The organism is Spiroplasma endosymbiont of Melieria omissa, assembly GCF_964031175.1.
Classification (GTDB): Bacteria; Bacillota_I; Bacilli_A; order Mycoplasmatales; family VBWQ01; genus Spiroplasma_E; species Spiroplasma_E ixodetis_A.
In genome coordinates, this window is sequence record NZ_OZ035012.1 from 230686 (window position 1) to 346028 (window position 115343).

General features: G+C 23.8%; 136 protein-coding genes, 4 tRNA genes and 9 pseudogenes (2 of these 149 only partly in view). 65 read left to right on the forward strand and 84 right to left on the reverse strand.

Features of this window, described 5'->3' with window-relative positions:
• Positions 1-501 carry the 5' portion of an IS3 family transposase gene (locus tag ACQH26_RS01505; protein ID WP_425382643.1) on the reverse strand. 12 nt of this gene lie to the left of the window's left edge, so 501 of the gene's 513 nt are visible here — the first part of the coding sequence; its start codon is at positions 499-501; the stop codon falls past the left edge of the window.
• Positions 502-653: 152 nt separating this feature from the next.
• On the opposite strand from ACQH26_RS01505, the gene ACQH26_RS01510 reads away from it, so the two are divergent.
• The 6 genes and pseudogenes from ACQH26_RS01510 to ACQH26_RS01535 form a co-directional block, all read left to right on the forward strand.
• Positions 654-800: a hypothetical protein gene (locus ACQH26_RS01510; RefSeq protein ID WP_425382644.1), complete on the forward strand. Its 147-nt coding sequence runs from the start codon at positions 654-656 to the stop codon at positions 798-800.
• 39 nt (positions 801-839) lie between these two features.
• A pseudogene (locus ACQH26_RS01515) lies at positions 840-1962 on the forward strand (IS3 family transposase).
• 9 nt (positions 1963-1971) lie between these two features.
• Positions 1972-2226 carry a transposase family protein gene (locus ACQH26_RS01520; RefSeq protein ID WP_425382645.1) on the forward strand — a complete coding sequence of 85 codons (255 nt, stop codon included), beginning with the start codon at positions 1972-1974 and terminating at the stop codon, positions 2224-2226.
• A 4-nt stretch (positions 2227-2230) separates the two neighbouring features.
• A complete protein-coding gene (locus ACQH26_RS01525; protein ID WP_425381872.1) occupies positions 2231-2725 on the forward strand; it encodes a transposase family protein in 495 nt (164 codons plus the stop codon).
• Positions 2726-2789: 64 nt separating this feature from the next.
• Positions 2790-3134 (forward strand): DDE-type integrase/transposase/recombinase, encoded by a 345-nt coding sequence (locus tag ACQH26_RS01530; RefSeq protein WP_425382646.1) that lies wholly within the window; start codon positions 2790-2792, stop codon positions 3132-3134.
• A gap of 16 nt (positions 3135-3150) precedes the next feature.
• A pseudogene (locus tag ACQH26_RS01535) lies at positions 3151-3300 on the forward strand (IS3 family transposase); the annotation flags it as partial.
• Positions 3301-3398: 98 nt separating this feature from the next.
• On the opposite strand, the gene ACQH26_RS01540 reads toward ACQH26_RS01535, so the two are convergent.
• The 3 genes from ACQH26_RS01540 to ACQH26_RS01550 form a co-directional block, all read right to left on the reverse strand.
• Positions 3399-3887: an IS630 family transposase gene (locus ACQH26_RS01540; RefSeq protein WP_425382141.1), complete on the reverse strand. Its 489-nt coding sequence runs from the start codon at positions 3885-3887 to the stop codon at positions 3399-3401.
• Between the two features lie 40 nt (positions 3888-3927).
• Positions 3928-4287, reverse strand: coding sequence for a helix-turn-helix domain-containing protein (locus ACQH26_RS01545; protein WP_425381863.1), 360 nt, complete (start codon positions 4285-4287; stop codon positions 3928-3930).
• Positions 4288-4423: 136 nt separating this feature from the next.
• Positions 4424-5368: an IS30 family transposase gene (locus tag ACQH26_RS01550; RefSeq protein ID WP_425381880.1), complete on the reverse strand. Its 945-nt coding sequence runs from the start codon at positions 5366-5368 to the stop codon at positions 4424-4426.
• Positions 5369-5631: 263 nt separating this feature from the next.
• Between ACQH26_RS01550 and ACQH26_RS01555 the strand changes: the two genes are divergently transcribed.
• The 6 genes from ACQH26_RS01555 (at position 5632) to rpoC (ending at position 15409) form a co-directional block, all read left to right on the forward strand.
• On the forward strand, positions 5632-5979 hold the full coding sequence (locus ACQH26_RS01555; RefSeq protein ID WP_425381897.1) for a transposase family protein: 348 nt from the start codon (positions 5632-5634) through the stop codon (positions 5977-5979).
• Between the two features lie 4 nt (positions 5980-5983).
• On the forward strand, positions 5984-6478 hold the full coding sequence (locus ACQH26_RS01560; RefSeq protein WP_425382647.1) for a transposase family protein: 495 nt from the start codon (positions 5984-5986) through the stop codon (positions 6476-6478).
• Positions 6479-6825: 347 nt separating this feature from the next.
• Positions 6826-7317, forward strand: a complete 492-nt coding sequence (gene rplJ, locus ACQH26_RS01565; protein ID WP_425382648.1) for a 50S ribosomal protein L10 — start codon at positions 6826-6828, stop codon at positions 7315-7317.
• A gap of 41 nt (positions 7318-7358) precedes the next feature.
• Complete coding sequence (rplL, locus tag ACQH26_RS01570) at positions 7359-7739, forward strand: 50S ribosomal protein L7/L12 (protein ID WP_425382649.1); 381 nt, start codon at positions 7359-7361, stop codon at positions 7737-7739.
• Positions 7740-7921: 182 nt separating this feature from the next.
• Positions 7922-11632 carry a DNA-directed RNA polymerase subunit beta gene (locus ACQH26_RS01575; RefSeq protein WP_425382650.1) on the forward strand — a complete coding sequence of 1237 codons (3711 nt, stop codon included), beginning with the start codon at positions 7922-7924 and terminating at the stop codon, positions 11630-11632.
• A 24-nt stretch (positions 11633-11656) separates the two neighbouring features.
• A complete protein-coding gene (rpoC, locus tag ACQH26_RS01580; RefSeq protein WP_425383061.1) occupies positions 11657-15409 on the forward strand; it encodes a DNA-directed RNA polymerase subunit beta' in 3753 nt (1250 codons plus the stop codon).
• Positions 15410-15480: 71 nt separating this feature from the next.
• Here the strand turns inward: rpoC and ACQH26_RS01585 are convergent, their stop codons facing one another.
• The 3 genes from ACQH26_RS01585 to ACQH26_RS01595 form a co-directional block, all read right to left on the reverse strand.
• Positions 15481-16506, reverse strand: coding sequence for a TIR domain-containing protein (locus tag ACQH26_RS01585; RefSeq protein WP_425382651.1), 1026 nt, complete (start codon positions 16504-16506; stop codon positions 15481-15483).
• Between the two features lie 264 nt (positions 16507-16770).
• Positions 16771-17331, reverse strand: a complete 561-nt coding sequence (locus ACQH26_RS01590; protein WP_425382652.1) for a hypothetical protein — start codon at positions 17329-17331, stop codon at positions 16771-16773.
• Between the two features lie 173 nt (positions 17332-17504).
• Positions 17505-18336 (reverse strand): IS5 family transposase gene (locus ACQH26_RS01595; RefSeq protein ID WP_425382380.1). Its coding sequence is split into 2 segments (ribosomal slippage): positions 17505-18065 and positions 18067-18336, totalling 831 coding nucleotides; the frame shifts between segments, so codons are not numbered across the junction.
• A 555-nt stretch (positions 18337-18891) separates the two neighbouring features.
• Here ACQH26_RS01595 and ACQH26_RS01600 point away from each other — a divergent pair.
• Positions 18892-19251, forward strand: a complete 360-nt coding sequence (locus ACQH26_RS01600; RefSeq protein WP_425381863.1) for a helix-turn-helix domain-containing protein — start codon at positions 18892-18894, stop codon at positions 19249-19251.
• A 52-nt stretch (positions 19252-19303) separates the two neighbouring features.
• On the opposite strand, the gene ACQH26_RS01605 is transcribed toward ACQH26_RS01600, so the two are convergent.
• Positions 19304-19516: a hypothetical protein gene (locus ACQH26_RS01605; RefSeq protein WP_425382653.1), complete on the reverse strand. Its 213-nt coding sequence runs from the start codon at positions 19514-19516 to the stop codon at positions 19304-19306.
• A gap of 533 nt (positions 19517-20049) precedes the next feature.
• On the opposite strand from ACQH26_RS01605, the gene thyA reads away from it, so the two are divergent.
• The 3 genes from thyA to ACQH26_RS01620 are packed head-to-tail and all read left to right on the forward strand — an operon-like array spanning position 20050 to position 22150.
• Positions 20050-20919, forward strand: coding sequence for a thymidylate synthase (gene thyA, locus ACQH26_RS01610; RefSeq protein WP_425382654.1), 870 nt, complete (start codon positions 20050-20052; stop codon positions 20917-20919).
• Complete coding sequence (locus tag ACQH26_RS01615) at positions 20919-21410, forward strand: dihydrofolate reductase (protein ID WP_425382655.1); 492 nt, start codon at positions 20919-20921, stop codon at positions 21408-21410. The genes thyA and ACQH26_RS01615 overlap by 1 nt, the downstream gene beginning before the upstream one ends.
• Before the next feature lie 2 nt (positions 21411-21412).
• Positions 21413-22150: a lysophospholipid acyltransferase family protein gene (locus ACQH26_RS01620; protein WP_425382656.1), complete on the forward strand. Its 738-nt coding sequence runs from the start codon at positions 21413-21415 to the stop codon at positions 22148-22150.
• 44 nt (positions 22151-22194) lie between these two features.
• On the opposite strand, the gene ACQH26_RS01625 is transcribed toward ACQH26_RS01620, so the two are convergent.
• The 6 genes from ACQH26_RS01625 to ACQH26_RS01650 form a co-directional block, all read right to left on the reverse strand.
• Positions 22195-23271 (reverse strand): TSUP family transporter, encoded by a 1077-nt coding sequence (locus ACQH26_RS01625; protein ID WP_425382657.1) that lies wholly within the window; start codon positions 23269-23271, stop codon positions 22195-22197.
• 39 nt (positions 23272-23310) lie between these two features.
• Entirely contained in the window at positions 23311-24495 is a 1185-nt protein-coding gene (locus ACQH26_RS01630) for an ankyrin repeat domain-containing protein (protein WP_425383062.1), read from the reverse strand.
• Positions 24492-24980: an IS630 family transposase gene (locus ACQH26_RS01635; protein WP_425382099.1), complete on the reverse strand. Its 489-nt coding sequence runs from the start codon at positions 24978-24980 to the stop codon at positions 24492-24494. The genes ACQH26_RS01630 and ACQH26_RS01635 overlap by 4 nt, the downstream gene beginning before the upstream one ends.
• Before the next feature lie 201 nt (positions 24981-25181).
• Positions 25182-25754 carry an IS630 family transposase gene (locus ACQH26_RS01640; protein WP_425383063.1) on the reverse strand — a complete coding sequence of 191 codons (573 nt, stop codon included), beginning with the start codon at positions 25752-25754 and terminating at the stop codon, positions 25182-25184.
• A complete protein-coding gene (locus ACQH26_RS01645) occupies positions 25711-26070 on the reverse strand; it encodes a helix-turn-helix domain-containing protein (RefSeq protein WP_425381863.1) in 360 nt (119 codons plus the stop codon). The genes ACQH26_RS01640 and ACQH26_RS01645 overlap by 44 nt, the downstream gene beginning before the upstream one ends.
• A 117-nt stretch (positions 26071-26187) precedes the next feature.
• Positions 26188-26394 (reverse strand): IS630 transposase-related protein, encoded by a 207-nt coding sequence (locus ACQH26_RS01650; RefSeq protein WP_425382658.1) that lies wholly within the window; start codon positions 26392-26394, stop codon positions 26188-26190.
• Positions 26395-26653: 259 nt separating this feature from the next.
• Between ACQH26_RS01650 and ACQH26_RS01655 the strand changes: the two genes are divergently transcribed.
• A protein-coding gene (locus tag ACQH26_RS01655) for an IS5 family transposase (protein WP_425382012.1) occupies positions 26654-27443 on the forward strand; the annotation gives its coding sequence in 2 pieces (ribosomal slippage) (positions 26654-26914 and positions 26916-27443; 789 coding nt in all).
• A gap of 99 nt (positions 27444-27542) precedes the next feature.
• Here the strand turns inward: ACQH26_RS01655 and ACQH26_RS01660 are convergent.
• The 7 genes and pseudogenes from ACQH26_RS01660 to ACQH26_RS01690 form a co-directional block, all read right to left on the reverse strand.
• Positions 27543-27908, reverse strand: coding sequence for a transposase (locus ACQH26_RS01660; protein ID WP_425382659.1), 366 nt, complete (start codon positions 27906-27908; stop codon positions 27543-27545).
• A gap of 162 nt (positions 27909-28070) precedes the next feature.
• Positions 28071-28430 carry a helix-turn-helix domain-containing protein gene (locus ACQH26_RS01665; protein WP_425381993.1) on the reverse strand — a complete coding sequence of 120 codons (360 nt, stop codon included), beginning with the start codon at positions 28428-28430 and terminating at the stop codon, positions 28071-28073.
• A 129-nt stretch (positions 28431-28559) separates the two neighbouring features.
• Entirely contained in the window at positions 28560-28835 is a 276-nt protein-coding gene (locus ACQH26_RS01670) for an IS630 transposase-related protein (RefSeq protein ID WP_425382660.1), read from the reverse strand.
• Positions 28836-28952: 117 nt separating this feature from the next.
• Complete coding sequence (locus ACQH26_RS01675) at positions 28953-29195, reverse strand: ankyrin repeat domain-containing protein (RefSeq protein ID WP_425382661.1); 243 nt, start codon at positions 29193-29195, stop codon at positions 28953-28955.
• A 161-nt stretch (positions 29196-29356) separates the two neighbouring features.
• Positions 29357-30490, reverse strand: a pseudogene (locus tag ACQH26_RS01680) (HAD-IC family P-type ATPase); the annotation flags it as partial.
• Positions 30491-30736: 246 nt separating this feature from the next.
• Positions 30737-31381, reverse strand: coding sequence for a hypothetical protein (locus ACQH26_RS01685; protein ID WP_425382662.1), 645 nt, complete (start codon positions 31379-31381; stop codon positions 30737-30739).
• 49 nt (positions 31382-31430) lie between these two features.
• Positions 31431-32267 (reverse strand): cation-transporting P-type ATPase, encoded by an 837-nt coding sequence (locus ACQH26_RS01690; RefSeq protein ID WP_425382663.1) that lies wholly within the window; start codon positions 32265-32267, stop codon positions 31431-31433.
• Between the two features lie 382 nt (positions 32268-32649).
• Here ACQH26_RS01690 and ACQH26_RS01695 point away from each other — a divergent pair, with 382 nt between their 5' ends.
• The 7 genes from ACQH26_RS01695 (at position 32650) to ACQH26_RS01725 (ending at position 38044) form a co-directional block, all read left to right on the forward strand.
• The gene (locus ACQH26_RS01695; protein ID WP_425382664.1) at positions 32650-32835 is read left to right on the forward strand and encodes a hypothetical protein; all 186 of its coding nucleotides are present in this window, start codon (positions 32650-32652) and stop codon (positions 32833-32835) included.
• Positions 32836-32920: 85 nt separating this feature from the next.
• Positions 32921-33535, forward strand: coding sequence for a ribosome biogenesis GTP-binding protein YihA/YsxC (gene yihA / locus ACQH26_RS01700; protein WP_338986744.1), 615 nt, complete (start codon positions 32921-32923; stop codon positions 33533-33535).
• A gap of 179 nt (positions 33536-33714) precedes the next feature.
• Positions 33715-34194 (forward strand): hypothetical protein, encoded by a 480-nt coding sequence (locus tag ACQH26_RS01705; protein WP_425382665.1) that lies wholly within the window; start codon positions 33715-33717, stop codon positions 34192-34194.
• 204 nt (positions 34195-34398) lie between these two features.
• Positions 34399-36696, forward strand: a complete 2298-nt coding sequence (locus ACQH26_RS01710) for a heavy metal translocating P-type ATPase (RefSeq protein ID WP_425382666.1) — start codon at positions 34399-34401, stop codon at positions 36694-36696.
• 126 nt (positions 36697-36822) lie between these two features.
• Positions 36823-37182, forward strand: a complete 360-nt coding sequence (locus ACQH26_RS01715; RefSeq protein WP_425381863.1) for a helix-turn-helix domain-containing protein — start codon at positions 36823-36825, stop codon at positions 37180-37182.
• Positions 37183-37222: 40 nt separating this feature from the next.
• Entirely contained in the window at positions 37223-37711 is a 489-nt protein-coding gene (locus ACQH26_RS01720; RefSeq protein ID WP_425381862.1) for an IS630 family transposase, read from the forward strand.
• A 60-nt stretch (positions 37712-37771) separates the two neighbouring features.
• The gene (locus tag ACQH26_RS01725) at positions 37772-38044 is read left to right on the forward strand and encodes a hypothetical protein (RefSeq protein WP_425382667.1); all 273 of its coding nucleotides are present in this window, start codon (positions 37772-37774) and stop codon (positions 38042-38044) included.
• 209 nt (positions 38045-38253) lie between these two features.
• Here the strand turns inward: ACQH26_RS01725 and ACQH26_RS01730 are convergent, their stop codons facing one another.
• The 11 genes from ACQH26_RS01730 to ACQH26_RS01780 form a co-directional block, all read right to left on the reverse strand.
• Positions 38254-38406: a hypothetical protein gene (locus ACQH26_RS01730; protein WP_425382668.1), complete on the reverse strand. Its 153-nt coding sequence runs from the start codon at positions 38404-38406 to the stop codon at positions 38254-38256.
• Positions 38407-38506: 100 nt separating this feature from the next.
• Positions 38507-39325, reverse strand: a complete 819-nt coding sequence (locus tag ACQH26_RS01735; protein ID WP_425382669.1) for a Cof-type HAD-IIB family hydrolase — start codon at positions 39323-39325, stop codon at positions 38507-38509.
• Between the two features lie 213 nt (positions 39326-39538).
• Positions 39539-39623: transfer RNA gene (locus ACQH26_RS01740), tRNA-Leu, on the reverse strand.
• Between the two features lie 5 nt (positions 39624-39628).
• A tRNA-Lys gene (locus ACQH26_RS01745) sits at positions 39629-39704 on the reverse strand.
• A gap of 56 nt (positions 39705-39760) precedes the next feature.
• A tRNA-Glu gene (locus tag ACQH26_RS01750) sits at positions 39761-39835 on the reverse strand.
• A 24-nt stretch (positions 39836-39859) separates the two neighbouring features.
• Positions 39860-39934: transfer RNA gene (locus ACQH26_RS01755), tRNA-Asn, on the reverse strand.
• A 96-nt stretch (positions 39935-40030) separates the two neighbouring features.
• Positions 40031-40519 carry an IS630 family transposase gene (locus ACQH26_RS01760; protein ID WP_425381862.1) on the reverse strand — a complete coding sequence of 163 codons (489 nt, stop codon included), beginning with the start codon at positions 40517-40519 and terminating at the stop codon, positions 40031-40033.
• 40 nt (positions 40520-40559) lie between these two features.
• A complete protein-coding gene (locus ACQH26_RS01765) occupies positions 40560-40757 on the reverse strand; it encodes a hypothetical protein (protein WP_425382670.1) in 198 nt (65 codons plus the stop codon).
• Between the two features lie 48 nt (positions 40758-40805).
• Positions 40806-41300 carry a transposase family protein gene (locus tag ACQH26_RS01770; RefSeq protein ID WP_425381872.1) on the reverse strand — a complete coding sequence of 165 codons (495 nt, stop codon included), beginning with the start codon at positions 41298-41300 and terminating at the stop codon, positions 40806-40808.
• A gap of 4 nt (positions 41301-41304) precedes the next feature.
• Entirely contained in the window at positions 41305-41652 is a 348-nt protein-coding gene (locus ACQH26_RS01775; RefSeq protein WP_425381897.1) for a transposase family protein, read from the reverse strand.
• 77 nt (positions 41653-41729) lie between these two features.
• Complete coding sequence (locus tag ACQH26_RS01780; RefSeq protein WP_353306524.1) at positions 41730-41852, reverse strand: IS630 transposase-related protein; 123 nt, start codon at positions 41850-41852, stop codon at positions 41730-41732.
• A 365-nt stretch (positions 41853-42217) separates the two neighbouring features.
• Here ACQH26_RS01780 and ACQH26_RS01785 point away from each other — a divergent pair, with 365 nt between their 5' ends.
• The gene (locus ACQH26_RS01785) at positions 42218-42496 is read left to right on the forward strand and encodes a transposase (RefSeq protein ID WP_425382671.1); all 279 of its coding nucleotides are present in this window, start codon (positions 42218-42220) and stop codon (positions 42494-42496) included.
• Positions 42497-42537: 41 nt separating this feature from the next.
• On the forward strand, positions 42538-43146 hold the full coding sequence (locus ACQH26_RS01790) for a DDE-type integrase/transposase/recombinase (RefSeq protein WP_425382672.1): 609 nt from the start codon (positions 42538-42540) through the stop codon (positions 43144-43146).
• Here ACQH26_RS01790 and ACQH26_RS01795 read toward each other — a convergent pair.
• Positions 43132-43921, reverse strand: a protein-coding gene (locus ACQH26_RS01795) for an IS5 family transposase (RefSeq protein ID WP_425382673.1) whose coding sequence is annotated in 2 segments (ribosomal slippage) — positions 43132-43659 and positions 43661-43921 — 789 coding nt in all. Because the reading frame shifts where the segments join, the coding sequence is not laid out codon by codon here. The genes ACQH26_RS01790 and ACQH26_RS01795 overlap by 15 nt on opposite strands.
• Before the next feature lie 47 nt (positions 43922-43968).
• Between ACQH26_RS01795 and ACQH26_RS01800 the strand changes: the two are divergent.
• Both ACQH26_RS01800 and ACQH26_RS01805 read left to right on the forward strand, forming a co-directional pair.
• Positions 43969-44208: pseudogene (locus tag ACQH26_RS01800) on the forward strand (IS3 family transposase); the annotation flags it as partial.
• A gap of 379 nt (positions 44209-44587) precedes the next feature.
• Positions 44588-45244, forward strand: coding sequence for a hypothetical protein (locus ACQH26_RS01805; RefSeq protein ID WP_425382674.1), 657 nt, complete (start codon positions 44588-44590; stop codon positions 45242-45244).
• A 151-nt stretch (positions 45245-45395) separates the two neighbouring features.
• Here the strand turns inward: ACQH26_RS01805 and ACQH26_RS01810 are convergent, their stop codons facing one another.
• The 3 genes from ACQH26_RS01810 to ACQH26_RS01820 are packed head-to-tail and all read right to left on the reverse strand — an operon-like array spanning position 45396 to position 46663.
• Positions 45396-45812: a hypothetical protein gene (locus ACQH26_RS01810; protein WP_425382675.1), complete on the reverse strand. Its 417-nt coding sequence runs from the start codon at positions 45810-45812 to the stop codon at positions 45396-45398.
• Positions 45775-46263: an IS630 family transposase gene (locus ACQH26_RS01815; RefSeq protein WP_425382140.1), complete on the reverse strand. Its 489-nt coding sequence runs from the start codon at positions 46261-46263 to the stop codon at positions 45775-45777. Before ACQH26_RS01815 ends, ACQH26_RS01810 begins: the two co-directional genes overlap by 38 nt.
• A gap of 40 nt (positions 46264-46303) precedes the next feature.
• Complete coding sequence (locus tag ACQH26_RS01820) at positions 46304-46663, reverse strand: helix-turn-helix domain-containing protein (protein WP_425381863.1); 360 nt, start codon at positions 46661-46663, stop codon at positions 46304-46306.
• Between the two features lie 274 nt (positions 46664-46937).
• Here ACQH26_RS01820 and ACQH26_RS01825 point away from each other — a divergent pair, with 274 nt between their 5' ends.
• The 4 genes and pseudogenes from ACQH26_RS01825 to ACQH26_RS01840 all read left to right on the forward strand — a co-directional run bounded on the left by ACQH26_RS01825 (position 46938) and on the right by ACQH26_RS01840 (position 50848).
• Positions 46938-48101, forward strand: coding sequence for a hypothetical protein (locus ACQH26_RS01825; protein ID WP_425382676.1), 1164 nt, complete (start codon positions 46938-46940; stop codon positions 48099-48101).
• Between the two features lie 58 nt (positions 48102-48159).
• Positions 48160-49320 (forward strand): hypothetical protein, encoded by a 1161-nt coding sequence (locus ACQH26_RS01830; protein WP_425382677.1) that lies wholly within the window; start codon positions 48160-48162, stop codon positions 49318-49320.
• Positions 49321-49505: 185 nt separating this feature from the next.
• Positions 49506-49910, forward strand: a pseudogene (locus ACQH26_RS01835) (transposase); the annotation flags it as partial.
• Between the two features lie 569 nt (positions 49911-50479).
• A complete protein-coding gene (locus tag ACQH26_RS01840) occupies positions 50480-50848 on the forward strand; it encodes an IS630 transposase-related protein (protein ID WP_425382678.1) in 369 nt (122 codons plus the stop codon).
• Here ACQH26_RS01840 and ACQH26_RS01845 read toward each other — a convergent pair.
• The 4 genes and pseudogenes from ACQH26_RS01845 to ACQH26_RS01860 form a co-directional block, all read right to left on the reverse strand.
• Positions 50804-51229 (reverse strand): annotated as a pseudogene (locus ACQH26_RS01845) (transposase); the annotation flags it as partial. The gene ACQH26_RS01840 and the pseudogene ACQH26_RS01845 sit on opposite strands and share 45 nt — an antisense overlap.
• 3 nt (positions 51230-51232) lie before the next feature.
• The gene (locus tag ACQH26_RS01850; RefSeq protein ID WP_425381862.1) at positions 51233-51721 is read right to left on the reverse strand and encodes an IS630 family transposase; all 489 of its coding nucleotides are present in this window, start codon (positions 51719-51721) and stop codon (positions 51233-51235) included.
• A 40-nt stretch (positions 51722-51761) separates the two neighbouring features.
• On the reverse strand, positions 51762-52121 hold the full coding sequence (locus tag ACQH26_RS01855; protein ID WP_425382031.1) for a helix-turn-helix domain-containing protein: 360 nt from the start codon (positions 52119-52121) through the stop codon (positions 51762-51764).
• Positions 52122-52252: 131 nt separating this feature from the next.
• A protein-coding gene (locus ACQH26_RS01860; RefSeq protein WP_425382679.1) for an IS5 family transposase occupies positions 52253-53042 on the reverse strand; the annotation gives its coding sequence in 2 pieces (ribosomal slippage) (positions 52253-52780 and positions 52782-53042; 789 coding nt in all).
• 184 nt (positions 53043-53226) lie between these two features.
• Here ACQH26_RS01860 and ACQH26_RS01865 point away from each other — a divergent pair.
• The 4 genes from ACQH26_RS01865 (at position 53227) to ACQH26_RS01880 (ending at position 55311) form a co-directional block, all read left to right on the forward strand.
• Positions 53227-54102, forward strand: a complete 876-nt coding sequence (locus ACQH26_RS01865) for a hypothetical protein (protein WP_425382680.1) — start codon at positions 53227-53229, stop codon at positions 54100-54102.
• Entirely contained in the window at positions 54057-54602 is a 546-nt protein-coding gene (locus ACQH26_RS01870; RefSeq protein ID WP_425382681.1) for a hypothetical protein, read from the forward strand. The genes ACQH26_RS01865 and ACQH26_RS01870 overlap by 46 nt, the downstream gene beginning before the upstream one ends.
• 26 nt (positions 54603-54628) lie before the next feature.
• Positions 54629-54772 carry a hypothetical protein gene (locus ACQH26_RS01875; protein WP_425382682.1) on the forward strand — a complete coding sequence of 48 codons (144 nt, stop codon included), beginning with the start codon at positions 54629-54631 and terminating at the stop codon, positions 54770-54772.
• A gap of 71 nt (positions 54773-54843) precedes the next feature.
• Positions 54844-55311: a hypothetical protein gene (locus tag ACQH26_RS01880; protein WP_425382683.1), complete on the forward strand. Its 468-nt coding sequence runs from the start codon at positions 54844-54846 to the stop codon at positions 55309-55311.
• Positions 55312-55345: 34 nt separating this feature from the next.
• Here ACQH26_RS01880 and ACQH26_RS01885 read toward each other — a convergent pair whose 3' ends face one another.
• Positions 55346-55570: a hypothetical protein gene (locus ACQH26_RS01885; protein WP_425382684.1), complete on the reverse strand. Its 225-nt coding sequence runs from the start codon at positions 55568-55570 to the stop codon at positions 55346-55348.
• A gap of 188 nt (positions 55571-55758) precedes the next feature.
• Here ACQH26_RS01885 and ACQH26_RS01890 point away from each other — a divergent pair, with 188 nt between their 5' ends.
• From ACQH26_RS01890 to ACQH26_RS01900, 3 genes are read left to right on the forward strand one after another with little or no spacing between them, the layout of a single operon-like run.
• Positions 55759-56622, forward strand: a complete 864-nt coding sequence (locus ACQH26_RS01890) for a hypothetical protein (RefSeq protein ID WP_425382685.1) — start codon at positions 55759-55761, stop codon at positions 56620-56622.
• 41 nt (positions 56623-56663) lie between these two features.
• A complete protein-coding gene (locus ACQH26_RS01895) occupies positions 56664-60659 on the forward strand; it encodes an ABC transporter permease (RefSeq protein ID WP_425382686.1) in 3996 nt (1331 codons plus the stop codon).
• A gap of 20 nt (positions 60660-60679) precedes the next feature.
• Positions 60680-61678 carry an ABC transporter ATP-binding protein gene (locus tag ACQH26_RS01900; RefSeq protein WP_425382687.1) on the forward strand — a complete coding sequence of 333 codons (999 nt, stop codon included), beginning with the start codon at positions 60680-60682 and terminating at the stop codon, positions 61676-61678.
• A 462-nt stretch (positions 61679-62140) separates the two neighbouring features.
• On the opposite strand, the pseudogene ACQH26_RS01905 reads toward ACQH26_RS01900, so the two are convergent.
• From ACQH26_RS01905 to rpmB, 6 genes and pseudogenes are all read right to left on the reverse strand, one after another.
• Positions 62141-62299: pseudogene (locus ACQH26_RS01905) on the reverse strand (IS256 family transposase); the annotation flags it as partial.
• A 282-nt stretch (positions 62300-62581) separates the two neighbouring features.
• Complete coding sequence (gene phoU, locus ACQH26_RS01910) at positions 62582-63259, reverse strand: phosphate signaling complex protein PhoU (protein WP_425382688.1); 678 nt, start codon at positions 63257-63259, stop codon at positions 62582-62584.
• Between the two features lie 37 nt (positions 63260-63296).
• Positions 63297-64232, reverse strand: coding sequence for a phosphate ABC transporter ATP-binding protein PstB (gene pstB / locus ACQH26_RS01915; RefSeq protein WP_425382689.1), 936 nt, complete (start codon positions 64230-64232; stop codon positions 63297-63299).
• Positions 64157-66178 carry a phosphate ABC transporter permease PstA gene (gene pstA, locus ACQH26_RS01920; protein WP_425382690.1) on the reverse strand — a complete coding sequence of 674 codons (2022 nt, stop codon included), beginning with the start codon at positions 66176-66178 and terminating at the stop codon, positions 64157-64159. Before pstA ends, pstB begins: the two co-directional genes overlap by 76 nt.
• A 14-nt stretch (positions 66179-66192) precedes the next feature.
• Positions 66193-67158, reverse strand: coding sequence for a PstS family phosphate ABC transporter substrate-binding protein (locus tag ACQH26_RS01925; protein WP_425382691.1), 966 nt, complete (start codon positions 67156-67158; stop codon positions 66193-66195).
• A 210-nt stretch (positions 67159-67368) separates the two neighbouring features.
• The gene (rpmB, locus tag ACQH26_RS01930) at positions 67369-67560 is read right to left on the reverse strand and encodes a 50S ribosomal protein L28 (protein WP_252320665.1); all 192 of its coding nucleotides are present in this window, start codon (positions 67558-67560) and stop codon (positions 67369-67371) included.
• 217 nt (positions 67561-67777) lie between these two features.
• Here rpmB and ACQH26_RS01935 point away from each other — a divergent pair, with 217 nt between their 5' ends.
• Both ACQH26_RS01935 and greA read left to right on the forward strand, forming a co-directional pair.
• A complete protein-coding gene (locus ACQH26_RS01935; protein ID WP_425382692.1) occupies positions 67778-68125 on the forward strand; it encodes an HPr family phosphocarrier protein in 348 nt (115 codons plus the stop codon).
• Positions 68126-68234: 109 nt separating this feature from the next.
• A complete protein-coding gene (gene greA / locus ACQH26_RS01940; RefSeq protein WP_425382693.1) occupies positions 68235-68756 on the forward strand; it encodes a transcription elongation factor GreA in 522 nt (173 codons plus the stop codon).
• 665 nt (positions 68757-69421) lie between these two features.
• Here greA and asnS read toward each other — a convergent pair.
• Complete coding sequence (gene asnS / locus ACQH26_RS01945; RefSeq protein ID WP_425383064.1) at positions 69422-70840, reverse strand: asparagine--tRNA ligase; 1419 nt, start codon at positions 70838-70840, stop codon at positions 69422-69424.
• Between the two features lie 181 nt (positions 70841-71021).
• Between asnS and ACQH26_RS01950 the strand changes: the two genes are divergently transcribed.
• Entirely contained in the window at positions 71022-71558 is a 537-nt protein-coding gene (locus tag ACQH26_RS01950) for a hypothetical protein (RefSeq protein WP_425382694.1), read from the forward strand.
• A gap of 36 nt (positions 71559-71594) precedes the next feature.
• On the opposite strand, the gene ACQH26_RS01955 is transcribed toward ACQH26_RS01950, so the two are convergent.
• From ACQH26_RS01955 to ACQH26_RS02040, 18 genes are all read right to left on the reverse strand, one after another.
• Positions 71595-72083 (reverse strand): IS630 family transposase, encoded by a 489-nt coding sequence (locus ACQH26_RS01955; protein WP_425382269.1) that lies wholly within the window; start codon positions 72081-72083, stop codon positions 71595-71597.
• A gap of 40 nt (positions 72084-72123) precedes the next feature.
• A complete protein-coding gene (locus tag ACQH26_RS01960; protein ID WP_425381863.1) occupies positions 72124-72483 on the reverse strand; it encodes a helix-turn-helix domain-containing protein in 360 nt (119 codons plus the stop codon).
• 117 nt (positions 72484-72600) lie between these two features.
• Positions 72601-73479 (reverse strand): hypothetical protein, encoded by an 879-nt coding sequence (locus ACQH26_RS01965; protein WP_425382695.1) that lies wholly within the window; start codon positions 73477-73479, stop codon positions 72601-72603.
• Between the two features lie 148 nt (positions 73480-73627).
• On the reverse strand, positions 73628-74851 hold the full coding sequence (locus tag ACQH26_RS01970) for a hypothetical protein (protein ID WP_425382696.1): 1224 nt from the start codon (positions 74849-74851) through the stop codon (positions 73628-73630).
• Between the two features lie 148 nt (positions 74852-74999).
• Complete coding sequence (locus ACQH26_RS01975; RefSeq protein ID WP_425382697.1) at positions 75000-76223, reverse strand: hypothetical protein; 1224 nt, start codon at positions 76221-76223, stop codon at positions 75000-75002.
• A 148-nt stretch (positions 76224-76371) separates the two neighbouring features.
• Positions 76372-77592, reverse strand: coding sequence for a hypothetical protein (locus tag ACQH26_RS01980; RefSeq protein WP_425382698.1), 1221 nt, complete (start codon positions 77590-77592; stop codon positions 76372-76374).
• Between the two features lie 16 nt (positions 77593-77608).
• Positions 77609-79633, reverse strand: a complete 2025-nt coding sequence (locus tag ACQH26_RS01985) for a hypothetical protein (RefSeq protein WP_425382699.1) — start codon at positions 79631-79633, stop codon at positions 77609-77611.
• A gap of 451 nt (positions 79634-80084) precedes the next feature.
• Entirely contained in the window at positions 80085-80369 is a 285-nt protein-coding gene (locus ACQH26_RS01990; protein ID WP_252319983.1) for an HNH endonuclease signature motif containing protein, read from the reverse strand.
• An 89-nt stretch (positions 80370-80458) separates the two neighbouring features.
• Positions 80459-82861: an extracellular solute-binding protein gene (locus tag ACQH26_RS01995; RefSeq protein WP_425382700.1), complete on the reverse strand. Its 2403-nt coding sequence runs from the start codon at positions 82859-82861 to the stop codon at positions 80459-80461.
• Positions 82861-83613, reverse strand: coding sequence for a spermidine/putrescine ABC transporter permease (potB, locus tag ACQH26_RS02000; protein WP_425382701.1), 753 nt, complete (start codon positions 83611-83613; stop codon positions 82861-82863). The genes ACQH26_RS01995 and potB overlap by 1 nt, the downstream gene beginning before the upstream one ends.
• A gap of 352 nt (positions 83614-83965) precedes the next feature.
• The gene (gene potA, locus ACQH26_RS02005; RefSeq protein ID WP_286640486.1) at positions 83966-85018 is read right to left on the reverse strand and encodes a spermidine/putrescine ABC transporter ATP-binding protein; all 1053 of its coding nucleotides are present in this window, start codon (positions 85016-85018) and stop codon (positions 83966-83968) included.
• A 20-nt stretch (positions 85019-85038) separates the two neighbouring features.
• On the reverse strand, positions 85039-85572 hold the full coding sequence (locus ACQH26_RS02010; protein WP_425382702.1) for a helix-turn-helix domain-containing protein: 534 nt from the start codon (positions 85570-85572) through the stop codon (positions 85039-85041).
• Between the two features lie 286 nt (positions 85573-85858).
• The gene (locus ACQH26_RS02015) at positions 85859-85996 is read right to left on the reverse strand and encodes a hypothetical protein (protein WP_339039480.1); all 138 of its coding nucleotides are present in this window, start codon (positions 85994-85996) and stop codon (positions 85859-85861) included.
• Positions 85997-86001: 5 nt separating this feature from the next.
• Positions 86002-86280 (reverse strand): hypothetical protein, encoded by a 279-nt coding sequence (locus tag ACQH26_RS02020; protein WP_425382703.1) that lies wholly within the window; start codon positions 86278-86280, stop codon positions 86002-86004.
• A gap of 258 nt (positions 86281-86538) precedes the next feature.
• Complete coding sequence (locus tag ACQH26_RS02025; RefSeq protein WP_425382704.1) at positions 86539-87198, reverse strand: NAD(P)-dependent oxidoreductase; 660 nt, start codon at positions 87196-87198, stop codon at positions 86539-86541.
• Between the two features lie 204 nt (positions 87199-87402).
• Positions 87403-87765: a hypothetical protein gene (locus ACQH26_RS02030; protein WP_425382705.1), complete on the reverse strand. Its 363-nt coding sequence runs from the start codon at positions 87763-87765 to the stop codon at positions 87403-87405.
• 123 nt (positions 87766-87888) lie between these two features.
• On the reverse strand, positions 87889-88725 hold the full coding sequence (locus ACQH26_RS02035) for an AEC family transporter (RefSeq protein WP_425382706.1): 837 nt from the start codon (positions 88723-88725) through the stop codon (positions 87889-87891).
• A complete protein-coding gene (locus ACQH26_RS02040) occupies positions 88703-89005 on the reverse strand; it encodes an AEC family transporter (protein ID WP_425382707.1) in 303 nt (100 codons plus the stop codon). Before ACQH26_RS02040 ends, ACQH26_RS02035 begins: the two co-directional genes overlap by 23 nt.
• Before the next feature lie 522 nt (positions 89006-89527).
• Between ACQH26_RS02040 and ACQH26_RS02045 the strand changes: the two genes are divergently transcribed.
• Positions 89528-90415, forward strand: a complete 888-nt coding sequence (locus ACQH26_RS02045; protein ID WP_425382708.1) for an IS630 family transposase — start codon at positions 89528-89530, stop codon at positions 90413-90415.
• 10 nt (positions 90416-90425) lie between these two features.
• Here the strand turns inward: ACQH26_RS02045 and ACQH26_RS02050 are convergent, their stop codons facing one another.
• On the reverse strand, positions 90426-90851 hold the full coding sequence (locus ACQH26_RS02050) for a hypothetical protein (protein ID WP_425382709.1): 426 nt from the start codon (positions 90849-90851) through the stop codon (positions 90426-90428).
• 260 nt (positions 90852-91111) lie between these two features.
• Between ACQH26_RS02050 and ACQH26_RS02055 the strand changes: the two genes are divergently transcribed.
• A protein-coding gene (locus ACQH26_RS02055; protein ID WP_425382012.1) for an IS5 family transposase occupies positions 91112-91901 on the forward strand; the annotation gives its coding sequence in 2 pieces (ribosomal slippage) (positions 91112-91372 and positions 91374-91901; 789 coding nt in all).
• On the opposite strand, the gene ACQH26_RS02060 is transcribed toward ACQH26_RS02055, so the two are convergent.
• The 4 genes from ACQH26_RS02060 to ACQH26_RS02075 all read right to left on the reverse strand — a co-directional run bounded on the left by ACQH26_RS02060 (position 91887) and on the right by ACQH26_RS02075 (position 94129).
• Positions 91887-92048: a hypothetical protein gene (locus ACQH26_RS02060; RefSeq protein ID WP_425382710.1), complete on the reverse strand. Its 162-nt coding sequence runs from the start codon at positions 92046-92048 to the stop codon at positions 91887-91889. The genes ACQH26_RS02055 and ACQH26_RS02060 overlap by 15 nt on opposite strands.
• A gap of 9 nt (positions 92049-92057) precedes the next feature.
• Positions 92058-93178, reverse strand: a protein-coding gene (locus ACQH26_RS02065) for an IS3 family transposase (protein WP_425381874.1) whose coding sequence is annotated in 2 segments (ribosomal slippage) — positions 92058-92908 and positions 92908-93178 — 1122 coding nt in all. Because the reading frame shifts where the segments join, the coding sequence is not laid out codon by codon here.
• A 22-nt stretch (positions 93179-93200) separates the two neighbouring features.
• Positions 93201-93350: a hypothetical protein gene (locus ACQH26_RS02070; protein ID WP_425382711.1), complete on the reverse strand. Its 150-nt coding sequence runs from the start codon at positions 93348-93350 to the stop codon at positions 93201-93203.
• 176 nt (positions 93351-93526) lie between these two features.
• Positions 93527-94129: a hypothetical protein gene (locus ACQH26_RS02075; protein ID WP_425382712.1), complete on the reverse strand. Its 603-nt coding sequence runs from the start codon at positions 94127-94129 to the stop codon at positions 93527-93529.
• 702 nt (positions 94130-94831) lie between these two features.
• Between ACQH26_RS02075 and ACQH26_RS02080 the strand changes: the two genes are divergently transcribed.
• Positions 94832-96355: a hypothetical protein gene (locus ACQH26_RS02080; RefSeq protein WP_425382713.1), complete on the forward strand. Its 1524-nt coding sequence runs from the start codon at positions 94832-94834 to the stop codon at positions 96353-96355.
• An 18-nt stretch (positions 96356-96373) separates the two neighbouring features.
• Positions 96374-97030, forward strand: a complete 657-nt coding sequence (locus ACQH26_RS02085; protein ID WP_425382714.1) for a hypothetical protein — start codon at positions 96374-96376, stop codon at positions 97028-97030.
• Here ACQH26_RS02085 and ACQH26_RS02090 read toward each other — a convergent pair.
• From ACQH26_RS02090 to ACQH26_RS02100, 3 genes are all read right to left on the reverse strand, one after another.
• Positions 97027-97515 carry an IS630 family transposase gene (locus tag ACQH26_RS02090; RefSeq protein ID WP_425381862.1) on the reverse strand — a complete coding sequence of 163 codons (489 nt, stop codon included), beginning with the start codon at positions 97513-97515 and terminating at the stop codon, positions 97027-97029. The genes ACQH26_RS02085 and ACQH26_RS02090 overlap by 4 nt on opposite strands.
• A 40-nt stretch (positions 97516-97555) precedes the next feature.
• A complete protein-coding gene (locus ACQH26_RS02095) occupies positions 97556-97915 on the reverse strand; it encodes a helix-turn-helix domain-containing protein (protein WP_425381863.1) in 360 nt (119 codons plus the stop codon).
• Positions 97916-98024: 109 nt separating this feature from the next.
• The gene (locus ACQH26_RS02100) at positions 98025-98171 is read right to left on the reverse strand and encodes a hypothetical protein (protein ID WP_425383126.1); all 147 of its coding nucleotides are present in this window, start codon (positions 98169-98171) and stop codon (positions 98025-98027) included.
• Positions 98172-98570: 399 nt separating this feature from the next.
• On the opposite strand from ACQH26_RS02100, the gene ACQH26_RS02105 reads away from it, so the two are divergent.
• From ACQH26_RS02105 to ACQH26_RS02130, 6 genes are all read left to right on the forward strand, one after another.
• Positions 98571-98807: an IS630 transposase-related protein gene (locus tag ACQH26_RS02105; protein WP_425382715.1), complete on the forward strand. Its 237-nt coding sequence runs from the start codon at positions 98571-98573 to the stop codon at positions 98805-98807.
• A gap of 164 nt (positions 98808-98971) precedes the next feature.
• Positions 98972-99403: an IS630 family transposase gene (locus ACQH26_RS02110; RefSeq protein WP_425382482.1), complete on the forward strand. Its 432-nt coding sequence runs from the start codon at positions 98972-98974 to the stop codon at positions 99401-99403.
• Positions 99404-99443: 40 nt separating this feature from the next.
• A protein-coding gene (locus tag ACQH26_RS02115) for an IS5 family transposase (protein ID WP_425382012.1) occupies positions 99444-100233 on the forward strand; the annotation gives its coding sequence in 2 pieces (ribosomal slippage) (positions 99444-99704 and positions 99706-100233; 789 coding nt in all).
• A gap of 60 nt (positions 100234-100293) precedes the next feature.
• Positions 100294-101622, forward strand: a complete 1329-nt coding sequence (locus ACQH26_RS02120; RefSeq protein WP_425382716.1) for an Mbov_0396 family ICE element transmembrane protein — start codon at positions 100294-100296, stop codon at positions 101620-101622.
• A gap of 2 nt (positions 101623-101624) precedes the next feature.
• A complete protein-coding gene (locus tag ACQH26_RS02125; RefSeq protein WP_425382717.1) occupies positions 101625-102005 on the forward strand; it encodes a hypothetical protein in 381 nt (126 codons plus the stop codon).
• Positions 102006-102121: 116 nt separating this feature from the next.
• On the forward strand, positions 102122-103156 hold the full coding sequence (locus tag ACQH26_RS02130; RefSeq protein WP_425382718.1) for a hypothetical protein: 1035 nt from the start codon (positions 102122-102124) through the stop codon (positions 103154-103156).
• Between the two features lie 25 nt (positions 103157-103181).
• Here the strand turns inward: ACQH26_RS02130 and ACQH26_RS02135 are convergent.
• Positions 103182-104013, reverse strand: a protein-coding gene (locus ACQH26_RS02135; protein ID WP_425382123.1) for an IS5 family transposase whose coding sequence is annotated in 2 segments (ribosomal slippage) — positions 103182-103742 and positions 103744-104013 — 831 coding nt in all. Because the reading frame shifts where the segments join, the coding sequence is not laid out codon by codon here.
• Positions 104014-104150: 137 nt separating this feature from the next.
• On the opposite strand from ACQH26_RS02135, the gene ACQH26_RS02140 reads away from it, so the two are divergent.
• The 5 genes from ACQH26_RS02140 to ACQH26_RS02160 all read left to right on the forward strand — a co-directional run bounded on the left by ACQH26_RS02140 (position 104151) and on the right by ACQH26_RS02160 (position 106904).
• Positions 104151-104966 carry an ATP-binding protein gene (locus ACQH26_RS02140; protein WP_425382719.1) on the forward strand — a complete coding sequence of 272 codons (816 nt, stop codon included), beginning with the start codon at positions 104151-104153 and terminating at the stop codon, positions 104964-104966.
• A 216-nt stretch (positions 104967-105182) separates the two neighbouring features.
• On the forward strand, positions 105183-105965 hold the full coding sequence (locus ACQH26_RS02145) for a TraM recognition domain-containing protein (RefSeq protein ID WP_425382720.1): 783 nt from the start codon (positions 105183-105185) through the stop codon (positions 105963-105965).
• Positions 105966-105968: 3 nt separating this feature from the next.
• Positions 105969-106133: a hypothetical protein gene (locus ACQH26_RS02150; RefSeq protein ID WP_281749753.1), complete on the forward strand. Its 165-nt coding sequence runs from the start codon at positions 105969-105971 to the stop codon at positions 106131-106133.
• Positions 106134-106145: 12 nt separating this feature from the next.
• Positions 106146-106403, forward strand: coding sequence for a hypothetical protein (locus ACQH26_RS02155; protein WP_281749754.1), 258 nt, complete (start codon positions 106146-106148; stop codon positions 106401-106403).
• 3 nt (positions 106404-106406) lie between these two features.
• A complete protein-coding gene (locus tag ACQH26_RS02160) occupies positions 106407-106904 on the forward strand; it encodes a type IV secretory system conjugative DNA transfer family protein (RefSeq protein ID WP_425382721.1) in 498 nt (165 codons plus the stop codon).
• Here the strand turns inward: ACQH26_RS02160 and ACQH26_RS02165 are convergent.
• Complete coding sequence (locus ACQH26_RS02165; protein WP_425382722.1) at positions 106901-107389, reverse strand: IS630 family transposase; 489 nt, start codon at positions 107387-107389, stop codon at positions 106901-106903. The two genes, ACQH26_RS02160 and ACQH26_RS02165, sit on opposite strands and share 4 nt — an antisense overlap.
• A gap of 40 nt (positions 107390-107429) precedes the next feature.
• Positions 107430-107789, reverse strand: coding sequence for a helix-turn-helix domain-containing protein (locus ACQH26_RS02170; RefSeq protein WP_425381863.1), 360 nt, complete (start codon positions 107787-107789; stop codon positions 107430-107432).
• A gap of 166 nt (positions 107790-107955) precedes the next feature.
• Here ACQH26_RS02170 and ACQH26_RS02175 point away from each other — a divergent pair, with 166 nt between their 5' ends.
• The gene (locus tag ACQH26_RS02175) at positions 107956-108234 is read left to right on the forward strand and encodes a transposase (protein WP_425381925.1); all 279 of its coding nucleotides are present in this window, start codon (positions 107956-107958) and stop codon (positions 108232-108234) included.
• Positions 108235-108275: 41 nt separating this feature from the next.
• On the forward strand, positions 108276-108509 hold the full coding sequence (locus tag ACQH26_RS02180; protein WP_425382723.1) for a hypothetical protein: 234 nt from the start codon (positions 108276-108278) through the stop codon (positions 108507-108509).
• On the opposite strand, the gene ACQH26_RS02185 is transcribed toward ACQH26_RS02180, so the two are convergent.
• Complete coding sequence (locus ACQH26_RS02185) at positions 108483-108977, reverse strand: transposase family protein (RefSeq protein WP_425381872.1); 495 nt, start codon at positions 108975-108977, stop codon at positions 108483-108485. The genes ACQH26_RS02180 and ACQH26_RS02185 overlap by 27 nt on opposite strands.
• A gap of 4 nt (positions 108978-108981) precedes the next feature.
• Positions 108982-109329, reverse strand: coding sequence for a transposase family protein (locus tag ACQH26_RS02190; protein WP_425381897.1), 348 nt, complete (start codon positions 109327-109329; stop codon positions 108982-108984).
• 80 nt (positions 109330-109409) lie between these two features.
• Between ACQH26_RS02190 and ACQH26_RS02195 the strand changes: the two genes are divergently transcribed.
• Together ACQH26_RS02195 and ACQH26_RS02200 are read left to right on the forward strand one after the other, a co-directional pair.
• Positions 109410-110009, forward strand: coding sequence for an IS3 family transposase (locus ACQH26_RS02195; protein ID WP_425382724.1), 600 nt, complete (start codon positions 109410-109412; stop codon positions 110007-110009).
• A gap of 22 nt (positions 110010-110031) precedes the next feature.
• Positions 110032-110331, forward strand: a pseudogene (locus tag ACQH26_RS02200) (alanine--tRNA ligase-related protein); the annotation flags it as partial.
• A 2-nt stretch (positions 110332-110333) separates the two neighbouring features.
• On the opposite strand, the gene ACQH26_RS02205 reads toward ACQH26_RS02200, so the two are convergent.
• The 5 genes from ACQH26_RS02205 to ACQH26_RS02225 all read right to left on the reverse strand — a co-directional run bounded on the left by ACQH26_RS02205 (position 110334) and on the right by ACQH26_RS02225 (position 112684).
• Positions 110334-110699 (reverse strand): transposase, encoded by a 366-nt coding sequence (locus ACQH26_RS02205; RefSeq protein WP_425382725.1) that lies wholly within the window; start codon positions 110697-110699, stop codon positions 110334-110336.
• Between the two features lie 162 nt (positions 110700-110861).
• Positions 110862-111221 (reverse strand): helix-turn-helix domain-containing protein, encoded by a 360-nt coding sequence (locus tag ACQH26_RS02210; protein ID WP_425381863.1) that lies wholly within the window; start codon positions 111219-111221, stop codon positions 110862-110864.
• 371 nt (positions 111222-111592) lie between these two features.
• The gene (locus ACQH26_RS02215; RefSeq protein WP_425381863.1) at positions 111593-111952 is read right to left on the reverse strand and encodes a helix-turn-helix domain-containing protein; all 360 of its coding nucleotides are present in this window, start codon (positions 111950-111952) and stop codon (positions 111593-111595) included.
• A 113-nt stretch (positions 111953-112065) separates the two neighbouring features.
• Complete coding sequence (locus ACQH26_RS02220) at positions 112066-112284, reverse strand: transposase (RefSeq protein ID WP_425382155.1); 219 nt, start codon at positions 112282-112284, stop codon at positions 112066-112068.
• Positions 112285-112324: 40 nt separating this feature from the next.
• Positions 112325-112684 (reverse strand): helix-turn-helix domain-containing protein, encoded by a 360-nt coding sequence (locus ACQH26_RS02225; protein ID WP_425382360.1) that lies wholly within the window; start codon positions 112682-112684, stop codon positions 112325-112327.
• A gap of 288 nt (positions 112685-112972) precedes the next feature.
• On the opposite strand from ACQH26_RS02225, the gene ACQH26_RS02230 reads away from it, so the two are divergent.
• From ACQH26_RS02230 to ACQH26_RS02245, 4 genes and pseudogenes are all read left to right on the forward strand, one after another.
• Positions 112973-113467, forward strand: a complete 495-nt coding sequence (locus ACQH26_RS02230; RefSeq protein WP_425381872.1) for a transposase family protein — start codon at positions 112973-112975, stop codon at positions 113465-113467.
• Between the two features lie 12 nt (positions 113468-113479).
• Positions 113480-114304, forward strand: a pseudogene (locus ACQH26_RS02235) (IS256 family transposase); the annotation flags it as partial.
• Between the two features lie 362 nt (positions 114305-114666).
• Positions 114667-115026 carry a helix-turn-helix domain-containing protein gene (locus ACQH26_RS02240; RefSeq protein ID WP_425381863.1) on the forward strand — a complete coding sequence of 120 codons (360 nt, stop codon included), beginning with the start codon at positions 114667-114669 and terminating at the stop codon, positions 115024-115026.
• A gap of 40 nt (positions 115027-115066) precedes the next feature.
• Positions 115067-115343 carry the 5' portion of an IS630 family transposase gene (locus ACQH26_RS02245; protein WP_425381862.1) on the forward strand. It continues 212 nt past the right edge of the window, so only the first 277 of its 489 coding nucleotides appear in the window; the start codon lies at positions 115067-115069; its stop codon lies beyond the right edge, outside the window.

Here is a 115343-nt window from a genome sequence, read left to right on the forward strand (position 1 = left end):
AGACATTTGTTTTTGATAATTAACTGGAGTTAAGTAGTTTAAAGTGCTGTGGATTCTTATGTTGTTGTATCAATTGATGTAATCAAATAATTCTAATTTTAATTGGATTAATGATCTAAAATTTTTATCATTAATAAATTCAGTTTTGAAAGTTTTAAAAGTTGCTTCAGCAACAACAGCATTGTCATAAGGACAACCTTTTTTGCTTAAAGAGCGAGTAATATTGAATGCTAGTAAAAGTTTATCAATAATTTTATTATTAAATTCATTACCACAATCACTATGAAATATTTGAATATCTTTTAAACAGCGATTTGATTGCATAAATGCTTGATGTACTAATAAGGCATCTTTTCTAGTACCTACACTATGTCCAATAATTTCGCGGTTAAATAGGTCAATTAATAAGCAAATATAGTTTCATTTACCATTAACTTGAAGATAAGTTAAATCACTGACAATAACTTCATTTTTAAGCCTATTATTAAAGTTTCTATTCACAAGATTAGTGATTTTTTCATCATTTACTTTGTTATTATGATTTTTGAATGATAATTTAGTGTATTTTGATATTAGACTTACTGCATAACTAGTTAACTTTTCATTTTTTTGTTATTATTAAAATAAAATTTGAATAGTTAAGGATAAATTTTATGACATATTTTGAATTAAAAGATAAACCGGATCAATATTTTCGTAAAATAGCTGGTATTAATAAACTAGTTTTTAATGAAATTTTAAATATTTTATTAGATCATCAAAATGGATGGGTTACACTTTATTGGACACTAATTACGTAGACAAGTGAACAAATTAGTTGAAAGAAAGGAACTATAATTATGGCCAATATTAATTCATATACCGATGAATTTAAAAAACAAATAGTAGCTTTATATCAAAGCGGCAAATCAGTATCTTACCTTGCTAAAGAATATAATGTTACAAGAGCAGCTACTTATAATTGAATTAAGCAATTTACTAATTCAGGTAGTTTTAAAGCTAAAGATAATCGTTCTGTTGAAGAAAATGAATTAATTAAATTAAGAAAAGAATTAAAACAATTACGAATGGAAAATGATATTTTAAAGCAAGCAGCACTAATAATAGGCAGAAAATAGAAATTATTACAAACAATAAGTTTAAATATAAAATTCGCACAATGTGTCATTTTTTAAAAATTTCTAAATCAACATATTATTTTAATTTAAAGAAAAAAGAAAATAAAATTCAAAATAATATTTATGATGAAGCTATTATTAGTGCTTTTAAAGAAAATAAATGTGTTTATGGAACAAGAAGATTAAAAGTAATATTAGAAAACCAAGAAATTTATTTATCAAGACGAAAAATTAAAGAAATTATGAATAAGCATAATTTAATATCAAAATACACTAAATTATCATTCAAAAATCATAATAACAAAGTAAATGATGAAAAAATCACTAATCTTGTGAATAGAAACTTTAATAATAGGCTTAAAAATGAAGTTATTGTCAGTGATTTAACTTATCTTCAAGTTAATGGTAAATGAAACTATATTTGCTTATTAATTGACCTATTTAACCGCGAAATTATTGGACATAGTTTGTAGGTACTAGAAAAGATGCCTTATTAGTACATCAAGCATTTATGCAATCAAATCGCTGTTTAAAAGATATTCAAATATTTCATAGTGATTGTGGTAATGAATTTAATAATAAAATTATTGATAAACTTTTACTAGCATTCAATATTACTCGCTCTTTAAGCAAAAAAGGTTGTCCTTATGACAATGCTGTTGCTGAAGCAACTTTTAAAACTTTCAAAACTGAATTTATTAATGATAAAAATTTTAGATCATTAATCCAATTAAAATTAGAATTATTTGATTACATCAATTGATACAACAACATAAGAATCCACAGCACTTTAAACTACTTAACTCCAGTTAATTATCAAAAACAAATGTCTACCAAAAAATAGTCCTAAAAAGTGTTGCCATTCCAAAATCTAAAAAATACCACTGGTGGAAGGCCATATAAAATGTCAATAGAAGATAGACTAGTAATGACTTTAAGATATTTATATGAAAATCGTACATATCATAGTATTGGTGCTGAGTATGATATGGTTGATACTACTGCTTTACGAAATATTCGTTCAATTGAAGACATTTTAATAAATAATAATAAGTTTAATAATTTAACAAATAAAAATATTTTTTTAAAAAGAAGAATTCAAAAATAAAATTTTGATAATTGATGTAACAGAAGTAGAAACAGAACGACCAAAATATAATCAAAAAGATTGATTTTCTGGCAAAAAATGAATGCATACTGTTAAGTTTCAAACCATAATTAATGCACATACTAATGAAATTTTAAATATTTTTCCTGATACTGGTAAAAATCATGATTTTAAAACTTTTAAAAATTCAAAGTTAGAATTTTTGTCAGAAACTGTAATTCTTGCAGATAAAGGTTATCAAGGTTTACAAAAAATTCATAGTAATACATTTTTACCCATTAAAACTAGTAAAAATAATCCTAAAACAAGTAAAATTAAAATTTTTAATAAGATTATTAATAAAACTCGCAGAAAAATTGAACATGTTTTTGCATTTTTAAAATGTTTTAAAATTATTGGTTATAAATTTAGAAAAGGTAGAAAACGAATATTTTTAAGATTTAATTTAATTGCAGGATTTTATAATTTATCATTAAAACTTAAAAACGTTATGCAGTAAGTCTATTAAATTATCATTCAAAAATCATAATAACAAAGTAAATGATGAAAAAATCACTAATCTTGTGAATAGAAACTTTAATAATAGGCTTAAAAATGAAGTTATTGTCAGTGATTTAACTTATCTTCAAGTTAATGGTAAATGAAACTATATTTGCTTATTAATTGACCTATTTAACCGCGAAATTATTGGACATAGTGTAGGTACTAGAAAAGATGCCTTATTAGTACATCAAGCATTTATGCAATCAAATCGCTGTTTAAAAGATATTCAAATATTTCATAGTGATTGTGGTAATGAATTTAATAATAAAATTATTGATAAACTTTTACTAGCATTCAATATTACTCGCTCTTTAAGCAAAAAAAGGTTGTCCTTATGACAATGCTGTTGCTGAAGCAACTTTTAAAACTTTCAAAACTGAATTTATTAATGATAAAAATTTTAGATCATTAATCCAATTAAAATTAGAATTATTTGATTACATCAATTGATACAACAACATAAGAATCCACAGCACTTTAAACTACTTAACTCCAGTTAATTATCAAAAACAAATGTCTACCAAAAAATAGTCCTAAAAAGTGTTGCCATTCCATTCTAATATACAATCTTCTATGGACACAAGAATCCATCATTCAATTTTTATGTAACCTGAATTGTAAATATATAGCTAACTAAAGTAATGTTTACTCATATCTTCAAAAACAAAATCAATCGCTTTTTTAATATTTGGTCAATAATTTGGTAATATTTTTCTTATATTATGTTTTATAGCAAATCAAAAATGTTCAATTGGATTTAAATTAGGAGAATATGGCGGAAGAAATAATAGTTTGCATCCAGCATTTTCAATTAATTGTTGTGTTAATTTAGATTTATGAAACGTTGCATTATCTAAAACTATAATTTGTCCACGCTTTAATACTGGAATTAGTTTATTTTTAACATATGATTCAAAAATTTTACTATTGCAATGTCCTTCAAATGCTCATAAGGCTTTTAATTTACCTTTATTTAGTGAACCAATTATACTCATTCTCTTTATTTTATATGCGGGTTTATTATCAAATAATCTTTTACCTTTTTCAGATCAACCATATTTATAAAATTCATTATCATCAATTCCAGATTCATCAATATATACTAAATCTTCATTCATTATTTTAGCTATTTCTTTTAAAAAATCTTCTTGTTTATTTTTATCTCTTTGTTCATATAGAAAAGTTTTTTTTATATGTATAATTTAGTTTTTTAAAATAGTTATAAACTGTTTCTTTAGTCATATTTCCAAATTTATCAATTACTTTTTGAACTGTAACATCTTTATTTTCTGCTAAATAATTTTTTAATTCATCTAAATCCTTTATTTTGTGGCTATGTCCTTTTTGATAATTCAAAATTGGTTTTATATGCCCAGTTTCTTTTTTTCTTTTTCTTCATAAAAATAAAGTCTTTCTAGTGATATTGAACACTTTACAAATTTCTTTAATTTTCATATTTTTACTTTCATAAGCTTCTATTACTTTTCTTCGTAAGTCTTCACTGTATGGTTTTGGCATAATTTAATCTTCCTAATCTATTTTAATTATTGCTGAATTGTACTTTTAAATTCAAAAACTGTTTAAATTACATATTATTATTTTACATTATTTATGAGTAAATATTACTTTAGTTAGCTATAAATGGGACATTTTTTTAAAATAATTGTATTAAATCTATTGGTCTTTTATAAGAGAGTGATTTTCTTGGTGTAGAATTAATTTGAAATGCTATTTGATTCAATGATTTTTGATTAAAATTAGATAAATCAATGGATTTTGGTAAATATCTTCTTAAAATACCATTATTATTTTCATTTAAACCCCTTTGACAAGGTTTACCAGGATCTGCAAAATAAATTTTGACATTACAAATTTTTTCGATTAATCTTCATTTACTAAATTCTTTGCCACGATCAAAAGTAATGGTTTTAACTGTTCCTTTTTGTAATTTTGAAATAAATTTTATTATATTTTTCATAATATTTTCTGATTTATTATTTTTAGTTGCTAAAGGAATTGTGGTTTTTGATCATATATCAGCCAAAGTAATAATAGAACTTTTATGATCTTTACCAATGATAGTATCACCTTCTAAATGACCAAATTCTTGTATATTTTTAATATTAGGAATGATTAAATTTCTTTCATGAATAGACTTACAATTATTAATTCTGCCCCTAGTTTCTTTTTGTTTGTGAGATTTATTTTTTCCTTTTCTCAACAATTTATTTTCATCAAAACCCATTCGATTTGTTTTAAACATGTTATATAAGGTTTTTGTTGAAATACTTTTTATTTTATTTTCCTTTAAAAAATTAGCAATTATATCAAGAGCATAATTTTTAGTAATTAACAAATTATTAATAGTATTAATTTCTATTAAATTTAAAATTATTAATTTTCTACCTGCATTTTGTTTATTTTTTTTAAATTGATTTAATATTTCTAATGGTAATAAGTTTTTATTTAATAATCTGCAAACTCTATGTACTGTTGATTTACTATAATCAACCATTTTTGCTATTTTACGAATCGAAAATCGATAACCTTTATATTCTTTTATTGCTATTATTGATTCAATAGTTAGATACTTATACATTGTGTTAATTCCTTTCTTTTCTTAATTATAGAATTAACACAATTTAATTTTTATATAAGTGTCCTTTTTAATTTTGCAATTCAGGTAATTTAAAGTTAATTTTGATCACTCTCCTAAAAGAGTGATTTTATTATTAATAATAATAGTTAATTTGATAGGTAAAAAATATATTTAATAAAATAATAGACTTACTGCATAACTAGTTAACTTTTCATTTTTTTGTTATTATTAAAATAAAATTTGAATAGTTAAGGATAAATTTTATGACATATTTTGAATTAAAAGATAAACCGGATCAATATTTTCGTAAAATAGTTGGTATTAATAAACTAGTTTTTAATGAAATTTTAAATATTTTATTAGATCATCAAAATCTAAAAAATACCACTGGTGGAAGGCCATATAAAATGTCAATAGAAGATAGACTAGTAATGACTTTAAGATATTTATATGAAAATCGTACATATCATAGTATTGGTGCTGAGTATGATATGGTTGATACTACTGCTTTACGAAATATTCGTTCAATTGAAGACATTTTAATAAATAATAATAAGTTTAATAATTTAACAAATAAAAATATTTTTTTAAAAAGAAGAATTCAAAAATAAAATTTTGATAATTGATGTAACAGAAGTAGAAACAGAACGACCAAAATATAATCAAAAAGATTGATTTTCTGGCAAAAAATGAATGCATACTGTTAAGTTTCAAACCATAATTAATGCACATACTAATGAAATTTTAAATATTTTTCCTGATACTGGTAAAAATCATGATTTTAAAACTTTTAAAAATTCAAAGTTAGAATTTTTGTCAGAAACTGTAATTCTTGCAGATAAAGGTTATCAAGGTTTACAAAAAATTCATAGTAATACATTTTTACCCATTAAAACTAGTAAAAATAATCCTAAAACAAGTAAAATTAAAATTTTTAATAAGATTATTAATAAAACTCGCAGAAAAATTGAACATGTTTTTGCATTTTTAAAATGTTTTAAAATTATTGGTTATAAATTTAGAAAAGGTAAAAAACGAATATTTTTAAGATTTAATTTAATTGCAGGATTTTATAATTTATCATTAAAACTTAAAAACGTTATGCAGTAAGTCTAATAATTAAAGCTTAATTTAAAAAAGTAAATATGACAAAATTAAAACTAGTATTAATTTTTTTCAATTTATTAGTTTTAACATTATAAAAATAGTAAAATATAAAAGATATAGTATAATAAAAATTATTTATTTAATCTTTTGTAAATTTTTCTTGATTTTAATATATATATATCATATAATATACAAACTAGAATAAGCCAAAGACAGCAACGGACTTTTGTCTTAATTATGTTGCTCAGGTAATTTCCATCATTATATATGCATGTGATTTACTCGGTTTTGCTCCGAGTTTTATTTACTACTTATTGCTAGTTATTTCAGAATAATAAGGAGGTGTACTTATGCGCCCAGCAATGGTTGAAAAACAAAAAACTATTGATTTAATTGCTAAGCAAATTAATGATTCAAAAACAACAATTGTTGTACAATATCAAGGTATGAATGTTGAAGAAATTAGTTCTTTACGTAAGGAATTAAGAGTTAAAGGTGCAACATTCACTATTTATAAGAATAATTTAGTTGCTCGTGCTTTAAAAAAAGAATATTCATCGCTTGAAAATAGTTTAGTTGGCCCAAATGGTTTTATCTTTGGATTTGAAAACGACTTAGAAACAGCTAAAATAGTTTCTAATTATGCTAAAATTAATAAATTATTAGTATTAAGAGGTGGCATTTTTGAAGGGAAAGTTATTGACCAAAGTGAGTTACAAAAAATAGCTTCATTACCATCAAAATTAGAATTAATTTCAATGTTAGCTTCTTGTTTACAAGCGCCAGTTCGCAATTTGGCTTTAGCAATTAAAGCAGTAGCCCAACAAAAAGAAAACGCATAATTAACACTTATTAAATAAAAAAATATATGGAGGAAAAAATAATGGAAAATATTACAAATAAACAAATTATTGAACATGTTAAAACAATGACAGCAGTTCAATTAAAAGAATTAGTTGAATTAATTGAAACAACTTTTGGAGTAACTGCAGCAGTTGCTTCTGCACCAGCAGCAGCTAAAGAAGAAGCAACAAAACGATCAACAGTTTCTGTAATCTTAAAAGAAGTAGGAGACAAAAAAGTTGATGTTATTAAAGCAGTTAAAGCAATTGTTGGTGGTACAATGTCTTTAATGGACGCTAAAAAAATGGTTGATGCAGTAGCAACAGGACCACAAAAGATTTTAGAAAATATTGATACAGCAAAAGCAACAGAACACGAAGCAACGTTAAAAGCCGTTGGTGCTATTGTTGAAGTTAAGTAGTTCAAATATTAAAAATTTATATGAAAACCAGTTTTAATTAATACTGGTTTTCTGTTTGTTATTTAACTAAAAATTATCAACTTAAAACTTAATATTTTATCAAACTAATTAGTAAATTAATACTAATTAACTGAAATCAAATTATTTGATTTTAATAAATTTTTAAAATTGGAGATGAACCAATGTCATATACTACAAAACAATTTGGTCATTATGCTAAAAGACGTGACTATACTAAAGTATCAGGAAATTTAGATCTTCCTGATTTAATTTCAATTCAACGTGATACTTATAAATGATTTATTGATACAGGAATACAAGAAGTATTTAATGAAATATTTCCGGTAACTGATAATGATAATCGTATTATTTTATCATTGATTGATTGAGAATTTCGTAAACCAAGAAGAACATTAAAAGAAGCAAAAGATGAGTCAAAAACTTATGAAGCACCAATCTATACAAAATTATCTTTATCAATTCATGAAAATAATCGTCATTTAACTATTGCTGCTAAAGATAATATTTTAGATTATTTAATGCGTTGAATTAAAGACCAATTTGGTATTAAAAACATTAATGAACCAAAAGTTAGCGATAATATATATTATTTTGAAGAAAAAAATGTTCATGCTAATAGTGAATTTTCAACTATTGAAGTTACTATTAAAAGTAGAGAAGAAGATGTTTTAATTGTTGATTATACATTAACTCGTGAAGGAGATGTATTTTTAGGTGATTTTCCATTAATGACACAAAAAGGAACATTTATTATTAATGGAAGTGAAAAGGTTGTTGTTTCACAATTAGTTCGTTCACCAGGTGCATATTTTAAAATTGAAATTGATCCAAAAACCGGATTATATAAATTTTTAGGTGATTTAATTCCATCACGTGGAACTTGACTAGAATTTGAAACTGATTCTAAACGTAATAAATTAGTTCGTAATAAAAATGCAATTAAAGATATTATTCAAGTTAAAATTGAAAAATCACGTAAAATTGCAGTAACCACTTTACTTACTGCCTTAGGATTAACTAAAGATGATGTTATTAATATCATTGGTAAAGATGATGTTTTATTAAATACTTATGAACATGATGAACATCAAAATTGACCAGCAGCAGTACAAGAAATTTATAAAAAAATTAAAGCCGGAGAAACTGCCAGTGTTGATGGTGCTGGAAAATTTTTAACTGGATTATTATTTGATTCAAAAAAATATGATTTAACAAAAGCAGGAAGATATAAGCTAATTCAAAAATTAGCTATTACAGATCGTGTTTTAAATTACACTCTAGCTGAAGATATTAAAGATATTAGAGGTAATGTTGTTTTATCCAAAAAAACAGTAATTGGTAAATCACAATTAGAAATTCTAAAAACAGTATTAGAAGAAGGAGCATGTTTAGTACCTTTAAAAACATCAATCAGTGATAGTGAACCAAAACATTATGTGCAGTTAATTAAAGTTTATAATGATAAAGAAAGATTAAATGAAGTTATTAATGTCGTTGGAATTAATCCTAAATGTAAAGAAGTAATTATTACTATTGCTGATATTTTAGCAACCCTTTCTTATATTTTAAATTTTGTTCATGGTATTGGTAATGCTGATGATATTGATCACTTAGCAAATCGTCGTATTCGTACAATTGGTGAATTACTACAAAACCAATTTCGTATCGGAATGGGACGTATTGAAAAAAACGTTAAAGAAAAAATGTCAACTACTGATAGTGATAAAATGAAACCAGCAAATATTACAAATAATAAACCATTAACAGCTGTTATTGGTGAGTTTTTTAACTTATCACAATTATCACAATTTATGGATCAAACTAATCCATTAGCAGAATTGGCTAATAAAAGACGTTTAACTGCTTTAGGACCTGGTGGATTATCACGTGATCGTGCTAGTTTAGAAGTTCGTGATGTTCACTATTCTCACTATGGAAGAATTTGTCCAATTGAAACTCCTGAAGGACCTAATATTGGTTTAATCAATAATTTAGCCACTTATGCTCGTATTAATGAATACGGTTTTATTGAAACACCTTACCGTCAAGTAATTGCAGGTAAAATTACTAATGAAATTAAATATTTAACTGCCGGTGAAGAAAAGAATTATATCATTGCACAAGCTAATATTGAATTAGATACTAATAATGTTATTAAAAATAATAATGTTATTGCTCGTAGTAATGGTCAAAATATTATTGTTGGACCAAACGAAGTTGAATATATTGATGTTTCACCAAAACAAATTGTGTCAATAGCTACAAGTTGTATTCCCTTTTTAGAAAATGATGATGCTAACCGTGCTTTAATGGGAGCTAATATGCAACGTCAAGCAATTCCATTATTAAAACCCCAAACACCAATTGTTGGTACGGGTGTTGAGTATGCTGTTGCTCGTGACTCAGGATTAGCTATTGTTGCTAATTTACCGGGAGTTGTACAATATGTTGATTCTCATGAAATTATTATTAAATCAGAAGATGAAATAACAACTTATGAGTTAAGTCGTTTTGAACGTAGTAATCAAGGAACAGCAGTAACTCATGTGCCATTAGTAAAAGTTGGTGATAAAGTTGAAGTTAATCAAATTTTAGCAGATGGACCTTCGATGAAAGATGGCGAACTTGCATTAGGACAAAATGTAATTATTGCTTTCATGACTTGACATGGTTATAACTATGAAGATGCTATTATTATTAGTGAACGTTTAGTAAAAGATGATGTTTATACTTCAATGCATATTGAAGAATATAATTTAGAATGTCGAAAAACAAAACAAGGTAAAGAAGAAATTACACGTGAAATCCCTAATACTTCTGAACAATCAAGACGTTATCTTGATGATGAAGGAATTGTTTTAATTGGAACTGAAGTTAAAGAAGGAGATATTCTTGTTGGTAAAGTTACACCAAAAGGTCAAACACAATCAACTGCTGAAGAAAAATTATTAGCAGCTATTTTTGGTGAAAAATCACGTAATGTTAAAGATAATTCATTACGAGTACCTAATGGTGGTGCTGGAATTGTTCAAGGTATTAAACGTTATAAACGTGAAGATGGTTTTGACTTACCTTCAGAAGTAGAAGAAGTAGTTAAAGTATTTATTGTACAAAAACGTAAAATCCGAGAAGGAGATAAAATGGCTGGAAGACACGGAAATAAAGGTGTTATTTCTAAAGTCTTACCAATTGAAGATATGCCTTTCCTAGAAGATGGAACACCGGTTGATATTATGTTAAATCCATTAGGAGTACCATCACGGATGAATATTGGACAAATTCTTGAATTACACTTAGGAATGGCTGCTAAAACTTTAGGAATTAAAGTAGCAACCCCTGTTTTTGATGGTGCAAAAAATCAAGACTTGTTAGATATTATGAAAGAAGCAAAATATAATGATTTTGATAAATTAACATTATATGATGGTTTAACTGGTGAAAAGTTTGCCAAGAAAATTTCTGTTGGTGTTATGTATATGCTAAAACTATCACATATGGTAGATGATAAATTACATGCTCGTAATGTGGGTCCATATTCATTAATTACTCAACAACCATTAGGTGGTAAGGCACAAAATGGTGGACAAAGATTTGGAGAAATGGAAGTTTGAGCATTAGAAGCTTATGGTGCTGCTCATACTTTACAAGAAATCCTAACTATTAAATCTGATGATATTAAAGGTAGAATTAAAACTTATGAAGCGATTCTACGTAATAAACAGATTCCAACGCCAGGTATCCCTGAATCATTTAATGTTTTAACAAAAGAACTACAAGGTTTAGGAATAAATATTGTGTTAATTGACGAAAAAGGTCAAGAACAAAAAGTGGTAACTTACGATGAAGAAGTCGAAAGTTATCTTGAGGATTAGAAAAGGAGTAATAAATATATGCAAATGCAAAAAAATTCAAAACATTATACTGCCCTTAAAATTTCTCTTGCTTCTCCCGATCAAATTCGCTCATGATCACATGGAGAAATTACAAAGCCAGAAACAATTAATTATAAGTCATTAAAACCTGAAAAAGATGGATTATTTGATGCACGAATATTTGGACCAACTAAAAATTATGAATGTACTTGTGGTAAATATAAGAAAATAAAAAATAAAGGTAAAGTTTGTGAACGTTGTTTAGTAGAAATTACTGAAGCAATTGTTCGACGTGAACGTTTAGGACACATTGAGTTAGAAGAGCCAGTAACTCATATTTGAATGTTAAAGGCTTCTCCTTCAAGAATTGCGTTAGCATTAGATATGAAAGCTAAAGACTTAGAAGAAGTAGCATATTTTGTTTCTTATATTGTTTTAGATCCAGGGACCGCTAAAGGTTTAAAACAAAAAATGATTATGGATTTAGGTAATGCTAAATCTTCAACTGATACTCGTAATCGTTTACGTAAAGTATTTGCACAAATTTTAGAACAATTAGAACCTTCTTCTTTTGCTTATACTCGTGCTCAAATGTTAACTGATACTTTAGCAGATACTTCACGTCCATTTTCAATGGATGAATGTGCTCAATTTATTACTAAACATACTGGAACAAAATTTGGAATTGGTGCTTCAGCTATTGAGTATTTATTAAAAAATATTAATTTAGAAAAAGAATTTCTTGCCATTAAAAAACAATTGACAAACAAGAAATCACAAACTGATCGTAGAAAACTAGAACGTCGTTTAGATGTTATTGATTCATTTGCTAAATCAGGAAATAAACCAGAATGAATGGTATTACACGCTATTCCGGTGATTCCACCTGATATTCGTCCAATTATTCAGTTAGATGGTGGTCGTTTTACAACATCAGAAATTAATGATTTATATCGAAGAATTATTATTCGTAATGAACGCTTAAAAAAAGTAAAACAAATGGGAGCACCAATCTTAATTATTAATAATGAAAAAAGAATGTTGCAAGAATCAGTTGATGCTTTATTTGATAATGAACGTAAAGCACGTCCAGTAACAGGAAGAGATAAACGTCCATTAAAATCTTTAACTTCAACATTAAAAGGAAAACAAGGACGTTTCCGTCAAAACTTATTAGGTAAGCGTGTTGATTATTCAGGTCGAAGTGTTATTGCTGTTGGTCCGGAATTAAAAATGTATCAATGTGGTATTCCTCGTGATATGGCAATTATTTTGTTCAAACCTTTTGTTGTGCAAAGATTAGTTCATCAAGAATTAGCTTTAAATATTAAAATTGCTGAAAAATTAATTGAAATCCAAGATGAACGAATTTGAGATGTTTTAGAAGAAGTAATTAAAGATCGTCCTGTTTTATTAAACCGTGCCCCAACTTTACACCGTTTAGGAATTCAAGCATTTGAACCAATTCTAGTTAAAGGGAAAGCTATTCGTTTACATCCACTAGTAACTCCTGCTTTTAATGCTGACTTTGATGGTGACCAAATGGCTGTTCACGTGCCAATTACTCAAGAAGCAGTAGCTGAAGCAAGAAGTTTAATGTTAGGTTCAAAAAATATTTTAAGTCCTAAAGATGGTAAACCAATTGTTACGCCAACTCAAGATATGGTTCTTGGTAATTATTATTTAACTATTGAAAAATTAGATGAATTAGGTCAAGGTTCAATTTTTAAAGATGTTAATGAAGCAATTAAAGCTTATGATACAAAACAAGTTTCATTACATGCTATTATTGGAATTCGTGTTGCTAGTTTAGGTGCAAGTAAATTTGCTGCTACCGATCAAAACAAATTTTTAATTACTACTATTGGTAAGATTATTTTTAATCAAATGTTTTCAGAAAGAATGCCATTTATTAATCGCCCAAATATTATTAATTTAACTGAAACTCATAATGAAGATTTAGTTGCAACTGATGTTGATTTTCGTGAATTTATTAAAAAAAGAGTTATTGTTGAACCATTTAAGAAAAAAGCTTTAGCAGATATTATTCATAAATATTTTAAAACTTTTGGAACTCAATTAACTGCACAAATGTTAGATAAAATGAAAAATCTTGGTTTTAAATTTTCAACAATTTCAGGAACAACAATTTCTGCAGGCGATGTTGTATCTTATTCAGGTAAAACAAGATTATTTAAAGAAGCAGATGAATATGTTAAAACAATTAACAAGTTTTATAAACAAGGTATGTTAACTAATCGTGAGCGTCATTACCATATTATTAATAAATGAAGTGGTATTAAAAATAATATTCAAGTTGAACTAGAAACAGTTTTAAGAAAAGATATTGAAAATCCAATCTTTATGATGTGAGATTCAGGTGCTAGAACTAATATTAGTAACTTTACTCAATTAGTAGGGATGCGTGGTTTAATGAATAATCCAAAAGGAGAAGTTATTGAATTACCAATTAAATCTTCATTCCGTGAAGGATTAAATGTTTCAGAGTTCTTTATTTCTACCCATGGTGCTCGTAAAGGAATGGCAGATATGGCGCTTAAAACTTCTGACTCAGGTTATTTAACAAGAAGACTAGTTGACGTTTCACAAGATATTATTGTTACTGAAGAAGATTGTAATACCGGTAATGGCTTTATAATTAGTGACGTTGTTGACCAAAAACGTAATAATATTATTGTGCCCTTACGTGACCGTTTATTTGGACGTTTTGTTCAAGGTGATGTTGTTGATAGTAAAAATAATGTAATTGTTGCAAATAATGAATTAATTACTGAAAAATTAGTAGAAACAATATTAGAGGCAAAAATTACGAAAATAAATATTCGTTCAGTTTTAACTTGTGAAGCAAGTTATGGTGTTTGTCAAAAATGTTATGGTATTAATTTAACAACAGGTTCTATTGTTGCTATTGGTGAAGCAGTTGGAATTATTGCAGCGCAATCAATTGGTGAACCAGGAACTCAACTAACTATGAGAACTTTCCATACTGGAGGAGTTGCTGGTAGTAGTGATATTACCCAAGGATTACCAAGAATTAAAGAATTATTAGATATTACTAATCCCAAAGGTGCTGTTGCTATTATTAGTGAGTTTGATGGTAAAGTAACAGATATTCGTGAAGAGCAAGGAATTTATACAATTACTGTAAAGTCAAAACTTGACTATAAAGAATACAAAACTCAATATAATGCGCAGGTAAGAATTAAAATTGGTGATAATGTTAAGATTGGCCAAAAACTAACTGAAGGTGCAATTAATATTACACAATTACTAGAAGTAGCAGGAATCATTGAAGTTCAACAATATATTTTAAAAGAAGTACAACGTGTTTATCGTTTACAAGGAATTGAAATTTCTGATAAGTATATTGAAATTATTGTAAAACAAATGTTGAATCGTATTTTTGTAGTTGAAGGTAATGATTCACCATTATTGCCTGGAGCGATTGTTGATATCAAAGAATTTAAGAATGTTAATGCCAAAATTATTGTTGCTGGTAAAAAACCTGCTTTTGGTCATCCAATTATTTTAGGGATTAAAAAAGCACCATTAGAGTCAGAATCATTCTTGGCTGCTGCTTCTTTCCAAGATACAACAAGAGTATTAACTAATGCTGTTATTAAGTCAAAACAAGATAATTTACGTGGTTTAAAGGAAAATGTTATTTTAGGAAACTTGATACCGGCCGGTACTGGTTTAATGCCAACTGAGAAGTTAATAGGTATGGGTAATTCTTCATTTGAAGAAGAATACTAAATTAAAATAAAAAGTGAGAATAAAATTCTCACTTTTTAAATATTTATATTTTATTTTACTAGTTGTATGTTTTAAAGATAGGATAAATATATTTCTGGACATTCTTGTGTATAATTAATTTTACTAGAATTTATAAATTTTTTTATTTTTTTATTAAACTCTTGCATTGTTTTTTCAGATTTTTCTTTTGCTTCACATTCTTCTGAATTATTTTTTTTATGGAGATGTATTCTTTTAAAATTTTCGTCTTTCAGTATACTTGTTTCTTGTAGTTCACTATCAATTCCACTATCTTTACTATTATGTTTTAAAGATAATTTTCTTAAAAGATTACTTTTATTATCATCTTTAGTAAAGTTCGTTGTAGTTTCTTGTAGTAATTGATTGTTAATTTTACTATCTTGAATTGAAGTTAATATTGTATTATTTATTTTTTCCTCTGATTTAGAAGGTGCTACAATATTACTATCTTTTTCATTAAAAACAGTATCTTTATTATTATCTTTTAAAACAGTTGGTTTTAAAAAACTAGGGCTGATAACATTTTGATAAAACATTTCTTCTTTTTTATGATTAGATTGAACTTTATCAAGTAAATTTTTAAGAATTATTATATTTGAAAAGATTTCATCATAAGTAGCAATAATTGCATGTTTATTTATTACGGCTTCATATATTCTTTGACCAGCATTTTCTTGGGTGATTAAAGAAGAATAATCACAAGTATTATTAAAATTACAATTTGCTTTTGCTTTTTTAATAAAATCATCAGTTAAAAGTATTATAAAACTATTTATCTTCTTTCTTCTATTTAAACTTCCATATTTATTTAATGAAGCCTCAATTTCTCAGTCAATATGTTGTCTACATTTTGTATGTATTCCTAGAATAAGAATAGTAATAGTTGTATCTTTTAAATGATTTTGTCTAATAGTTTTAGCGATTTTTTGATTTGTTCATGTGGTATCAATATCTCCTATTTCTACAGACATGTCTTTTATATTTAAATAATTAGCATACTTTTTAATTAACTCTGCTAATTGGTTTTTTTCTTCTTGTTCTCTTAGATGATGATATGAAATAAAAATTTTTCTCACTGTTTAACTCCTTTTTTAACATTATTAAAAATTTAAATTTGTTTTTTACTTATATTTTATTTAAACATTTAATATTTTAATCTGTGTAGTTTAATAATTTTTTGATTTGTTCATTAGTTGCAGTTGAAAGTGAAAGTATTGAAATAAAATATAAGTATTTGTTTTCTATTAAATCTTTTCTAACTTTATCAATTTGTTTTCAAAAATCTTCGATTTCTTCTTTGCTTAAATTTTCATCATTAATGATGAAATTACCATTAGTATCTATTTTGTTAGTGATCTACTAGCAATTAAGATTGGTCTGATTTTTAAATTCATAACTTTTAAAATTTCATCTGTTACTAAGTTATTTTTATCAGAAGTTAATAATATTTGTTTACTTTCATCAAAAGTATTTTTAATACTTTTGATTGCTTCAGAAACTCTTCCTTCGGATTTATTTACTAATATTGAACTTGTCAAAATTATAAAAAAATTTCAGGCAATTTTTGTTGGTTTTTTATTAACTCCACTTTCTGATTTTAGGAATTTTTTAAATAAATTTATATCAACATCTCTAATAAATATTTCTTTAAAATATTTTCTTAATTTTATTTTTAATTCTTTTTTCGTTCCTATGATTTGACTAAAATCATTTGAAGAAAGTATTCTTTTAACTTTGTTTTTTTGTTTATAATTTAATAAAAATTTTATTAGTAAAAACATTAAAAGTAATATGAAAAAAATAAGTAAAGCAATACTTGAAATATAAGCTATTCAATTAAATATTTTAGTTGTAGTCAACAATTTGCTTTTCCTTAGTTTTATCCATAAAATGTTAAACATAATAGCATAAAAAATATATAACTTTTATATTTATAATTTAGGGTATTAGTTTAAAAAAATAAAAAAATTTAGTATTATAATTTTTTAATTAAATAGTTACTTGTTTTGTGTTAGAACCTGTTTAGAATCTTTTTTGATTAATTTTTAATAAAATTTATATTATAATGGTTATTTTATAATAAAAAATAGATTTTTAGTCGATAAGTTTTCAAATGATAAAATCTTTTTAATAAAACTGAAATAAAGGAAAGAACAACCATTTGTAAACTAGTATTTAGTTTTCTTTCACAATTTTTTCATAATCTTCTGTATTTTTCTAATCAAGCAAAGCTTCGTTCTACAATTCATCTTTTTGGTAATACTACAAAAGTATGTAGTTCATTGCGTTTTATAATTTCAACATTTGCATTTATGATTGTTTTGATTTCAGAAGCAAATTTTTCACCAGTATAACCAGCATCTACTATTATTTTTTGAACTGCAGAAAGATTTTCTTTTTCATTTTCAATCATTATTATAGCGCTATTACGATCTGTTTTTTCTGCTGTGGTTATGTAAATTGCATGTGGTAAACCTTGAGAATCAACAATAATATGACGCTTTATTCCTGAAATCTTTTTACCAGCATCATAACCTTTATTTTCAGTAGTATCTGTATTTTTAACACTTTGCGAATCAATTATACAAAAACTAGTTTGTTCTTTGCGATTATTGTTGATACGAACTTTTTTAACCAATTTTTTTTAAAATTAATTGCCATACACTAGCTTCTTTACCGTTATTTTTACTTCAAATTTGAAAATAATAATATACAGTTTGTCATTTTGGAAAATTTTTTGGTAGCATTCTTCATTGACAACCACTTTTTAATACATATAAAATTGCACAAAATACTTCATATAAATCTAAACTTCTTGGTTTTGTTTTCTTTTTGCTATTTTTTAAAATTGATTTTATGTTCTCAAATTGTTCTTTGGTGACATGACTTGGATAATTTTTATGCATAATATATACCTCTGATTTTAAAATATATAATCATTTTACATTATTTTCGAAAAGATTCTAAACAGGTTCTTAGTTATTAATTTTATTTTAGTTTCTTATTAATATTTGTTGAAAATTATTATGATATTAATAATATTCCATTTTAATTATATACATATATAATTTAAAAAATCTATTAAAAAGCAACATAATATAAGAATTTTTTTAAAAAAATTATTTTTATAATGTTTCTTTTTTATGTATTTTATACTGATCTGTGTAGTTTAATAATTTTTGATTTGTTCATTAGTTGCAGTTGAAAGTGAAAGTATTGAAATAAAATATAAGTATTTGTTTTCTATTAAATCTTTTCTAACTTTATCAATTTGTTTTCAAAAATCTTCGATTTCTTCTTTGCTTAAATTTTCATCATTAATGATGAAATTACCATTAGTATAGCTAACTAAAGTAATATTTACTCATAAATAATGTAAAATAATAATATGTAATTTAAACAGTTTTTGAATTTAAAAGTACAATTCAGCAATAATTAAAATAGATTAGGAAGATTAAATTATGCCAAAACCATACAGTGAAGACTTACGAAGAAAAGTAATAGAAGCTTATGAAAGTAAAAATATGAAAATTAAAGAAATTTGTAAAGTGTTCAATATCACTAGAAAGACTTTATTTTTATGAAGAAAAAGAAAAAAAGAAACTGGGCATATAAAACCAATTTTGAATTATCAAAAAGGACATAGCCACAAAATAAAGGATTTAGATGAATTAAAAAATTATTTAGCAGAAAATAAAGATGTTACAGTTCAAAAAGTAATTGATAAATTTGGAAATATGACTAAAGAAACAGTTTATAACTATTTTAAAAAACTAAATTATACATATAAAAAAAACTTTTCTATATGAACAAAGAGATAAAAATAAACAAGAAGATTTTTTAAAAGAAATAGCTAAAATAATGAATGAAGATTTAGTTAGCTATATCTATTTTTGTTAGTGATCTACTAGCAATTAAGATTGGTCTGATTTTTAAATTCATAACTTTTAAAATTACATCTGTTACTAAGTTATTTTTATCAGAAGTTAATAATATTTGTTTACTTTCATCAAAAGTATTTTTAATACTTTTGATTGCTTCAGAAACTCTTCCTTCGGATTTATTTACTAATATTGAACTTGTCAAAATTATAAAAAAATTTCAGGCAATTTTTGTTGGTTTTTTATTAACTCCATTTTCTGATTTTAGGAATTTTTTAAATAAATTTATATCAACATCTCTAATAAATATTTCTTTAAAATATTTTCTTAGTTTTATTTTTAATTCTTTTTTCGTTTCTATGATTTGACTAAAATCATTTGAAGAAAGTATTCTTTTAACTTTGTTTTTTTTGTTTATAATATAATAAAAATTTTATTAGTAAAAACATTAAAAGTAATATAAAAGAAATAAGTAAGCTAGAACCAGAAATAACACCTATTCAACTAAATACTTGATTTTGACTCAATTTAATTTTCCTTTCAAATAACATGAAATATGATATTGATATTTTATTTTAATTATACATAGACATAATAAAAATTAAATATTTATTAAGTGTATTTTACAAATTTTTGAATATGTATATAAAATAAATAATAAAATTAAAACTTAGATAAAAAAATATTTTTTGTTAAAATATAATTGATTTAATTTGATTTATGAAAGAGGTAATGATTATGAAACAATATTTAGATTTATGTCAATATGTTTTAGAAAAAGGATATAAAAAAGCTGATAGAACAGGCACTGGTACTGTTTCTACTTTTGGTTATCAAATGCGTTTTGATTTACAAAAAGGTTTTCCCATATTAACTACAAAAAAAGTTCATTTTGCTTCTATTGTTCATGAGTTATTATGATTTATTGCTGGTGATACTAATATTGAATATTTAGTTAAAAATAATGTTAGAATTTGAAATGAGTGACCTTATAAGAAATTTATGGAAAGTAAAAAATATCAAAATGAAACTTTAGAAGAATTTGTTGAAAAAATTAAAACTGATCATCAATTCGCTCTTGAATTTGGTGATTTAGGACCTGTTTATGGTAGACAATGACGTAATTTTAATGGTGTTGATCAGTTGCAGGAGTTAATAGAAAATTTAAAAAACAATCCTTTTTCACGAAGACACATTTTATCAGCATGAAATCCTGCAGAAATTAAAAATATGGCACTACCACCATGTCATACTTTAATTCAATTTTACGTTTCTGATGATAAAAAATTATCTTGTCAATTATATCAACGTAGTGCAGATATTTTTTTAGGAGTTCCTTTTAATATTGCTTCTTATGCATTATTAACAATAATGTTAGCACAAATATGTGGCTATCAGTTAGGAGAATTTATTCACACTTTAGGTGATTCTCATATTTATAGTAATCATTTTTCACAAATTAATGAACAATTAAGTAGAAAACCAAAATCATTACCAATTTTAGTTATTAATAAAAATATTACTAATTTATTTAATTTTAAATTTGAAGATTTTAAATTAGAACAATATGATCCATATCCGTTGATTAGAGGTCAGGTTGCAGTATAATGGTAATTTTAGTTTGAGCAATGACCAAAGAAAAGGTAATTGGTTTTAATAATAAATTGCCCTGAAAAATTAAAGAAGAAATGGAATATTTTCAGAGCATTACTTTAAATAAAAATGTATTAATGGGTTCAAAAACTTTTGAAAGTATTGGCAAACCATTAAAAAATCGTTACAATATAGTTGTTACTAATCATCAAGAACGTTATCAACAATTTCTAAATGATAATAATATTACTTTCACAAATGATATTATTTCATATTTAAAACAATATCAAGGTAATAAAAAAACAGATATTTGTATTATTGGTGGTGCTGAAATTTATAAGCAGGCATGAGATTATGCTGATTATTTATATGTTTCAGTCATTAAAAATTTATATAATGGTGATCTTTTATTTCCTATTAGTAATTTTTCTGATTTTAAATTAATCAAAACAACAGAATTTGCAGAATTTGTGGCGAATGTGTATCAAAGAAAGGAAAAAAAATAATAATGAACATTTGAAAAGCAATTTTAACTTGACCTTATTTATTACAAACTTATAGTAAATCAGGTTCAATGACAAGAAAGGTATTAAAAGACCCAAGTTTAGTTTCTGAAGCAAAACGATATATTTGATTGAAAAAACGTGTGCGTTATATTAAATGATTATATAATATTAAATTAACCGTTCATAACATTGAGAATTGACCAAAAAGAAAAGGTTGTGTAATGGTTGCCAATCATCAATCAAATTTTGATCCATTATTAGTATTATCGGTAAATGATTATAGTTTATATGCACCTTTAGGTTTTATTGCAAAAGAAGAATTAAAAAAAAGCCATTTGGCACGAAGATTTATTTTTTTAATTGATGTTTTATTTATTGATCGTAATAATCCACGAACAGCCGTTACGGCTTTTCAAGAAGCAAAGGAATTAATTAGAATTCCGCGTACAATGATGATTTTTCCAGAAGGAACAAGAAGTCATCAACAAGAAATGCAAGAATTTAAAGCAGGTGCTTTTAATATGGCATATCAATCTTATGTACCAATTATTCCTGTTACTATTATTAATTCTTATCAAATTTTTGAGCGAAAATATAAAGGCAAAAAAGATATTCATCTTATTTTTCATAAGCTAATTGAGCCAAGTGAATTTATTAAATTATCTACTGATGTATTATCAAAGCAAGTATTTAATATTATTAAAAAAGGAATTGATGATTTTAGCAATAATAAAATTTAAGTAGTAATAATAAAAGGTTGTTAATTAACAACCTTTTATGATGTTTAAGAGTCAATAATTAATTTCTGATGTGATTTTTGTTTTTTATAATTACGTAAATTTTTTACTGATGTAATTATTAGTGAAGAAGATGTATATCAAATTATTACGATAATTAATCATAGTAGGATATTAATAAATTGTTCTTTATTTAAGCCAAGACCATTTTGTAATAATAAGAATACACTTAAGTAAGCACAAATAACACCAATTGATCCACCTAGTGTGAAAGCAATTGCTGGTTTAATTTCATAGTTTTTATCTTTAATAAAACGTGTGCCAGCAACTGGCATTAAAAAAGCTGCAGATCCCATCATAATTGGAAAAGCACATTCAGCGTTAAAACCTAATAAATAAGTAGTTGCCATTGCTGGAGCATAAATACCAATGCCTAATGCCATGAAAGCACCAAGGATAAAGAATATACTAATACCAACCAAATATTTTCATCAAATATCAAGACTATTATTATTACCCGCTGTTGGCATAATTCCAATTTGTTTTTGACCTAAAAGCATGATAATTGAAACAATAAATAATAGAATACCAATAAATAGTTGTGATCAACTAAGTTTAATTTTATTTGCGATAATGGCGCCTAAATAGGCACCTAATGTTGCAGCAGAAATTAATGAAACTAGTGTTGGTCATGCTACTTGAATTAAAGCAATAAAAATAATTGCTTCTAAGCAAGTAGGAATACTATGACCAACATTCATAATTCCTAAAATTTTTTTATCATTACGTACTTGTTTTGTTAATTTTAATAAAATAATACTTACTGCAAATGAACCAATACCAATTGTGTCACAAAAATCAGCAATAAAACCAATTATTCCTAGTTTTCAAAATCGTTGTTTAAAATTATCTTCAAAATTATGGATATGTTCTTCATCAAATTGTGAATAACTATTTTTTATAAGATATCATGTAAAAATTGCTACTATTATTAACAAAATAGTAATAAAAATAATAGCAACAATTGAGGGTTTTCAAATATTTGTTAAAAATAAAGTAAGTAATAATACAAATAAAGAAATAGGAATTATTAATAAACTATAGTATATTGTTTTTTTATTCATAGTTATGTCCTTTTTTCTTTTAGATTTACTTTATGTTATTTAAGATTTTATCATGAAAAAATCCAAAAAAATATTATTATCTTTTATTTTTTTTATTTCTTTTTTTAAAGAATTTGATTTATCACATTTGTTCTGTAAATTATGATTTTGTAAATCTATAGAATTTATTTGTTCTTTTCAATAATTTGATTCATTAATTATATTTTGTATTTCTAAATGTCCATTTCTAGTAGCTCATGTTAAAGCACTATCACCATTAGCATCTAAATGAGTAATATCTATATCATTTTTTATTAAAGTGTTAACTACATCTAGTTGTCCTTCTTTGGCGGCTCATATTAGAGCATTATTACCATATTTTGTTTTATGATTAATAATATCACTATTTTTTGTTAATAAAGCGTTAACTACTTCTGTGTGTCCGTTTCTGGCAGCTCATATTAAGGCATTTTCACCAATATTATTTTCGCGATTAATATTAATATCATTCTTTATTAAAATTTTTACTATATCTAAGTGTCCATTTTTAGCTGCTATTATTAAAGCAGTATTATTAAATTTAGTTCTATGTAGAATTACATCAGAGTTTATTTTAATTAAAGTATCAACTATTTCTGTGTGTCCGTTTCTGGTTGCTATTATTAAAGCAGTATTATTAAATTTAGTTCTATGTAGAATTACATCAGAGTTTATTTTAATTAAAGTATCAACTATTTCTGTGTGTCCGTTTTCAATAGCTAATATTAAAAACGTGTTTTTATTTTTGTCTATATAATTAAAATCAGCATTATGTTTTAATAAATTATTAATTATTTCTGTGTGTCGATTTTCGGTGGATATTGTTAAAGCAGTATCACCAAAGTTATCTTTATGATTAAGGTCAATTCCATTTTTTATTAAAGTGTTAACTACATCTAAATGTCCTTCTTTCGCTGCCCATATTAAAGCACTATTTTTGTTTTTATCTATATTATTAATATCAGCACCATGTGCTAGTAAAATTTCAACTATTTCCAAATAACCTTTTCTGGCGGCTATTATTAAAGCAGAGTCACCAAGGTTGTTTACATGATTATTAATGTCATTATCTTTTGTTATTAAAACTTTAACTGTTTCTGTGTATCCGTTTTCAGTAGATCATATTAGAGCAGTATCACCAAATATATTTGTATCATTAATATAAGCATCATTTTTTAATAAAGCTTTAATTGTATTTATATCTAACTAAAGTAATATTTACTCATATCTTGAAAAACAAAATCAATCGCTTTTTTAATATTTGGTCAATAATTTGGTAATATTTTTCTTATATTATGTTTTATAGCAAATCAAAAATGTTCAATTGGATTTAAATTAGGAGAATATGGCGGAAGAAATAATAGTTTGCATCCAGCATTTTCAATTAATTGTTGTGTTAATTTAGATTTATGAAACGTTGCATTATCTAAAACTATAATTTGTCCACGCTTTAATACTGGAATTAGTTTATTTTTAACATATGATTCAAAAATTTTACTATTGCAATGTCCTTCAAATGCTCATAAGGCTTTTAATTTACCTTTATTTAGTGAACCAATTATACTCATTCTCTTTATTTTATATGCGGGTTTATTATCAAATAATCTTTTACCTTTTTCAGATCAACCATATTTATAAAATTCATTATCATCAATTCCAGATTCATCAATATATACTAAATCTTCATTCATTATTTTAGCAATTTCTTTTAAAAAATCTTCTTGTTTATTTTTATCTCTTTGTTCATATAGAAAAGTTTTTTTTATATGTATAATTTAGTTTTTTAAAATAGTTATAAACTGTTTCTTTAGTCATATTTCCAAATTTATCAATTACTTTTTGAACTGTAACATCTTTATTTTCTGCTAAATAATTTTTTAATTCATCTATAGCTAACTAAAGTAATGTTTACTCATATCTTGAAAAACAAAATCAATCGCTTTTTTAATATTTGGTCAATAATTTGGTAATATTTTTCTTATATTATGTTTTATAGCAAATCAAAAATGTTCAATTGGATTTAAATTAGGAGAATATGGCGGAAGAAATAATAGTTTGCATCCAGCATTTTCAATTAATTGTTGTGTTAATTTAGATTTATGAAACGTTGCATTATCTAAAACTATAATTTGTCCACGCTTTAATACTGGAATTAGTTTATTTTTAACATATGATTCAAAAATTTTACTATTGCAATGTCCTTCAAATGCTCATAAGGCTTTTAATTTACCTTTATTTAGTGAACCAATTATACTCATTCTCTTTATTTTATATGCGGGTTTATTATCAAATAATCTTTTACCTTTTTCAGACCAACCATATTTATAAAATTCATTATCATCAATTCCAGATTCATCAATATATACTAAATCTTCATTCATTATTTTAGCTATTTCTTTTAAAAAATCTTCTTGTTTATTTTTATCTCTTTGTTCATATAGAAAAGTTTTTTTTATATGTATAATTTAGTTTTTTAAAATAGTTATAAACTGTTTCTTTAGTCATATTTCCAAATTTATCAATTACTTTTTGAACTGTAACATCTTTATTTTCTGCTAAATAATTTTTTAATTCATCTAAATCCTTTATTTTGTGGCTATGTCCTTTTTGATAATTCAAAATTGGTTTTATATGCCCAGTTTCTTTTTTTCTTTTTCTTCATAAAAATAAAGTCTTTCTAGTGATATTGAACACTTTACAAATTTCTTTAATTTTCATATTTTTACTTTCATAAGCTTCTATTACTTTTCTTCGTAAGTCTTCACTGTATGGTTTTGGCATAATTTAATCTTCCTAATCTATTTTAATTATTGCTGAATTGTACTTTTAAATTCAAAAACTGTTTAAATTACATATTATTATTTTACATTATTTATGAGTAAATATTACTTTAGTTAGCTATAAATCCTTTATTTTGTGGCTATGTCCTTTTTGATAATTCAAAATTGGTTTTATATGCCCAGTTTCTTTTTTTCTTTTTCTTCATAAAAATAAAGTCTTTCTAGTGATATTGAACACTTTACAAATTTCTTTAATTTTCATATTTTTACTTTCATAAGCTTCTATTACTTTTCTTCGTAAGTCTTCACTGTATGGTTTTGGCATAATTTAATCTTCCTAATCTATTTTAATTATTGCTGAATTGTACTTTTAAATTCAAAAACTGTTTAAATTACATATTATTATTTTACATTATTTATGAGTAAATATTACTTTAGTTAGCTATACATGCCCATTTTGTGCTGCTGATATTAGAGCGGTATCACCAATTCAATTTTTGTGATTAATAATCTTAGAACCTGTTTAGAATCTTTTCGAAAATAATGTAAAATGATTATATATTTTAAAATCAGAGGTATATATTATGCATAAAAATTATCCAAGTCATGTCACCAAAGAACAATTTGAGAACATAAAATCAATTTTAGAAAATAGCAAAAAGAAAACAAAACCAAGAAGTTTAGATTTATATGAAGTATTTTGTGCAATTTTATATGTATTAAAAAGTGGTTGTCAATGAAGAATGCTACCAAAAAATTTTCCAAAATGACAAACTGTATATTATTATTTTCAAATTTGAAGTAAAAATAACGGTAAAGAAGCTAGTGTATGGCAATTAATTTTAAAAAAAATTGGTTAAAAAAGTTCGTATCAACAATAATCGCAAAGAACAAACTAGTTTTTGTATAATTGATTCGCAAAGTGTTAAAAATACAGATACTACTGAAAATAAAGGTTATGATGCTGGTAAAAAGATTTCAGGAATAAAGCGTCATATTATTGTTGATTCTCAAGGTTTACCACATGCAATTTACATAACCACAGCAGAAAAAACAGATCGTAATAGCGCTATAATAATGATTGAAAATGAAAAAGAAAATCTTTCTGCAGTTCAAAAAATAATAGTAGATGCTGGTTATACTGGTGAAAAATTTGCTTCTGAAATCAAAACAATCATAAATGCAAATGTTGAAATTATAAAACGCAATGAACTACATACTTTTGTAGTATTACCAAAAAGATGAATTGTAGAACGAAGCTTTGCTTGATTAGAAAAATACAGAAGATTATGAAAAAATTGTGAAAGAAAACTAAATACTAGTTTACAAATGGTTGTTCTTTCCTTTATTTCAGTTTTATTAAAAAGATTCTAAACAGGTTCTTACTATTTGTTGCTAATAAAGCGTTAACTACTTCTGTGTATCCCTTTTTAGCAGCCATTCTTAAAGCATCATCACCAAAATCATTTATAGCTAACTAAAGTAATGTTTACTCATATCTTCAAAAACAAAATCAATCGCTTTTTTAATATTTGGTCAATAATTTGGTAATATTTTTCTTATATTATGTTTTATAGCAAATCAAAAATGTTCAATTGGATTTAAATTAGGAGAATATGGCGGAAGAAATAATAGTTTGCATCCAGCATTTTCAATTAATTGTTGTGTTAATTTAGATTTATGAAACGTTGCATTATCTAAAACTATAATTTGTCCACGCTTTAATACTGGAATTAGTTTATTTTTAACATATGATTCAAAAATTTTACTATTGCAATGTCCTTCAAATGCTCATAAGGCTTTTAATTTACCTTTATTTAGTGAACCAATTATACTCATTCTCTTTATTTTATATGCGGGTTTATTATCAAATAATCTTTTACCTTTTTCAGATCAACCATATTTATAAATTCATTATCATCAATTCCAGATTCATCAATATATACTAAATCTTCATTCATTATTTTAGCTATTTCTTTTAAAAAATCTTCTTGTTTATTTTTATCTCTTTGTTCATATAGAAAAGTTTTTTTTATATGTATAATTTAGTTTTTTAAAATAGTTATAAACTGTTTCTTTAGTCATATTTCCATATTTATCAATTACTTTTTGAACTGTAACATCTTTATTTTCTGCTAAATAATTTTTTAATTCATCTAAATCCTTTATTTTGTGGCTATGTCCTTTTTGATAATTCAAAATTGGTTTTATATGCCCAGTTTCTTTTTTTCTTTTTCTTCATAAAAATAAAGTCTTTCTAGTGATATTGAACACTTTACAAATTTCTTTAATTTTCATATTTTTACTTTCATAAGCTTCTATTACTTTTCTTCGTAAGTCTTCACTGTATGGTTTTGGCATAATTTAATCTTCCTAATCTATTTTAATTATTGCTGAATTGTACTTTTAAATTCAAAAACTGTTTAAATTACATATTATTATTTTACATTATTTATGAGTAAATATTACTTTAGTTAGCTATAAATGAAACTATATTTGCTTATTAATTGACCTATGAACTGTAACATCTTTATTTTCTGCTAAATAATTTTTTAATTCATCTAAATCCTTTATTTTGTGGCTATGTCCTTTTTGATAATTCAAAATTGGTTTTATATGCCCAGTTTCTTTTTTTCTTTTTCTTCATAAAAATAAAGTCTTTCTAGTGATATTGAACACTTTACAAATTTCTTTAATTTTCATATTTTTACTTTCATAAGCTTCTATTACTTTTCTTCGTAAGTCTTCACTGTATGGTTTTGGCATAATTTAATCTTCCTAATCTATTTTAATTATTGCTGAATTGTACTTTTAAATTCAAAAACTGTTTAAATTACATATTATTATTTTACATTATTTATGAGTAAACATTACTTTAGTTAGCTATATATGGTTAATATTAGCGTTATTTTTTAATAAAATTTGAACAATTTTTAAATTACCATGTTCAGCAGCTATTGTTAATGGACTATTATGATGTTCATCTACATAATTAACATCAGCGTTATTTTTTAGTAAAGTTTGGGTCAATTCTAAATCATCATGTTTAGCGCCTTTAATTAATTTTTCATTTTTATTAATATTTATAGTTGTATTTAATTTAGATATTTCTTTTAAATTAGACATTTTTTTCTCCTATCAAATTAAAAAACCTATTTATTTTAAAACTAAAATAAATAGGTTAAAAACTTATATTAAGTTTGAAAAAATTATATCATAAGATTTATTTCTATAGTAAATATAGATAATTGCTATTTACAATTGCAAACGTTAATATTAATTAGCCGTTATAATCATTTTTTAAATACTTTAATGTATCCCATTTTTATTAATTGACTTAGCACACAATAAGTCATGATTATTCCTAAAACAATTGGAATATAGACTGGTGGTGGTCCTACCATATTCATTTGATGACCAATGTAAGTATAAGGTAAACTTAATCCAATGGTACAAATAACAATTGCCATTATATTCACTGGTCAAGTACCACGACTTTGAATAAAAGGAATTTTTTCAGTTCTAAACATTTGTACTATTAATGTTTGTGTTAATAAACCTTCAATAAATCATCCTGAGTTGAACATATTAATATTTTCTGCAGAAGGATTAGCAAAGACACCAAATCCAAATCCAAAAATTGCAAAAGTAGAGATATCAAAAATGCTACTTATAGGTCCATTAATAAAAGCAAATGGTAACATTCCTTTTGGATTTCAGCGTTGTGGTTTTAATAAAAATGATGGATCAACACGATCAAAGGCAATTGTAAATTGTGAAATATCATATAATAAATTTTGAAATAATAATTGTACTGGTGACATTGGTGCAAAAGCAAATCATGCTGATGCTACTAGCACACTAAAGACATTACCAAAGTTAGAAGCAATCGTAATTTTAATATATTTTAAAATATTACCAAAAATGCGACGACCTTCAATAATCCCTTTTTCTAAAACTAATAATGATTTTTCTAATAAAATGATATCTGATGCTTCTTTTGCAATATCAGTAGCATTATCAACAGAAATTCCAACATCAGCATTTCTTAATACTAAAGCATCATTAATACCATCACCCATGAAACCAACAACGTGATCATTACTTTTTAAAGTTTGAATAATCTTTGCCTTTTGTAATGGGTTTAGTTTAACAAAAATATTATTATTTTCAACAATTCTTTTTAATTCATATTCAGTTAGGCCAGTTAATTGTTCACCAGAAATTAATCCTTTAATTTCTAGATTAACACGATTACAAATTGCTCTTGTTACTAATTCATTATCACCAGTTAATATTTTAAGATCAACACCATGTGTTTTTAGCAATTTGATCATTTTTGTTGCTGTAGGTTTTGGTGTATCAAGAAAAGTTATAAAACCAAGAAAAATTAAATTTTTTTCGTTTGTTTCATTATATTTATTATTAGTAAGATTTGTATCTTCATATGAGACACCTAAGAACCTGTTTAGAATCTTTTTAATAGAATTTAACTAAAACAAGAAATAATCATTTATAAATAGGTACTTAACCAATAATTTATTTTCTTTTTCATTTTTTTGTTAAAAAGATTTTATCATTTGAAAACTTATCGACTAAAAATCTATTTTTTATTATAAAATAACCATTATAATATAAATTTTATTAAAAATTAATCAAAAAAGATCCTAAACAGGTTCTAAGACACGTAATCCTTGTTCATTTAATTTTGTTATTTTTTTATTAACCATTTTCATTAAATCAGAATTTAATGGTATTACTTTATCTTGATAAACTATACGATTACATGTATTAATAACTTCTTCAATTGCACCTTTACAAATTAATTTTTTATTATTTAATTTATCTTCTAAAACAACTGTTAATTTACGACGATTAAAATCAAAAGGAATTTCATCGATTTTTTGATAATAATTACTTATATTTTTTAATTTGTTTTTTTCTCCAAATTCAAGTATTGAATTATCCATTGGATTTTTTATTCCTGTTTGAAAATAACTATTTAAATAAATAAACTTAATTAAGTCATTATTTGTTTTATTATCCAATGTTATATGGTTGACTACTTCAATATTATCATTAGTTAAAGTTCCTGTTTTATCAGTACATAAAATATCAATTGCACCTAAATTTTGAATAGCAGCTAGTTGTTTAACAACTACTTTTTGTTTACTCATTTTACTAGCACTTCGCGCTAGATTAGAGGTAACAATCATTGGTAGCATTTCAGGAGTCAAACCAACAGCAACCGAAATTGAAAAAATAAATGCTGCAGGTCAATTGTTTTTTAAAAGGCCATTGATAATTAACACAATGGGTACCATTACTAGCATAAAGCAAATTAACATTAAAGTAACGCGTTTAATTCCTTTGGAAAAAACTACTTAATGGACATTGTTTATTTATTGTATCAGCAATAGTAGCGAAGTAGGTGTTAGTAGCTGTTGCTATAACAATAGCAATTGCACTTCCAGAAACAACACTTGTTCCCATAAAACAAATATTTTGTAAATCAAATAAGTTTTGATATGCAGGATCGTTAATAGCGTGTTTTTCAGCAGGTAGTGATTCTCCTGTTAATGATGATTGATTAATAAATAAATCATTGCTTAATAAAATTTTTAAATCAGCAGGAATTAAATCACCGGGTAATAATTCATTAACATTTATTTCTTGTGCTTGTTTAATTATTTTAATTGAGTTTTCTTTAGTAATTTGATTAATTTTTATATTACGAATAACAGTAGCTGTATTTTTGACCAAAATTATTAAATGTTTAGTAATAAAAAAAGCTCGTATTGATTGAATGTAAATTAGGGTTCCACTTAATAAAATCATAGTTCCAACAATAATAGCGGCAACCAATGAATAAATTGAAGTATCATTTGTTGTAAAATATGAGAATAAATTATAGATAGTAATAATTGCTAAAATTATATTGAATGGTCCAAAATATGCTTTTAAAAATTCTAAAATTCAATTAAATTTTGTATTTTTTAAAGTATTAATACCATATTTTTTTCTTCTTATTTCAATTTGGTCTGTTTTAAGACGAAAATTATGTAAATCTAAATTTTTTAGTAATTGTTTTTGGTTAAATTGTGCAATTTGTTTAATATAATCACCATTTGTGTAAACTAATGGTTTTTTAAAACTAAATTGTAATTTAAAATAAATTTTGTTTAAAAAAATCTTCATAATTTCTTTACCTCCTTATTTTTCTTATTTTAAGACTTTTAAATAAGGATTTAGAAATTTATTAACACGCTAAAAAAATATTTTTTTAGTAAAAATACTAGGAGAATATTTGACTGAATCTTTATTTAAAAGTACACTTTTAAAATTACTAATTTTTAAATTAGTATTATTTTTCTTATTATAAATGGAATCGCTGTCAGTCATGATATCACTCTCCTTTATCCTTTGACATTTTAACATGTTTCTCTTTAAAAAGATAACTTTTTTTAATTTATATAATTTTAAGAAAAAGATGATTACTATAAAATATTCAAATTTATTTTATGTTATTATTAATTAATGTTACTTGTTACTTTAATAATTAAAATAATAGGAGGTAAACATGAATACATTTGTAATAGTTGGTATTATTATAATAGCTATTGCTATTATTAGTTTTATGTTATTATTTAAAATTATAAAATGACTTCCTATTTGTATTATTGTTGGTGGTATCATTTTGGCTGCATTATTTTTTGGTTTTGGTATATGACCATTAGATAATATTCATTTTACTAATTTTTATTAATATTAATAAAAATTAAAATAATAAATAATAATTAGTTTAAATCTTAACTATTGACTATAATATATTTTTGAATAAGAGGTAAAAAATGGAACGAATTAAGCAAGCACAATTTTTAACTAGTGCTATTAAAGAAGAACAATGGCCGCAGGATGAAATTCCTGAATTTTGTTTTGTTGGTCGTAGTAATGTTGGTAAATCAACATTTTTAAATACAATTTGTAATAATGGTAAGTTAGCTAGAGTTTCACAAACACCTGGTAAAACACAAATGCTAAATTTTTTTACAATTAATAATAATATTTGTCGCTTTGTTGATGTTCCTGGCTATGGTTTTGCTAAAGTATCAAATGAAAAAAAAATCCAATTTGCGACAATGATGGATGAATATTTTCAGTCACGAAAAAATTTAAAAGCAGTTTTTTTATTATTAGATTTAAGACATGCACCCAGTAAAGATGATATTGATATGTTGGAATATTTACAACATTATCATTTAAAAATTCATTTAATTGCTACTAAAGTTGATAAAGTGAAAAATAGTCAATTAGTAAAAAATAAAAAATTAATATTATCAACTTTAAAACTTAGCACTAATACTCCTATTATTTTATTTTCTAGTATTAGTAAACAAGGAATTGATTTAGTAATTAGTAAATTAGCAGATGATGTTAATACTGATGAAGTTGAAGTAGAAACTTAATAGTATAATATTTGTTGCTATAAAAAAAGATAAAAGTTGTTTAATATGTATATTTTTATTAAAAATATCAATATTCAGTATAGAATAGAATATAATAATAATTAAACTTAATATAAGTTTTTAACTCATTATTTTGATAAAAATAAATGAGTTTTTATTTGAAAGGAAGATTAAAAGAAATGTCTATAAAAAATGAAATTTTACAAAATCTTGAAGCAAAATCAGAAGAAAATGTAGAACAAAAACCTACAAAATGAAAAGAATTTAAAACAGAACATCCAAAAGCAGCAAAAATATTAAAAGTGGGTGCTATTGGTACTGGTGTTAGTCTTGCAGCTGGTGCTGTACTTACTCCTATTGGAGCGGGTGTTTCTGCTGTGGCTGGTGCTCTAAGTTTTAAATTGGCTGTAGCAGGAATGTCAACAACTGCAGCAGCGACTTTCGGAGCAGTTACTGGAGCAAGAACAGGAGCAACTTTAGGTATAGGATTAGGTGTTTTGGAAGGTAAAGAAGCAGCAAAAAAATTTGATGAAAAACAAAGAAGACAAAGACAAATTGAAGTTGACAATGATAAGTTTGCAGATAAAAAAACCGCTATAAATAATATAGATTCACAAATTGAAGTAAAAATAGAATCAAAGAAAATGGCCAGTTTATAATTAATTTTTAGATTTAAGGTAGTCTATGTTATAATATAAATATATTACTTTTTAAGGTAATAAATCCCCAATCATGTTATTGGGGATTTAGTGTTTTTAATATTTTTTAACATTAAAATGTGTATAATTTATTTTTGTATATATTGTGTTTTAAAAAATAATAAAAAAGATTAAAATATTAAAATTTGAGGAGATGAAGTTAATATGAATAATACAAGTGATATAAATGATAATTTTGTTATTAGTAGAGCAGTACTGTCAGATGTTTCATGTACCTCTTGTGCTAGTGTCATCGAAAGACATTTTACTAAAGAAGATGGTATTACTGTTAGTATCAATTTTGCTACTAAAAAAGCACAATTTAGTTATGATCCTAAGTTTTGAAATGAAAAAAAAATTAAAAAAGCAATGCATCATTTAGGATATGAAATTTGTAAGTTTGAAACTGAGATTAAAGATATAAAAACGAGTCACCAAGTTGATATGAAAGATATTACAGATGATCATAGTAGTCATAGTCATAGTAGTGAACAACATCAATCTCATATGTCAGAACAACATCATAATCATCAACATAATGTTAAATTACGTGATTTAATTGAACTTATTATTGGTTGAATATTGTTACTACCATTATTATTAATTATGATACCTAATACTTCATTTTTTGATAGTTTACGTAATCCTTATGTTCAACTTGCACTAGCAATTCCAATTCAATTTTATTTTGGTCATAAATTTTATATTGGTATTTATCGAGAATTAATTAAACAAAAATGACCTGGTATGCATACTTTAGTAGCACTAGGAACAACAACGGCATTTATTTTTTCTATTTATTTAATGATAATTAATAAAACCGAACACTTATATTTTGAAGTTAGTGCTTCAATTATTATGATTGTTTTACTTGGTGATTTAATTAGTGCTGTTGCACAGAAAAGGGCTACTAGTGGCTTAGAAAGTTTAATGTCATTAAAGCCAAAATCAATCTTAAAATATGATTATAATACCAAAACAGAAACTTTTATTAATATTGAAGATGTACAATTAAATGATATTTTAATTATTCGAAAAGGTGAAAATATTCCTACTGATGGTCAATTAATTAGTGAAGAAGCATTTATTAATGAATCAATGTTAACTGGTGAATCGCAAGTTATTACGAAACAAGTTAACCAAAATTTAATTGGTGGAACTAATAATGTTGGTGATAGTTTTAGGATGAAAGCAACTAAAATTGGTAAAGACACAGTATTAGCAAGTATTATTAAGGCAGTTGAAGATGCACAATCTCAGAAACCAAAATTACAAAAATTGGCTGATAAAATTTCTGGGTGATTTACACCAACTGTTATTTTAATTGCCATTTTAGTTTTTCTTATTCGTTATTTTGCAGTAGGTAATGGTGTGCAAGAATCATTAGAAATTGCAATTGCAACTTTAATAATTGCTTGTCCTTGTGCATTAGGAATTGCAACACCATTAGCAGTTGCTGTTGGAATTAATAAAGCAGCAAAAATAGGAATCATTTATAATAAGGCTAGTGCTTTTGAAAAAATTACTAAGATTGATACCATTTGTTTTGATAAAACAGGAACATTAACTACTGGTAATTTGGTTATTACTAAAATTTATGGTCAAGAAAAACATGTTAATAAGGCAATTGCTATGGAAAAGCATTCAACACATCCTTTGGCTTTAGTTTTTTCTTTATATTCTAATACTAATAATGTTGGACAATCATTGACAATTACCGAGGTTAAAGAACAAATTGGTTTTGGTATTAAAGCAAAATATCAAACTGAAGAATTACAAATTTCATCACTTGAAAATTTACAAAAAGCAAAAATGCCATTTAGTCCATTTCTAAAAACATTTGACTTTGAAACAGTTACTCCTAGACAGAAAGTATTGGCATTGGCAATTAATAAAGTTGTTACTAATATTTTTATTTTAGAAGATGAATTACACACAAATGCATTATTAACAATTGAAAAAGTTAAAAAACAGGGAATTGAGGTTATTTTAATTAGTGGTGATAATGAATCACAAACATTTGCTATTGCTAATCGTGTTGGGATAGAAACATACTTTGCTAATGTTACACCACAAGGTAAATCACAAATTGTTGCTGATTTACAAGCAAAAGGTAAAAAAGTAGCGTTTGTTGGTGATGGTATTAATGATGTTATTGCCTTAGAACAATCTGATTTAGCGATTGCAATGGGCTCTGGTAGTGATATTGCTAAAAAAATTGGTGATATTACTATTCTTGATAATGATATTAGTATTGTTTATAAGGCTATTGTTTTAACTAAAAAAACTAAAAATAATATTTGAATGAATTTTATTTGAGCATTTAGTTATAATATTATCATTATTCCATTAGCTGCTGCCGGATTTATTATTCCACCGTTGGCTGCAATTGCAATGGCTCTTTCTGATATAACTGTTGTTGGAAATTCATTAATTTTTAAATGAAGAAAATATAAATATTAGATAATATAGCTAACTAAAGTAATATTTACTCATAAATAATGTAAAATAATAATATGTAATTTAAACAGTTTTTGAATTTAAAAGTACAATTCAGCAATAATTAAAATAGATTAGGAAGATTAAATTATGCCAAAACCATACAGTGAAGACTTACGAAGAAAAGTAATAGAAGCTTATGAAAGTAAAAATATGAAAATTAAAGAAATTTGTAAAGTGTTCAATATCACTAGAAAGACTTTATTTTTATGAAGAAAAAGAAAAAAAGAAACTGGGCATATAAAACCAATTTTGAATTATCAAAAAGGACATAGCCACAAAATAAAGGATTTAGATGAATTAAAAAATTATTTAGCAGAAAATAAAGATGTTACAGTTCAAAAAGTAATTGATAAATTTGGAAATATGACTAAAGAAACAGTTTATAACTATTTTAAAAAACTAAATTATACATATAAAAAAAACTTTTCTATATGAACAAAGAGATAAAAATAAACAAGAAGATTTTTTAAAAGAAATAGCTAAAATAATGAATGAAGATTTAGTATATATTGATGAATCTGGAATTGATGATAATGAATTTTATAAATATGGTTGATCTGAAAAAGGTAAAAGATTATTTGATAATAAACCCGCATATAAAATAAAGAGAATGAGTATAATTGGTTCACTAAATAAAGGTAAATTAAAAGCCTTATGAGCATTTGAAGGACATTGCAATAGTAAAATTTTTGAATCATATGTTAAAAATAAACTAATTCCAGTATTAAAGCGTGGACAAATTATAGTTTTAGATAATGCAACGTTTCATAAATCTAAATTAACACAACAATTAATTGAAAATGCTGGATGCAAACTATTATTTCTTCCGCCATATTCTCCTAATTTAAATCCAATTGAACATTTTTGATTTGCTATAAAACATAATATAAGAAAAATATTACCAAATTATTGACCAAATATTAAAAAAGCGATTGATTTTGTTTTTCAAGATATGAGTAAACATTACTTTAGTTAGCTATATATAAATTAATAATAAATAAAAAAGTACTTTAATTTTTTAAAAGGGGGAATTTAAATGGCTAGACAAAATGAAGAAAAAAAAGCAGAGCTTGATCAAAAGATATCTATTTTACAGGAAATGATATGTATTATAGAAGAAAAAAATAATCTTGAACCAAAGCCTGATGAAAAGTTGATTAGAATTAATCAACTGATAATTGATGATTATAAGAACAAACTTTCTCTATTAGTAAAAGAAAGAGAAAATAATGATTGAGAAACAATTAATTTAGAAGATATTGATAAACCATCAACAAGTCAAAATAAATGAAGTTTATCAAAATTATAAAAAAAGTTACCAATTAAGGTAACTTTTTTTATAATTTTAAAAATTAAAACTTACCTTTCTCTATAACCCTACTAGGTAAGTATTTTGATTATACTTTATCATTGTTGATTTGTATAGCAATTTTAGTGTTTTTTTAAAATTTCAATATTTTTTTATATTTAAAAGAGTCAGATTTAAAATCTGACTCTTTTAAGCAATTATCTGTCTATCTATTTGTTTTTAGGATTTTCTTCAGCATTAGCTCATAATGCTGCTGCTTTTCCAAAAGCCTCAGTGTGTTTTAATTCTGAGTGTTCTGCTTTAACTTTTGGCAATGTAGTTTTCATAAAAATATTAAAAACAGTAGGTTTTTTTGCTGCCATATTTTCCTTCTCCTTTCACTTTTCTTATATTATTATAATATATTTTAATTATTAGTGTTTTAATAAACTATAAGAGTATATTTTTAAAAATATTAAGTTTTTATTTTTTAAAAACATAATTATTAATAATGTATCCAACTCCATGTTCATCATTATTTGGAGCAATAGTTTTACCATATGGTTTTAAAGCAATATTAGCATTTTGCATTACTATTGGATGACCAGATACTTCAAACATTGGTAAATCATTAAATCCATCACCAATCGTTAATGCATCTTTAGTGTCAATATTTAAATGATTACATAATCATTGTAGTGCCGAACCTTTATTAATGTTTTTATTACCAATTGAAAAAACATTTGTATGATATTGAACAATTATTAAATCTGGAAAGTTAGTTTCAAAACTATTAATGAATTTTGTAATTTCATTAGCCTTTCAATATTTTTCTAAAATAACCATTACTTTTGAGATTGGCATTTTAATATCAGTACTATTAGTTAACTTAATAATTTTAATTTGCAGATTTTCAACTCATGTACTTCAACTATTAGCCGCATGGTTAACATACAAAGTATCAATACTATTAAAATGTAAAATCATTTGTTTATTATATTTGGTTAATCATTCATAAAGTTTAATTGTTGTTTCTGAATTTAATTGTTGTAAATAAATTCATTTTTGTTTAGTATATGATCAAATTTCAGCACCATCATTACCAATAATATAACCATCATATTGTTCAGCATTAATCATTTTACCAACACGAATAGCATTTTCACCATATCTACCTGTATTAATTACAACTTTAATATTATTTTTTTGAGCTTTTAAACAAGCATTAAGATTAATTTCACTTAAGGCACTGCCACTATCAAATAAAGTACCATCTACATCAGTAAAAATTATTTTTACCATCAATCATTTCCTGCTTTCTTTTTTCTATTATTTTATTAATATTATAAAGATAAAATAATAAAATACTATATATTTCCATAGAATAAAATTTCTTAAATTAAAATAAAATATTATATTTTAAACATAATATTTTATTTTAATTTTTTATTATATAAAAATGTTAAAAAAGAAAAAACCTTTAATGAAAAACATAAAGGTTAACAAAATAATGTATGGTGCGGAACAAGGGACTTGAACCCTCATGCCTTTCGGCGCCAGAGCCTAAATCTGGTGCGTCTGCCAGTTTCGCCAATTCCGCATTTTTGGTGTCCCGTATAGGCTTCGAACCTACAACCCTCAGATTAAGAGTCTGATGCTCTGCCAATTGAGCTAACGAGACATCTAGGGGAATAAAAAACAAGTAATTATAATACTTGCAGTCTAAATATTAATTAATGGTGACTCGTACGGGGATCGAACCCGTAATGTAGGAATGAAAATCCTATGTGTTTACCAATTCACCAACGAGCCGTAGAAAACAAGAGTTTAGAATAATGGCGCCCAGTATAGGATTTGAACCTATGACACTTCGATTAACAGTCGAATGCTCTGCCGCTGAGCTAACCGGGCATTTACTAAACCTTAATTATTATATTGAAGAAAAGTATAATTTGCAATAACTAATAAAGTTTTTTTTATTTTTTTCTTGATTACGGCAATGTATAGCTAACTAAAGTAATGTTTACTCATATCTTGAAAAACAAAATCAATCGCTTTTTTAATATTTGGTCAATAATTTGGTAATATTTTTCTTATATTATGTTTTATAGCAAATCAAAAATGTTCAATTGGATTTAAATTAGGAGAATATGGCGGAAGAAATAATAGTTTGCATCCAGCATTTTCAATTAATTGTTGTGTTAATTTAGATTTATGAAACGTTGCATTATCTAAAACTATAATTTGTCCACGCTTTAATACTGGAATTAGTTTATTTTTAACATATGATTCAAAAATTTTACTATTGCAATGTCCTTCAAATGCTCATAAGGCTTTTAATTTACCTTTATTTAGTGAACCAATTATACTCATTCTCTTTATTTTATATGCGGGTTTATTATCAAATAATCTTTTACCTTTTTCAGATCAACCATATTTATAAAATTCATTATCATCAATTCCAGATTCATCAATATATACTAAATCTTCATTCATTATTTTAGCTATTTCTTTTAAAAAATCTTCTTGTTTATTTTTATCTCTTTGTTCATATAGAAAAGTTTTTTTTATATGTATAATTTAGTTTTTTAAAATAGTTATAAACTGTTTCTTTAGTTATATTTCCAAATTTATCAATTACTTTTTGAACTGTAACATCTTTATTTTCTGCTAAATAATTTTTTAATTCATCTAAATCCTTTATTTTGTGGCTATGTCCTTTTTGATAATTCAAAATTGGTTTTATATGCCCAGTTTCTTTTTTTCTTTTTCTTCATAAGACTTACTGCATAACGTTTTTAAGTTTTAATGATAAATTATAAAATCCTGCAATTAAATTAAATCTTAAAAATATTCGTTTTCTACCTTTTCTAAATTTATAACCAATAATTTTAAAACATTTTAAAAATGCAAAAACATGTTCAATTTTTCTGCGAGTTTTATTAATAATCTTATTAAAAATTTTAATTTTACTTGTTTTAGGATTATTTTTACTAGTTTTAATGGGTAAAAATGTATTACTATGAATTTTTTGTAAACCTTGATAACCTTTATCTGCAAGAATTACAGTTTCTGACAAAAATTCTAACTTTGAATTTTTAAAAGTTTTAAAATCATGATTTTTACCAGTATCAGGAAAAATATTTAAAATTTCATTAGTATGTGCATTAATTATGGTTTGAAACTTAACAGTATGCATTCATTTTTTGCCAGAAAATCAATCTTTTTGATTATATTTTGGTCGTTCTGTTTCTACTTCTGTTACATCAATTATCAAAATTTTATTTTTGAATTCTTCTTTTTAAAAAAATATTTTTATTTGTTAAATTATTAAACTTATTATTATTTATTAAAATGTCTTCAATTGAACGAATATTTCGTAAAGCAGTAGTATCAACCATATCATACTCAGCACCAATACTATGATATGTACGATTTTCATATAAATATCTTAAAGTCATTACTAGTCTATCTTCTATTGACATTTTATATGGCCTTCCACCAGTGGTATTTTTTAGATTTTGATGATCTAATAAAATATTTAAAATTTCATTAAAAACTAGTTTATTAATACCAACTATTTTACGAAAATATTGATCCGGTTTATCTTTTAATTCAAAATATGTCATAAAATTTATCCTTAACTATTCAAATTTTATTTTAATAATAACAAAATAATGAAAAGTTAACTAGTTATGCAGTAAGTCTATAAAAATAAAGTCTTTCTAGTGATATTGAACACTTTACAAATTTCTTTAATTTTCATATTTTTACTTTCATAAGCTTCTATTACTTTTCTTCGTAAGTCTTCACTGTATGGTTTTGGCATAATTTAATCTTCCTAATCTATTTTAATTATTGCTGAATTGTACTTTTAAATTCAAAAACTGTTTAAATTACATATTATTATTTTACATTATTTATGAGTAAATATTACTTTAGTTAGCTATATATTGCTAAATAAACTTTTAAATTTCTAAAATTTCCTGTTACTACTGGACCATCATCAACTCTAGCATGGAACTGAGTACTAACATTTATATTCAATATTTGAACTAGAGAATCAAATTGTTTTTGTTTACTTTCTGAATTTATTACTAATTTAAAATCAGCAACAGTGGATGGGTTACACTTTATTGGACACTAATTACGTAGACAAGTGAACAAATTAATTAAAAGAAAGGAACTATAATTATGGCCAATATTAACTCATATACCGATGAATTTAAAAAACAAATAGTAGCTTTATATCAAAGTGGTAAGTCAGTGTCTTGTCTTGCTAAAGAATATAATGTTACAAGAGCAGCTACTTATAATTGAATTAAGCAATTTACTAATTCAGGCAGTTTTAAAACCAAAGATAATCGTTCTGTTGAAGAAAATGAATTAATTAAATTAAAAAAAGAATTAAAACAATTACGAATGGAAAATGATATTTTAAAGCAAGCAGCACTAATAATAGGCAGAAAATAGAAATTATTACAAACAATAAGTTTAAATATAAAATTCGCACAATGTGTCATTTTTTAAAAATTTCTAAATCAACATATTATTTTAATTTAAAGAAAAAAGAAAATAAAATTAAAAATAATATGTATGATGAAGCTGTTATTAGTGCTTTTAAAGAAAATAAATGTGTTTATGGAACAAGAAGATTAAAAGTCATACTAAAAAACCAAAAAATTTATTTATCAAGACGAAAAATTAAAGAAATTATGAATAAGCATAATTTAATATCAAAATATACTAAATTATCATTCAAAAATCATAATAACAAAGTCAACGATAGTCAAATAACCAATCTAATTAATAGAGACTTTAATAATAGAATTAAAAATGAAGTTATTGTTAGTGATTTAACTTATGTTCAAGTTAATGGCAAATGAAACTATATTTGCCTATTAATAGATCTATTTAACCGCGAAATTATTGGACATAGTGTAGGTACTAAAAAAGATGCATCATTGGTATATCAAGCATTTATGCAATCAAATCGCTGTTTAAAAGATATTCAAATATTTCATACTGACCGAGGTAACGAATTTAATAACAAAATCATTGATAAACTTTTACTAGCATTCAACATAACTCACTCTTTAAGAACCTGTTTAGAATCTTTTTAATAAAACTGAAATAAAGGAAAGAACAACCATTTGTAAACTAGTATTTAGTTTTCTTTCACAATTTTTTCATAATCTTCTGTATTTTTCTAATCAAGCAAAGCTTCGTTCTACAATTCATCTTTTTGGTAATACTACAAAAGTATGTAGTTCATTGCGTTTTATAATTTCAACATTTGCATTTATGATTGTTTTGATTTCAGAAGCAAATTTTTCACCAGTATAACCAGCATCTACTATTATTTTTTGAACTGCAGAAAGATTTTCTTTTTCATTTTCAATCATTATTATAGCGCTATTACGATCTGTTTTTTCTGCTGTGGTTATGTAAATTGCATGTGGTAAACCTTGAGAATCAACAATAATATGACGCTTTATTCTTGAAATCTTTTTACCAGCATCATAACCTTTATTTTCAGTAGTATCTGTATTTTTAACACTTTGCGAATCAATTATACAAAAACTAGTTTGTTCTTTGCGATTATTGTTGATACGAACTTTTTTAACCAATTTTTTTTAAAATTAATTGCCATACACTAGCTTCTTTACCGTTATTTTTACTTCAAATTTGAAAATAATAATATACAGTTTGTCATTTTGGAAAATTTTTTGGTAGCATTCTTCATTGACAACCACTTTTTAATACATATAAAATTGCACAAAATACTTCATATAAATCTAAACTTCTTGGTTTTGTTTTCTTTTTGCTATTTTCTAAAATTGATTTTATGTTCTCAAATTGTTCTTTGGTGACATGACTTGGATAATTTTTATGCATAATATATACCTCTGATTTTAAAATATATAATCATTTTACATTATTTTCGAAAAGATTCTAAACAGGTTCTAAGCAAAAAAGGCTGTCCTTATGATAATGCTGTTGCTGAAGCAACTTTCAAAACTTTTAAAACCGAATTTATTAATGATAAAAATTTTACATCATTAATCCAATTAAAATTAGAATTATTTGATTATATCAACTGATACAACAACATAAGAATCCACAGCACTTTAAACTACCTAACTCCCACTAAATACCAAGCACAAATGTCTACCAAAAAATAGTCCTAAAAAGGGTTGCTATTCCAAAATCTCTAATTAGAGATTTTTTAAATTAAATATTTGGTAGTATAAAATAACTTTACTTTTGGGAAATTATTTTGGAAAGTTAAAGTGTTAAATAAATACAGATTTCAAATAATCTTTAAAAAATTTAGTTCCAAATTTTTATTTGCGAACTTTTTTAAAATATTTTGTATAATCAATTTATAAAAATTTAATATAAGTTTTTAACTCATTGCTTTTTAATAAGAAAGCAACTGAGTTTTTATTTTGAAAGAAGTTGAAATTATGGCAATTGAAAATCAAGAAATTATTTTTAATGATTATATTAATAATTTTATTAATATAAATGAATTAAAGAAAAAAAATTGAAGAATTAAAAATGATAAAAAATAAATTTAAAAAACAAAATGAAATAAAAGAAAACGTTTCTAAAATTTTATTTGGTTTAGAAGATGAAAATTTTGAAGTAAAAGAAAATCTTAGATTACTTGATGTTATATATACTAAAATAGAAAACATATATAAAAATCCTATTGAGAAAATTGAACGCAAAAATAAAAAATTAATTTTTAACAACAGGTATATAAAATTTAGATATGTAGAAAAGATAAATGAAGAAATATCAAAAAATAATCAATATATTACATTTTTAAATTCAAAAAAAATTAGTAAATGAAAAAATAATTTACTTATAATTTTTACATTGAGTTTTTATAATAAAAATAAAAATTTAATAAAAAAAATTGAAAAATACAAGCATAAAAAAATAGAATTTGAAAATATTTTATTAAATTTAAAAAATAAAAAAAATAATAATCAAAATGTTATTAAAAATAATGTAAAAACATTAAAAATTCAAAAACAAGAATTTGATTTAGTAACAAAATCGTTAAATAGTTGTGTATTTTATTTTACCGAAATTCAAAAAAATCAAATACAAAATGTTTCAAATCCAATAGATATGATTAAAAATATAAATTCATTTCAAGAACAAATTTCAGCAAGTGAATATAAAATACCAAAAATGGTAAAATAATAAGTCTATTACAATTGCAATCTTTTTGTATATTTAAAATCAATTTTAAGCAACCAAATTTGCTTATATACAAACGTTTTAAAAATTTATATGGTTTAGTATTCAAAAAATCAAATACCTCATAGAATAGATTTTTAATTTTAATTAGAAATTATTGATATCTATATCTTCAAGGATGATTTTTATTTGGTATATAAACTTTTTTGGTTTTTATCAAATTGTCTTTAATAATTGGTTTTAATGCTATTTCTTTTAGTTGATATATTTGATGATTGTAACTAAGATATAACTCATTAATAAACGATTTAAGTACAATTACATCAGTTCTAGGTTGTATGTATTGAATTTTGTTATTTTTATAAGGAAAATATTTTTTACCATAATATGTTATAGTTGAACCGCTATCCGTTTTTCTTTTAGAAAATCTTGAAAGATAAATATTTATTTCTTCTGATGTAGGAGCTTTAATCATAGCAGATTTATTATTATCAATAGGAAAGGCAAATTGATTATTAAAAATACTTATATAGCTAACTAAAGTAATGTTTACTCATATCTTGAAAAACAAAATCAATCGCTTTTTTAATATTTGGTCAATAATTTGGTAATATTTTTCTTATATTATGTTTTATAGCAAATCAAAAATGTTCAATTGGATTTAAATTAGGAGAATATGGCGGAAGAAATAATAGTTTGCATCCAGCATTTTCAATTAATTGTTGTGTTAATTTAGATTTATGAAACGTTGCATTATCTAAAACTATAATTTGTCCACGCTTTAATACTGGAATTAGTTTATTTTTAACATATGATTCAAAAATTTTACTATTGCAATGTTCTTCAAATGCTCATAAGGCTTTTAATTTACCTTTATTTAGTGAACCAATTATACTCATTCTCTTTATTTTATATGCGGGTTTATTATCAAATAATCTTTTACCTTTTTCAGATCAACCATATTTATAAAATTCATTATCATCAATTCCAGATTCATCAATATATACTAAATCTTCATTCATTATTTTAGCTATTTCTTTTAAAAAATCTTCTTGTTTATTTTTATCTCTTTGTTCATATAGAAAAGTTTTTTTTATATGTATAATTTAGTTTTTTAAAATAGTTATAAACTGTTTCTTTAGTCATATTTCCAAATTTATCAATTACTTTTTGAACTGTAACATCTTTATTTTCTGCTAAATAATTTTTTAATTCATCTAAATCCTTTATTTTGTGGCTATGTCCTTTTTGATAATTCAAAATTGGTTTTATATGCCCAGTTTCTTTTTTTCTTTTTCTTCATAAAAATAAAGTCTTTCTAGTGATATTGAACACTTTACAAATTTCTTTAATTTTCATATTTTTACTTTCATAAGCTTCTATTACTTTTCTTCGTAAGTCTTCACTGTATGGTTTTGGCATAATTTAATCTTCCTAATCTATTTTAATTATTGCTGAATTGTACTTTTAAATTCAAAAACTGTTTAAATTACATATTATTATTTTACATTATTTATGAGTAAATATTACTTTAGTTAGCTATATATGCTTTATTAATCATTTTTTTAAATTAAATATAATAATAACTTAAGTATTATTTGTCATAATGAATACTATTAATGGTAAAAATAATTAGAAAGAAGTAAACATAGAAATCATGTAGAATTACATTATCAATATAAAGGGGTTTTAATTTATGAAGTTATTATTAGCAACATTAAGTTTTTTAACATTTGGAACAACTGTAGGAACTTTTGGAAATGTATTAAGTACGAATCTAAGCAAAATAAATAATAGTATTAAAGAAACTTATACTATAATTCCTAATTCATTTAGTTTGAAAAGTGAATTAAGAAAAGAAAAAATGAATACTGATAATATTGATGTTGATATGTTAGATGGAATGACAAAGGCTATTATTCGTTATATGCCAGATACAACAGATTTACCTTTTTTAGTTAAAGAGGTTAATTTGCTTTGACTAAGTAATGATATTAGTCAAATAATAACTAAAAAAGCATTGCCTTATAGTAAAAGTTTTGAAAAAAACGGAATAGTTGATAAAGATTTAATTTTAGAAGCAATTAATATTATGAATGGTACTAAGTTTTCTAATAATGATTTAGATGTACTAATTAATCAAGATAATAAAAATATTTCTTTAATATCAAAAAGTAATAGTCACTTTCAAGGGAAAATAGATATTTTAAATAAGCCAGTAGAATTTTCGGATATTTTTTATGAACAAAATCTTGGAAAAATTTATTTTAATACTGATATGTATGAAAAAAGCACATTCTTACATCCAACAAGTCAATTTGGGAGATTTGCAACAGTTATGGAATATTTAGGAAATCGTAATAAATTAATAAAATTTTATGAAAATGAGATTACATCTGCTTTAACTAGTTCAGCATTAAAAATATATGAGTTAAGTTTTCCCAATTTTAATAATGAAGGAAAGATTGAATTTAGTTTTGCAATTGAAAATATTATGAATTATTCATCATTTAAAGCAAACTTTTTACCATTACCAACAGAAAATAATCGAGTTTTTATTAACTACCAAGGTAAACAACCAAAAAATGATGAAGAAATTGATATTAAGTTAGAAGGATTATATACAGAAAATAATAAAAATAAATTATTTTATGATGTTGTAGTAAAAACACTTGGTAAAAAATTTGCTGATAAGTATAAAGATATTTTATATAATGAATTTCTTATTGAGGGTTTTAATAAAAAATTAAAAACTGCAAAAATAACTCCTAAACCAGGATCAAAAATATTTGCTTTTTCAACAAAAGTATCAGAAAGTTATACAGAAATCCCTTATTATAAGTTAAATATTTCATGATAACATAATTAAATTAATATAAATCCCTAATTATTTAAATATAGATTCAGGAGATAAAGTTATGAGAAAAATAATTAGATTTTTTTTAAATTATATTTTGGTTAGTGCAACAACAATAAATGTTATTGCTTGTAGGTGGGGTTGTACTAATAATGATTATGATTTTGCTGATGAAAATGAGCAAGATATTTCTGGTAATTATATTGTTCCTGATATCAATAAGAGAATTAATAAAGTAGTAAGTGATCGCATAAATTTTTTTGAAGGCGAAGATGTGGCTAGTTTAAAACAATGATATTTAAAAAATTCGCAAAATTGATTTAATAAAACTAGTAAAAAATTAAACTTTGTTACTAATTTAGAAGAAAAAATTCAATATCAGGCAAAAAAAGAGTCGATTAATGAATTTAACTTGTTAGCAAATAATAAGAGTAATTTTACAGACTTTTCTGATTTACAAAATCAAATTAATACTACTAATCTTGGCAAAACTTATACAAATGTTAATTGGGATACATTAATTAATTCATCTACAATAAATGCTACTGAAAAAGCAGAGATAAAAGATAAATTAGTTCGATTTTATAATATATTTGCACAAATTTATGGCAAAAAAAATGTTCTTAAACTTTTATATCGAGTAGCTAAAATTAATAAAAATGGTTTATTTGGCTTTGTTAAATCTGGTTATGTTTATGATTCACAATTTCAAAATTATTCATTAGTTCAAGTTATGGCAATAAATCCAAATTCTCTTAGTAAAAGAACTCAATATTGGCAATATGTTAGTGGTTATAAAGCTTCAAAAAGTATTATTAGAACAATTGTTCATGAATATGGTCATGCTTTAGGTTCTTTTATTCGTTTAAATTTTCAAGGAAAACAAAGAATAAATTCATTTGCAGATAATGATCCTAAAAAATGATGAAATAATTATTTTAATTCATCTTATTTATTAAAAGATAATCTAGAAAAAAGAGAAATAACTGATGAAACTAATTATATGATTTCATCATTAGCAAATGGTACAAAAATTAACGATCCAATTTATCAAAAACTTTTAGCATATGGTATTGTGAGAAGTGAATATGGCCGAGAATCACATTTTGATTTATTTGCCGAAGCCTTTGATCAGTGAATAGATACTGAAGAAAGTCAACGTAATATTGCATGAGAAAAATTAGATAATTTTTTTAGAATTGATTTGCCTAAAACATTATAAAAAAAATATGAATTGGAAATTTGAGTTTAGTTAAATACAAGAAAAATAAAATTATGTTATTAAAACCATAAGAACTTATAGGAAATAAGGCGGTAATGTTTAGTAATCTGTGTAACTTACAAAAATAACTATGTTTAATTAATTCTAGTAAATATAATTAAATGACTAGAAAGAGTGAGTTACAGATGGCTAAAAAACAAAGTATTAATAATAATGATCCAATATCAAAAGCAGTAGATTTATTACTAGAAAATACTGAAGATTTAACAACAGTATTTAAAGAAGGAGGATTATATAAAGAATTAACAAAAAGATTAGTAGAAAAGATGTTAAATTCTGAAATGCAAAATTATTTAGGGTATGAAAAAAATCAACATAGTAATAGTGAAAATGCTCGTAATGGTATAAGTTCAAAAAAATTAATAACTCAACAAGGTAAAATTGAAATTAATGTACCAAGAGATCGTAATAGTGATTTTACTCCTGTAATAGTTGCAAAAAGACAGAGAAGATTTGATGGCTTTGATCAACAAGTTCTTTCACTATATGCCAAAGGAATGACTTTATCAGATATTAGAATGCAGTTGCAAGTAATATCAGGGTCACTAGTAGCACCCATCATATTTGTAAAATCATAAGGAATATTATCAATTAAATAATCATTTTCTACTTCTGCTTGATTGAGTTTAGTTTGTTTCTGTGGAAACTTCGTTTGTGGTTTGTTGTTGTCCATTGTTCTCTCCTATTAATTGGTTATTTTCGGGATTAAATAATTTTAATTTAACAGTTAAATTATTAATTTCTTGTTCATCATTAATATTAAATGTTTTACTATTTAATAAATCTTTATCTACACTTACTAATATTTGAATAAATTTAAGATTATCGATATTAAATTGTCATAATTTTTGTTCAATATAATTAATAGTTGAAATATTTACTGCTGTACTTTCGGGAACTGATTGTTGTGCAGATTTCTTTTGACTTGGTATATGAATACCACAACGTTTAAATATTTCATTAACATTTCAATCATATATAGCTAACTAAAGTAATATTTACTCATAAATAATGTAAAATAATAATATGTAATTTAAACAGTTTTTGAATTTAAAAGTACAATTCAGCAATAATTAAAATAGATTAGGAAGATTAAATTATGCCAAAACCATACAGTGAAGACTTACGAAGAAAAGTAATAGAAGCTTATGAAAGTAAAAATATGAAAATTAAAGAAATTTGTAAAGTGTTCAATATCACTAGAAAGACTTTATTTTTATGAAGAAAAAGAAAAAAAGAAACTGGGCATATAAAACCAATTTTGAATTATCAAAAAGGACATAGCCACAAAATAAAGGATTTAGATGAATTAAAAAATTATTTAGCAGAAAATAAAGATGTTACAGTTCAAAAAGTAATTGATAAATTTGGAAATATAACTAAAGAAACAGTTTATAACTTGGAATGGCAACACTTTTTAGGACTATTTTTTGGTAGACATTTGTTTTTGATAATTAACTGGAGTTAAGTAGTTTAAAGTGCTGTGGATTCTTATGTTGTTGTATCAATTGATGTAATCAAATAATTCTAATTTTAATTGGATTAATGATCTAAAATTTTTATCATTAATAAATTCAGTTTTGAAAGTTTTAAAAGTTGCTTCAGCAACAGCATTGTCATAAGGACAACCTTTTTTGCTTAAAGAGCGAGTAATATTGAATGCTAGTAAAAGTTTATCAATAATTTTATTATTAAATTCATTACCACAATCACTATGAAATATTTGAATATCTTTTAAACAGCGATTTGATTGCATAAATGCTTGATGTACTAATAAGGCATCTTTTCTAGTACCTACACTATGTCCAATAATTTCGCGGTTAAATAGGTCAATTAATAAGCAAATATATAGCTAACTAAAGTAATGTTTACTCATATCTTGAAAAACAAAATCAATCGCTTTTTTAATATTTGGTCAATAATTTGGTAATATTTTTCTTATATTATGTTTTATAGCAAATCAAAAATGTTCAATTGGATTTAAATTAGGAGAATATGGCGGAAGAAATAATAGTTTGCATCCAGCATTTTCAATTAATTGTTGTGTTAATTTAGATTTATGAAACGTTGCATTATCTAAAACTATAATTTGTCCACGCTTTAATACTGGAATTAGTTTATTTTTAACATATGATTCAAAAATTTTACTATTGCAATGTCCTTCAAATGCTCATAAGGCTTTTAATTTACCTTTATTTAGTGAACCAATTATACTCATTCTCTTTATTTTATATGCGGGTTTATTATCAAATAATCTTTTACCTTTTTCAGATCAACCATATTTATAAAATTCATTATCATCAATTCCAGATTCATCAATATATACTAAATCTTCATTCATTATTTTAGCTATTTCTTTTAAAAAATCTTCTTGTTTATTTTTATCTCTTTGTTCATATAGAAAAGTTTTTTTTATATGTATAATTTAGTTTTTTAAAATAGTTATAAACTGTTTCTTTAGTCATATTTCCAAATTTATCAATTACTTTTTGAACTGTAACATCTTTATTATCTGCTAAATAATTTTTTAATTCATCTAAATCCTTTATTTTGTGGCTATGTCCTTTTTGATAATTCAAAATTGGTTTTATATGCCCAGTTTCTTTTTTTCTTTTTCTTCATAAAAATAAAGTCTTTCTAGTGATATTGAACACTTTACAAATTTCTTTAATTTTCATATTTTTACTTTCATAAGCTTCTATTACTTTTCTTCGTAAGTCTTCACTGTATGGTTTTGGCATAATTTAATCTTCCTAATCTATTTTAATTATTGCTGAATTGTACTTTTAAATTCAAAAACTGTTTAAATTACATATTATTATTTTACATTATTTATGAGTAAATATTACTTTAGTTAGCTATAAGAACCTGTTTAGAATCTTTTTAATAAAACTGAAATAAAGGAAAGAACAACCATTTGTAAACTAGTATTTAGTTTTCTTTCACAATTTTTTCATAATCTTCTGTATTTTTCTAATCAAGCAAAGCTTCGTTCTACAATTCATCTTTTTGGTAATACTACAAAAGTATGTAGTTCATTGCGTTTTATAATTTCAACATTTGCATTTATGATTGTTTTGATTTCAGAAGCAAATTTTTCACCAGTATAACCAGCATCTACTATTATTTTTTGAACTGCAGAAAGATTTTCTTTTTCATTTTCAATCATTATTATAGCGCTATTACGATCTGTTTTTTCTGCTGTGGTTATGTAAATTGCATGTCGTAAACCTTGAGAATCAACAATAATATGACGCTTTATTCCTGAAATCTTTTTACCAGCATCATAACCTTTATTTTCAGTAGTATCTGTATTTTTAACACTTTGCGAATCAATTATACAAAAACTAGTTTGTTCTTTGCGATTATTGTTGATACGAACTTTTTTAACCAATTTTTTTTAAAATTAATTGCCATACACTAGCTTCTTTACCGTTATTTTTACTTCAAATTTGAAAATAATAATATACAGTTTGTCATTTTGGAAAATTTTTTGGTAGCATTCTTCATTGACAACCACTTTTTAATACATATAAAATTGCACAAAATACTTCATATAAATCTAAACTTCTTGGTTTTGTTTTCTTTTTGCTATTTTCTAAAATTGATTTTATGTTCTCAAATTGTTCTTTGGTGACATGACTTGGATAATTTTTATGCATAATATATACCTCTGATTTTAAAATATATAATCATTTTACATTATTTTCGAAAAGATTCTAAACAGGTTCTAAATTAAATATTGAAGAACTTGATAAAATTTTTAAAAAGGAAGTTGTAAATTTATTCGATGAATATGAAAATAAAATTTATGATTTTAAAAATAATAAATCTAAAAAGAATGAATTGAAAATTAAGGGAATTAAATTAAAAATTCAAAATATTTTTGATTTGTCAAAAATTATTTTTGAAATGTTTCAAAAACCAGTTACTTCTTCATTGCCTTTAACGAAAATTGTAAATCAAATTTTTGATGAAAATGATTCAATGCAATATTTAAGCGAGATTGAAAAAAATATTGATAGTAATATTGAAATGATTAAAAAGTTAAAGCAAAAATTGCAAGAAGTTTTAAATGATAATGATGTTTCAAAAAATGAAACGTTAATGCAAGTAGAAAGTTTTAATAACTCTCATAAAATAGAAACAAAGAAAACAAATGTTAAAAAAAGAAAAAATAAGAAAAAAGACAACAAAAAAAATGAACATTTAAAATTTATTAATACTAATGAAACAGAAAATTCAGAATCATCTACAATAAATAGTTCAACGCCTTTACTTGAAAAAGATATTACTAAAATTGATGTTATTTTAGAAGAAAATGACATTAAAGAACAAAGTATAAAACAAGAAAATGATGCAAAAGAAGAAAAAACAGAAATTTTAAGTCAAGATCAAATTTTACAAGCAAAAATTAATGAATTAGAAGCACAATTAAAGCAAACACAAGAAGAATTGGATAAAACAAAAGTTAAATCTGCAGAAGAAACAGCAATATTAGAACAACAATTAATAGCAGAAAAGCAAAAAGTACAACTATTAATTGATGAAACTAAATTTTTAGTTTCTAAAGTTGTTACCTTAGAAAGAGAGAAAACAAAGTTAGAAAAAATTAAGCAACAAAATAGTGTAAAAATAAATCAAATAAGTAATAATTTAGAAAAAGTACAAAAAAAGTGAGAAATATTCGTGATCAAAAAAATAAAAGTATTGAAAGATTAATAAAAAAAGAGTTCGCGTTAGTTTTAGAAAAAGAAAGATTAGAAAGTAGAAATTATAAAAATAACCAAGATTTAGAAAAATTAAATCAAGAATTATCAAAAACACAACAAACATTAATAACAGTAGAAGATAAAAATCAAAAATTAGTTACGGAAGTTAATCAATTAAAGGTAGAAAAAATAAAACTAGAAACTATTCAACAAGAAAATGGCATGCAAATAAAAGAGAAAGAAAAAAATATTTCTTTACTAGAAGGTAAATTAACAAAGATTGGTAATCAAACAACTGAAGAAGTTCAAAAACTACTTAAAGAAAAAAAACAATTAGTTTTAGAAAAAGAAAAGTTAGAAACTTTAAATAAAAAAGGTAGTCAGAAGTTGACAACTTTAAATAAAAAAATACAAATGTTATCACAGTACAATCAAAATTTAGTGGCATTTACTGATAGTTATGATATAAAATCTTGTATTCATATTAACCCAATTATTGAAAAAAAATAGTATCAAAAACATTAGTAGTTAGTGAAATGATGGAAGTAGTTGCACCACTATCGGTTTTAGTACCTACAGGTCAACAATTTTCAGTCTCAACTGAAAATTGAGAAGACGTTCATATTGCTGATGAATTAACACCAGGATTTTGTTTACAACCAAAATTATTTACAATGTAATTAGTATTATTATTTCGTATAAATAAGAATCATTAAAATTATGTTATAGTTTATATAGAGATGACCATATAGTGAACAATGACGTACTAAAAACAATTTTATTCAAGAAAGAAATAACTATCAAAGATAGAATATTATTTAAAACAATTTTTGAGGTTTTAAGTACTCTTTTTACTAATGAAGATGGTGTATCAATATTAAAAAGTGGTTATAAAATAAATGATTATCAACAAGTTTGATTTTTAACGATTACTCCAAATAGCGAAAAAGAAGAAGTAATTAAAACAGGATATGCAAATTTTTTGTCAGAAGATTGAAATGTTATTTATCAATTTAATAGTACTAGTACAAGTGAAAAAAGAAAAAAATTGGGTGAAAAATATATTAAAGATAAAGTAGAATTTGTTACTTTTGTAAAAATAAAAGAAAAATCAAAAGGCATTGGTTATCATTTTATAGGTATATTTGTTTTTGATGATTATCGTAGCAAAGATTATAAAACAATGGTTTTTAAAAAAATTAAAGATAGTTATAAATAAAAAGAGTTAATAAATATTTATTAACTCTTTTTATTTATAAAGATATATGTTTAGTTTGATTTTCACTTTCTTCTTCAAAAATAGTAATATTATTAAAATTAATTTCTTGTATCTTTTTTTTCAATGGTTTTGAAATAATTTTTCTATTTGAAAAAACTGTTGATGTATTTTTAGTTGGTTGTTGAACAACTATTGTTTTAGTAGTAGATGTAGTAGTTTGATAATTAGTAGTGGGGTAGTACATATAGTTTAAATCCATAGGTTGTAAATATTAATATTCATTATCAAAATTATTATTAAAGAATTTAATACAGCAGTTTCATAACATTTTCTTTTTTCCTTTTCTTTTTGAATATTTGAATACTATCTAAAATTAAATAATTGCATTATTTAATTTTAATAGTTTATAATTATAATAATAGCAAAGTTTATTTAAAGGTGAATATAATGTTACGTAGTAGTAATATTTTAAAAATTAATAGTATTAATAATTTTGAACAATTATTTATTTTTTTTGGTTTACCAGTTCTTTTTTTACTTTTAATTATGAAATTAACTTTTTTAATTACTATTAATTTTCATAAAAATAGTATTAATAATAAAAAAATATTTAATAAAACAAAAATCATTATTCTTCAATTTAGTTTATGATTTTTAGCACAATTTTGTTTATTTTTATTACCAGTTCAAGAAATGGTAATTAATATTAATTTTTTAGATTTAGAAAGTTTACCAATGCTATCATTGATTTCGATTTTACATTTATTTATTTGTTTTAGTTTTTTAAGTCGTAATAATAATCAGATTATGAAAGTGATGCGTTTTACTATTTTGTCAATTATTATAATTGTTATTATTTTACAATTTAATTTTACTATGATTAAAATATCATTACCATCAATAAATAACTTTGTTTCAATACTAATTTTAGTGTTCTTTTACTATTGATTAGGTTTTTTTTCATGAAAAATGTTTAGTGATAATTTATTTACAATTTTTAATTTAATGAAAAAAACTTGAGTGACATTATTTAGTAATTCTTCATTACCTAATATTATTAATAAACAATTTCCAGTAAAAGCATATACTAAAACTAAAATTATAATTTTAACATGGCAATTTAAAAAACAAATGTTTACTAATTTTGATCACCAAGTTTCTATTACTGATAATAATAAAAAACTTTTAATTGCTATTTTTAAGAAGAATTTAACTTATTTTTTAAGTGCCCAATTAACACTACTTATTACTAAAACTATTCAAGATTTAAAAACTTTAATTAATGGTTGAAAAATGGCTTTAATTCAATAACTTTTTTTTGTTTTAAAATTTAAAAGAAAGGAAGAACGAATATGAAAAAACAATCATTTTTGCTTTTTAAAAATGCGTTTAAACAAGCATTTCGTAATAAAATTCAATTAGTTGGTTTAATTGTTTTAGTATTATTATCATCAACTATTTTTTCATTAATGCAAACAAGTTTAGCAAGAATTTCTGATGAATATTCAACATTAGTTGCAAAATCTAATTTACATGATTTTGTTATTGATTTATCTAATACTACTCCAAAAACTGTTTCTAATAAAATCTCAACATCAACAACTGCTGTTGATGAAAAGAATGATTTTGATATTAACAATATTGCAAATGATGCTGGTAATGAATTTATATGAGATCGTGTTGAAGGCAGAACTATGCAATTAGATAATAATAGTAATCCTAGAATTTTAAAAATATTAACTTATAATCAAGATGCTCGTATTGATAAATTAATCATTAGTGATGGTTATCAAATAGGAGATAGTAATAATCCAGATAAAACTCCAAGTTGAAAACAGGTAGTTATTAATAAAGAATTTGCCCAAAAAAATAATTTGCATATTAATGATACAATTCGTGTGCAATCAGATCAATTAGGAAGTAGTTTAAAAGTTTCAGGATATGATTTAAATGCTGCTGCTTATAGTAGTTATAATTGATTAAAAATTGTTGGATATGGTGTATCTGCTGATTTCACAACCCCAATTATTGATCAAACTACACCAATTCCAAATAAAACTCGTGAAGGTTTATTATACGTTGATCCAATGCAATTTGGTTTAAGTAAAAGGTTAGAACATAATAATTATATTTGATCATATGATAAAGCTAATGAAAAAATCACAATTTCTTCTGATAATGATCGCGAAATTTATTTTGTTGGAAAATCAACAATAAGTAAAATTAATGATATTAAATTAATTTCACAAAGTTTAAGAAATAAATATATTAATACTATTGATTCTTATGCTGCTTTAGTATATAAGTTAGGAAATAATAAGTATACGTTTAATAATCGTACTGCTACTTTGAATGCAACTATTATTGGATTTAAAGGTTTATTAATTGGTTTATTATTAATTGTTTTAATTATTACAGGAATTACAGTAATATTAATTACTTATAAAAATATTGATAATTCACGAACACAAATTGGAATTTTAAAATTATTAGGTTATAGTAATATTAAAATTTTAATTACATCTTTAGCTTATCCAATGGTAGCAGCACTTATTGGTACTATTTTAGTGTTTTTACCAGCAAGTGGTTTACAAGTAATTATAGTTCAAACATTTGCCAACTATTTTAATCTAGATTTTGGTCGTTTTATTTTTGATGGTTTAGGATTTATATATTGTTTAATTTTAATATTTGGTTTTTTATCAATTATTGCATGAGTTATTAGCGCTTTAACAGTTATTAAAAAACCAATAGATTTAATTAAAAACGAATCAGCTACTGTTAATTCTCGCTTTAGTCGAATTATTAAAACAAAAAGTATTAATCGTGGATTTTTAACAAGATTCCGTTTATCACTATTTACATCATCAATTGGAAAAATGGCAGCAGCAGCATTAACTATGTTTTTAGGAACAACTTTAATGACAACATCTATTATTGGTCCAAAAATTATGGCTGATAATAAATTACTTTCTTTTACTGGTATGAATTATCACTCCTTAGTTGAATATGACATTCCGACTTATAATTCTCCGTATAGTTTTTATAAAACTTATAATCCAAATAATAAAGATGATTGAACTTATACTTCTACTGTTGATAGTACTACTGGTGATATATATTGACATCCACCACGTTTTGATAATTCTGGGCCATTAAATGATACTTTTGTTAAAGAATTATTAGAAAATAATATTAATGCTGAAGCATATGCTCCAATGTCAGATGAATCTAACCCCGGTGGTGCTATTAGCGATTTAGGATATACTGGTTTAACGTATTTAAATGGTAAAATGCTTACTAAAAACTTTTTAAATGGATTAGATTCTAGTGATATTAAAAATGCTTCTGTGATTGTTGGAATTATGGTACAAATGGCTTGACCAAATGCATTACCAATGTATGACACAGTTTTAAAAAATACTAATATTAACAGTTTTTATAGTGAGAATACTTATAATATTATTAGAAAATTTTATCAAAACTATCGAACAACAGTGGCAATGAATATTAGTGGTACGATTTCGAAGACTGGTAAGATTAGTACTAATCCTAATGATTTAGATATTGCAAAATTCAAAGATTGAGCAAATAGTAATATTCCTGCTTACAAAAATGCCTCAAGTAAGGGTCCTACTTTTATTAATGATATTGATAATTTAAGTTTTGATACTAGCGATAAATTATATCCGTGACATTTAACTAATGAAACACAATTATTGAATAATAATGCATCTGAAATTAGTGACAAAGAGCGTGATAGTTGAATTAATAAAGTTGGAATTTGATTTGGTGCTTTATTTTATAATAGAATGGGACAAACCGTAGTACAAGGTGCTTATACTAAAAGTCCATATTTCATTCGTCAAAATATTGCTAAAGCTTATAGTGATCCCAATGCTCCTTTTAATGTTGCTTTTAATGTTGTGCCTTTTGATAAAGAAACTGATGAATTAGGAACTTACTTTATTGGTACTCCTGAAAAATTATTTAAACAAAATAAGTATTTATTGAAAGTTTTTGGTTTACAAAATCAACAACAGTTAGGCAAACCTTCAATGATGCAATTATATGATGCTGGTGGTTCTTCATTAAATCCACTTTTAGAACAAGAAAATAGTGATGATAGTATTAGTCTTGTTATTAATCAAACGATTTCTAAACAATTAAATTTAAAAATAAATGATAAATTTAAAATGAGTAGTAATGGTAATACTATGAAATTTAAAGATAATAATAAATTGAAACCTTTTGATTTGGATAAAATTAATATTGATAACATTGTTGGTGATAGTAAAAATGTTAATAATGTAACATTATTAAAACAACAAACTGGTTATACACAAGTTGATGAGTTAAAGGATAGGGCTTATGATAATATGAGTATTAATGCTACAAATATGTTAAAAGAAGTTGCTGCTGGTAAGGTTGTTAATTCTTATAATGATAAGATAAGTTCTAAAACACCAACGTATAAAGTAGTTGGTATATATAATGGTTATGGTCAACCTAATGCTTATATTAGTAAAACTAATGCTGATAAAGTTTTATCATTTAATAAAACAAAAAAATTTTTATTTTTATTATTTAAAAAAGAATGAGAAGACAAAAAAATAACTTGTGATGTTGATTTTGGTAAATTAAAATCATTTAATGAATATCAAGATTTTCTTAATCAATTAAATGAACCCGTTATTTTTAAACTTAATCAAGTATTTGAAAATGAAAATCCAATCTTTAATTTTAAATTTTCAAATTCGCAATCATTACCAGATATAACTAATTCATTTTCAACTTCACAAATGTATGGAGATTACAGTGCTTTTGGTTTAAATGGTGGTACTGATGGTTCTGGTACTTATCAAGGTTATGGTGCAGGTAGTGCTGTTAATATTACGCCACAAGATATCCATCATCAGTTATTAAATCAAATTACTGCTTTAGTTGATACAGTATTGGTTGCATTTATTATCTTTTCATTAATCATTTCGTTCTTTATTATTTTATTAACAAGTAATTTAGTAATTTATGAAAATCGTAAAACAATAGCAACAATGAAAACACTTGGTTATAGTGATGCAAAAATAACTAATATTGTTATTGGTATGTATTTACCAGTGATTGCTGTTATGTTTGTTATTGGTTTTCCCGTAGGATGAATAATTGTTAAGTTTATTCTTAACTATTTAGCTGCTAATACAACATGGGTTTTACCGTTATTCTTTGTTTGATGATTACCACTTGTGGTTGGTTTAATTGTCTTTGGTATTTATGCAACAACCTTTATTATTGATTGATATGCCATGAAGAAGATTAATCCAATTAAAACTTTAAATGAAATTGATTAAGAGCAGAAGGGAATAAAAACATGAAAAATGATAAAAAAAACACTAAAAATTCAAGTCAACAAGTAACTAAAAATAAGTTAGAATCTAGTTTTACAAAGAAGTCAGTATCTAAAAATGAAGGTGCAATACCACCAGTAACCCATAAATCTCATGATAAACCAGAATCAAAGGAAGAAATAGAAGCTAATAAAGCCAAATTGCAAGCTTTTAAAGATAATCAAAAAGCAATTAAAAAATTAACAAAAACTCATTCAAAAGAAATTTTAGCAGGTAAAATTATATCAATGACTAATAATACTCCTGATACTCAAACTAATGTTATTGAATTATTTGATGTTAAAAAATCTTACTTAACTGGAGACTTAGAATATGAAGTATTAAAAGGAGTTAATTTAAAAATTAAATTAGGTGATTTTGTTGTTATCTTAGGACCATCGGGAAGTGGTAAGACAACATTATTAAATATTATTTCGGGATTGGATAAACCTAATACTGGTGATGTTTTTGTGGCGGGATACAATTTATCTTTATTAAAAGATAGTCATTTAACTAAATTTAGACGAGATAATGTTGGTTTTATTTTTCAACAATACAATTTATTAACTAACTTAACTGCTCGTGAAAATGCTGAAGTTGGTGAAAATCTTGCTAAAAATAAAAATATGAGTATTGATGATATTTTTCAAGTTATTGAAATGGATGAACATATGAATAAATTTCCAAGTCAATTATCAGGTGGACAACAACAAAGAGTATCGATTGGTAGAGCACTAGCAAAAAATCCGACAATTTTATTTTGTGATGAGCCAACAGGAGCACTTGATGAGGAAATGGGGCGTAAGGTATTAGAGATTTTATTGGATGTTAATCGAGAATATAAAACATCAATTATTATGGTTACTCATAATCCTAACTTCCAATATGTTGCAAATACTGTTATTAACGTTAAAAATGGTAAAATTATTAGTGTAAAGAATAATGAAAAACCAATGAAACCAAATGAAATAAATTGATCATAAGAAAAGGGTATAGATGGGGGTTGATTTAATAAATATAAGAAAAATGCATGAAAATATGCATTTTTCTTATATTTATATAGAGTAAATACTTGTATAAAGAAAAAAATATAAGTTTAATTCCTACTAATAGAAAATACTATATTTTATTTAGTTTAATTATTTTTTAGAAAGAAAAAGGTGCAAGGTAATGAGTATTGGTTTAATTACATTTATTATATGAATATGTTTAGTAATTTGAATAGTATTTTTAATTTGAGGTATAAGTTTATGTAATAGTAATAATGCATTAGGCATCATATTATTATTTTTAACATTAAATTTAATTGGTTTAATAATAGGAATTTCTTTATTATATAATAAAAATAAACAAAATGTAGATAACAAAAAAAATATTAATAGTAATATTGAGGCTTTTATGTAATCTGTGTAACTTTGTAAAACAAAGATACACAGATTACTAAACATTACCGAATTTAACATCTTTTCTACTAATCTTTTTGTTAATTCTTTATATAATCCTCCTTCTTTAAATACTGTTGTTAAATCTTCAGTATTTTCTAGTAATAAATCTACTGCTTTTGATATTGGATCATTATTATTAATACTTTGTTTTTTAGCCATCTGTAACTCACTCTTTCTAGTCATTTAATTATATTTACTAGAATTAATTAAACATAGTTATTTTTGTAAGTTACACAGATTACTAAACATTACCGTAATAAAAATAGAAGAATTAAGTTAAACATTCCTTTTTAGAAATTTTAATATTAAATTAAAAAATCATACCTTAATTTAATACAATTAAAAATAAAATAATAATAAGTATTATGATATTAAAGTATGACTTAAAAATATTTAAATGAAACTTGCAAAAAAGTAACTATTTTAACACTGATTGATAAATTATTCAGATATTTTTGTTGAAGATAAATCATAAAATTTACCTTTAATAATATATACTATTGTTTCACAAATGTTAACTAAGTGATCACCTAGTCTTTCAATATATTTCAACTGTTGCATTGTTGATGTATATTGAGAGAGTTGATCATTATTTTTGTTTACTTTTAACATATTGACAATGTTTTTCATTGATTCACGAAAACGATTATCAATATCAATATCATATTCTGCTGCTTGATAAGCTTTATTAATATCATTTTCATTTATAGATTCACCAATTAAATCCATCATTTTAAATACTTTTTTCATTAATCCTGATAATTGAGATGTTAATTTAATTTCTGGTTTATATTTGACATTAAATTTGGATAAATTTTTAGCATAATTTGAAATACGTTCTAAATCACGAATAATATTCATATAGCCAATAATAGTACGTAAGTCAGTAGCAAAAGGATTTTGTTGAGCAATACTTCAAATTGCAGTAATTGTTAAACTTTCAGCGGCTGTTCTAATTTCTTTATCAGTTTCAACAATTCTTTTTGACATGTCAAAATCTTGTGTTTCCATTGCTATTAAAGCGTCTTTATGTTCTTTTTTTACTTCTTTTAATAAAGTTAATAAGTTTTGTTTTAAATTTATGATATCTAAATCAAATCTACGGTTAATTATTTTCATTTTTTCCTCCTTTCTCTATAATTAATTATATATATTTTTAACCAAATCTGCCGGTAATATAATCTTCTGTTCTTTTATCTTTTGGTCGTGAAAATATTTTTTTAGTATTATTATATTCAATGACTTCTCCATTTAAGAAAAAGGCAGTTTTATCAGAAATTCGTGCTGCTTGTTGCATTGAATGTGTAACAACAATAATTGTAAAGTCTGATTTTAAATCATTCATTAAGTCTTCAATTTTAGATGCGGCAATTGGATCTAGAGCTGAAGTTGGTTCATCCATTAATAGTACTTCTGGTTTTAGGGCAATAGCACGAGCAATACATAAACGTTGTTGTTGGCCACCTGATAATGATAATGCTGAATCGAATAAGTGTTGAGCAACTTCATCTCATAAAGCCGCTTTTTTTAAAGCATCTTCGACAATTTGATTTAGAATCTTTTTATTTTTAATGCCTTGATTTTTTGGGCCATATGCCACATTATCATAAATTGACATTGGAAAGGGATTAGGTTTTTGAAATACCATTCCAACTTTAGTTCGTAATGAAATAATATTTTTTTTATTTTCATAAATATCTTCATTATTAAATAATATTTGTCCATTAATTTTAACACCATCAATTAAATCATTCATTCTATTTAAAGTTCGTAGTAATGTTGATTTGCCACAACCACTTGGTCCAATAAAAGCGGTTACTTGATTACGACTTATTTCTAAATTTATATTAAATAAAACCTGTTTTTTGCCATGATTATAGAAGAAATTTAAATTTTTAATAGTAAAAACATAATTACTTTTTGGAATATTTTCTATATTTGATAAATTATTTGATTTGTTATTTGGTTTTTTCTTAAATTTATCTTTCACTTTTAAAAAGTAAGGTTTAATTACATTTACTTTTCTTTTTTTATTGCTATTCGCTGATTCTTTCTTGCTTTCATTTTTTCTTTTAATAATTCAATTGAGCATTTTGTTTTTACCCCGATTCCTGTTGTTAAACTTTTTTCAAAATGTTTTGCTATAAAGTTTAAAATAAATATTAGTATAACTGTTATTAGTGCTGTTTGGTACATCATTCCTAATTTATTAGGGTCATTTGATTCTTTATTAACTAATAAAATATGGGTTGTTAAAGTTTGTCCTGAACTTAAGAAACCTTTATTGGGAAAAGCAACAGTGCTTCCTAATGTTAGATAAACTGGTGCTGATTCACCAATAATTCTACCCATTGATAAAATCATACTAGTAATAATGCCACCAATGGCAGCTGGAATAACTACTTTTCTTATTGTTTCAAATTTACTAGCACCTAGTGCTAATGATGCTTCGCGATATTCAATAGGTACTGATTTTAATGTATCTTCTACTGCTCTAATAATAAGTGGTAAAATAACAATTGTTAATGTTAAACTAGCAGCAATTGCTGAGAAACTTATTTGTAAGAAAGTAATAAAAAAAGTAAATCCAAACATACCAAAGATAATTGATGGCGTAGAAGCTAAGGTATTTAGCACAAAACGTAATATTGAAGCAAATCAACCATTTTTGGCATATTCGTGAAGATAAATTGCACCAATAATACCTAATGGCATAGCAATAGTAATTGTTGTTAATACCAATAAACATGTCATTGTGATAATTGATAAGTAACCTTCATCACCAGTTGTTCAAATTAAAGCTGCAAAATTAAAATTGAAAATGCTACTACCAGCATTACCACTAATGTTGAAGATACCATTAATAATAATATCACCAATAATTCAAATAATTAATCCCATAGTAATAAAACAAGCTAGCCCCATAAAGAATAATCGAAAATAGTCTTTAAAATGTTTTCAGCCTTGATTTTTAATAGTTTTTTCACTAATAGTTAACATTAGTTGATTATAAGATAGATTTATTTTTTTTAAATTATAATTTCGTGGTTTTTTATGACCTTTTGCTTTTTTATCACTACGTTTATAAATTATTAAAACAATAAAGTTAATTATTGAAACTATAATAAATAAAAATAAACCAATTCCATATAATGCTGATATTTGTTGAGAACTAACTGCTTCTCCAATTTCTAGTCCAATTACTCCCGCTAAAGTAGAAATTGAACTAAATAAAAATGCAAGTGGACCATGTGCAAAATTTGGGGTTAGAGTACTATTACCAGCAATCATAACAACGGCCATTGTTTCGCCGATGACTCTTCCAAATCCAAAAATTATTGCACCAATGATTTTGGTTTTTGCCGCTTTAAAAATGACTTTAAAACTAGTGTCAGTCCTGCTAATACCTAGTGCTAATGATGCATATAGATAAGATTTTGGTACTCGAGTAATAGCATTAACAGATAATGAAATAATTGTTGGTAATGCCATCATTGATAAAATAAAACTTGCTGTCATCATATTTTCTTTGGTTGGTGCTCCCATTTTTACAAAAATAGGACCAATGGTCATTAAACCAAAAGCACCAAAAACAACTGAAGGAATACCAGATAATAATTCTACTAAAGTTAATGTTGTTTTTTTTAATTTTGGTGGTAAAAATTCACATATAAATAATGATGTTAGTAAGCTTAAAGGAATAGCAAGTATCATTGAAAATAGTGCAACTCAAAAAGTGGCAACGATAAATGCAATAATACCAAAACTATTAGCACTAGGTAATCATTTACTATTTCCTAACATTTTAAATCAATTTAGAAAACTCATATTACTAAATGTTTGACCGATAATAAAACCGATTAATAATGAAGCGGCAATTAGTGCTAATGAAGATATAGACAATACACAAATTTTAGCAATCAGATCATAAGTATGTTTTTTTTGTTCACTAATAAAAACATTTTTTGGATCATGATTTTTATTAAAATGATTAAAAGTTATTTTATGTCAAAACTTTTTAAAAGATTTGGATTTCATTTATTAATACTCCTTTATGGAAAATTGTTTAATCACTGATTTAAATCATAATTTAATTTGTCAGTTAATGGTACTGCTGATTGTGCGTACTGAGCTTCTGAAAAAGCAGGAACTACGTATTCGTTATGACCTGGATAGTCAGGAATAAACAAGAATTTTAGAAATTTAACTAAAGTATTAATTTGTTTAAAATTTTTATTTATTAAACCTGTAAATGGTCGTGACAACTGATAAGTACCATTTTTAATGGTATCTAAACTTGGAGTAATTTTTTTTCAATTAGCAATATGAATATTAGTGAATTGTTTATTCGAATCTAATTGTTTTTTATCTGAATATGAACTATAGCCAACAACACCACTAGACATATTAAACATTTGTGTACTTGAATTAACAGTTATTGCTTGTGGATAATATGCTTTTGAATCACCCAGAACTTTTTCATTAAAAACATCTCGTGTTCCTGAACCATTTTCTCTAGTATAAGGTAAAATTTTGAGGTCACAAGTTGGTTTGATTCAACCTTGATTTCGTTCTGAAGTATTTTGTGGAAATAAATCTCTTCAGAAAATAGAAGATTTAGTTAAATACATTTTTTTTACTTTATCTTGTGTAAAATTTAGAGGTTTATTATTACCTAAGCAATCTTGTGGCAAATTATAAACTAAAATCATGCCATCTTTTGATAAAACAAAAGAAATTAAATTATTATTAGGAGTTGTATATTCTTTTGAAAGTCAGCCAATACCAAACATATTTTTATTAACGGGAATTACTGCTGCATCTGAACCTAAACTGTTATAAGTAAAGTCTGCTTCTTTATGATTATCGGGATAGTCTTCCATTAATGTATGCATTAAAGGTGCTACTGAAGTTGAACCCCCCATAATAAAATAGGGTTTATGACTAACTAAAGTTACAATAAAAATACTAATCATTGTGATTAATCAAAATAATGACAAAATTCTTTTTTTTAGCATATAAATCCACCCAACTGAGAGTTTTCTTTATCATACACGTATTATAACAATATAATTGATAAAAACTAGAAAAATTATTTCATTTTTATAAAAAATGTAGGTTCTAGACTATATTATTAATATTTTTAATTTAATATAAAAAATAAAAGAAAAGTATTTCTTTCTTTTATTAGTATTCTTTATTTATATATTTCAAAAGATAAAATAACTTTATTTTTTATTATCTAAAGCATTATTTTTCTTTAAAGTTTTTAAAGTACGAGCACTAATCATTAAAGTTTTTCCACCAATTTTTACTGGTTGTAAGTTTGGATTTCATTTTCTTCTAGAAGAGTTCATCGCATGCGAACGGTTGTTACCAGCTAGTGGACCAATACCACTTAAAGCACATTTTCTTGCCATAGTTATTTTCTCCTTATTAATGTTTTAACTAATAAATAATACCATATTTATTTATTTATTTTAAAAAAAATTAAAATTTATTTGTAAAAAATTGAATATTTACTAGGTCATTATTTTAATAAGAAAAATTTAAATTATATATTTTTTTAAAAAAATAAAAAATATGTTATAAATAAACTATATTATACAAATTTTTAAGAAATCTTGGAGGAAAAAAATGAATTGTATTATTTATGCTGTGCAAATTGATGATGAAAAAAAGATTGGTTTACATGCACGACCAATAGCCAAAATTGCAGCTGCTATTAGTAAGTATAAAAATATTGAGTTAGAAGTCATTAAATTACCTGATAATGCAGATATTACGAAGTCAGTAAAACTTACTGGTAATGAAACTAAAGTTAAAGTTAAGTCAGTTCTTAATTTTCTAGGTTTACAAGCAAAAAATTTTAGTAAAATTGCTTTTATTATTACAAAAATGGATGATAAAGAAGAAGATAAAAAACTTGAAGAAGTTAAATCAGAAATTATTTCTTTATTAAAAGAAGAAAAATTAATAAAGTAAATGGTTTTAAAAAAAGTATTCTTTTGAATACTTTTTTTAAAACCATTTATCCTTATGATATAATTATTTACGTTCTTAAAATATTAAATTATATAAATGGAGGCATTTAATGAGCGAAATTAACAAAAATAAAGAAATAATAATTTCAGAACAAGGTTTAGAAAAGTTAAAAACTGAATTATATAAACGAATTAATGTTGAACGTGAATCAATAAAAGAACGATTAAAAGCAGCTAGGACTGATGGTGATTTATCAGAAAATGCTGATTATACTAGTGCGCGTGAAGAGCAAGGCAAAAATGAAGCACGCATTCAAGAACTTGAAACGATTATTACTACTGCTGTTATTCTTGAAGAACAAAAACAACGTAAAAATAGTAATATCAAAGCAGTTCGTGTTGGTAGTTGAGTAACAATTGTAAAAATTAAAGATGGTAAAATTGTTTTTGAATCAGAAGAAAAATTTAAAATTGTTGGAAGTATTGAAAGTAATCCATTTGAAGGATTAATTTCTAATGAGTGCCCATTAGCAGTATCAATTATGAATTGTGTTGTTGGTGATATTGTTGATATTAAAGGTATTAAAGAAACATATAGGCTAAAAATTATAGAAGTAAAAAATCAATTATAAGTTTTGTTTTCTTTAGTATCTAAATTACTTTGTTGTTTGATTTTTTCAAAATTATTATCTGGGATTTTTAAGCAATCATTTAGTAATTCTTTTATGTTAGAATTTTCAATATTAAAGTTTTCACATATTTCTTTTAAAGAAAGTTTAGTTTCAAAGTATGTTTCATCATTTTTAATAGTTATACCTTCTTTAATAATTTTATTTTTTAAGTCATTAATTTCATTTATATATGATGAATTTGGTAATTTTTTTTGATTAATTTCAAATTTTGGTAAATTAAAAGTTGCTGTTATTACTCATGGGATATCTATTTTTTTAGATGCAACTGCATTATGGTAAACATTTTTTAAAAATTCTTGTAATTCTTTAGAAAAAATGGTTACTTTTGAACTATTGTAAATTGAATGTTGAACATTAATTAGATCTTTTTGATTATAATCAATCATTATTTCTAAATTTAAACGTTTACTTTTTAATTTAAAAGTATTATTTTTTAATATTGTTTTTATAATTTCATATGATTTTGGCATATAAATATCCTTTCTTTTTTTTAACTTATTAATAATTATTTAATACTAAATTAATTATATATTATGTTGGATTTTAATGTAGTAATAGGAGTTTTAAATAACATTATAAGTTTAATTTAAAAAGATATTATTATTTTAGAATAATAAGTTATTTGGTGTACGAGGAAAAGGAATAACATCTCTAATATTATTAATACCAGTAATAAACATTAAAAATCTTTCTAGACCTAAACCAAAACCAGCACTTGGTGCATATCCATATTTTCTTAAATCAAAATATCATTGTAGATCATTACCTTCAATTTTGAATTGGGTTTTATTTTTTAGTAATTGTTCATAATTATCTTCACGAACAGAACCACCAATTAATTCACCAATCCCTGGCACTAATAAATCCATAGCTGCCACTGTTTTTTGTTGTGGATGATTACTATCAATTGGATTAAGTTTCATGTAAAAAGCTTTGATGGTCTGTGGATAGTTAATAACAAAAGTTGGTTGTTTAGTTATTTCTTCACATAAATATCTTTCATGTTCTGATTGTAAATCAATTCCTCATTTAATTTCATTAAATTCAAATTTTTTTCCTTTTTTTTGTGCATTTAAAAGTAATTCAATGACTTCTGTATAAGTAATAACTTTAAAATCAGATTTAAAATCGGCAATTTTTTCTAATTTTTCAATTAGTGATTGTTCATTTTTAGTTTCTTCTTTTTGTTCTAAGAATTTTAATTCAGAATTACAATTATTTAGAACATCTCTAATAACAGTTTTTATTAGTTTTTGGGCTAGTATAATATTATCTTGTAGATTACTAAAGGTAAATTCTGGTTCTACCATTCAAAATTCTGCTGCGTGACGTGTAGTATTAGATTTTTCAGCACGAAATGTTGGTCCAAATGTGTAAACTTTTTGTAAAGATTGAGCGTAGGCTTCAGCATTTAACTGACCACTAACAGTTAATGAGGCTTTTTTCCCAAAAAAATCCTTTTCATATTTATCATTAGTTATAGTAGTAACAATAAAATTTTCACCAGCACCTTCAGCATCATTAGCTGTAATAAGAGGACTATGTAGGTAAATAAATTGATTATCATGGAAAAATTTATGAATAGATCATGATACTTGATCACGAATTCTAAATAATGACAAGAAAGTATTAGTACGAACACGTAAGTGTGCGTGTTCACGAAGAAATTCATTTGTATGTTCTTTTTTTTGGATTGGATAATCATTAGCGCATATGTTGTAGACAGTAGCAGTAATTACTTTTAGTTCAAATGGTTGTTTCGCATTTGGTGTTAAAATTAAATTACCAGTAATAGTAACAGCACTACCAGTAGTAACATTAGTTAAATTGTTAGTATTTTCTAAATTTGGATCATATACTACTTGTAAGTTATTAATTGAAGAACCATCGTTTAAATCTAAAAACCCAACTTTTTTACTATTTCGATTAGAACGAACCCAACCGTTAACAGTTACTTGTGTTGGTATTTTTTTAGTTTTATCGTTACTATTAATAAATAAATTATTAATTGTGTAAATCATTATTGTTCCTCCTATTTATTTTTATATAATAAATAAATTATATATTAACTATTATCTTAGTAGGGAATTATTTATGATTTTTTTCATTAATATTTGGGATAAATTTTATTTTTAGTTAGTATAAAATTTGAAATTGAATTTTAAGTTAATGTTATAATATTACTTATAGTAAAGGGGGTTTATTATGGGCAAATTTTTAAAGTTAATTACTAATGACTTTATGACAGGTGTTAGTGAACCATTATGTAATAATGAAGGAGTTGCAGTTTTACCTTTTGTATATAAATACAATCAATATTGATTTTTATTAATGAAAGAAAAGAATCCTTTATTTGAAAATAAAAAGATATCATTTTTTAGTACTCTAACAGGTGGTTGTAAATTAGGTAAATCATCACTAGAAACTGTTAAGAATGAAATTTTAGAAGAGACAGGAATTAATATTAGCAGTTTAAAACTTGATTGTATTTATAGACTTGGTAGTTATTATGCTAATAAAACTTCAATAAAAATATGACATTTTTATGCTGTTGATTTATCTAGTTTGAATTTAGATTTAAAGTTAAGTTATTTTGGTAAAGGTGATGGTAGTATTGGTGAAAATGGTATTAATGGTATTTTTATTAATGAGAGTGAACTAGATAAAGTTAATGATTCACTTACATTGGCAATTTATGGAAAATTACGATTGAATAATACAATAGTGAACATAAATAAATAAATTTAAAAGGAAGAAAATATGTTTAAAGATATATAGCTAACTAAAGTAATGTTTACTCATATCTTGAAAAACAAAATCAATCGCTTTTTTAATATTTGGTCAATAATTTGGTAATATTTTTCTTATATTATGTTTTATAGCAAAGCAAAAATGTTCAATTGGATTTAAATTAGGAGAATATGGCGGAAGAAATAATAGTTTGCATCCAGCATTTTCAATTAATTGTTGTGTTAATTTAGATTTATGAAACGTTGCATTATCTAAAACTATAATTTGTCCACGCTTTAATACTGGAATTAGTTTATTTTTAACATATGATTCAAAAATTTTACTATTGCAATGTCCTTCAAATGCTCATAAGGCTTTTAATTTACCTTTATTTAGTGAACCAATTATACTCATTCTCTTTATTTTATATGCGGGTTTATTATCAAATAATCTTTTACCTTTTTCAGATCAACCATATTTATAAAATTCATTATCATCAATTCCAGATTCATCAATATATACTAAATCTTCATTCATTATTTTAGCTATTTCTTTTAAAAAATCTTCTTGTTTATTTTTATCTCTTTGTTCATATAGAAAAGTTTTTTTTATATGTATAATTTAGTTTTTTAAAATAGTTATAAACTGTTTCTTTAGTCATATTTCCAAATTTATCAATTACTTTTTGAACTGTAACATCTTTATTTTCTGCTAAATAATTTTTTAATTCATCTAAATCCTTTATTTTGTGGCTATGTCCTTTTTGATAATTCAAAATTGGTTTTATATGCCCAGTTTCTTTTTTTCTTTTTCTTCATAAAAATAAAGTCTTTCTAGTGATATTGAACACTTTACAAATTTCTTTAATTTTCATATTTTTACTTTCATAAGCTTCTATTACTTTTCTTCGTAAGTCTTCACTGTATGGTTTTGGCATAATTTAATCTTCCTAATCTATTTTAATTATTGCTGAATTGTACTTTTAAATTCAAAAACTGTTTAAATTACATATTATTATTTTACATTATTTATGAGTAAACATTACTTTAGTTAGCTATATATTAATATTTTTACTTAAATTCGTATTATTAAATTTATGATAATAAATTTCAATTAAATTATTATCTTTATCAAAAATATAATTAATTGAATAATCTCTTGCATCATTAGAAAAGGGCAATTCATTAATTAGTTTATAAACTTTTTCTTTATCAACAATTAAATTAATAATCTCATTAGTTAAATCTTTATTAAAACTATTTTTAATACTAATTTTACTAATAAAATCCTTTCCTAAACTATCAGCTACACCTTTAGTAATTTTATTTTCGTGTACTGCTTTAACAATATAATATAAACCTAATGTTTCATTTAGATTATTACTGTGTTCAACTTTAGCAGCACCTGCTTGTTGTGAAATATCAATATGTTTTTCAACTCCACCAAATTGAATATATTGTCAATCAGTATTATCACCACTAAAATATGTGTGAGAATATTCACTTTTACTATATGGATTATATTTATCTTTAACTGTGGTAATTTTTTTATGAGTAATCATTTCTTGTTTAGTAGCATCAACTTCGACTTTATCTTTTGGTGGTATTACAGCATCCTTTTTATAAACTAATTCACCTTTATTATCAACAGTAAATAATGTTCGTGCTAATGTCTTACCATCACTTAATAAATAATTAGCATGACTAGTATCATAACTATAATAGTTATTATCTATTTGATTAGTAATTCAATCACTACTACTTAAATAACCATATTGATTATTAAATAATGAAGTTACAGAATCACTTATTGATAATTTATTTGTTAATAGTTTATTAACAGTAGTGTTAGCAACATCAATAGTATTAATAATACTACTACTTGTTAAAGTTAATGTTGTTAATGTACTTAATGTCATTAGTAATTGTTTCATGTTACATTCTCCTTTCGTTTTAAGTTTACTAAAAATTATTTTATAAAAAATATCTGACTAATCTATACTAAATATAACACTTTATTAATTTTATTTAAGAAGATTAATAAAATGCTTATTTTAAAAAGTAAATTTAGTATGTAAGTATTTAATTTCATTTAGAAATACTTTTAATATAAAATTTATCAACTAATGAAGGATGTCATATATCTGTACCATAACAGTCAATATGAATTATTATTCCATTAACACCCATATTATTTAAAAATTTTGTTAAATTATCTTTAAATATAGAATTTCAAAAATTTTTAAAAGTTCAATTATCACCAATTTCATGCTCCATATTACTATAATCAAATAAGTTTCCATTAGTAAAATACTTATAAATTACATCTCAATTATTTTGATTATTAATTAAATAATATAAATCTTGATAATTAATATAAATATCACCTGTATAATCAACTGAAGCAAAAGGACCAGGACTAACATGAGTTTCAAAATTACTTGTATTACTTTTTTCGTAACTATAATGATTATAATTTAACTCAATAATATTATTATTATGATCAAAAATATAACTAATGGCATAACTCGTATCATCATTTGAAAATGGCATATTTAACATAAAATTATAAACATATTTATTATTAATAATTAAATCAATAATTTTAGTAATTAATTCATTATTAATTTTTCCTTTTAAACTACTTTGTGATATAAAATATATTCCCAAATTAATAGCAACTGACTGACTAATCTTATTTTCAATTACTGCTTTAGCAATATAATATAAACCTAATGTTTCATTTAGATTATTACTGTGTTCAACTTTAGCAGCACCTGCTTGTTGTGAAATATCAATATGTTTTTCAACTCCACCAAATTGAATATATTGTCAATCAGTATTATCACCACTAAAATATGTGTGAGAATATTCACTTTTACTATATGGATTATATTTATCTTTAACTGTGGTAATTTTTTTATGAGTAATCATTTCTTGTTTAGTAGCATCAACTTCGACTTTATCTTTTGGTGGTATTACAGCATCCTTTTTATAAACTAATTCACCTTTATTATCAACAGTAAATAATGTTCGTGCTAATGTCTTACCATCACTTAATAAATAATTAGCATGACTAGTATCATAACTATAATAGTTATTATCTATTTGATTAGTAATTCAATCACTACTACTTAAATAACCATATTGATTATTAAATAATGAAGTTACAGAATCACTTATTGATAATTTATTTGTTAATAGTTTATTAACAGTAGTGTTAGCAACATCAATAGTATTAATAATACTACTACTTGTTAAAGTTAATGTTGTTAATGTACTTAATGTCATTAGTAATTGTTTCATGTTACATTCTCCTTTCGTTTTAAGTTTACTAAAAATTATTTTATAAAAAATATCTGACTAATCTATACTAAATATAACACTTTATTAATTTTATTTAAGAAGATTAATAAAATGCTTATTTTAAAAAGTAAATTTAGTATGTAAGTATTTAATTTCATTTAGAAATACTTTTAATATAAAATTTATCAACTAATGAAGGATGTCATATATCTGTACCATAACAGTCAATATGAATTATTATTCCATTAACACCCATATTATTTAAAAATTTTGTTAAATTATCTTTAAATATAGAATTTCAAAAATTTTTAAAAGTTCAATTATCACCAATTTCATGCTCCATATTACTATAATCAAATAAGTTTCCATTAGTAAAATACTTATAAATTACATCTCAATTATTTTGATTATTAATTAAATAATATAAATCTTGATAATTAATATAAATATCACCTGTATAATCAACTGAAGCAAAAGGACCAGGACTAACATGAGTTTCAAAATTACTTGTATTACTTTTTTCGTAACTATAATGATTATAATTTAACTCAATAATATTATTATTATGATCAAAAATATAACTAATGGCATAACTCGTATCATCATTTGAAAATGGCATATTTAACATAAAATTATAAACATATTTATTATTAATAATTAAATCAATAATTTTAGTAATTAATTCATTATTAATTTTTCCTTTTAAACTACTTTGTGATATAAAATATATTCCCAAATTAATAGCAACTGACTGACTAATCTTATTTTCAATTACTGCTTTAGCAATATAATATAAACCTAATGCTTCACTTAAACTATTGCTATGTTCAACTTTATCAGCACCTGCTTGTTGTGAAATATCAATATGTTTTTCAACTCCACCAAATTGAATATATTGTCAATCAGTATTATCACCACTAAAATATGTGTGAGAATATTCACTTTTACTATATGGATTATATTTATCTTTAACTGTGGTAATTTTTTTATGAGTAATCATTTCTTGTTTAGTAGCATCAACTTCGACTTTATCTTTTGGTGGTATTACAGCATCCTTTTTATAAACTAATTCACCTTTATTATCAACAGTAAATAATGTTCGTGCTAATGTCTTACCATCACTTAATAAATAATTAGCATGACTAGTATCATAACTATAATAGTTATTATCTATTTGATTAGTAATTCAATCACTACTACTTAAATAACCATATTGATTATTAAATAATGAAGTTACAGAATCACTTATTGATAATTTATTTGTTAATAGTTTATTAACAGTAGTGTTAGCAACATCAATAGTATTAATAATACTACTACTTGTTAAAGTTAATGTTGTTAATGTACTTAATGTCATTAGTAATTGTTTCATGTTACATTCTCCTTTCGTTTTAAGTTTACTAAAAATTATTTTATAAAAAATATCTGACTAATCTATACTAAATATAACACTTTATTAATTTTATTTAAGAAGATTAATAAAATGCTTATTTTAAAAAGTAAATTTAGTATGTAAGTATTTAATTTCATTTAAAAATACTTTTAATATAAAATTTATCAACTAATGAAGGATGTCATATATCTGTACCATAACAGTCAATATGAATTATTATTCCATTAACACCCATATTATTTAAAAATTTTGTTAAATTATCTTTAAATATAGAATTTCAAAAATTTTTAAAAGTTCAATTATCACCAATTTCATGCTCCATATTACTATAATCAAATAAGTTTCCATTAGTAAAATACTTATAAATTACATCTCAATTATTTTGATTATTAATTAAATAATATAAATCTTGATAATTAATATAAATATCACCTGTATAATCAACTGAAGCAAAAGGACCAGGACTAACATGAGTTTCAAAATTACTTGTATTACTTTTTTCGTAACTATAATGATTATAATTTAACTCAATAATATTATTATTATGATCAAAAATATAACTAATGGCATAACTCGTATCATCATTTGAAAATGGCATATTTAACATAAAATTATAAACATATTTATTATTAATAATTAAATCAATAATTTTAGTAATTAATTCATTATTAATTTTTCCTTTTAAACTACTTTGTGATATAAAATATATTCCCAAATTAATAGCAACTGACTGACTAATCTTATTTTCAATTACTGCTTTAGCAATATAATATAAACCTAATGCTTCACTTAAACTATTGCTATGTTCAACTTTATCAGCACCTGCTTGTTGTGAAATATCAATATGTTTATTAACACCACCAAATTGCAAATATTGTCAATCAGTATTATCACCACTAAAATCGATAGATGAATACTGACTATTACTATAAGAATTGTAATTTGCTTTAACTGTAGTTATTTTTTTATGACTAATCATTTCTTGCATCGTATTTTCAATATTTAATTTTTGATCAGCAGGAATAATAATATCAGGATTATAAATTAAAATTCCTTCATTATTTACTAAAAAAGCATCTCTTGCGTTAGCAAAAGTATAACTCTTTAAAACTGATGTGTCATAACTATAAAACTTATGATCAGTTATTGATTGATTAGTTATTATATCACTATCATTTAAATAACCATATTGATTATTAAATAATGAAGTTACAGAATCACTTATTGATGATTTATTTTCTAATAATTTATTAATGGTAGTATTAGTACCATCAATAGTATTAATAATACTACTACTTGTTAAAGTTAATGTTGTTAATGTACTTAAAATGATTAATAATTGTTTCATATTAGTTTTTCCTTTTTTAACTTACTAATTGGTAATTAAAATTAAAATTAAAATCAGGGAATGTTAAAGTAGCACGATCACTAATAGTTTTGCCAGCAAACCTTTCTGATAAATCAAGAGTATAAAGTGTATTATCTTTAGTTGGTTGTGTTTCGCTGTCAGTAAATACTAGTTTTACATTACTTAACTCTCAACCCGATTTTGTTGTTACTGCAACATCGGTTTCTAGAAAAATAGTTTTTGTTTTAGTAATTAAATCTCAAAAATTATTTGCCTTACCACCTTTAATATCTTTACTAATATCAACTGACATACCACTTGGTTTTGTGTCACCATCTAATAAATAATTCATAGTGAACTGTCCAGTAAACGCATCCTCAACTGGACCATAAGAATTGTTATTAATTGTATTTAATAAACTATTTTTATTAGTAATTCAATTATCTAATAAATTATCTTGTTCATAAAAATGTTGACCTTCTTGTAAAATATTTGCATCTTGACCATCTTTTAATCAAATACCTTTTAATGCAAAATCTTTTGGTGAAGAATAATTACCAGTAATATTATTTTTATTATGACCATGAATAATCGCCTTAATGCTATCTAAACTTTTTGTTAATTTATGATCATTAGGACTAGCAGTTATTTTTATTTCAATATTTTTACCTAATTTATTATTAAAGATATTATCACCAACTTTTAAATTTGTTGATATTATATAATCACTATCTTCAATATTAAGATCTGAATAATTTTTTTGGAAATAATTTTGACAAATTGTTTGAACACCTTTAATAATTTGATCATTAATAATTTGATCATTAATAATTTGATCATTAATAAATTTAAGATTATCTTCTGATAAACTAACATCAGCATTAATATAGTTACCATTTTTATCTTTTTGATTATCTAAAGTAATTTGAAAGTTTTTATTATCTTTATCATTATTATATTGTGCTTCAATTTCATTAGTTAATTCTTTCATACTACTTAAATCAGCAATATCATTTTTAACATTTATAGTGCAGTCATCTTTTTTTCCTGTAAAGTTTCAAGGATTATTATCTAAAGATGTAATTGAAAATTGAACAGGAACACTTTTAGTAAAGTTTTGTGATTCTGAACCATTTTGAAATTCAATTTTGTAATAGCTAGGTTTAATTTCTTTTTTGGGTACATTTAATGCTTTACTTAAAGTTGTTGCAAATTGATCTTGAATTGTTGGAATTAATCATTTATCTTTTATTGAATCAATAGTAGCATTTTCAGGATTAGTAATATTAATAATTTTATCAGGAAAGTTAACTGGTAAACTAGCAATATTAATTGCAACTTGATTTATAATAATATTAATATTAATTTCGATATTAACGTTAGTATTTTCAATGCCAAAAATTGATGCTTGATCATTAGTTGTTAAATTTAAAACATAACTTTTAGACTCATTAAAGTTCTTTGGCAAAATAAAAGAAGTATTAGTTATCGGCTTTTTATCCTTACCAACAGTAAATTTAACTGCTGGATTATAATTAGCATTTAAGAAAAAATTAATTGGTAATAAATTTGAATTATCATTATCAATATCACTTTCAATTTTAGGATCAGTTTTTTGTAAATTATTATCAATACTACTTAAAACATTTGTAAAATCAATATTACCATTATCAGCAGCATTTTCAATAACATTAAAATTAACAATATTTGTTGATTTACTAAAATAAGCAATAGTAGATTTTAAACTAATAGGTCCAGAGTTACGATGATGTTTTTGATAATAATCATCTCATAATTTATTATTAGAATTAGGATTAAATTCAGAATTATTGAAAGCAGCAGTAGTATGTAAGAGTAATATTGTAGTAACTGTTGTAGAACCAAACGCTAATAAATACAACGAAAATAATAAGATTCTTTTCTTCTTATTTTTTTTAACATTAATTATATATATTGAATTAGATCCTGTTTTTATTTTTTTATGTTTATCCTGATTAATCATATCTTTACTCGGGCTATTACTATTTATTTTATATTTCATTTTAACAATCCTTTCCTAGCATTATTTTTTAAATAATCTAAAGTGAAAAATATAGCTTAACGCTTTAACTTGCTATTTTTAACTAAAATATTAAAATAGGAAAAAATATTAAAATAGTTTAAACCTTAGTTTTAATAAAATAAAACTAAGGTTTAAAGTAAACCAATTAAATTTAGTTTTTATATTTTAATATTAATAATTTTAATAATCATATAAACTTTGCTATACACCTATTAAAATTATAAGGAAAGAAATACTCTGTCCTTAAAAATAATATTACACTTATTATAAAAAAAGACAATATTCTTTTTAAAAAAAGATTGAATATTTTTAATTAAAAAGAACACTAATAGTAAAAGAATTTTCAAAATAATTTTTCTTAATTAAGATAAAAAATTAAATTAAAAATTCAATGACTATTTAATTTAATCATTGAATTTTTAATTTATGATTAATTTTTTTTAATATTACATTCAACATGCATTGGTTGTAAATTTTCTAAACTATTATTATTTGGATCACCATCAATGTGATCAATATTTCAAGCAAATGCTGAAGTTGGTTGTTCACCTTGATAAGCACCTTTTATCATTGGCAAACAACATCACGGACAAGGAGCTTGCACATTCAATGTTCAAAATTCAGATAATCCTTTAAAATATTTCTCCATTTTTTGAATAGAATAGTTTCATATTTTTTCTTTGTCTTCTTTTTCTCACTTTTTACGACGTGCCACAATGAATTAACCCCTTTCGTATTAAAATTATACTATAAGTTACAATATTTTTTTATATTTTTTTAAACTTAATATTAGAATTTATTTTATTAACGTGCTAATAATCTATTATAAGCAGTTTGCATTTGTGGGTCAAAACTACGAGTATATAAACTGTTAAAATATCCTTCGTGATGCTTACTTGGATCTAATGGATCGGGTAATTGGCCATTTTTTGGAATATATACATGCTTTCAAATTTCTGTTGAAAAATTAGTACTAACTTCATCCATAGCTGCTTGTAAAGGTGAGGTATAACCAAATTCACTACTTAAATCAACTTGTGTTTGTTTTTGCATTATATAATTAATAAATTTAAAAGCTAAATCTTTATGAGGAGAATCTTTACTAATTACCATATCATCATTTCAAACATTAGTTCCCATATATGGTCTAACAACAAGGTACTTACAATTATAAAGATCAGGATTATCAGTAATTGCAGATAATAAATCACCGTTATACATCATTGCTACATCCCACTTATTTTCATTACTAATTTCATCAACAATATCATCATTTAATAATTTTGTATTTTTATTTTTGATAACTGGTTCTAACCAATCACTTGCATCTTTAATTTCAATTGGACTATGAGCATTAATATTATCAGAAAATTCATTTCCTACTTGATTATATTGACCTGAACCAGTATTTTCTCCTCATTTATTTTTATAGTGTAAATCAGTAAGCGCAGTCATAAATAAGTTATACATATCATCATTTAAAACGATACGTTTACCCAATTTTGCAGCATCTGTTAAAACACTTCATTGAACATTTGAACCATCATCATTAATACCAAGATCACTAAGATTATTTGCATTAGTAGTATTAATTACTAATACAACATCACCTCAAAAATAAGGAATACTATAACTATTTAAACCAAATTTATTTAAAATTTCATCACTATTTTCAACTGGATATTTATTCATTAATTCATATAAATCATGATTAATATCTTCTTTTGGATTAAAATCAATTCTACTATCATACTTAATATCACTTGCTTCATATATTGTTGCAATTGGAAAAAGTCTATCTTCACTTGCTAATTTAGCAACCATATAATCACTAGGAACCATTACATCATAACTAGTAGTATACAATTTAGCATACAATGATTCATTATCATCAAAAGTTGAATATTTTATTTTAACTTGATATTTATTTTCAAATTCTTTTAAAATATTGGGGTTCATATATTCGCCTCAATTAGCAATTGATAAATCATAAACATTAGTATAAATGTAGAAAGCACCCAAACTAATAAAACTTGATAATAAGATGATACTAATCATAATTAATTTTCACGGTCATAGTAAAAAACGATACTTCTCTCTTCTTGATTTTGAGCATTCTTCTTTTAACTCTTTCTTTTTTTTAATCTTATTCTTTATATGTTCAATTCAAATTGATTCCATCTCAAGTTTTGCTTCAAGTTTAGAAATTTGATTAATAAGTTTCGGGTGATTTTTAATATAATCTTGAATTTTAATAATATCTTGCTCAGTTACAATTTCAAAATTACCATCACTATATAATGATTTACGCTTTCTACCATTACTCTTAACCTTTTTATAGTTAAAACCATTTAATTGTAAATAATATTTAGTTAACAACTTCTCAGTTTTAATAATTTTTTTATCATGATAAATACCTTTATCAATTTTTTCATTACGTTGTTTAATTTGTTTTTTGCAAAGAACATAAGTATTTCAAGAAATAATAAGTACTGCAATTAATAAAATAATTATTGTTGAAAAAGCATTAATATAAGGCTTAATTCGTTTTAAAGAATAAATAAAAGTTGAAACGTTAGAAGTATTACCAGCAGTAAAATAAGAAATTAAAAAATCATCAAAACTCATAGCAAACGCAATAGCTGCACCGGCAATTATTGCTGGTTTAATTGTTGGTAATACAATTTTACGTAGTGTATATCAAGGGGTCGCTCCTAAATCTTGACTTGCTTCTAATTGTGACATATTTATTGATCTAATTTTTGGTAAAACAGTAATAATAACATAAGGAATATTAAAAGAAATATGAGCGAAAATTAATGTTCCAAGACCAAAACTAAAACCAAATGCCATAAATAATAACATTAAAGAAACAGCAGTAACAATATCAGCATTAACTAAAGGAATATTAGTAATCCCTAAAGTAATATTACGTGTTATTTTTTTTGTTTTACTTAAACCCAAAGCAGCAAACGTACCAATAATAACAGCAACAAAAGTAGAAATAAAAGCAACAATTAATGTTACACTAACCGATTCTCAAAGTTCACTTTGTTGAAATAAATCGTAATAAGGTTGCAATGATCAAGAATTTCAACTGCGAACCGAATCACCACCATTAAAAGAGAATATCATTAAAACTAAAATTGGAGTATAAAATAATAAAAAGATAATAGCTAAATAACTATTTTTAAAAAAAGATCTCATTAATTAATACCTCCTATTTTTTTACCAGTAGCTCAACTACCAATCGCTTTTAAAGTAAAAATAATAATTAAAACAATAATACCTAAAATAACAGAAATAGCAGCACCATAAGCAAAATTAGCACCACGATAAAAATATGACTCAATAATATTTGCAATTAAAATAGTTTTTCCTTCACCAATATATTTAACTACTACTAGTGAAGTCATAGCACTTAACATCATCAAAGTAAAACCAGAAACAATACCAGGCACTGAAAAACGAAAGGTAACTTTTCAAAATGTTTTCATCTTAGAAGCTCCTAAATCTTGACTTGCTTCTAATAAATTGCGATCTGTTTTTTCTAAAGAATTATAAATTGGTAAAATAACGAAAGGCATAAACATATAAACCATTGCTAAAATAATACCAATTGGAGTTCCTAATAAAACATTAGGACCTAAAATACTAAAAATAATTTGTAATCCAATTGTACGTAATAAAATGTTAATTCAAATTGGTAAAGTAACTAAAACTCAAATATTTTTTGAAGCAATTTTTGTGGACATAAAAGCCATAATATAAGCAATGGGATAACCAAAAATAACAGCAATTAAAGTGGCAACAAATGAATAACCAATTGAACGTAATAAAACCATAACATAACTATTTTCTTTAAAAAAATCATTAAAATTACTAAATGTAAAACGAAATATTCAAGCATTATTAGTTGCTTTAATAATTGAATATAAAATTACAATTAATAATGGCAATACAATTAAAATTACCATCACCAATAAATATGGATAAGCAAGCGTAACTCATGATTTAAAACCAAAATTTACTGATTTATCTTTAATTTTATTTTTAATAAAACTTATTTTTTGGTTTGTTTTTTTTCAACATAACAATGCTTTTTTCTTTTTTACTCGTTTCATTTTCGATTTATTTTTTGCTACCTCTTGTAAAGAAACATTATTTTTTTTAAGTTTAAACCATTTTTTAAATCTATACTTTTTTTTATTTTGATTATCAATAATTTTTTCTGGATTTGAATTATTAACTAACATATCTTGTGATTTTAAAATTTGTGTTTTAATATTACGTTTAAACAAATTTTTCATTTTACTCTTCAATTTCCTTTCACATAACATGAATATCTTCAACATTTCATTTTAAACCAACACGGTTACCTACTTCAAAATTATCAGTAGTATGAACTATCCATTTGCGTTTATTAGCAATAATTTCAATTTCTCATAATAATCCTTTAAAAGCAATAGTTTTAATAGTTCCATCAAAAAAACCACTACCTGCATTAACTAAATCAATATCTTCTGGTCGAATAACAATATCAATATTACGTTCTTGTTCACCAAAACCAGTATCAGAGCATGCAAATTTTTTACCGTCAAAACGAACACAATAATCATTAACAAATACACCATTTTCAATAACATTCGAGCTACCAACAAACTGTGATGTTCATTTATTTTCAGGCTCATTGTAAATATCTTGTGGTGTCCCAATTTGTTGAATTTGACCTTGATTTAAAACAACTACCCGATCTGACATAATAAATGCTTCTTCTTGATCATGAGTAATAAAGATAAAAGTAATATTAATTTCTTCTTGAATTTTTTTTAATTCTACTTGCATTTGTTGACGTAATTTCAAATCCAAAGCAGCAAAAGGTTCATCTAATAATAAAATTTTAGGATTAAGAACTAATGCTCTAGCTACTGCTACTCTTTGTTTTTGACCACCAGATAAATCATTAACATCTTTATCTTCCATACCATTTAATTTAACCAAATCTAAAGCTTTTTTAACTTCTTTTTTGATTTTTTCACGATCAATTTTTCTTAACTTTAAACCATAAGCAATATTATCAAAAACATTTAAATGTGGAAATAAAGCATAATTTTGAAAAATAGTATTTATTTCTCTTTTATGAATTGGAATTTTAGTTAAATCCTTGCCTTTAAACAATAATTGACCATTGTTTGGTTGTTCAAAACCAGCAATAATCCTTAATAATGTTGTTTTACCACAACCACTAGGACCAAGAATGGTAAGAAATTCACCTTCATGAATATTTAAACTAATTCCTTTTAAAACAACTTTACCATCATATTCTTTGGTAATATTACGTAATTCTAAAATATTTACACTCATAATTTCCTCCTTTAAATGGTTTAAAAAATTGGCGGATTTGAAACTCATAAAATAGTTGCAATTGAATTATTGGGATTTTCTAAATAATGTTTTTCATTACCTTTAATATAAAATGCTTCATTAGCTACTGCTTTTACTCTCGTTGCACCATAATGAACAAATACTGTTCCACTTAATACATATCCAAAGATCTGACCTTGAAATGGCGGAATTTTATTTGAATTACCAAATGGTTTTAAAGTTAAAATTACTGGTTCTAATGTTAATTTTTGAGCATTAGGAATAATTCATTTTATTTGATAATCTTCTTCGTCACTAACAGTAACATCTTGTGATTTAAAAACTATTTTTTCTTTTACTTCACCAGCAAAAAAGGTTGATAATGGACAATCAAAAATGTCTAAAATACTTTTTAGTGTTTCAATGCTGAGTGAAGAAACATCATGCTCTAACTGACTAATAAATCCCTTTGATAAATCACAACGTTTCCCTAACTCTTCCATAGTTAAATTATGTTTCAATCTTAAAGTTTTTAACTTTCTTCCAATTTTCATATTGATTATTTTCTCCTTTTGTTTATTTATACTAAACTTTAAGTTAAATAATACAAATAAAATTATATAATATTTTTTTAAAAAAACAATTATTTATTTTATTTTTAATAAATAAAATAAATATAAAATTATTAGTGTAAAAATGTGTAATAAAAAGAATAATTTTTTCATTTTTCTACTATAAAATTAAAATAAAATTTATTACTTTATTTTAAAGTAATAAATTTAAAAAATATATTTTATTTTTTAGTAAAGAAGAAATTAATGTGTTTTAATAAATTACCTTTTACATTGTTGATGTATTAGAATTGTATACACTTGTTGAAGAATATAAATTTTCTAAATTTGAATTTATAATTTTTTTTGAACCTTCAAAATCTAATTTTTGCTCTTCTTGTTTTTCATCATCTTTTTTTGCTAACATTTGAGTTATTTCAAAACCACCACCGATAGCACCACTAATGGCACTAACAGCAGCCTCCCAGCAACTAAACCAATAATAGTAGGAGTACCAAGAATAGCAACTCCTCCGGCTGCACAAGTAATAGAGACTACATTAGTAGCAACATTAGCAACATCACCGCCATCATCACCAGTAACAACATTAGCAACCGTAGAAGCAACTAAATTAACAGCCGCAACACCAATACCAACAACTTTTGCAGCACCAGTAATAACTCCAATAGTGCTACCCGCTGCAGCACCCACTGCAATAAGTTCAATGGGAGTAACATTATTTTTTTACTTTATTATTTAATTTTTCTCTTTTTTCTATAATGGACATATCTTTTAATCTTCCTTATTTGAAATTTAGAATAAAAAACCTATTTACTTTATTTTAAAGTAAATAGGTAAAAAACTTATATTAAGTTTGATGTTATTATAATATAATACATCAGTATATATTAAAATTCATATTATTTTTTTCATATACAGTATGTAAAATAACTATAATCAATTATTAAATTAAATTTTATTTTTACATTTTTGACCAGATAAAATTACTTTTAAATTTTCATAAGTAATTTCAATCATATTTTTAACAACTTCATCAGTATATGATCCAATATGTGGTGTCACAATAATACGCGGATATAATGATAATAATTTATTTGTAATATTATCGGGAGTTGGTTTTCCAGCAAAATCTTTGAAAAAAACTTTGCTTTCATTTTCTAAAACATCCAAACCAACACCTTTTAAATGACCACTTTTAACTGCATCATAAACTGCTTGTAAATCCATTAATTCACCACGAGCTACATTAATTAAAACTGATCCAGGTTTCATTTTTGCTAAAAAATTCTTGTCAACTAAATGGTAATTTTCCTCTTTAATATATGGACAATGTAATGAAACTAAATCCGATTCTTTAAGTAAAGTTTTTAAATCACAATAAGTTAGAATACTTTTTGCTTGATCACTTTCATAAATATCATATCCTAATACCTTTGCTCCCATTCCATGTCATGCCTTAGCTGCTTGATAACCAATACGGCCAGTTCCAATAATACCTATTGTTGAATTACGAATTTCTTTGGCAAACATAAAATCATCAATTTTAAAATTATGATTTTGTTGATGATTAGCACTATAAAATAAATTTCGAAGTAAGCCGTTTCCCATACTTACTGCTAATTCACTAAGAACCTGTTTAGGATCTTTTTAATAGAATTTAACTAAAACAAGAAATAATCATTTATAAATAGGTACTTAACCAATAATTTATTTTCTTTTTCATTTTTTTGTTAAAAAGATTTTATCATTTGAAAACTTATCGACTAAAAATCTATTTTTTATTATAAAATAACCATTATAATATAAATTTTATTAAAAATTAATCAAAAAAGATCCTAAACAGGTTCTAACAGCATTGGGCGAATAACCAGGTACATATGCCATTTCAAAACCTAATTCATGAGCTTTTTTTAAATCAATATGATTATAACCAACAGTTCTAGTTAATAAATATTTAACGCCATATTCTTTCATTTTTAATAAATTTTGCTCATAACAGTCACAATTAGCACGAACCATTACTGCTTCATGTCCCTTTGCCGTTTCAATATTATCCTTTGTTAAATACTCTTCAATTAACGTTAAATCATATCCATAATTTTTATTTAATGTTTCAAAAAAAAGCTTTTCTGTTTTACGAACACCATAACAAACCATTTTAATTTTTTTCGCCATATTTTTATTCCCTTTCTTTTGTTTATATTTTAACTAAATAACGGTGTTGCGCCAATCGCTGTAGTAATAATTACTCAAAATGGTAATGAAATAATTGAAAATAATGTAGCAATTAATGTTAAATTACTTGTTAACAATGGCTGTTTTTATAAGCAATTGAATAGGCAACAATAACTGATGCTGGGGGGCTGCTAACATAATTACAATAACGCCTAATCCAACACTATCTAATTTTCATGCTCCGGTTTCTTTTCCAATTGCCGCAACCGCACAAACTAATGCTAATCCAAATAATGGTGCAAAAATAATTTTCATTACCATTCCAAATCATACTTTTTTATCTTGTGCAGCATCTTTAAAATTACCTTTTGCTAAAGTAATTCCAATTGCCAACCATGCTAATGGCGTACATAATGCCTCTAAAGTTTTTGTTACTTTAAATAATGGTGGAAATGTATTGTCTAATCGTAATGGTGAAAAATATTGACCACTAGTAATATCATTTTGATCAGGAACAATAGCAATTCCAAGAATTAATTGTGTAACTCAAAAAATAAATCCAATCATAGTTGCAATTAAAATTGGATTTAAAAAAATCTGTTTTACATTCTTTATTAAATTTTCTCTTTTTATTACTTTCATTTCTGATTTAATTTGTGCATATCCATCAGTATTTAGTTTTGTATCAACAATAAAATCAGCACCAGTTTGTCCTTTTGTTACTACTGCTGCTTTAATAGGTTTGCTCATTACAATAAACCCTAATGAATATAAAAATATTCGATATGGAATATTAAAAATATTAGCCGGTAAAGTGGCAGCTCCATTATCAAATAGTGCTATTACTACAGGAATTCCAAAAAATGTTGTCGAAGCAAATACAGTACACATTGCTAATGTATCTTGAATATCCTTATCATATTTAATATAAAAATATTTAACAACTATTCCCAGTATCATATAGAATAAAAAAACCAACTAGTAAAATTGCAACTTGCGTTTTAACTTGCTCTGTTGTTGTATTTGTCATAAAACCATCAAAAGCTAAAGATGGTAAACCAACAACCATAACAATTTTAATTAAAACTGCTTCTCAGTCTTTTTTAAATGTCCCTCTCTTCGTTAAAAATCAACCTAAAAAAATTACAAATATCGTTGCTAAAATTGCACTTCAAAATCCTCAAGCTTTTAATGTATTTATAACAGTTTGACCAACATCAGCTTGTAAATAAAATTGCATATTTCTTTCTATTTCTCCCTTCTTTAATACTTTCTCCTTTCTCTAAAATCTAAGTATTTTGTAACTACTTATGTGTTATTATATAACTTTCAAATAAAAAATAAAACTAATTTACCAAATTTTCAATATTGTGTATAGAATAATAAATTTGGTAAATTAAAGTTGTAATATTTTTTTAAAGTTATAGACCCATTCTTTTCATAGTTCTAGCTGCTGATTTTTGTCTATTATCTTCTTTTAGAATAAATCCATTTGCTCTAATTTCACTAGCTTCTTTTTCTAACTCTTTTAGTTTATTTTTTCATTCTTGAAATTCTGATCATATTTCTTTTGCTTTTTCTTCGGATTCAATTTGATACTTTTCTTTTTTATTTTCAGTAAAAACATCTTTTATTTTTTTTATAGCTAACTAAAGTAATATTTACTCATAAATAATGTAAAATAATAATATGTAATTTAAACAGTTTTTGAATTTAAAAGTACAATTCAGCAATAATTAAAATAGATTAGGAAGATTAAATTATGCCAAAACCATACAGTGAAGACTTACGAAGAAAAGTAATAGAAGCTTATGAAAGTAAAAATATGAAAATTAAAGAAATTTGTAAAGTGTTCAATATCACTAGAAAGACTTTATTTTTATGAAGAAAAAGAAAAAAAGAAACTGGGCATATAAAACCAATTTTGAATTATCAAAAAGGACATAGCCACAAAATAAAGGATTTAGATGAATTAAAAAATTATTTAGCAGAAAATAAAGATGTTACAGTTCAAAAAGTAATTGATAAATTTGGAAATATGACTAAAGAAACAGTTTATAACTATTTTAAAAATCTAAATTATACATATAAAAAAAATTTTCTATATGAACAAAGAGATAAAAATAAACAAGAAGATTTTTTAAAAGAAATAGCTAAAATAATGAATGAAGATTTAGTATATATTGATGAATCTGGAATTGATGATAATGAATTTTATAAATATGGTTGATCTGAAAAAGGTAAAAGATTATTTGATAATAAACCCGCATATAAAATAAAGAGAATGAGTATAATTGGTTCACTAAATAAAGGTAAATTAAAAGCCTTATGAGCATTTGAAGGACATTGCAATAGTAAAATTTTTGAATCATATGTTAAAAATAAACTAATTCCAGTATTAAAGCGTGGACAAATTATAGTTTTAGATAATGCAACGTTTCATAAATCTAAATTAACACAACAATTAATTGAAAATGCTGGATGCAAACTATTATTTCTTCCGCCATATTCTCCTAATTTAAATCCAATTGAACATTTTTGATTTGCTATAAAACATAATATAAGAAAAATATTACCAAATTATTGACCAAATATTAAAAAAGCGATTGATTTTGTTTTTCAAGATATGAGTAAACATTACTTTAGTTAGCTATATATGTTTAGGTTCTAAATATTTTGAAAATGCAATATTTTCTTGTCATTTTTCGTTTCATTGATTGATTAATTGTTCTTAAAGACTCCTGAATTTTTTCCTTTTTTTCTCTAATTGCATTTTCTATTATTTCTTTTTTTAAAGTTTTAAAAGTTTTTGATTCATTTTTTTCCCTAGTTTGTAGCAAACAGTTTAAAATTCTTTTTTCTATTGCTTCTTTTGAATTTAAAGATATGTCTTTTAAATATTGAACTTCTTCTTCTAAATTATTTGATCTATTTTCTAGTTCTTTTATTTTTTGTTCTAATTCAAGTTGATACTTGTCTTTTACATTTAAAGACATTACTGGTCTTAATTTTTTAGCACATTCACATAAAATTTTGTAACAAATACCAGCAACAATACCAGCAATAGTAAAAGGTAATCAACCCATAATAGCACTTGACACAACAAATGTACTAATTATTGGTGTGATAATTATTTTAGCAATAGGAGATGTGACACCCCACGCAATAAAAAATATTAAACCATGAAAAATCTTTCATATAAACCTTTTAAAAATTCAATATTTATCCTGTACTTCTTCTGTAATATTATCTTGTTTTTGATTTGTAATAGTTCTTAGAACCTGTTTAGAATCTTTTCGAAAATAATGTAAAATGATTATATATTTTAAAATCAGAGGTATATATTATGCATAAAAATTATCCAAGTCATGTCACCAAAGAACAATTTGAGAACATAAAATCAATTTTAGAAAATAGCAAAAAGAAAACAAAACCAAGAAGTTTAGATTTATATGAAGTATTTTGTGCAATTTTATATGTATTAAAAAGTGGTTGTCAATGAAGAATGCTACCAAAAAATTTTCCAAAATGACAAACTGTATATTATTATTTTCAAATTTGAAGTAAAAATAACGGTAAAGAAGCTAGTGTATGGCAATTAATTTTAAAAAAAATTGGTTAAAAAAGTTCGTATCAACAATAATCGCAAAGAACAAACTAGTTTTTGTATAATTGATTCGCAAAGTGTTAAAAATACAGATACTACTGAAAATAAAGGTTATGATGCTGGTAAAAAGATTTCAGGAATAAAGCGTCATATTATTGTTGATTCTCAAGGTTTACCACATGCAATTTACATAACCACAGCAGAAAAAACAGATCGTAATAGCGCTATAATAATGATTGAAAATGAAAAAGAAAATCTTTCTGCAGTTCAAAAAATAATAGTAGATGCTGGTTATACTGGTGAAAAATTTGCTTCTGAAATCAAAACAATCATAAATGCAAATGTTGAAATTATAAAACGCAATGAACTACATACTTTTGTAGTATTACCAAAAAGATGAATTGTAGAACGAAGCTTTGCTTGATTAGAAAAATACAGAAGATTATGAAAAAATTGTGAAAGAAAACTAAATACTAGTTTACAAATGGTTGTTCTTTCCTTTATTTCAGTTTTATTAAAAAGATTCTAAACAGGTTCTTACAAATTCTAAAAATGGTGTTCTAATGATAGTTGTATGTTTAGATTCTTTTTTTATAAGCTCTTCATTATTTTTAATTTCATTTAAAAATTGCTTATAACGTAAATGTCTAATTTGTTGAACATGGAATGGCAACACTTTTTAGGACTATTTTTTGGTAGACATTTGTTTTTGATAATTAACTGGAGTTAAGTAGTTTAAAGTGCTGTGGATTCTTATGTTGTTGTATCAATTGATGTAATCAAATAATTCTAATTTTAATTGGATTAATGATCTAAAATTTTTATCATTAATAAATTCAGTTTTGAAAGTTTTAAAAGTTGCTTCAGCAACAGCATTGTCATAAGGACAACCTTTTTTGCTTAAAGAGCGAGTAATATTGAATGCTAGTAAAAGTTTATCAATAATTTTATTATTAAATTCATTACCACAATCACTATGAAATATTTGAATATCTTTTAAACAGCGATTTGATTGCATAAATGCTTGATGTACTAATAAGGCATCTTTTCTAGTACCTACACTATGTCCAATAATTTCGCGGTTAAATAGGTCAATTAATAAGCAAATATAGTTTCATTTACCATTAACTTGAACATAAGTTAAATCACTGACAATAACTTCATTTTTAAGCCTATTATTAAAGTTTTTATTCACAAGATTAGTGATTTTTTCATCATTTACTTTGTTATTATGATTTTTGAATGATAATTTAGTGTATTTTGATATTAAATTATGCTTATTCATAATTTCTTTAATTTTTCGTCTTGATAAATAAATTTCTTGGTTTTCTAATATTACTTTTAATCTTCTTGTTCCATAAACACATTTATTTTCTTTAAAAGCACTAATAATAGCTTCATCATAAATATTATTTTGAATTTTATTTTCTTTTTTCTTTAAATTAAAATAATATGTTGATTTAGAAATTTTTAAAAAATGACACATTGTGCGAATTTTATATTTAAACTTATTGTTTGTAATAATTTCTATTTTCTGCCTATTATTAGTGCTGCTTGCTTTAAAATATCATTTTCCATTCGTAATTGTTTTAATTCTTTTCTTAATTTAATTAATTCATTTTCTTCAACAGAACGATTATCTTTAGCTTTAAAACTACCTGAATTAGTAAATTGCTTAATTCAATTATAAGTAGCTGCTCTTGTAACATTATATTCTTTAGCAAGGTAAGATACTGATTTGCCGCTTTGATATAAAGCTACTATTTGTTTTTTAAATTCATCGGTATATGAATTAATATTGGCCATAATTATAGTTCCTTTCTTTCAACTAATTTGTTCACTTGTCTACGTAATTAGTGTCCAATAAAGTGTAACCCATCCAATTTTGATGACACCTAATAAAATTTTTAGTAAATCATGTTAAATCTGCTACATTTCTTAATTCTTCTTCAATAATAGTTTTTGTTTGTAAACTCATTTTGATTCCCCCTTTTATTAAATAAAAACCTATTATTTTAAAAATAAAAAACAATAGGTTTATTTAGTTTACACTTATTTTTGCTAAAGTTTTAAAATTATGCAATAAACTTTTTAATATTTTACAAATATAGAAAAAAAGATTTCAATTGAAATCTTTTTTCCATATAATATTTTTTACAAGTTTGGTAAATTTAATTTAGATTTAACTGTTGATGATTGAGTTTGTAAATCAATTGCGTTGATATCATTTTTTTCGATGTCATCAAAATCACTATCACATTCTAAATTACTTTCTAATTCATTAATTTTATATTTTAATCTTTCTGCCAAATTCATATTGGAACTTTCAATATCATTTATTTTAAATCGTTTTCCATCAAATAATAATTCATATACTATTGTTTCTTCGGATTTATCATTTGTATTTAATAAACCAGAATAATTAGATTCCTCTTTATTTAGATTTTTCAAAGTAATACTTAATTTATACATACCAAATGATAAACATAGTTCATCAATGGATAAAGAAATATTTTGAGTTCAAATTATTTTCTTAGAATCTTTATTAATACAATTCAATACTACTGATTGTAAACATTCTTTTTCTAATCCTAATAATTGCTTTGAAATAGTTATTTCTGTTGTTAATTCTTTACGAAATACTTGTGTTGCTGTTACTCAAAGTATTTTTAACGCAGCTGCTTTTTTATTAGGTGGTGTTTTTAACTTTAATCTATCTAAATGACTAATCTTTGTTTGACTTTTTTCTTTTTTCATAAATTTTCTCCATTCAAATTAATAATCTTATTTAATTTTATTATATGACCAAGTTCTCCATTAATAATTAATATTTTAACTATTAATAAATTCATTATTTAAATAACATAGTTATTCGAAAATTATTATTTTTATTTATTTTATTGTTTTATTTAACATATCTTTTTATCTTCCTTTTCTCTAAGAACCTGTTTAGGATCTTTTTTGATTAATTTTTAATAAAATTTATATTATAATGGTTATTTTATAATAAAAAATAGATTTTTAGTCGATAAGTTTTCAAATGATAAAATCTTTTTAACAAAAAAATGAAAAAGAAAATAAATTATTGGTTAAGTACCTATTTATAAATGATTATTTCTTGTTTTAGTTAAATTCTATTAAAAAGATCCTAAACAGGTTCTAAAACTTTAATTTAATAAAAATTATAATTTATTTTTTTAGTCTATCAATAAATATGCTTGTTACTAATTTTATTAACACTATAAAATGTAAGTAAATATTATCATCTTAATAAAAACACTTTCATTTTATTTAAAAAGCCAATATTAATAGAATAATATATTAATATTATTCATTTTTCCAGTCCAATTAATTACACGACACTATCTTAATTTTTAATTTGATATAATTATAAAAAGAGTAAGTATATTAAAAATAGATTGGGGTATTTTTATGATAGAGGAAATAAATTCTAGTTCAATGAAAGAACCAAAAATTTATCGTATTGGTCTATATAGCAAATTAACAATTCTTATTAATGGGCTTCTAATTACTACAAGTTTAATGATAGGTTGGGGTTTATGAGCAACTATTGATCGAGATGCAGTTGATAACTATATTAAATGATTCAATAATCCACAACAGCCTAATTCTAATTTACAAATCAGTTTCAATATAATAAGTATTATTGTTTTTATAGTCTCTGGTTTATCTTTAGCATTAGTAGTCGTACCTTTTATTTTTTTAAAAACTAAAAATAGTGTATCAGCACTTTTTTGTTTAATAAGTTTTATTTTTTCAGCAATATTTGTTATCTTTCTTATTGTATTTTTTATTTTTAGATTTAAAACTTTTACTTTCTTAGCTAATAAAAAAGATGGCGAAATAATAAATACAACTGGTAACTTTCTAATAGCTTTTTTACCATGAATGTTGGCTGAGCTATTTGCAATACTTTTATTAATCCACAGTCTCTGATTAATTATTAATATTACCTCTAAATATAAATCAAATACACTATTAATGCCTATTGCTAAACCAAAAGCAAAACAAGAAACAGTAATAGCAAAACAAGAAGTTGATGATACGATAACGCTTCCTAACGTCGTACCAATACCAGTACCTCAAAATAATGAAGAACAACAAATAGCAAACCAAGAAACTAACAATAGTGTTCTTAAACAAGATCTAACACAAGAAAAAATAATTACTAACCCTTCAACAGCAACTGTCCATTATACTAATCATGAACTATCACAAACACCAACGCAAGGTGCTTATCATGCTGAAACTGTTTCATCAACACCAGGTACTCTTACTAATCTTAAATCCGAATCTATTACAAATGAAGAAGAAATAAATGATAATATCGAAAATGCAACAATATATTCAGAACCAACAGTTGAAAAAACAAGTGTAGAAGATACAACAATATATTCAAAATCACCAACAACAGAAAGTAATATTAATACCGAAACTAATTACCAACCAAAAAATCAAGGTGGTTTTGATGTTAAAGACAGTAGTTATTCTGAATCTGAAACATCTAATTTTAATAAACAAGCAACAACAATAACTGTTGAAGAAACACAACCAATAATAGAGAAAACAAACACAAAAACAAAAAAAGAAACAATCGAAGTGCAAAAAGTTACTACTCACCATTGAACATTAGAACAAATTGAAGCTGTTTGAGAAAAAGCGGAAATAATTGATGGTGTTAGTGATAAATTATATCGTAAAGATTATGGTGGCGCTTGAATGTTTCGTGATTCATTTACCACTGATTATAGCGCAGCAGATAACTTAGAAACTTACTCTTGAACTATTGTTCTACATCGTCCTACTAGTCAACAAGGAACAACTGAATTATATAATCTAGATCCAATGAATATTGTTAATGCAAAAAGTAAAGGTGAAAATTACCCTTCTTGAAAAACTAAAATTTCTTCAAAAGGAAATAAAAATATTGCAAAAGAACAACATTGAAAAGCACGAACATAAATATAGTATCATTTATTTATGAATACACAAACTACTATTGAACATTTATATATAGAAATACCTAATTTTAAACATGAAGTAAATACTAACTATTCTTATTTTATAGAAAGTATTAAAAAAGAATTAACAAATATAATAAATAAATACCAATTAAACTTAAAAACAATTTATCTTGCTAATAAAAATAAGTCAGTTTTACCAATTATTTTTTTAGAACAATTATTAATACTACTTAAACCATTGACAACCACTATCAAAGAATACAACTTTGAATGTACTATTAATAATACTAACTTCACAACTCTACAATTATTGTCCAAATTTCAAATTAATCGTTTAATTTGAAAAATAATTAGTTTTCAAAATCAATTAAATAACAAATTTAATTATCAACAAAGTATAAAAATTATTAATGATGCTATTAACTTAAAAATTAATAATTTCTCAATTGATTTAAAATATAATCTTCCTCATCAAACAGTAATTGATGTTAATAATGATTTACAAATATGTATGCAATTAAAAACACCTCATATTAGCTATGATAGTTATAATCATAAACAAAATCTTACTATTAAAAGATACATTAATAATTTCTTAAAAAAGCACAAATATGATAACTATGAATACTATAGTTATAGTAAAAATACTAATAATCAATCAAAATATAGCTAACTAAAGTAATGTTTACTCATATCTTGAAAAACAAAATCAATCGCTTTTTTAATATTTGGTCAATAATTTGGTAATATTTTTCTTATATTATGTTTTATAGCAAATCAAAAATGTTCAATTGGATTTAAATTAGGAGAATATGGCGGAAGAAATAATAGTTTGCATCCAGCATTTTCAATTAATTGTTGTGTTAATTTAGATTTATGAAACGTTGCATTATCTAAAACTATAATTTGTCCACGCTTTAATACTGGAATTAGTTTATTTTTAACATATGATTCAAAAATTTTACTATTGCAATGTCCTTCAAATGCTCATAAGGCTTTTAATTTACCTTTATTTAGTGAACCAATTATACTCATTCTCTTTATTTTATATGCGGGTTTATTATCAAATAATCTTTTACCTTTTTCAGATCAACCATATTTATAAAATTCATTATCATCAATTCCAGATTCATCAATATATACTAAATCTTCATTCATTATTTTAGCTATTTCTTTTAAAAAATCTTCTTGTTTATTTTTATCTCTTTGTTCATATAGAAAAGTTTTTTTTATATGTATAATTTAGTTTTTTAAAATAGTTATAAACTGTTTCTTTAGTCATATTTCCAAATTTATCAATTACTTTTTGAACTGTAACATCTTTATTTTCTGCTAAATAATTTTTTAATTCATCTAAATCCTTTATTTTGTGGCTATGTCCTTTTTGATAATTCAAAATTGGTTTTATATGCCCAGTTTCTTTTTTTCTTTTTCTTCATAAAAATAAAGTCTTTCTAGTGATATTGAACACTTTACAAATTTCTTTAATTTTCATATTTTTACTTTCATAAGCTTCTATTACTTTTCTTCGTAAGTCTTCACTGTATGGTTTTGGCATAATTTAATCTTCCTAATCTATTTTAATTATTGCTGAATTGTACTTTTAAATTCAAAAACTGTTTAAATTACATATTATTATTTTACATTATTTATGAGTAAATATTACTTTAGTTAGCTATATATAATCCTCCTTCTTTAAATACTGTTGTTAAATCTTCAGTATTTTCTAGTAATAAATCTACTGCTTTTGATATTGGATCATTATTATTAATACTTTGTTTTTTAGCCATCTGTAACTCACTCTTTCTAGTCATTTAATTATATTTACTAGAATTAATTAAACATAGTTATTTTTGTAAGTTACACAGATTACTAAACATTACCCGCATTTACTTTGTAAGTGAATTAGGATGGTACCGCGTTAAAAAACGTTTCTATTTTGATAGGAATTTTTATTATTTTGAGGAGAAATTATTATGTCAATAAAATGAACAACAGATAAAGTTAGAACAACTTGATTAAATTTTTTTAAAAGTTATGATCATCACATTTTAGAAAGTGTGGATGGGTTACACTTTATTGGACACTAATTATAGCTAACTAAAGTAATATTTACTCATAAATAATGTAAAATAATAATATGTAATTTAAGCAGTTTTTGAATTTAAAAGTACAATTCAGCAATAATTAAAATAGATTAGGAAGATTAAATTATGCCAAAACCATACAGTGAAGACTTACGAAGAAAAGTAATAGAAGCTTATGAAAGTAAAAATATGAAAATTAAAGAAATTTGTAAAGTGTTCAATATCACTAGAAAGACTTTATTTTTATGAAGAAAAAGAAAAAAAGAAACTGGGCATATAAAACCAATTTTGAATTATCAAAAAGGACATAGCCACAAAATAAAGGATTTAGATGAATTAAAAAAATTATTTAGCAGAAAATAAAGATGTTACAGTTCAAAAAGTAATTGATAAATTTGGAAATATGACTAAAGAAACAGTTTATAACTATTTTAAAAAACTAAATTATACATATAAAAAAAACTTTTCTATATGAACAAAGAGATAAAAATAAACAAGAAGATTTTTTAAAAGAAATAGCTAAAATAATGAATGAAGATTTAGTATATATTGATGAATCTGGAATTGATGATAATGAATTTTATAAATATGGTTGATCTGAAAAAGGTAAAAGATTATTTGATAATAAACCCGCATATAAAATAAAGAGAATGAGTATAATTGGTTCACTAAATAAAGGTAAATTAAAAGCCTTATGAGCATTTGAAGGACATTGCAATAGTAAAATTTTTGAATCATATGTTAAAAATAAACTAATTCCAGTATTAAAGCGTGGACAAATTATAGTTTTAGATAATGCAACGTTTCATAAATCTAAATTAACACAACAATTAATTGAAAATGCTGGATGCAAACTATTATTTCTTCCGCCATATTCTCCTAATTTAAATCCAATTGAACATTTTTGATTTGCTATAAAACATAATATAAGAACCTGTTTAGAATCTTTTCGAAAATAATGTAAAATGATTATATATTTTAAAATCAGAGGTATATATTATGCATAAAAATTATCCAAGTCATGTCACCAAAGAACAATTTGAGAACATAAAATCAATTTTAGAAAATAGCAAAAAGAAAACAAAACCAAGAAGTTTAGATTTATATGAAGTATTTTGTGCAATTTTATATGTATTAAAAAGTGGTTGTCAATGAAGAATGCTACCAAAAAATTTTCCAAAATGACAAACTGTATATTATTATTTTCAAATTTGAAGTAAAAATAACGGTAAAGAAGCTAGTGTATGGCAATTAATTTTAAAAAAAATTGGTTAAAAAAGTTCGTATCAACAATAATCGCAAAGAACAAACTAGTTTTTGTATAATTGATTCGCAAAGTGTTAAAAATACAGATACTACTGAAAATAAAGGTTATGATGCTGGTAAAAAGATTTCAGGAATAAAGCGTCATATTATTGTTGATTCTCAAGGTTTACCACATGCAATTTACATAACCACAGCAGAAAAAACAGATCGTAATAGCGCTATAATAATGATTGAAAATGAAAAAGAAAATCTTTCTGCAGTTCAAAAAATAATAGTAGATGCTGGTTATACTGGTGAAAAATTTGCTTCTGAAATCAAAACAATCATAAATGCAAATGTTGAAATTATAAAACGCAATGAACTACATACTTTTGTAGTATTACCAAAAAGATGAATTGTAGAACGAAGCTTTGCTTGATTAGAAAAATACAGAAGATTATGAAAAAATTGTGAAAGAAAACTAAATACTAGTTTACAAATGGTTGTTCTTTCCTTTATTTCAGTTTTATTAAAAAGATTCTAAACAGGTTCTTAGGCATACTATTGCTAATTCTTTTACCACAAATAGTATAATTAATTTATTATGTTTATTTTAGGAAGAGAAAAGAAAGGTTTTAGGGGAATTTTTCCAAAAATAGGAAATTTGAAAGCAAATCGTAAATTTAAAGATGTAAAAGTTTTAAAACAAATTGAAGAATTAGAAATATTTGTTAAAGTTTCAAAATTAGTTTTTAAAACTTTTGCTTTTATATTTTTACCAATATTTTTAATTTTAGTTATTATACTTGCTGTTGTTTTTGCTGTATGACATTGATTTAATCCTACAAATGGCCATTTATTGCACATAAGTAATTTTTTAAATTATCATAATTTAAATATTAATAATGATTTACAAAGTAAAAATTTAGTTGGAGGATTTGTTGAGTCAGTTTTAGAAGCTGTTTGTGCAGTTTTGTATGTTATATTTATTACTCCTATTTTGTGGGTATTAAGTTCTTTTCAAGTGATTATTGTTTATATGGCAAGTGGCGGACTTTTAACTGAATTTTTATTTGGTAATAATTCAACATTTTTAAATGTTCCAAAACCATTTGTAATTGTTAGTGGTATTGCTATTGGATTAATGACATTATTTTTTACTTTAAAAATGTTTGAAATAATGAATGCTAAGCATAATGTTAAAGCAATAAAATTAAAAAGCGGAGTAACTAACATTTTATTTGCTCTGATTGGAGTTGTATTTATTCCAATAATGTTTATTATTTTAAATACTTTAATTATTGGTATAACAAAAATTATTGCTGAAAGTGGTAATTTGTCTACAACTGATTTAGGACTTACTGTTTTTAATTCTTCATTTACCGATAAAATACAAGATTTTAAGGAAGTACCAAAATGAATAGGATTTGAAGATAGTGCAAATTTTAGTTATTTAATTTGTATTATTGCTGAATTGTTTGTTTGCTATTCAATGTTTTTAATTGGTATTATGTTGATATGAAATGCTTTTGAACTTTTAATTTTATTTTGTATATCACCTTTACCAATAGCATGATGTATTGAAGATGAAGGGAAAAGATTTCGTGCTTGAAAAGAAGTAACAATTGCAAGATTCATCAATATTGCCATTATTTTTTTAACATATACAATTTTTATTGCGAGTTTAGGTGTGTTTGCTAAAATTTCAAATAATATGCCTACAACTGCTTCAAGACCAGTATTTATTTTGCTTGGTTTATTTGCGGGCGTTACAGCAGTTATTAAAGCGCCAAGCATGTTGGCTGGAGTTTTAGGTAATCATAATATGGCATTAAGTGAAGGATTAAGTACTATTATTGGTATGAAAGCGGTTACTGGTGGAATTAAAACTGTCGGTGGTACTTTATTATTGGGAAGTAAAAAAAAAGAATAGTTATGTCAAGAAGCCTTGGCGAAAAAGCAAATATAGTAAATACTGCTGGTGGAATTGTTGGTGCTTCAAGAATTGTAAAACATGGTTATTCAGCAATTAAAAATCATGATGAAAAATTAAAGTCAACTGTTCTTGCAACTGGGGCTTTAGTTGGAGCTTTTACTGGAACAATTACCGGCGGTACATCTTTAGCATTAAAATTTCATAATCATATTGAAAAAAATAGAAATGTGAAATTTGATAATGAAAAACTACAAAGACAAGAAAATATTAAAGATAGTTTAATTGATAATATTCAAAAATCAGCAAACAAACTAAAAAATATAAATGATAATGAAGATAATAATAAAAAATCAAAAGTAAAAGATAAAATTGGAAAATAAACATAAAAATGTCTAATAACTAAGGTTTGATTAATGGTTTAGTATTCAAAATCAAAACATCGCTAAAAACAGTCTTTATGGCTTTAATTTAAGTATATAAGAAAGGAGACATGAAAATGGATAACGAAAATAAAAAAATTATCACCAAATCTGTAAATACAGTACGAAATGAGTTTTATTCAGCTATGGGTGGTATTGGATATGTAGAAATTTTACTTTTTTGTATTTTTGTAATTATTGCTATGACATTTTCGATATTAGTGAAAAATTTATTTATATTTTTACCAGTTGATTTTTTGTTATTTATTTCTTTTGCAATTTTGATTGCACCAGCACCAAATACAAAAGGTAAGGTTTATAATTATTTGCAAAAAATATTTAAATATATTTTTCAAAAACAAAAATTTAAAAAAGTAAATGAAAATAATAAAAATTTTTGTCCTTTAACTGTTGATAAAAATGGAAAAATTATTATTTTTAACAGCAAGCAAAATTTTAATAAACACATTGTTATTTATGAAATTATAGGTTTTGATTTTTCATTAATGACAAGTGAGGAATTTAATGATTGTGTTGATAATTTTTCACAATTTTTAAAAAATATTAATTTTGATGTTAAATTAATTAAAATTGAAAAATCTTTTAATTTAGAAAATCAAATTAAATATTTAAAAGAACTATCAAAATATTGAGAAAAACAATATTTAAAAAAATTAATTAATGAGCAAACTTATGTGAAAATATTTGAACAATTAACTGAACAAGTTAATATTGATATTTCAATAGAAAAAGAAAATGAATTTAAAAGAATGTGTTTCTATTTAGTAGTTAGTGGTGATAATATCAAAGAAATAGAAAAAATTGTAGGATTAAATCAACAATATTTAAAAACTGCTAATTTATCTTTTGAAAAAATAACTAATAATGTTGAAATTAATGAAATATTTAAACAACTTTATTTACCTTATAGCCATAAACAAAACATTTTTAATATTATTGAAAACAGTAAAATAGAATTTCATAAAAATTATTATAAAATAAATGATACTTTTTTTAGTATTAGTAATGTTTTAACATATCCCTATTTTGTTAATAATGGTTGATTAGGAAATCTTAGAACCTGTTTAGAATCTTTTTTGATTAATTTTTAATAAAATTTATATTATAATGGTTATTTTATAATAAAAAATAGATTTTTAGTCGATAAGTTTTCAAATGATAAAATCTTTTTAATAAAATTGAAATAAAGGAAAGAACAACCATTTGTAAACTAGTATTTAGTTTTCTTTCACAATTTTTTCATAATCTTCTGTATTTTTCTAATCAAGCAAAGCTTCGTTCTACAATTCATCTTTTTGGTAATACTACAAAAGTATGTAGTTCATTGCGTTTTATAATTTCAACATTTGCATTTATGATTGTTTTGATTTCAGAAGCAAATTTTTCACCAGTATAACCAGCATCTACTATTATTTTTTGAACTGCAGAAAGATTTTCTTTTTCATTTTCAATCATTATTATAGCACTATTACGATCTGTTTTTTCTGCTGTGGTTATGTAAATTGCATGTGGTAAACCTTGAGAATCAACAACAATATGACGCTTTATTCCTGAAATCTTTTTACCAGCATCATAACCTTTATTTTCAGTAGTATCTGTATTTTTAACACTTTGCGAATCAATTATACAAAAACTAGTTTGTTCTTTGCGATTATTGTTGATACGAACTTTTTTAACCAATTTTTTTTAAAATTAATTGCCATACACTAGCTTCTTTACCGTTATTTTTACTTCAAATTTGAAAATAATAATATACAGTTTGTCATTTTGGAAAATTTTTTGGTAGCATTCTTCATTGACAACCACTTTTTAATACATATAAAATTGCACAAAATACTTCATATAAATCTAAACTTCTTGGTTTTGTTTTCTTTTTGCTATTTTCTAAAATTGATTTTATGTTCTCAAATTGTTCTTTGGTGACATGACTTGGATAATTTTTATGCATAATATATACCTCTGATTTTAAAATATATAATCATTTTACATTATTTTCGAAAAGATTCTAAACAGGTTCTTAGTAAATTAGAGCAAACGAATTTAATATTTAATGTAATTGATTTAGATAAAAATCAAGCAATAAAAATGTTAGATAACGGTTATATAAAAATACAAATGAACTCTTTTAATGCTAAAAAAATAAGTGAAGATGTAGATTATGAAAATTATGCAGAAAGTTTTAAAGAATTAATTTATAGAATAAAAAATGAGAATGAAGTTATTAAATTTACTCAATTAAGTTTTATTACGTATTCTTCAAGCTTAGATGAATTAAAAAATATTAACAATAAATTATTCACTGTTATTAATCAAAACAATATGATTTTAGATAAATTAAGTTATAAACAACAAGATAGTTTATTAAATTTATGAATTAATTATAATGATAAAAATAAAATTAATTATAATGAAATGTCAACAAATTCGATTGCAAGCTGTTTTCCATTTTTAAATAACAATTTACTTGATAATAATGGTTTTTATTTAGGACAAACGGCTATTGGCGTTCCTTGTTTTTTAGATATCAAAATAAGAGATAAGAAAAAAAGAAATAATAATAATGTTTTTGTAGTTGGAAAATCTGGTACTGGTAAAAGTTTTAATATTAAAAAACAACTTAATTGATTGTATTTGAACAAAACAAAAATATATATTATTGATCCTGAACGCGAATTTCTTGGTTTTTCAATTTTTTATAATGCTAAAATTATTGATTGTGGGAATGCTAAAACTGGTTTAATCAATCCATTACAAGTTTTTCATTTCTTTGATGAAGATGAAACACCACAACAAGAAAATGAATTAAAAGGTCATATTCGTAGTTTAGAAGAATGATTTAAATTAATTTTTAGTAACTTAAATACGAATGATGTTTTAATTGCTATGTTAGAACCTGTTTAGGATCTTTTTTGATTAATTTTTAATAAAATTTATATTATAATGGTTATTTTATAATAAAAAATAGATTTTTAGTCGATAAGTTTTCAAATGATAAAATCTTTTTAACAAAAAAATGAAAAAGAAAATAAATTATTGGTTAAGTACCTATTTATAAATGATTATTTCTTGTTTTAGTTAAATTCTATTAAAAAGATCCTAAACAGGTTCTTAGAAGAAATGTTATTTTTAACTTATAAAAATCATAAAATTACAACTTTAACTAAATTAAAAAATATTAAAAATAATCAATGACCCACTTTACAAAATTTATATGAAAATGCTTTAAATAAATTTAAAGATAGCAAATATGAAAATGACCAACAATTACTTAGCTATTTAAAACAACTTTCAAATGAAGGTGCTTATGGTGAATTATGAAATGGTTATACAACACTAGATGTTAAGGATGATAAATTTATTATTTTTGATATTTATAATTTAAGAAAAAATCGTCAAATTATTAATTCTCAACAATACTTAATGTTGCAATTTTTAGAAAATGAAGTTATTAAAAATAAAAATAAAAATGCAAAATTACCAATTGAACGACAAGAATGGATTTGTATTGCTGTTGATGAAGCACACTTATTAATTAATAAACAAAATTTAATTGCTTTACAGTTTTTATATGAAATGGTAAAAAGAATTCGTAAATATAACGGCATTATGTATGTAATTACTCAAAATATAAATGATTTTGTAGGAAGTGATGAAATTAAAAGAGAAGCAGAAGCAATATTAAACAATTGTGATTATCAATTCGTTCATCATTTAGCAGATAAAGATTTACAAGATTATAATAGTATTGTACAAGGAGGATTAAATAATGATGAATTAAATGCAATTAGAAAAGCAGATCAAGGTGAATGTTTATTAACAATTGGTTCAAATAAAAGAACATTTTTAAGTATTGAAGCAACAGAAGAAGAAAAAAATGCTTGAGAAAATAAGGAGTGATAGTTAATGACAAAAGAAGAAGCAGACCAAATAGCTGAATTGTTTAAATGTCATGAATGTGCACCAACTTTTAGAATTTCTGATGATTTAGAAAAAATGAATTTCAGACCATGTGAAAAACATCAAGGTATTGCAAATCTAAATTATTTTAAAAAAATGAATATACATTAAGGAGAAAATATTATGAACGCAATTTGTAAAAGATGTAAAAAACAAGATTTAGCAAAATATATGACTGGTTTTAAAAATTTTTATTTTTGTGATAAATGTGAAAACAAAGGTATTGCAGAAGAAATGTTAAAAGATTTTGAGAAACAAACGAAAGGTAAAATGAGTGAAAAAGAAAGAGCATATAACTTAAAAAGTTTTGAAAAAATGTTGGAAAAGCAAAACGAAAGAATGTTCAATTTTATTGAAAGTGAAGATGAGGAAATATTATAAATTATGAAAATTAAAAATATAAAAATTAATAAAAAACTATTAATTTGTATAATTTTAACCTTGTTTATATCAATAATTTTTTGATATATAGCAAGTGTATTAAATATTTTTATTTTTTTACAAAAATTAAACTTTACTTTTTTCGAACCATTCAATTATTTTTTTGCTCCTTTTTCTTTAATTTTAGCGTTAATTTGTTGTGTAAGCATATCATTTTTTCTTTGATGAAAATGTTTTTATAAAAATAATTTTAGCAATGATTTACAAGAAAATAAGTTTTTAAGTAAAAAAGAATTTACTAAAAACTTTGCAGAATGTTGCTTATATCATAAAACTGATAAATATGGTTTTGTTACAAAATTATCAATTATTCATAAATTACCAGTTGTTAATACTATAAATAAAACACATGCACTTGTGATTGGTGCTACTGGCAGTGGAAAAACTCAAAATATTATTATTCCTACCATTATTTTAAATGCTTATTCTATATATAGCTAACTAAAGTAATGTTTACTCATATCTTGAAAAACAAAATCAATCGCTTTTTTAATATTTGGTCAATAATTTGGTAATATTTTTCTTATATTATGTTTTATAGCAAATCAAAAATATTCAATTGGATTTAAATTAGGAGAATATGGCGGAAGAAATAATAGTTTGCATCCAGCATTTTCAATTAATTGTTGTGTTAATTTAGATTTATGAAACGTTGCATTATCTAAAACTATAATTTGTCCACGCTTTAATACTGGAATTAGTTTATTTTTAACATATGATTCAAAAATTTTACTATTGCAATGTCCTTCAAATGCTCATAAGGCTTTTAATTTACCTTTATTTAGTGAACCAATTATACTCATTCTCTTTATTTTATATGCGGGTTTATTATCAAATAATCTTTTACCTTTTTCAGATCAACCATATTTATAAAATTCATTATCATCAATTCCAGATTCATCAATATATACTAAATCTTCATTCATTATTTTAGCTATTTCTTTTAAAAAATCTTCTTGTTTATTTTTATCTCTTTGTTCATATAGAAAAGTTTTTTTTATATGTATAATTTAGTTTTTTAAAATAGTTATAAACTGTTTCTTTAGTCATATTTCCAAATTTATCAATTACTTTTTGAACTGTAACATCTTTATTTTCTGCTAAATAATTTTTTAATTCATCTAAATCCTTTATTTTGTGGCTATGTCCTTTTTGATAATTCAAAATTGGTTTTATATGCCCAGTTTCTTTTTTTCTTTTTCTTCATAAAAATAAAGTCTTTCTAGTGATATTGAACACTTTACAAATTTCTTTAATTTTCATATTTTTACTTTCATAAGCTTCTATTACTTTTCTTCGTAAGTCTTCACTGTATGGTTTTGGCATAATTTAATCTTCCTAATCTATTTTAATTATTGCTGAATTGTACTTTTAAATTCAAAAACTGTTTAAATTACATATTATTATTTTACATTATTTATGAGTAAATATTACTTTAGTTAGCTATACGTAGACAAGTGAACAAATTAGTTGAAAGAAAGGAACTATAATTATGGCCAATATTAATTCATATACCGATGAATTTAAAAAACAAATAGTAGCTTTATATCAAAGCGGCAAATCAGTATCTTACCTTGCTAAAGAATATAATGTTACAAGAGCAGCTACTTATAATTGAATTAAGCAATTTACTAATTCAGGTAGTTTTAAAGCTAAAGATAATCGTTCTGTTGAAGAAAATGAATTAATTAAATTAAGAAAAGAATTAAAACAATTAAGAATGGAAAATGATATTTTAAAGCAAGCAGCACTAATAATAGGCAGAAAATAGAAATTATTACAAACAATAAGTTTAAATATAAAATTCGCACAATGTGTCATTTTTTAAAAATTTCTAAATCAACATATTATTTTAATTTAAAGAAAAAAGAAAATAAAATTCAAAATAATATTTATGATGAAGCTATTATTAGTGCTTTTAAAGAAAATAAATGTGTTTATGGAACAAGAAGATTAAAAGTAATATTAGAAAACCAAGAAATTTATTTATCAAGACGAAAAATTAAAGAAATTATAGACTTACTGCATAACGTTTTTAAGTTTTAATGATAAATTATAAAATCCTGCAATTAAATTAAATCTTAAAAATATTCGTTTTCTACCTTTTCTAAATTTATAACCAATAATTTTAAAACATTTTAAAAATGCAAAAACATGTTCAATTTTTCTGCGAGTTTTATTAATAATCTTATTAAAAATTTTAATTTTACTTGTTTTAGGATTATTTTTACTAGTTTTAATGGGTAAAAATGTATTACTATGAATTTTTTGTAAACCTTGATAACCTTTATCTGCAAGAATTACAGTTTCTGACAAAAATTCTAACTTTGAATTTTTAAAAGTTTTAAAATCATGATTTTTACCAGTATCAGGAAAAATATTTAAAATTTCATTAGTATGTGCATTAATTATGGTTTGAAACTTAACAGTATGCATTCATTTTTTGCCAGAAAATCAATCTTTTTGATTATATTTTGGTCGTTCTGTTTCTACTTCTGTTACATCAATTATCAAAATTTTATTTTTGAATTCTTCTTTTTAAAAAAATATTTTTATTTGTTAAATTATTAAACTTATTATTATTTATTAAAATGTCTTCAATTGAACGAATATTTCGTAAAGCAGTAGTATCAACCATATCATACTCAGCACCAATACTATGATATGTACGATTTTCATATAAATATCTTAAAGTCATTACTAGTCTATCTTCTATTGACATTTTATATGGCCTTCCACCAGTGGTATTTTTTAGATTTTGATGATCTAATAAAATATTTAAAATTTCATTAAAAACTAGTTTATTAATACCAACTATTTTACGAAAATATTGATCCGGTTTATCTTTTAATTCAAAATATGTCATAAAATTTATCCTTAACTATTCAAATTTTATTTTAATAATAACAAAAAAATGAAAAGTTAACTAGTTATGCAGTAAGTCTTATGAATAAGCATAATTTAATATCAAAATACACTAAATTATCATTCAAAAATCATAATAACAAAGTAAATGATGAAAAAATCACTAATCTTGTGAATAGAAACTTTAATAATAGGCTTAAAAATGAAGTTATTGTCAGTGATTTAACTTATGTTCAAGTTAATGGTAAATGAAACTATATTTGCTTATTAATTGACCTATTTAACCGCGAAATTATTGGACATAGTGTAGGTACTAGAAAAGATGCCTTATTAGTACATCAAGCATTTATGCAATCAAATCGCTGTTTAAAAGATATTCAAATATTTCATAGTGATTGTGGTAATGAATTTAATAATAAAATTATTGATAAACTTTTACTAGCATTCAATATTACTCGCTCTTTAAGCAAAAAAGGTTGTCCTTATGACAATGCTGTTGCTGAAGCAACTTTTAAAACTTTCAAAACTGAATTTATTAATGATAAAAATTTTAGATCATTAATCCAATTAAAATTAGAATTATTTGATTACATCAATTGATACAACAACATAAGAATCCACAGCACTTTAAACTACTTAACTCCAGTTAATTATCAAAAACAAATGTCTACCAAAAAATAGTCCTAAAAAGTGTTGCCATTCCAGTGCATCACTTGTTCCAAATGATGATCCTTCACTATTGTGGATTAATTCTGGAGTTGCTACATTAAAACCATATTTTGATGGACGACAAACCCCAATTGCTAAAAGATTAGCAAATTCACAAAAAGCAATTAGAACTAATGATATTGAAAATATTGGTATTACAGCAAGACATCAAACTTTTTTTGAAATGTTAGGTAATTTTTCAATTGGTGATTATTTTAAAAAAGAAGCTATTATTTGAGGATGGGAATTTTTAACTAGTAAAAAATGATTAAATTTAGATGCTAATTTATTATATAGCTAACTAAAGTAATGATTACTCATATCTTGAAAAACAAAATCAATCGCTTTTTTAATATTTGGTCAATAATTTGGTAATATTTTTCTTATATTATGTTTTATAGCAAATCAAAAATGTTCAATTGGATTTAAATTAGGAGAATATGGCGGAAGAAATAATAGTTTGCATCCAGCATTTTCAATTAATTGTTGTGTTAATTTAGATTTATGAAACGTTGCATTATCTAAAACTATAATTTGTCCACGCTTTAATACTGGAATTAGTTTATTTTTAACATATGATTCAAAAATTTTACTATTGCAATGTCCTTCAAATGCTCATAAGGCTTTTAATTTACCTTTATTTAGTGAACCAATTATACTCATTCTCTTTATTTTATATGCGGGTTTATTATCAAATAATCTTTTACCTTTTTAAGATCAACCATATTTATAAATTCATTATCATCAATTCCAGATTCATCAATATATACTAAATCTTCATTCATTATTTTAGCTATTTCTTTTAAAAAATCTTCTTGTTTATTTTTATCTCTTTGTTCATATAGAAAAGTTTTTTTTATATGTATAATTTAGTTTTTTAAAATAGTTATAAACTGTTTCTTTAGTCATATTTCCAAATTTATCAATTACTTTTTGAACTGTAACATCTTTATTTTCTGCTAAATAATTTTTTAATTCATCTAAATCCTTTATTTTGTGGCTATGTCCTTTTTGATAATTCAAAATTGGTTTTATATGCCCAGTTTCTTTTTTTCTTTTTCTTCATAAAAATAAAGTCTTTCTAGTGATATTGAACACTTTACAAATTTCTTTAATTTTCATATTTTTACTTTCATAAGCTTCTATTACTTTTCTTCGTAAGTCTTCACTGTATGGTTTTGGCATAATTTAATCTTCCTAATCTATTTTAATTATTGCTGAATTGTACTTTTAAATTCAAAAACTGTTTAAATTACATATTATTATTTTACATTATTTATGAGTAAATATTACTTTAGTTAGCTATATGATTCAAAAATTTTACTATTGCAATGTCCTTCAAATGCTCATAAGGCTTTTAATTTACCTTTATTTAGTGAACCAATTATACTCATTCTCTTTATTTTATATGCGGGTTTATTATCAAATAATCTTTTACCTTTTTAAGATCAACCATATTTATAAATTCATTATCATCAATTCCAGATTCATCAATATATACTAAATCTTCATTCATTATTTTAGCTATTTCTTTTAAAAAATCTTCTTGTTTATTTTTATCTCTTTGTTCATATAGAAAAGTTTTTTTTATATGTATAATTTAGTTTTTTAAAATAGTTATAAACTGTTTCTTTAGTCATATTTCCAAATTTATCAATTACTTTTTGAACTGTAACATCTTTATTTTCTGCTAAATAATTTTTTAATTCATCTAAATCCTTTATTTTGTGGCTATGTCCTTTTTGATAATTCAAAATTGGTTTTATATGCCCAGTTTCTTTTTTTCTTTTTCTTCATAAAAATAAAGTCTTTCTAGTGATATTGAACACTTTACAAATTTCTTTAATTTTCATATTTTTACTTTCATAAGCTTCTATTACTTTTCTTCGTAAGTCTTCACTGTATGGTTTTGGCATAATTTAATCTTCCTAATCTATTTTAATTATTGCTGAATTGTACTTTTAAATTCAAAAACTGTTTAAATTACATATTATTATTTTACATTATTTATGAGTAAATATTACTTTAGTTAGCTATATGATTCAAAAATTTTACTATTGCAATGTCCTTCAAATGCTCATAAGGCTTTTAATTTACCTTTATTTAGTGAACCAATTATACTCATTCTCTTTATTTTATATGCGGGTTTATTATCAAATAATCTTTTACCTTTTTCAGATCAACCATATTTATAAAATTCATTATCATCAATTCCAGATTCATCAATATATACTAAATCTTCATTCATTATTTTAGCTATTTCTTTTAAAAAATCTTCTTGTTTATTTTTATCTCTTTGTTCATATAGAAAAGTTTTTTTTATATGTATAATTTAGTTTTTTAAAATAGTTATAAACTGTTTCTTTAGTCATATTTCCAAATTTATCAATTACTTTTTGAACTGTAACATCTTTATTTTCTGCTAAATAATTTTTTAATTCATCTAAATCCTTTATTTTGTGGCTATGTCCTTTTTGATAATTCAAAATTGGTTTTATATGCCCAGTTTCTTTTTTTCTTTTTCTTCATAAAAATAAAGTCTTTCTAGTGATATTGAACACTTTACAAATTTCTTTAATTTTCATATTTTTACTTTCATAAGCTTCTATTACTTTTCTTCGTAAGTCTTCACTGTATGGTTTTGACATAATTTAATCTTCCTAATCTATTTTAATTATTGCTGAATTGTACTTTTAAATTCAAAAACTGTTTAAATTACATATTATTATTTTACATTATTTATGAGTAAATATTACTTTAGTTAGCTATATATGAAAATCGTACATATCATAGTATTGGTGCTGAGTATGATATGGTTGATACTACTGCTTTACGAAATATTCGTTCAATTGAAGACATTTTAATAAATAATAATAAGTTTAATAATTTAACAAATAAAAATATTTTTTTAAAAAGAAGAATTCAAAAATAAAATTTTGATAATTGATGTAACAGAAGTAGAAACAGAACGACCAAAATATAATCAAAAAGATTGATTTTCTGGCAAAAAATGAATGCATACTGTTAAGTTTCAAACCATAATTAATGCACATACTAATGAAATTTTAAATATTTTTCCTGATACTGGTAAAAATCATGATTTTAAAACTTTTAAAAATTCAAAGTTAGAATTTTTGTCAGAAACTGTAATTCTTGCAGATAAAGGTTATCAAGGTTTACAAAAAATTCATAGTAATACATTTTTACCCATTAAAACTAGTAAAAATAATCCTAAAACAAGTAAAATTAAAATTTTTAATAAGATTATTAATAAAACTCGCAGAAAAATTGAACATGTTTTTGCATTTTTAAAATGTTTTAAAATTATTGGTTATAAATTTAGAAAAGGTAGAAAACGAATATTTTTAAGATTTAATTTAATTGCAGGATTTTATAATTTATCATTAAAACTTAAAAACGTTATGCAGTAAGTCTAGTTATATCATGGTGCAGATATTAGTGAAAGTGTTATTAGTCAAATTACTGATGATGTGATAGATGATGTCAAGGCGTGGCAAAATCGACCATTAGAAAGTATTTATTCTATTGTTTATTTTGATTGTATAGTAGTTAAAGTACGGCAAGATAAACGCATTATTAACAAATCAGTTTATATAGCATTAGGAGTGGATTTAGAAGGCAAAAAAGATGTTTTAGGTTTATGAATTAGTGAAAATGAAGGTTCTAAATTTTGACTAGCTAATTTTACAGAAATGAAAAATCGAGGCTTAAATGATATTTTGATTGCTTGTAGTGATAATTTAACAGGCATGTCAGAAGCAATACAAGCAGTTTATCCTAAAACTGAACATCAATTATGCATAGTTCATCAAATTAGAAATAGTTTAAAATATGTTTCATACAAACATCGAAAAACCTTAGTTGCAGATTTAAAACCAATTTATAGTGCATGTAGTGAAGAACAAGCAATGCAAGCTTTAGAATCATTTGAAAGTAAATGAAATAAACAATATCCGCAAATTACTAAATCTTGATATAAAAATTGAGATAATTTAATGGTTTTTATTAGTTATCCACCAGAAATTAAAAGAGTGATTTATACTACAAATGCTATTGAATCTGTTAATAGTCAATTACGAAAAGTTATCAGAAATAAAAAAGTTTTTCCTAATGATATGGCAGTTTTCAAAATATTTTACTTAGCAATTGAAAATATAACAAAAAAATGAACAATGCCCATTCAAAATTGAAATACAGCAATTGCTCATTTTATGATAAAATTTGAAGATAGAATTAATCTGAACTAGTAACTTTGTAAAACAAAGATACACAGATTACATAAAAGCCTCACCTTTATTTCACTTAGCACTTTGATTAATAATGCCTTGTTTATTATTTTTAAAATATTGTTTTTTTAATTTTTATGATTATCTAATTCTTTATATAAATAATTAATTAACTTATCATATTGACCATTTTCAATTAAATTTTTACAAGTATCATATTCTTGTCAATATTTACCTTTATTTCCTGCAAGTATACCAAGATATAGCTAACTAAAGTAATGTTTACTCATAAATAATGTAAAATAATAATATGTAATTTAAACAGTTTTTGAATTTAAAAGTACAATTCAGCAATAATTAAAATAGATTAGGAAGATTAAATTATGCCAAAACCATACAGTGAAGACTTACGAAGAAAAGTAATAGAAGCTTATGAAAGTAAAAATATGAAAATTAAAGAAATTTGTAAAGTGTTCAATATCACTAGAAAGACTTTATTTTTATGAAGAAAAAGAAAAAAAGAAACTGGGCATATAAAACCAATTTTGAATTATCAAAAAGGACATAGCCACAAAATAAAGGATTTAGATGAATTAAAAAATTATTTAGCAGAAAATAAAGATGTTACAGTTCAAAAAGTAATTGATAAATTTGGAAATATGACTAAAGAAACAGTTTATAACTATTTTAAAAAACTAAATTATACATATAAAAAAAACTTTTCTATATGAACAAAGAGATAAAAATAAACAAGAAGATTTTTTAAAAGAAATAGCTAAAATAATGAATGAAGATTTAGTATATATTGATGAATCTGGAATTGATGATAATGAATTTTATAAATATGGTTGATCTGAAAAAGGTAAAAGATTATTTGATAATAAACCCGCATATAAAATAAAGAGAATGAGTATAATTGGTTCACTAAATAAAGGTAAATTAAAAGCCTTATGAGCATTTGAAGGACATTGCAATAGTAAAATTTTTGAATCATATGTTAAAAATAAACTAATTCCAGTATTAAAGCGTGGACAAATTATAGTTTTAGATAATGCAACGT